Source organism: Microbacterium sp. SYP-A9085, from assembly GCF_009649635.1.
GTDB lineage: Bacteria > Actinomycetota > Actinomycetes > Actinomycetales > Microbacteriaceae > Microbacterium.
Genome location: NZ_WJII01000001.1, coordinates 566,300 through 680,579 on the forward strand (window position 1 = coordinate 566,300; position 114,280 = coordinate 680,579).

General features: G+C 70.4%; 107 protein-coding genes and 1 tRNA gene (2 of these 108 cut by a window edge). 52 read left to right on the forward strand and 56 right to left on the reverse strand.

Annotated features, from left to right (window positions below):
• Together GH740_RS02680 and GH740_RS02685 are read left to right on the forward strand one after the other, a co-directional pair.
• Positions 1-291, forward strand: the final stretch of a protein-coding gene (locus tag GH740_RS02680; protein WP_153744511.1) for a DUF4097 family beta strand repeat-containing protein. Its footprint begins 564 nt before the window's first position; the window shows 291 of its 855 coding nt (coding positions 565-855); its start codon lies off the left edge, out of view; its stop codon occupies positions 289-291.
• On the forward strand, positions 291-908 hold the full coding sequence (locus GH740_RS02685) for a PadR family transcriptional regulator (RefSeq protein ID WP_153744512.1): 618 nt from the start codon (positions 291-293) through the stop codon (positions 906-908). The genes GH740_RS02680 and GH740_RS02685 overlap by 1 nt, the downstream gene beginning before the upstream one ends.
• Positions 909-913: 5 nt before the next feature.
• On the opposite strand, the gene GH740_RS02690 is transcribed toward GH740_RS02685, so the two are convergent.
• The gene (locus tag GH740_RS02690) at positions 914-1,432 is read right to left on the reverse strand and encodes a universal stress protein (RefSeq protein ID WP_153744513.1); all 519 of its coding nucleotides are present in this window, start codon (positions 1,430-1,432) and stop codon (positions 914-916) included.
• 164 nt (positions 1,433-1,596) lie between these two features.
• Between GH740_RS02690 and GH740_RS02695 the strand changes: the two genes are divergently transcribed.
• Positions 1,597-1,815 (forward strand): DUF3073 domain-containing protein, encoded by a 219-nt coding sequence (locus GH740_RS02695; protein ID WP_153744514.1) that lies wholly within the window; start codon positions 1,597-1,599, stop codon positions 1,813-1,815.
• A gap of 6 nt (positions 1,816-1,821) precedes the next feature.
• On the opposite strand, the gene purF is transcribed toward GH740_RS02695, so the two are convergent.
• Both purF and purM read right to left on the reverse strand, forming a co-directional pair.
• A complete protein-coding gene (gene purF / locus GH740_RS02700; RefSeq protein WP_153744515.1) occupies positions 1,822-3,282 on the reverse strand; it encodes an amidophosphoribosyltransferase in 1,461 nt (486 codons plus the stop codon).
• 6 nt (positions 3,283-3,288) lie between these two features.
• Positions 3,289-4,425, reverse strand: a complete 1,137-nt coding sequence (purM, locus tag GH740_RS02705) for a phosphoribosylformylglycinamidine cyclo-ligase (protein WP_367640412.1) — start codon at positions 4,423-4,425, stop codon at positions 3,289-3,291.
• Between the two features lie 107 nt (positions 4,426-4,532).
• On the opposite strand from purM, the gene GH740_RS02710 reads away from it, so the two are divergent.
• The gene (locus GH740_RS02710; protein ID WP_153744516.1) at positions 4,533-5,144 is read left to right on the forward strand and encodes a zinc-binding alcohol dehydrogenase; all 612 of its coding nucleotides are present in this window, start codon (positions 4,533-4,535) and stop codon (positions 5,142-5,144) included.
• A 15-nt stretch (positions 5,145-5,159) separates the two neighbouring features.
• Here GH740_RS02710 and GH740_RS02715 read toward each other — a convergent pair whose 3' ends face one another.
• Positions 5,160-5,546, reverse strand: a complete 387-nt coding sequence (locus GH740_RS02715) for a potassium transporter Trk (RefSeq protein WP_253941161.1) — start codon at positions 5,544-5,546, stop codon at positions 5,160-5,162.
• A gap of 38 nt (positions 5,547-5,584) precedes the next feature.
• Entirely contained in the window at positions 5,585-5,938 is a 354-nt protein-coding gene (locus tag GH740_RS02720; RefSeq protein WP_153744517.1) for a sterol carrier family protein, read from the reverse strand.
• An 89-nt stretch (positions 5,939-6,027) separates the two neighbouring features.
• On the opposite strand from GH740_RS02720, the gene GH740_RS02725 reads away from it, so the two are divergent.
• The 3 genes from GH740_RS02725 (at position 6,028) to lhgO (ending at position 9,070) form a co-directional block, all read left to right on the forward strand.
• Positions 6,028-6,363, forward strand: a complete 336-nt coding sequence (locus GH740_RS02725; RefSeq protein ID WP_153744518.1) for a TfoX/Sxy family protein — start codon at positions 6,028-6,030, stop codon at positions 6,361-6,363.
• A 45-nt stretch (positions 6,364-6,408) separates the two neighbouring features.
• Positions 6,409-7,680, forward strand: a complete 1,272-nt coding sequence (gene purD / locus GH740_RS02730) for a phosphoribosylamine--glycine ligase (RefSeq protein WP_367640415.1) — start codon at positions 6,409-6,411, stop codon at positions 7,678-7,680.
• A 202-nt stretch (positions 7,681-7,882) separates the two neighbouring features.
• Entirely contained in the window at positions 7,883-9,070 is a 1,188-nt protein-coding gene (lhgO, locus tag GH740_RS02735; RefSeq protein ID WP_153744519.1) for an L-2-hydroxyglutarate oxidase, read from the forward strand.
• Positions 9,071-9,078: 8 nt separating this feature from the next.
• Here lhgO and GH740_RS02740 read toward each other — a convergent pair whose 3' ends face one another.
• Entirely contained in the window at positions 9,079-9,945 is an 867-nt protein-coding gene (locus GH740_RS02740) for an LLM class F420-dependent oxidoreductase (RefSeq protein ID WP_153744520.1), read from the reverse strand.
• A 79-nt stretch (positions 9,946-10,024) separates the two neighbouring features.
• Between GH740_RS02740 and GH740_RS02745 the strand changes: the two genes are divergently transcribed.
• Both GH740_RS02745 and GH740_RS02750 read left to right on the forward strand, forming a co-directional pair.
• Positions 10,025-12,544, forward strand: a complete 2,520-nt coding sequence (locus tag GH740_RS02745; RefSeq protein ID WP_367640418.1) for a CDP-glycerol glycerophosphotransferase family protein — start codon at positions 10,025-10,027, stop codon at positions 12,542-12,544.
• Between the two features lie 74 nt (positions 12,545-12,618).
• Positions 12,619-13,470, forward strand: coding sequence for a siderophore-interacting protein (locus tag GH740_RS02750; RefSeq protein WP_153744521.1), 852 nt, complete (start codon positions 12,619-12,621; stop codon positions 13,468-13,470).
• A gap of 13 nt (positions 13,471-13,483) precedes the next feature.
• On the opposite strand, the gene GH740_RS02755 is transcribed toward GH740_RS02750, so the two are convergent.
• Positions 13,484-15,022 carry a DHA2 family efflux MFS transporter permease subunit gene (locus GH740_RS02755; protein ID WP_153744522.1) on the reverse strand — a complete coding sequence of 513 codons (1,539 nt, stop codon included), beginning with the start codon at positions 15,020-15,022 and terminating at the stop codon, positions 13,484-13,486.
• Positions 15,019-15,642, reverse strand: a complete 624-nt coding sequence (locus GH740_RS02760) for a PadR family transcriptional regulator (RefSeq protein WP_153744523.1) — start codon at positions 15,640-15,642, stop codon at positions 15,019-15,021. The genes GH740_RS02755 and GH740_RS02760 overlap by 4 nt, the downstream gene beginning before the upstream one ends.
• A gap of 78 nt (positions 15,643-15,720) precedes the next feature.
• Between GH740_RS02760 and GH740_RS02765 the strand changes: the two genes are divergently transcribed.
• The gene (locus tag GH740_RS02765; protein ID WP_367640421.1) at positions 15,721-16,626 is read left to right on the forward strand and encodes a phosphoribosylaminoimidazolesuccinocarboxamide synthase; all 906 of its coding nucleotides are present in this window, start codon (positions 15,721-15,723) and stop codon (positions 16,624-16,626) included.
• Between the two features lie 3 nt (positions 16,627-16,629).
• On the opposite strand, the gene GH740_RS02770 is transcribed toward GH740_RS02765, so the two are convergent.
• Positions 16,630-16,869: a DUF2249 domain-containing protein gene (locus GH740_RS02770; protein ID WP_153744525.1), complete on the reverse strand. Its 240-nt coding sequence runs from the start codon at positions 16,867-16,869 to the stop codon at positions 16,630-16,632.
• Positions 16,870-17,023: 154 nt separating this feature from the next.
• On the opposite strand from GH740_RS02770, the gene GH740_RS02775 reads away from it, so the two are divergent.
• Positions 17,024-18,364: a uracil-xanthine permease family protein gene (locus tag GH740_RS02775; protein WP_153744526.1), complete on the forward strand. Its 1,341-nt coding sequence runs from the start codon at positions 17,024-17,026 to the stop codon at positions 18,362-18,364.
• Between the two features lie 55 nt (positions 18,365-18,419).
• Positions 18,420-18,872 (forward strand): DUF1801 domain-containing protein, encoded by a 453-nt coding sequence (locus tag GH740_RS02780; RefSeq protein WP_153744527.1) that lies wholly within the window; start codon positions 18,420-18,422, stop codon positions 18,870-18,872.
• Positions 18,873-18,894: 22 nt separating this feature from the next.
• Here the strand turns inward: GH740_RS02780 and GH740_RS02785 are convergent, their stop codons facing one another.
• Together GH740_RS02785 and GH740_RS02790 are read right to left on the reverse strand one after the other, a co-directional pair.
• Positions 18,895-19,917, reverse strand: coding sequence for a LacI family DNA-binding transcriptional regulator (locus tag GH740_RS02785; RefSeq protein WP_367640424.1), 1,023 nt, complete (start codon positions 19,915-19,917; stop codon positions 18,895-18,897).
• Between the two features lie 10 nt (positions 19,918-19,927).
• Positions 19,928-21,376 (reverse strand): GH1 family beta-glucosidase, encoded by a 1,449-nt coding sequence (locus tag GH740_RS02790; protein ID WP_153744529.1) that lies wholly within the window; start codon positions 21,374-21,376, stop codon positions 19,928-19,930.
• A 160-nt stretch (positions 21,377-21,536) separates the two neighbouring features.
• Between GH740_RS02790 and GH740_RS02795 the strand changes: the two genes are divergently transcribed.
• The 3 genes from GH740_RS02795 (at position 21,537) to GH740_RS02805 (ending at position 23,573) form a co-directional block, all read left to right on the forward strand.
• On the forward strand, positions 21,537-21,785 hold the full coding sequence (locus GH740_RS02795) for a phosphoribosylformylglycinamidine synthase subunit PurS (protein ID WP_153744530.1): 249 nt from the start codon (positions 21,537-21,539) through the stop codon (positions 21,783-21,785).
• Complete coding sequence (purQ, locus tag GH740_RS02800; RefSeq protein WP_153744531.1) at positions 21,782-22,480, forward strand: phosphoribosylformylglycinamidine synthase subunit PurQ; 699 nt, start codon at positions 21,782-21,784, stop codon at positions 22,478-22,480. The genes GH740_RS02795 and purQ overlap by 4 nt, the downstream gene beginning before the upstream one ends.
• A 169-nt stretch (positions 22,481-22,649) precedes the next feature.
• Positions 22,650-23,573, forward strand: a complete 924-nt coding sequence (locus GH740_RS02805; protein WP_153744532.1) for a 2-hydroxyacid dehydrogenase — start codon at positions 22,650-22,652, stop codon at positions 23,571-23,573.
• 14 nt (positions 23,574-23,587) lie between these two features.
• On the opposite strand, the gene GH740_RS02810 is transcribed toward GH740_RS02805, so the two are convergent.
• On the reverse strand, positions 23,588-24,760 hold the full coding sequence (locus GH740_RS02810; RefSeq protein WP_153744533.1) for a glycoside hydrolase family 3 N-terminal domain-containing protein: 1,173 nt from the start codon (positions 24,758-24,760) through the stop codon (positions 23,588-23,590).
• A gap of 23 nt (positions 24,761-24,783) precedes the next feature.
• A complete protein-coding gene (locus GH740_RS02815; RefSeq protein WP_367640428.1) occupies positions 24,784-25,302 on the reverse strand; it encodes an adenine phosphoribosyltransferase in 519 nt (172 codons plus the stop codon).
• Positions 25,303-25,387: 85 nt separating this feature from the next.
• On the opposite strand from GH740_RS02815, the gene GH740_RS02820 reads away from it, so the two are divergent.
• The 4 genes from GH740_RS02820 to GH740_RS02835 all read left to right on the forward strand — a co-directional run bounded on the left by GH740_RS02820 (position 25,388) and on the right by GH740_RS02835 (position 32,260).
• On the forward strand, positions 25,388-27,067 hold the full coding sequence (locus GH740_RS02820) for an alpha-amylase family glycosyl hydrolase (protein WP_153744534.1): 1,680 nt from the start codon (positions 25,388-25,390) through the stop codon (positions 27,065-27,067).
• A gap of 15 nt (positions 27,068-27,082) precedes the next feature.
• Positions 27,083-28,090, forward strand: a complete 1,008-nt coding sequence (locus GH740_RS02825) for a LacI family DNA-binding transcriptional regulator (RefSeq protein WP_153744535.1) — start codon at positions 27,083-27,085, stop codon at positions 28,088-28,090.
• Positions 28,091-28,166: 76 nt separating this feature from the next.
• Positions 28,167-30,260, forward strand: a complete 2,094-nt coding sequence (locus GH740_RS02830) for an APC family permease (RefSeq protein WP_367640431.1) — start codon at positions 28,167-28,169, stop codon at positions 30,258-30,260.
• A gap of 59 nt (positions 30,261-30,319) precedes the next feature.
• The gene (locus GH740_RS02835; RefSeq protein ID WP_153744536.1) at positions 30,320-32,260 is read left to right on the forward strand and encodes an amino acid transporter; all 1,941 of its coding nucleotides are present in this window, start codon (positions 30,320-30,322) and stop codon (positions 32,258-32,260) included.
• 36 nt (positions 32,261-32,296) lie between these two features.
• Here the strand turns inward: GH740_RS02835 and GH740_RS02840 are convergent, their stop codons facing one another.
• Entirely contained in the window at positions 32,297-33,277 is a 981-nt protein-coding gene (locus GH740_RS02840; protein WP_153744537.1) for an SRPBCC family protein, read from the reverse strand.
• 28 nt (positions 33,278-33,305) lie between these two features.
• Entirely contained in the window at positions 33,306-33,665 is a 360-nt protein-coding gene (locus GH740_RS02845; protein ID WP_153744538.1) for a metalloregulator ArsR/SmtB family transcription factor, read from the reverse strand.
• A 178-nt stretch (positions 33,666-33,843) separates the two neighbouring features.
• Between GH740_RS02845 and GH740_RS02850 the strand changes: the two genes are divergently transcribed.
• The 6 genes from GH740_RS02850 to GH740_RS14190 all read left to right on the forward strand — a co-directional run bounded on the left by GH740_RS02850 (position 33,844) and on the right by GH740_RS14190 (position 41,215).
• On the forward strand, positions 33,844-35,415 hold the full coding sequence (locus GH740_RS02850; RefSeq protein WP_172978264.1) for an ATP-binding protein: 1,572 nt from the start codon (positions 33,844-33,846) through the stop codon (positions 35,413-35,415).
• Positions 35,416-35,566: 151 nt separating this feature from the next.
• Positions 35,567-36,622: a hypothetical protein gene (locus GH740_RS02855; RefSeq protein ID WP_153744540.1), complete on the forward strand. Its 1,056-nt coding sequence runs from the start codon at positions 35,567-35,569 to the stop codon at positions 36,620-36,622.
• Positions 36,623-36,853: 231 nt separating this feature from the next.
• Complete coding sequence (locus tag GH740_RS02860) at positions 36,854-38,134, forward strand: SufS family cysteine desulfurase (RefSeq protein ID WP_153744541.1); 1,281 nt, start codon at positions 36,854-36,856, stop codon at positions 38,132-38,134.
• Positions 38,131-38,574 (forward strand): Fe-S cluster assembly sulfur transfer protein SufU, encoded by a 444-nt coding sequence (sufU, locus tag GH740_RS02865; RefSeq protein ID WP_153744542.1) that lies wholly within the window; start codon positions 38,131-38,133, stop codon positions 38,572-38,574. The genes GH740_RS02860 and sufU overlap by 4 nt, the downstream gene beginning before the upstream one ends.
• Before the next feature lie 91 nt (positions 38,575-38,665).
• Positions 38,666-40,996 carry a phosphoribosylformylglycinamidine synthase subunit PurL gene (purL, locus tag GH740_RS02870; protein WP_153744543.1) on the forward strand — a complete coding sequence of 777 codons (2,331 nt, stop codon included), beginning with the start codon at positions 38,666-38,668 and terminating at the stop codon, positions 40,994-40,996.
• Positions 40,997-41,080: 84 nt separating this feature from the next.
• The gene (locus GH740_RS14190) at positions 41,081-41,215 is read left to right on the forward strand and encodes a hypothetical protein (RefSeq protein ID WP_301538710.1); all 135 of its coding nucleotides are present in this window, start codon (positions 41,081-41,083) and stop codon (positions 41,213-41,215) included.
• Between the two features lie 19 nt (positions 41,216-41,234).
• Here the strand turns inward: GH740_RS14190 and GH740_RS02875 are convergent, their stop codons facing one another.
• The 3 genes from GH740_RS02875 to GH740_RS02885 all read right to left on the reverse strand — a co-directional run bounded on the left by GH740_RS02875 (position 41,235) and on the right by GH740_RS02885 (position 45,075).
• Positions 41,235-43,202, reverse strand: coding sequence for a thioredoxin domain-containing protein (locus GH740_RS02875; RefSeq protein ID WP_153744544.1), 1,968 nt, complete (start codon positions 43,200-43,202; stop codon positions 41,235-41,237).
• 22 nt (positions 43,203-43,224) lie between these two features.
• Entirely contained in the window at positions 43,225-44,118 is an 894-nt protein-coding gene (locus GH740_RS02880; protein WP_153744545.1) for a LysR family transcriptional regulator, read from the reverse strand.
• A gap of 66 nt (positions 44,119-44,184) precedes the next feature.
• Positions 44,185-45,075, reverse strand: a complete 891-nt coding sequence (locus GH740_RS02885) for an ABC transporter substrate-binding protein (RefSeq protein WP_153744546.1) — start codon at positions 45,073-45,075, stop codon at positions 44,185-44,187.
• A gap of 217 nt (positions 45,076-45,292) precedes the next feature.
• On the opposite strand from GH740_RS02885, the gene GH740_RS02890 reads away from it, so the two are divergent.
• Complete coding sequence (locus tag GH740_RS02890; RefSeq protein WP_367640437.1) at positions 45,293-46,018, forward strand: hypothetical protein; 726 nt, start codon at positions 45,293-45,295, stop codon at positions 46,016-46,018.
• 96 nt (positions 46,019-46,114) lie between these two features.
• Here the strand turns inward: GH740_RS02890 and GH740_RS02895 are convergent, their stop codons facing one another.
• The 4 genes from GH740_RS02895 to GH740_RS02910 form a co-directional block, all read right to left on the reverse strand.
• Positions 46,115-47,011: a glycine betaine ABC transporter substrate-binding protein gene (locus GH740_RS02895; RefSeq protein ID WP_153744547.1), complete on the reverse strand. Its 897-nt coding sequence runs from the start codon at positions 47,009-47,011 to the stop codon at positions 46,115-46,117.
• Positions 47,012-47,108: 97 nt separating this feature from the next.
• Positions 47,109-48,017: a proline/glycine betaine ABC transporter permease gene (locus GH740_RS02900; RefSeq protein ID WP_172978294.1), complete on the reverse strand. Its 909-nt coding sequence runs from the start codon at positions 48,015-48,017 to the stop codon at positions 47,109-47,111.
• The gene (locus GH740_RS02905) at positions 48,017-49,303 is read right to left on the reverse strand and encodes a glycine betaine/L-proline ABC transporter ATP-binding protein (RefSeq protein WP_367640439.1); all 1,287 of its coding nucleotides are present in this window, start codon (positions 49,301-49,303) and stop codon (positions 48,017-48,019) included. The genes GH740_RS02900 and GH740_RS02905 overlap by 1 nt, the downstream gene beginning before the upstream one ends.
• A gap of 279 nt (positions 49,304-49,582) precedes the next feature.
• The gene (locus tag GH740_RS02910) at positions 49,583-49,882 is read right to left on the reverse strand and encodes a chorismate mutase (protein WP_153744550.1); all 300 of its coding nucleotides are present in this window, start codon (positions 49,880-49,882) and stop codon (positions 49,583-49,585) included.
• Positions 49,883-49,991: 109 nt separating this feature from the next.
• Between GH740_RS02910 and GH740_RS02915 the strand changes: the two genes are divergently transcribed.
• On the forward strand, positions 49,992-51,176 hold the full coding sequence (locus tag GH740_RS02915) for an AI-2E family transporter (protein WP_153744551.1): 1,185 nt from the start codon (positions 49,992-49,994) through the stop codon (positions 51,174-51,176).
• A 95-nt stretch (positions 51,177-51,271) separates the two neighbouring features.
• Here GH740_RS02915 and GH740_RS02920 read toward each other — a convergent pair whose 3' ends face one another.
• Entirely contained in the window at positions 51,272-52,423 is a 1,152-nt protein-coding gene (locus GH740_RS02920) for a beta-propeller fold lactonase family protein (protein WP_153744552.1), read from the reverse strand.
• A gap of 8 nt (positions 52,424-52,431) precedes the next feature.
• On the reverse strand, positions 52,432-53,715 hold the full coding sequence (locus tag GH740_RS02925) for an adenylosuccinate synthase (RefSeq protein ID WP_367640442.1): 1,284 nt from the start codon (positions 53,713-53,715) through the stop codon (positions 52,432-52,434).
• Positions 53,716-53,998: 283 nt separating this feature from the next.
• Here GH740_RS02925 and argG point away from each other — a divergent pair, with 283 nt between their 5' ends.
• Positions 53,999-55,426 carry an argininosuccinate synthase gene (gene argG / locus GH740_RS02930; RefSeq protein WP_153744554.1) on the forward strand — a complete coding sequence of 476 codons (1,428 nt, stop codon included), beginning with the start codon at positions 53,999-54,001 and terminating at the stop codon, positions 55,424-55,426.
• Between the two features lie 374 nt (positions 55,427-55,800).
• Entirely contained in the window at positions 55,801-58,482 is a 2,682-nt protein-coding gene (locus tag GH740_RS02935) for a penicillin acylase family protein (protein WP_253941162.1), read from the forward strand.
• On the opposite strand, the gene GH740_RS02940 is transcribed toward GH740_RS02935, so the two are convergent.
• Positions 58,395-58,889 carry a hypothetical protein gene (locus GH740_RS02940; RefSeq protein WP_153744556.1) on the reverse strand — a complete coding sequence of 165 codons (495 nt, stop codon included), beginning with the start codon at positions 58,887-58,889 and terminating at the stop codon, positions 58,395-58,397. The two genes, GH740_RS02935 and GH740_RS02940, sit on opposite strands and share 88 nt — an antisense overlap.
• A 300-nt stretch (positions 58,890-59,189) precedes the next feature.
• Between GH740_RS02940 and GH740_RS02945 the strand changes: the two genes are divergently transcribed.
• Positions 59,190-60,020 carry a lytic transglycosylase domain-containing protein gene (locus GH740_RS02945; protein ID WP_153744557.1) on the forward strand — a complete coding sequence of 277 codons (831 nt, stop codon included), beginning with the start codon at positions 59,190-59,192 and terminating at the stop codon, positions 60,018-60,020.
• A gap of 123 nt (positions 60,021-60,143) precedes the next feature.
• Here GH740_RS02945 and mnhG read toward each other — a convergent pair whose 3' ends face one another.
• From mnhG to GH740_RS02980, 7 genes are all read right to left on the reverse strand, one after another.
• Entirely contained in the window at positions 60,144-60,488 is a 345-nt protein-coding gene (gene mnhG / locus GH740_RS02950) for a monovalent cation/H(+) antiporter subunit G (protein ID WP_153744558.1), read from the reverse strand.
• A complete protein-coding gene (locus GH740_RS02955) occupies positions 60,485-60,748 on the reverse strand; it encodes a monovalent cation/H+ antiporter complex subunit F (protein WP_153744559.1) in 264 nt (87 codons plus the stop codon). Before GH740_RS02955 ends, mnhG begins: the two co-directional genes overlap by 4 nt.
• The gene (locus tag GH740_RS02960; RefSeq protein ID WP_153744560.1) at positions 60,745-61,293 is read right to left on the reverse strand and encodes a Na+/H+ antiporter subunit E; all 549 of its coding nucleotides are present in this window, start codon (positions 61,291-61,293) and stop codon (positions 60,745-60,747) included. The genes GH740_RS02955 and GH740_RS02960 overlap by 4 nt, the downstream gene beginning before the upstream one ends.
• Positions 61,290-62,858 carry a Na+/H+ antiporter subunit D gene (locus GH740_RS02965; RefSeq protein WP_153744561.1) on the reverse strand — a complete coding sequence of 523 codons (1,569 nt, stop codon included), beginning with the start codon at positions 62,856-62,858 and terminating at the stop codon, positions 61,290-61,292. The genes GH740_RS02960 and GH740_RS02965 overlap by 4 nt, the downstream gene beginning before the upstream one ends.
• Positions 62,855-63,379 (reverse strand): Na(+)/H(+) antiporter subunit C, encoded by a 525-nt coding sequence (locus GH740_RS02970; protein ID WP_153744562.1) that lies wholly within the window; start codon positions 63,377-63,379, stop codon positions 62,855-62,857. Before GH740_RS02970 ends, GH740_RS02965 begins: the two co-directional genes overlap by 4 nt.
• Positions 63,376-66,315: a Na+/H+ antiporter subunit A gene (locus tag GH740_RS02975; protein WP_367640446.1), complete on the reverse strand. Its 2,940-nt coding sequence runs from the start codon at positions 66,313-66,315 to the stop codon at positions 63,376-63,378. The genes GH740_RS02970 and GH740_RS02975 overlap by 4 nt, the downstream gene beginning before the upstream one ends.
• Positions 66,316-66,398: 83 nt before the next feature.
• The gene (locus tag GH740_RS02980) at positions 66,399-67,433 is read right to left on the reverse strand and encodes a LacI family DNA-binding transcriptional regulator (RefSeq protein WP_153744564.1); all 1,035 of its coding nucleotides are present in this window, start codon (positions 67,431-67,433) and stop codon (positions 66,399-66,401) included.
• A 57-nt stretch (positions 67,434-67,490) separates the two neighbouring features.
• On the opposite strand from GH740_RS02980, the gene GH740_RS02985 reads away from it, so the two are divergent.
• Entirely contained in the window at positions 67,491-68,741 is a 1,251-nt protein-coding gene (locus GH740_RS02985) for an MFS transporter (protein ID WP_367640448.1), read from the forward strand.
• Positions 68,742-68,754: 13 nt separating this feature from the next.
• Here GH740_RS02985 and GH740_RS02990 read toward each other — a convergent pair whose 3' ends face one another.
• The 10 genes from GH740_RS02990 to GH740_RS03035 all read right to left on the reverse strand — a co-directional run bounded on the left by GH740_RS02990 (position 68,755) and on the right by GH740_RS03035 (position 80,320).
• Positions 68,755-70,140: an MFS transporter gene (locus tag GH740_RS02990; RefSeq protein ID WP_367640450.1), complete on the reverse strand. Its 1,386-nt coding sequence runs from the start codon at positions 70,138-70,140 to the stop codon at positions 68,755-68,757.
• A 51-nt stretch (positions 70,141-70,191) separates the two neighbouring features.
• Positions 70,192-71,616 carry an MFS transporter gene (locus GH740_RS02995; RefSeq protein WP_153744565.1) on the reverse strand — a complete coding sequence of 475 codons (1,425 nt, stop codon included), beginning with the start codon at positions 71,614-71,616 and terminating at the stop codon, positions 70,192-70,194.
• Between the two features lies 1 nt (position 71,617).
• Positions 71,618-73,342, reverse strand: coding sequence for a thiamine pyrophosphate-requiring protein (locus GH740_RS03000; RefSeq protein ID WP_153744566.1), 1,725 nt, complete (start codon positions 73,340-73,342; stop codon positions 71,618-71,620).
• Positions 73,339-74,832, reverse strand: a complete 1,494-nt coding sequence (locus GH740_RS03005; RefSeq protein ID WP_153744567.1) for an aldehyde dehydrogenase family protein — start codon at positions 74,830-74,832, stop codon at positions 73,339-73,341. The genes GH740_RS03000 and GH740_RS03005 overlap by 4 nt, the downstream gene beginning before the upstream one ends.
• 32 nt (positions 74,833-74,864) lie before the next feature.
• Positions 74,865-75,659, reverse strand: a complete 795-nt coding sequence (locus GH740_RS03010; RefSeq protein ID WP_153744568.1) for an ABC transporter ATP-binding protein — start codon at positions 75,657-75,659, stop codon at positions 74,865-74,867.
• A 9-nt stretch (positions 75,660-75,668) separates the two neighbouring features.
• On the reverse strand, positions 75,669-76,493 hold the full coding sequence (locus GH740_RS03015) for an ABC transporter permease (RefSeq protein ID WP_153744569.1): 825 nt from the start codon (positions 76,491-76,493) through the stop codon (positions 75,669-75,671).
• Positions 76,490-77,299 carry an ABC transporter permease gene (locus GH740_RS03020; protein ID WP_153744570.1) on the reverse strand — a complete coding sequence of 270 codons (810 nt, stop codon included), beginning with the start codon at positions 77,297-77,299 and terminating at the stop codon, positions 76,490-76,492. The genes GH740_RS03015 and GH740_RS03020 overlap by 4 nt, the downstream gene beginning before the upstream one ends.
• Before the next feature lie 30 nt (positions 77,300-77,329).
• Positions 77,330-78,358, reverse strand: a complete 1,029-nt coding sequence (locus tag GH740_RS03025) for an ABC transporter substrate-binding protein (RefSeq protein ID WP_153744571.1) — start codon at positions 78,356-78,358, stop codon at positions 77,330-77,332.
• 45 nt (positions 78,359-78,403) lie between these two features.
• Positions 78,404-79,426: an amidohydrolase family protein gene (locus GH740_RS03030; RefSeq protein ID WP_153744572.1), complete on the reverse strand. Its 1,023-nt coding sequence runs from the start codon at positions 79,424-79,426 to the stop codon at positions 78,404-78,406.
• Between the two features lie 132 nt (positions 79,427-79,558).
• Positions 79,559-80,320, reverse strand: a complete 762-nt coding sequence (locus tag GH740_RS03035) for an IclR family transcriptional regulator (RefSeq protein ID WP_153744573.1) — start codon at positions 80,318-80,320, stop codon at positions 79,559-79,561.
• Positions 80,321-80,415: 95 nt separating this feature from the next.
• Between GH740_RS03035 and GH740_RS03040 the strand changes: the two genes are divergently transcribed.
• From GH740_RS03040 to GH740_RS03055, 4 genes are all read left to right on the forward strand, one after another.
• Positions 80,416-81,051 carry a cysteine hydrolase family protein gene (locus GH740_RS03040; protein ID WP_153744574.1) on the forward strand — a complete coding sequence of 212 codons (636 nt, stop codon included), beginning with the start codon at positions 80,416-80,418 and terminating at the stop codon, positions 81,049-81,051.
• A gap of 9 nt (positions 81,052-81,060) precedes the next feature.
• Entirely contained in the window at positions 81,061-81,756 is a 696-nt protein-coding gene (gene nucS / locus GH740_RS03045) for an endonuclease NucS (protein WP_367640455.1), read from the forward strand.
• Between the two features lie 105 nt (positions 81,757-81,861).
• Positions 81,862-82,545: an HAD hydrolase-like protein gene (locus GH740_RS03050; protein ID WP_153744575.1), complete on the forward strand. Its 684-nt coding sequence runs from the start codon at positions 81,862-81,864 to the stop codon at positions 82,543-82,545.
• Position 82,546: 1 nt separating this feature from the next.
• Positions 82,547-83,815, forward strand: a complete 1,269-nt coding sequence (locus tag GH740_RS03055) for a hypothetical protein (RefSeq protein ID WP_153744576.1) — start codon at positions 82,547-82,549, stop codon at positions 83,813-83,815.
• Positions 83,816-83,893: 78 nt separating this feature from the next.
• On the opposite strand, the gene GH740_RS03060 is transcribed toward GH740_RS03055, so the two are convergent.
• Positions 83,894-84,100: a cold-shock protein gene (locus GH740_RS03060; protein ID WP_153744577.1), complete on the reverse strand. Its 207-nt coding sequence runs from the start codon at positions 84,098-84,100 to the stop codon at positions 83,894-83,896.
• 153 nt (positions 84,101-84,253) lie between these two features.
• Between GH740_RS03060 and GH740_RS03065 the strand changes: the two genes are divergently transcribed.
• On the forward strand, positions 84,254-84,898 hold the full coding sequence (locus tag GH740_RS03065) for a GntR family transcriptional regulator (protein WP_153744578.1): 645 nt from the start codon (positions 84,254-84,256) through the stop codon (positions 84,896-84,898).
• Positions 84,899-84,937: 39 nt separating this feature from the next.
• Complete coding sequence (locus GH740_RS03070; protein WP_153744579.1) at positions 84,938-85,423, forward strand: GNAT family N-acetyltransferase; 486 nt, start codon at positions 84,938-84,940, stop codon at positions 85,421-85,423.
• Here the strand turns inward: GH740_RS03070 and GH740_RS03075 are convergent.
• The 7 genes from GH740_RS03075 to GH740_RS03105 all read right to left on the reverse strand — a co-directional run bounded on the left by GH740_RS03075 (position 85,396) and on the right by GH740_RS03105 (position 92,176).
• Positions 85,396-85,962 carry a gluconokinase gene (locus GH740_RS03075; RefSeq protein ID WP_367640459.1) on the reverse strand — a complete coding sequence of 189 codons (567 nt, stop codon included), beginning with the start codon at positions 85,960-85,962 and terminating at the stop codon, positions 85,396-85,398. The two genes, GH740_RS03070 and GH740_RS03075, sit on opposite strands and share 28 nt — an antisense overlap.
• Positions 85,959-87,197 carry a D-mannonate dehydratase ManD gene (gene manD / locus GH740_RS03080; protein ID WP_153744580.1) on the reverse strand — a complete coding sequence of 413 codons (1,239 nt, stop codon included), beginning with the start codon at positions 87,195-87,197 and terminating at the stop codon, positions 85,959-85,961. The genes GH740_RS03075 and manD overlap by 4 nt, the downstream gene beginning before the upstream one ends.
• Before the next feature lie 8 nt (positions 87,198-87,205).
• Entirely contained in the window at positions 87,206-87,841 is a 636-nt protein-coding gene (locus tag GH740_RS03085) for a bifunctional 4-hydroxy-2-oxoglutarate aldolase/2-dehydro-3-deoxy-phosphogluconate aldolase (protein WP_367640461.1), read from the reverse strand.
• Positions 87,842-87,846: 5 nt separating this feature from the next.
• Positions 87,847-88,992: a galactonate dehydratase gene (gene dgoD, locus GH740_RS03090; RefSeq protein ID WP_153744582.1), complete on the reverse strand. Its 1,146-nt coding sequence runs from the start codon at positions 88,990-88,992 to the stop codon at positions 87,847-87,849.
• 6 nt (positions 88,993-88,998) lie between these two features.
• Positions 88,999-89,874 carry a carbohydrate ABC transporter permease gene (locus tag GH740_RS03095; protein WP_153744583.1) on the reverse strand — a complete coding sequence of 292 codons (876 nt, stop codon included), beginning with the start codon at positions 89,872-89,874 and terminating at the stop codon, positions 88,999-89,001.
• Entirely contained in the window at positions 89,871-90,797 is a 927-nt protein-coding gene (locus GH740_RS03100) for a carbohydrate ABC transporter permease (RefSeq protein ID WP_153744584.1), read from the reverse strand. The genes GH740_RS03095 and GH740_RS03100 overlap by 4 nt, the downstream gene beginning before the upstream one ends.
• An 83-nt stretch (positions 90,798-90,880) precedes the next feature.
• Positions 90,881-92,176: a sugar ABC transporter substrate-binding protein gene (locus GH740_RS03105; protein WP_153744585.1), complete on the reverse strand. Its 1,296-nt coding sequence runs from the start codon at positions 92,174-92,176 to the stop codon at positions 90,881-90,883.
• 148 nt (positions 92,177-92,324) lie between these two features.
• On the opposite strand from GH740_RS03105, the gene GH740_RS03110 reads away from it, so the two are divergent.
• Genes GH740_RS03110 through GH740_RS03120 form a run of 3 tightly spaced genes read left to right on the forward strand, consistent with a single transcriptional unit; the run spans position 92,325 to position 94,732 of the window.
• Positions 92,325-93,095 (forward strand): FadR/GntR family transcriptional regulator, encoded by a 771-nt coding sequence (locus GH740_RS03110; protein ID WP_253941163.1) that lies wholly within the window; start codon positions 92,325-92,327, stop codon positions 93,093-93,095.
• Between the two features lie 39 nt (positions 93,096-93,134).
• The gene (locus GH740_RS03115) at positions 93,135-93,785 is read left to right on the forward strand and encodes a bifunctional 4-hydroxy-2-oxoglutarate aldolase/2-dehydro-3-deoxy-phosphogluconate aldolase (protein WP_367640465.1); all 651 of its coding nucleotides are present in this window, start codon (positions 93,135-93,137) and stop codon (positions 93,783-93,785) included.
• A complete protein-coding gene (locus tag GH740_RS03120) occupies positions 93,782-94,732 on the forward strand; it encodes a sugar kinase (RefSeq protein WP_367640467.1) in 951 nt (316 codons plus the stop codon). The genes GH740_RS03115 and GH740_RS03120 overlap by 4 nt, the downstream gene beginning before the upstream one ends.
• Before the next feature lie 25 nt (positions 94,733-94,757).
• Here the strand turns inward: GH740_RS03120 and GH740_RS03125 are convergent, their stop codons facing one another.
• Positions 94,758-95,027, reverse strand: a complete 270-nt coding sequence (locus GH740_RS03125) for a MerR family transcriptional regulator (protein ID WP_253941164.1) — start codon at positions 95,025-95,027, stop codon at positions 94,758-94,760.
• Between the two features lie 145 nt (positions 95,028-95,172).
• On the opposite strand from GH740_RS03125, the gene GH740_RS03130 reads away from it, so the two are divergent.
• The 3 genes from GH740_RS03130 (at position 95,173) to GH740_RS03140 (ending at position 96,229) form a co-directional block, all read left to right on the forward strand.
• Positions 95,173-95,442 carry a hypothetical protein gene (locus GH740_RS03130; RefSeq protein WP_153744587.1) on the forward strand — a complete coding sequence of 90 codons (270 nt, stop codon included), beginning with the start codon at positions 95,173-95,175 and terminating at the stop codon, positions 95,440-95,442.
• 40 nt (positions 95,443-95,482) lie between these two features.
• Positions 95,483-95,905: an Hsp20/alpha crystallin family protein gene (locus tag GH740_RS03135; RefSeq protein WP_153744588.1), complete on the forward strand. Its 423-nt coding sequence runs from the start codon at positions 95,483-95,485 to the stop codon at positions 95,903-95,905.
• Between the two features lie 81 nt (positions 95,906-95,986).
• Complete coding sequence (locus tag GH740_RS03140) at positions 95,987-96,229, forward strand: DUF2795 domain-containing protein (RefSeq protein ID WP_172978265.1); 243 nt, start codon at positions 95,987-95,989, stop codon at positions 96,227-96,229.
• Between the two features lie 36 nt (positions 96,230-96,265).
• Here GH740_RS03140 and GH740_RS03145 read toward each other — a convergent pair whose 3' ends face one another.
• Positions 96,266-99,604, reverse strand: coding sequence for a fibronectin type III domain-containing protein (locus GH740_RS03145; protein ID WP_153744590.1), 3,339 nt, complete (start codon positions 99,602-99,604; stop codon positions 96,266-96,268).
• A gap of 279 nt (positions 99,605-99,883) precedes the next feature.
• Between GH740_RS03145 and GH740_RS03150 the strand changes: the two genes are divergently transcribed.
• Positions 99,884-102,406 (forward strand): LuxR C-terminal-related transcriptional regulator, encoded by a 2,523-nt coding sequence (locus GH740_RS03150; protein ID WP_172978266.1) that lies wholly within the window; start codon positions 99,884-99,886, stop codon positions 102,404-102,406.
• Positions 102,407-103,127: 721 nt separating this feature from the next.
• Here GH740_RS03150 and GH740_RS03155 read toward each other — a convergent pair.
• Positions 103,128-103,211, reverse strand: a tRNA-Leu gene (locus GH740_RS03155).
• A gap of 272 nt (positions 103,212-103,483) precedes the next feature.
• On the opposite strand from GH740_RS03155, the gene GH740_RS03160 reads away from it, so the two are divergent.
• From GH740_RS03160 to pknB, 7 genes are read left to right on the forward strand one after another with little or no spacing between them, the layout of a single operon-like run.
• Positions 103,484-104,221 (forward strand): FhaA domain-containing protein, encoded by a 738-nt coding sequence (locus GH740_RS03160; RefSeq protein ID WP_367640471.1) that lies wholly within the window; start codon positions 103,484-103,486, stop codon positions 104,219-104,221.
• The gene (locus GH740_RS03165; RefSeq protein WP_367640473.1) at positions 104,218-104,736 is read left to right on the forward strand and encodes an FHA domain-containing protein; all 519 of its coding nucleotides are present in this window, start codon (positions 104,218-104,220) and stop codon (positions 104,734-104,736) included. Before GH740_RS03160 ends, GH740_RS03165 begins: the two co-directional genes overlap by 4 nt.
• Positions 104,737-104,748: 12 nt before the next feature.
• Positions 104,749-105,987: a PP2C family serine/threonine-protein phosphatase gene (locus GH740_RS03170; RefSeq protein ID WP_153744593.1), complete on the forward strand. Its 1,239-nt coding sequence runs from the start codon at positions 104,749-104,751 to the stop codon at positions 105,985-105,987.
• A complete protein-coding gene (locus GH740_RS03175; protein ID WP_153744594.1) occupies positions 105,987-107,408 on the forward strand; it encodes an FtsW/RodA/SpoVE family cell cycle protein in 1,422 nt (473 codons plus the stop codon). Before GH740_RS03170 ends, GH740_RS03175 begins: the two co-directional genes overlap by 1 nt.
• Positions 107,409-107,454: 46 nt before the next feature.
• A complete protein-coding gene (locus GH740_RS03180) occupies positions 107,455-108,912 on the forward strand; it encodes a penicillin-binding protein 2 (protein ID WP_153744595.1) in 1,458 nt (485 codons plus the stop codon).
• A complete protein-coding gene (locus GH740_RS03185) occupies positions 108,909-110,696 on the forward strand; it encodes a serine/threonine-protein kinase (protein ID WP_153744596.1) in 1,788 nt (595 codons plus the stop codon). Before GH740_RS03180 ends, GH740_RS03185 begins: the two co-directional genes overlap by 4 nt.
• A 58-nt stretch (positions 110,697-110,754) precedes the next feature.
• Positions 110,755-112,476 (forward strand): Stk1 family PASTA domain-containing Ser/Thr kinase, encoded by a 1,722-nt coding sequence (gene pknB / locus GH740_RS03190; protein ID WP_367640477.1) that lies wholly within the window; start codon positions 110,755-110,757, stop codon positions 112,474-112,476.
• A gap of 3 nt (positions 112,477-112,479) precedes the next feature.
• Here pknB and GH740_RS03195 read toward each other — a convergent pair whose 3' ends face one another.
• From GH740_RS03195 to GH740_RS03200, 3 genes are read right to left on the reverse strand one after another with little or no spacing between them, the layout of a single operon-like run.
• Positions 112,480-113,103 (reverse strand): aminodeoxychorismate/anthranilate synthase component II, encoded by a 624-nt coding sequence (locus tag GH740_RS03195; RefSeq protein ID WP_153744597.1) that lies wholly within the window; start codon positions 113,101-113,103, stop codon positions 112,480-112,482.
• Positions 113,100-113,255, reverse strand: coding sequence for a hypothetical protein (locus GH740_RS13850; protein ID WP_172978267.1), 156 nt, complete (start codon positions 113,253-113,255; stop codon positions 113,100-113,102). Before GH740_RS13850 ends, GH740_RS03195 begins: the two co-directional genes overlap by 4 nt.
• Positions 113,255-114,052 (reverse strand): class E sortase, encoded by a 798-nt coding sequence (locus GH740_RS03200; protein WP_367640480.1) that lies wholly within the window; start codon positions 114,050-114,052, stop codon positions 113,255-113,257. The genes GH740_RS13850 and GH740_RS03200 overlap by 1 nt, the downstream gene beginning before the upstream one ends.
• Before the next feature lie 77 nt (positions 114,053-114,129).
• Between GH740_RS03200 and GH740_RS03205 the strand changes: the two genes are divergently transcribed.
• On the forward strand, positions 114,130-114,280 hold the 5' portion of the coding sequence (locus GH740_RS03205) for a cell division protein CrgA (RefSeq protein WP_153744598.1). 89 nt of this gene lie beyond the right edge of the window; the window shows 151 of its 240 coding nt (coding positions 1-151); the start codon lies at positions 114,130-114,132; the stop codon falls past the right edge of the window.

Here is a 114,280-nt window from a genome sequence, read left to right on the forward strand (position 1 = left end):
GGCGAGGTCCACCAGATCTCGCTGAACTCGGTCAGCGGCAGCGGCACCATCCGGCTCGACCACCAGCTGCCCGTGAAGTACGCTGTGCGGTCGGTGAGCGGGCGCATCGTCGTGGACGGAGTGGTGCGCTCGGGCAGCGGCCTGACCACGAGCTACACGGGGTCCACCGGCGAGCTGTCCGGCAGCTTCGCCGACATCCGCACCAACTCCGTGTCGGGGGATCTCATCGTGATGCGGCACGACGGCGCGGCACCGACCGGCGACGCGCGCACCGGTGAGGAGCAGCGCTGATGCCTCCCGTCTTCTCACACGGCGATCTGCGCCTGTACCTGCTGAGCCTCCTCGACGAGGAGCCGCGTCACGGCTATGACCTCATGCAGGCGCTCGCGGACCGCACCGGCGGCACCTACACGCCGAGCGCGGGCACCGTGTACCCGCGCCTGGCCAAGCTCGAGGAGGAAGGGCTGGTCACCAAGACCGTCGACGGCCGCAAGACCGTCTACGCGATCACCGACGCCGGGCGCGCCGAGGTCGCCGCCCGCGCGGGCGACCTGGAGGGCATCGAGGCGGGACTGGCCGACTCGATCCGGCTGATCGCCGACGATGTCCGCTCGAGCGTCCGTGACGCGATGAAGAGCCTGCGCGCCGACCTCGCGGCCGCCGCGCAGCAGGAGGGCCGGGCGGCATCCCGTCCGGCACCGAGCGGTCCGGGTGAGGATGCGCGCGTGCGCAGTCGCCAGCAGCTGCAGCGGGCGGACGCCGCGGTCAACGCGTTCCGCGCGCAGGTGCGCACCGGCCTGCGCACGCACGTCGCGCGCGGCGGCGAGCTGACGGCATCCGTCGTCGACGAGCTCACTCGCGCGCTCGACGACGCCGCCCGGGCGGCCACTCGTGGACTGGGCGGCTGAGCGCCTCAGGAGGGGAAGTCCTGGTCGTCCGCCACGAGCTCGCCGATCGGCACGACCAGGACCGGAAGCGTCTGCCGGTGCGCGAGGCGCGCCGCCACGGACCCGGTGAAGAACTCGCGGACCGATTCGCCGAACCCGCGCTTGCGGGTGCCGACGACGATGAGGCGCGCGTTCACCTGCTCGGCGAGTCCCTTCAGCGCAAGCGCCGGGTCCCCGACGAGCTGGCGCAGCGTCCAGGCCACGCCGCAGCCCTCGAGGGCCGCCGTGGTCTCGGCCGTCACCTGGGCGACCTCCTCCTCGCGGCCCAGGGCGGCCAGGTCGATCGCGGTCTGCACCGATCCGTCCGGGTCCTCGTAGGCGACGAACCGGGTGACATCCACGTTCGCGACGATGACGGGGACGCCGAACGCCTTCGCGAACCGGGCGGCCTCCTGGGCGACGCGGGGCGGCTCCCCCGGGACCACGCCGACGATCACGGCGCCGCTCAGACCCGCGGCGGGGACGTCGGATGCCGCATCGGACATATGGCATTCACCTTCCCTGCTGCACCGGCCGTGCGCGTCGGCCGGCAAGGCCGGACACCGACCCGCATGTTATCCTGGATGCTACTCTTACCGGCTTGACACCGGATTTCGTGAACGCGTCGGGCGAGCACCTGCCCGCGACTTGAACCATAAGGGGGTCTCGCATGGGGCGTGGCCGTCAGAAGGCGAAGCACACAAAGATCGCCCGTGAACTCAAGTACGACACGTACAGCGTCAACTACGCGGCGCTGGAGCGCGAACTCGGCCACCAGGACCCGAACGCCGAAGACCAGTACGTCGACAAGTGGGCCGACAAGTACGGTGACGAGGACGAGGCCGGGGACGACGGGACCGTCGACTCGTACCAGCATCTGAAGGCCTAGTCCACCTCAGCTGGTCTGCGTCCCCTCGACCCACGCCAGGTACTCGTCGGTGACGGTGCCCGTGACGTACCGTCCGTCGAAGCAACTCATGTCAAGGTCGTCGATGTCGCTGCCGTCGAGGATCGCGGCCTTGAGGTCCTCGATCTCCTGGAACACCATGTAGTCGGCGCCCAGCTCCTCGGCGATCTCGGGGATCGTGCGTCCGTGGGCGACGAGCTCGTGCCGGGACGGCATGTTGATCCCGTACACGTGCGGATACCGGACCGGGGGCGCGGCGGACGCGAAAGTGACGCACGCGGCGCCGGCATCCCGGGCCATCTGGATGATCTGCTTGCTCGTGGTGCCGCGCACTATCGAGTCGTCGATGAGCAGCACGTTCTTGCCCTTGAACTCGCTGGACATGGCGTTCAGCTTCTGCCGCACGCTCTTCTTGCGCACCGCCTGCCCCGGCATGATGAACGTGCGGCCGATGTACCGGTTCTTGTAGAAGCCCTCGCGGTACTCGATGCCGAGCTTGCGCGCGACCTCCATCGCGGCGGGGCGCGCCGAGTCGGGGATCGGCATGACGACGTCGATCTTGTCCCGCGGCACGTGCCGCGCGATGGTGTCGGCCAGGCGCTCCCCCATCCGCAGCCGCGACTCGTACACGGAGATGCCGTTCATCACGGAGTCCGGACGTGCCAGGTACACGTACTCGAAAGAGCACGGGAACAGCTGCGGGGCGGCCGCGCACTGCCGGGTGTGCAGCTGGCCGTCGAGGTCGACGAACACGGCCTCGCCGGGCTCGACATCCCGCACTATCTCGAAGCCGGCGTTCTCCATCACGAGCGACTCGCTGGACACCAGCCACTCGTAGCCGCCCTCCCGTGCCTCGCGCACGCCGAGGATGAGCGGGCGGATGCCGAACGGGTCGCGGAACGCGAGCAGGCCGTATCCCGCGATCAGCGCTATCGCCGCGTACGAGCCCTCCACGCGCGCGTGCACGCGGGTGACCGCCTGGAACAGCTCGTCCGGGCCGAGCTGGAGCCCGGAGACCTGCGCCTGCAGCTCGTTCGCGAGCACGTTCACCAGCAGCTCGGTGTCGCTGGACGTGTTCAGGTGCCGGCGGTCCTTGTGGAACAGCTCGTCGGTGAGCTCGCGCGTGTTCGTGAGGTTGCCGTTGTGCACGAGGACGATGCCGTACGGCGCGTTCACATAGAACGGCTGGGCCTCCTCCTCGCTGGACGCGGTGCCCTTCGTCGCGTATCGGCAGTGCCCGAGGCCGATGGTGCCCAGCAGCGTGCGCATGTCGCGGGTGCGGAACGCCTCGCGCACCATCCCCTGCGCCTTGTGCAGGTGGAACACGCCGCTCGGCTCGGCGGTGGCGATACCGGTCGAGTCCTGCCCCCGGTGCTGCAGCAGGAGCAGCGAGTCGTAGATGTCCTGGTTGACCGGGCCGCGCCCGACCATTCCGACGATGCCGCACATGTGGTGTTACTTCGCTCCGTGTTCGGACGAGGGGGTGTCCCGGTGGGTGCCGACCAGGCGCACGGCGCCGCCGTTGACGCCCTTCGCGCCCTGCTCCCAGTCACCGGCGGGGCGGGGGCCGTCGGCGACGACACCGACCTGCCACGTCTCGATGCCGGCGGCGGTGAGGACGGACGCCGCGTCGTGCGCCACGGCGGCATCCACGACTGCGAGGAACCCGACCCCGAGGTTCCAGGTGCCTTCGGTGTCCGCGAGCGGGATGCCGCCGAGATCGGCGAGGACCCGGAACACCGGCGCGGGCGACCACGTGGAGCGGTCCAGTTCGACCCAGCTGCCGGGGGGCAGCACGCGTGCGAGGTTCGCGGCGATGCCGCCGCCGGTGACGTGGCTGAGGGCGTGGATGCCGCCGTTCAGCCGGTCGACGACATCCAGCAGCGCCGTCGCGTACAGGCGGGTGGGCTCCAGGAGCGCCTCGCCCCACGTGGTGCCGAACTCCGCGCTGTGATCGGCGTAGCCGATGCCGGCGCCGGTGACGATGTGGCGCACAAGCGAATATCCGTTCGCGTGCAGGCCGCTGGATTGCAGCGCCAGCACCGCGTCGCCGGGTCGCACGCGGTCCGCCCCGAGGACGCGGTCGGCCTCGACGACGCCCGTGGCCGCGCCCGCCACGTCGTAGTCGTGCGGTCCGAGAAGGCCGGGGTGCTCGGCGGTCTCGCCGCCGACGAGCGCGGTGCCGGTCTGCTCGCAGCCGCGGGCGATCCCGGCGACGATGTCGGCGATGCGCTGCGGGACGACCTTGCCGCAGGCGATGTAGTCGGTCATGAACAAGGGCCTGGCACCCACCACGACGATGTCGTCGACGACCATGCCGACGAGGTCCTGCCCGATCGTGTCGTGCTTGTCCATCGCCTGCGCGATGGCGACTTTCGTGCCGACGCCGTCGGTCGAGGAGGCCAGCAGCGGCCGGGTGTAGCCGCGCAGTGCCGTGGCGTCGAAAAGGCCCGCGAATCCGCCGACACCGCCGAGGACCTCCGGGCCCTGGGTGCGGCGGACGGCCGACTTCATCAACTCGACCGCGAGATCGCCCGCGGCGGTGTCGACTCCGGCTTGTGCATAAGGGTTCGCAGGGGAACGTGCGGCCACCCGACAAGCCTACCGGGGCGCTCCCTCGGCGAATACCGGGTTTCAGCGCCCGCGCGGTCGGCGCATGGGAGAAGCCTGCGCGAGCAGGCCCGCCTACAATGGGCGGCATGGGCGGAGCCGGGAGTCCGGAATGGACGATCCGCGAGGACGCGAGTCGTCCCGTCCTGCTCGCCCTGTGCCTGCGTCAGCTGGCCGGGATCCGCTCCCCCGGGGAGCTGCCGCACCTGCGCGGCATCCCGCCCCGCGTCACTGCGCGCGCCGATGCGGCGCAGGACATCCTCGAGCGGCAGTGGACCGCGTACTGGGAGATGACGGTCGAGCCGCAGGCGCACCCGTCGGTCGTGCCGCTGGACCTCGTGGACGGATTCGAGACGTTCGTCGCCCTGCCGATCGAGGGGTTCGACGAGCTGCGCCACGCGATAGCGCCGCACGCCGCCGAGGCCCTCGCGCTGTCGCAGACGATGCACGCGCGGTACACGAGGGATGCCGTGGCGAAGCCCGGCACGTCGTACCGGGCGTATGCGAGCGCCATCGCCGAGCATGAGCGCCAGGTGGGACGCCGCGCGCACTCGTTCGAGCTGAACGTGCAGGTGCTGCCGCTCACGCAGCGCGGAGTGTGGTGGATCGGCGCGCTCACCGTCGCCGTCACCGACGGGCTGCGGCAGGATGTCGCGGCGTTCGACGCCGCGATCCATCCGATCATCGCCGAACTGGCGTGAGGCGCGGGCCCCGGTTCACTCGACGGTCGTGACGCTCTCGCGGTCGACGCGGACGCGGCGCGTGCGCCGACCCACCGTCCACTCCAGGACGAGGGCGACGATCCCGCCCAGCGCGACGCCGGCCGTGCCGCACACCAGCAGGAGGAAGCCGAACACCTGGCCCTTCGAGTAGCTGACCGCGCTCACCGCGCTCGGCTCGAGGCCGGAATCGTCGGCCACGCCGAACGCGAACGTGAGGATCAGCGCGACCAGGATCCCAAGGGCCGCGCCCAGCACGAGGAACACGAGCATCTTCGGCGCCCGGCGCACTGTCGCGGTCTCGACGCGCTCCTCGATCAGCTCCGCGGAGGGATCGGCGGGGTTCGGCACGGACGGGCGGTGGTCGTTCGGCTGGTCGGCCATGTCTTTATTGTCGCACCGGACAGGGCGGTGCGAGGCCGTCACGGGCGCAGCGGCAGCAGGTCCGAGATGTCGGCGCGGACCCCGGAGGCGAGGATGCGGCCGGACGCCTCGGCATCCTGCCACTGCTGCTGTCCGAGGGCCAGCGAGATCCACGTCATCGGGTCGGTCTCCACCACGTTCGGCGGGGTACCGCGCGTGTGCCGCAGCCCCTCGATGACCTGCACGGCCCCGAATGGCGGCACGCGCACCTCGACGGTATGGCCCGGTGCCTTCTCGGCGAGCAGCTGCAGCAGGTACCGGACGGCCGTGGCCAGATCCGTGCGCGCGGGGTCCCCACCGCTGACGCCGGCGAGCGCCGCTCTGCCGTCCTCCGTAGAGATCTTGCGGGCCATGCGCCCACGCTACCGTGCAGGCGCCCGGCGGGGCTGGTGTTCCGCGCGCGCAGGGATCATCCTCGGAAGTGCACGGAGGGAGACCGATCATGTCGCAGGTGCAGGAGCAGCTGGCAGCCCGGGTGCGGGCGATCCTCGGCGCAGATGTGCCGGTGCGCGAGGTGGCGATGTTCGGCGGCCGGGCGATCATGGTCGACGGAAAGGTCGTCGTCGGTGCGGAGAAGGATGGCGCGCTGTTGGTGCGGGTCGACGACGCGCGACATGACGAGCTGACCGCGCGGCCCGGCGCGGAGCAGGCGCGGATGGGCGGCGGCCGCGCGATGGGGCCGGGGTGGCTGCACGTGGCCGCGGACGCGATCGATGCGGACGACGAGCTCGCGTTCTGGGTCGGCGTCGCGATGGATCACAACCGCGCCGCGCGGTGAGGCGTCGGCCCGGCGGTGCGAGCGGCCCCCGGTTAGGCTGGCCGTGTGAGAATCCTGGTCCTCGGCTCGGGTGCCCGCGAGCACGCCATCATCCTCGCTCTGCGCCGCGAGCCGACCACGCACGAGATCTTCGCCGCGCCCGGCAACGCCGGCATCGCCGAGGATGCCACGGTGGTGCCGCTCGACCCCGCCGACCCGGCCGCTGTCACCGCGTACGCCAACGACGCGAACATCGATCTGGTCGTGATCGGCCCGGAGGCGCCCCTCGTGGCCGGCGTCGCCGACGAACTGCGTGAGCGCGGCATCCCGGTCTTCGGGCCGGGCCGGGCGGCGGCCCAGCTGGAGGGCTCCAAGGCGTTCGCGAAGCGGGTCATGGAGGCGGCGGGCGTGCCGACCGGACGGGCGCTGCGCGCGCACACCCCGGCCGAGCTTGCCGCCGCGCTCGACGAGCTCGGCGCGCCGTACGTCGTGAAGGCCGACGGGCTCGCAGGGGGCAAGGGAGTGATAGTGACGAGCGAGCGCGACGAGGCGATAGCGCACGCGGAGCAGTACCTGGGCGGGGCCCCCGTGCTCGTCGAGGAGTACCTGGACGGGCCCGAGGTCTCGCTGTTCTTCCTGTCCGACGGCGACCACGTGCTGCCGCTGAGCCCTGCGCAGGACTACAAGCGGCTGCGCGACGGCGACGAGGGCCCGAACACGGGCGGGATGGGCGCGTACTCCCCGCTGCCGTGGCTGCTGGAGCGGTTCGGCGGTGAGGCCGAGTTCGCCGATCTCGTCACCCGCACCATCGCCGAGCCGGTGATCCGGCAGCTGGATGCCGAGGGCACGCCGTTCATCGGGCTGCTGTACGCGGGACTCGTGCTGACCGCGCAGGGCGTGAAGGTCATCGAGTTCAACGCGCGGTTCGGCGACCCCGAGACGCAGGTGGTGCTTCCGCGGCTCGTGGACCCCCTGAGCGAGCTGCTGCTGGCGGCGGCGTCGGGACACCTGGAGGACCTGCCGCGGCCGGAGTTCGCCGAGGCGACCGCCGTCGCCGTCGTGCTCGCCAGCCGCGGGTATCCGGGAGCCCCGGTGACCGGACGCGTGCTGACCGGGCTGGATGCCGCCGCCGCCGTGGACGGTGTCCACCTCGCGCATGCGGCCACGGCGCACGCCGACGAGGGGCTCGTGAGCACCGGCGGACGCGTGCTGAACGTGGTCGCGCTGGGCACGACATTCGCCGAGTCGACGCGGCGCGCGTACCAGGCGATAGCGGCGATCGGGCTGGAGGGCGGCCAGTACCGCACCGACATCGCCGCCCGCGTCGTCGAGCACTGAGCGCGCTTCATCCGACGAGTGGACGGGATTCCACGGTTTCGCGCCGCGCAGCGCGGAACAGCGCCCACTCCTTCGAAGCGCCCGCGGCGGAGTGGACGGGATTCCCTGCGAACTCGCTCATGCATGCTGAATCCTGCCCACTCTGCGTCCTCGCGCGTGCCACAGTAGGGGGTGCCAGCTGTGGGGGCGGAGGGGAAACGCGATGGGGCAGCGGATCGGCATCGTCGGCGGGGGCATCGTCGGGGTGGCGCTGGCGCGCGCGCTGGCGGCCCGCGGCGACGACGTCACGCTCCTCGAGAAGGAGGCGCGGCTCGCGCAGCACCAGACCGGGCACAACTCCGGCGTCGTGCACGCCGGCCTCTACTACGCGCCGGACTCGCTGAAGGCCACGCTGTGCGCAGCCGGGCGCGTGCGCATCCGCGAGTTCTGCGCCGAGAAGGGGCTGCCGTTCCGCGAGGTCGGCAAGCTCGTGGTCGCCGTCGACGACTCCGAGATCCCCGCCCTGAACGAGATCGAACGCCGCTCGCGCATCAACGGCGTGCCGGACCTCGCGCGCATCGACGACCCCGCACGGCTGCATGAGATCGAGCCGCACGCCGCAGGCGTCGCCGCCGTGCACTCGCCGCACACCGCCGTGACCGACTACTCCACGATCACCGAGGCGATGGCGCAGGACGTCCGCGCCGCCGGCGGGCGGATCCTGCTCGGCCACGACGTGACCGGGATGTCGCACGAGAACGGGCGGGTGCGCGTGCACACCCCCGCCTGGGACGACGTGTTCGACCGGGTGATCGTCTGCGCCGGCCTGCACTCGGATGTCGTGGCCGGCCTGGTCGGCGGCGAGGCATCCCCCAGGATCCTCCCGTTCCGCGGCGAGTACTGGGAACTGGCGCCGCAGCGCACGCACCTCGTGCGCGGCATGATCTACCCGGTCCCCGACCCACGGTTCCCGTTCCTCGGCGTGCACTTCACGCGCGGCGTCTACGACACCGTCCATGTCGGCCCGAACGCCGTGCCGGCGCTGGCGCGCGAGGGCTACAGCTGGCGGCGGTGGTCGGCGAAGGACACGTGGGAGTCGCTGCGCTGGCCCGGCGCCTGGCCGCTCGCGAAGCAGCACTGGCGGATGGGCGTCGACGAGATCAGCGCGTCGCTGATCAAGCGCCGCTGGTACCGCAAGGCGCGCCGCTTCATCCCCGAACTGCGGATGTCGGATCTGACCCGGAAGACGGCCGCCGGTGTGCGCGCGCAGGCGTGGGGCCGCGACGGGTCGCTGCTCGACGACTTCGCCGTCGACCGCGTCGGCCCCGTCATCCTGCTGCGCAACGCCCCGTCACCGGCGGCGACCAGCTCGATGGCGATCGCCGACCACGTGATAGCGCACCACCTCTGACACGGGCCTCACAGCTCGGTCAGCCGCGGCACGACGTCGGCGGCGAGCGTCTCGACCGATTCCACCTGCCGGCCGGATCGCACGCCGAACACGACCAGGTCGACGCCGAGCGCGGCGAACCGCTCCATCATCGGCCAGAACTGCGCGGAGGCCGGGTCCAGCCGGCTGCCCATGACCTGCTTCTCGATGGCGTCGTAGTCGGTGCCGGCGGCGTCGCAGTGGCGGCGCAGCACGTCCAGCAGATGCGCGGCGTCGTCGGGATCGGCCGTCATCAGGTTGACGATCTGCCCGTACTCCGCGGCGATGCGCAGCGTCTTGCGCTCGCCTCGCCCGCCGATCATCAGCGGCGGATGCGGGGCGCTGACCGGCGCGGGACTGTTCAGCGTCTCGGCGAGCGCGTAATGCTTTCCGTCGAACCGGCCGACATCCTCGCCCCACATCTGCAACGCGATTCGGATCGCCTCCTCAAGCCGCTCGAACCGCTCCGAGATCGCCGGATACGGCACCCCCAGCCCGTGGTGCTCGCGCTCGTACCAGGCCGCGCCGATACCGAGCGCGGCACGGCCGCCGCTGAGCACGTCGAGGGTTGTCACGGTCTTCGCGAGCAGACCGGGATGCCGGTAGGTGACGCCGACCACGAGCGGCGCCAATCGCATCCGCCGAGTCTTCGCGGCCGCGAAACCCAGCGTCGTGAACGCCTCGAGCATCGGCTCGGCGGCATCCCCGGCCCGATCCATCTGAAACCAGTGATCCATCACCGTGAACTGATCGAAACCGCCCTCCTCGGCGAGGTGCGCGGTGTCCGCGAGCACGGCGGGGATGGCGGCCGGCTGACCCGGCATCGTGTAGTTCCAGAAGTGGATTCCTGCGCGCATGCCGTCACGCTACGCCCAACGGTAACGACCCGGTAACACCCCAAGGCGGCTCACAGCACCCCCGGTCTACGCTCGTTGCGTGAGACTGCCCCTGCCGAGCCGTGTGAACCGTTACGTGTCGCGCGCGAAGCGGGCCGTACAGGCCGAGCGGATAGCGTTCACCCGCTCGCGGCCGATCCAGCACGACGTCGTCCTGTACGAGTCGTTCGCCGGCAACGGGATGCTGTGCAATCCCGAGGCGATCTTCCGGCACCTGCTGGACCGGCCCGATTTCGACCACCTGTGGCACGTCTGGTCCCTCGACGACGACGCGGCGATAGCCCGGTTCGAGGAGGAGTTCCGCGCGCACCCGCGCGTGAAATGGGTGCGCCGCGGCAGCTTCGCGTACTGGCGGGCCCTGTCGGTGGCGGGGTACCTCGTCAACAACGCCACGTTCCCGCCCGCATTCGGCAAGCGCACCGGCCAGGTGTACCTGAACACGTGGCACGGGACGCCGCTCAAGCTCATGGGCTTCGACATGCCCGGCGGCGCCATCGAGTCGGCGAACACCCTGCGCAACCTCCTGGCCGCGGACTACGTGCTGGCGGCGAACCCGTTCATGGCCGAGACGATGTACGAGGACGCGTACCGCCTGCGCAACGTCTACCGCGGCCTGATCATCGAGGAGGGCTACCCGCGCGTCGACCGGCAGCGGCTCACCCCCGCCGCGGAGGCCGACGTTCGTGCGGCGCTGAAGCGCGCCGGCGTCGCCGTCGGCAGCCGCCGCATCGTGCTGTACGCCCCGACGTGGCGGGGTGCGTCGTTCAGCGACCCCGACGACGGCCTCGACGCGCTCGCCGCGCAGGTGCGCGCGATCCAGTCACGGCTGGACGACGACACCGTCGTGCTCCTGAAGACGCACCAGGTCGTGCACGCGCTGGCCTCCGCGCGGGCGTCGCTGCGCGGCATCCTCGTGCCCAACACGATCCCGACGAACGTCATGCTCGGCGCGTCCGCGGCGCTCGTGACCGACTACTCCTCGATCTTCTTCGACTACCTGGCCACCGGCCGGCCCATCGTGTTTTTCACGCCGGATGCCGACGACTACGCCGCCGAACGTGGCACATACCTTCCGCTGGACGAACTGCCGGGTCCGGTCACCGCCGACGCGTCGCAGGCCGGCAACCACGTGGCCGCGCTGCTCGGCGGCGGCGCGCCGCACGAGCGGTACGCCGAGTGGGCGCAGCGCTTCACCCCGTACGAGGATGGCGCGGTCACGCGCCGGGTGGTGGATGTCGTGTTCCGCGGCGTCACCGCCGACCGGCGGGTGCGTCCGGCGCGCTCGGACGGCCGCACCCGGCTGCTGTTCTTCCTCGGCGGGATGCGCTCGAACGGGATCACGACCTCGGTGCTGAACCTGCTGAACGCGATCGACCACTCCACGTACGACGTCACGGCGCTGATGCCGCTGTTCCGCGCGGAGAACCCGCTCGCGAACCAGCAGCTCATCCACCCGGCGGTGCGGCAGGTGTTCCGCATCGGCGGCATGAACGGGTCGAAGGCGCTGCAGGTGCGCCGGCACGTCCGCGACCGCCGCGGAGCGCAGCCCACCGCGCGCGACGAGCGCTGGCATGCGCAGCTGTGGGACGGCGAGTGGGCGCGGGTGTTCGGCTCGGCGGCGTTCGACTGGGTCGCCGACTTCAGCGGGTACAGCCCCATCTGGACGAACCTGCTGCTGCACTCGCCGTACGCGCCCCGCGCCATCTGGCTGCACAACGAGATGGCGTCCGACCGGGAGCGCACCGTCGGGGGCAAGCAGCCGCTGCGCCGCAACCTCAGTCTCGTGTTCTCGCTGTACAGCGGGTTCGACAACCTGGTCTCGGTGTCGCCGAGCCTCACCGAGCTCAACCGCGACGCGCTCGCCGACTACGCCGCACCCGAGCGCTTCACGACAGTGCGCAACCTGCCCGACGTGCAGCGCGTGCTGTCCGGCATGCGCGAACCGCTCGAGGACCTGCTCGAGGAGGACGAGGACACCCCGGAGTGGATGACGCAGCTGAGCGACTCCGGCCGCGACACCGTGTGGTTCGTGTCCGTGGGCCGGCTGTCCACGGAGAAGAACCACGCGCGGCTGATCCGCGCGTTCGCCCACGTGCACGCCGCCCACCCGCGCACGCGCCTCGCCATCGTCGGCGGCGGGCCGCTGGAGGACGACCTGCGCCGGCAGGTGCGGGATGCCGGGCTGCAGGATGCCGCGTTCCTCACTGGTCCGCGCCGCAACCCGTTCGCGATCCTGGCGGCATCCGACTGCTTCGTGCTGTCCAGCACGTACGAGGGGCAGCCGATGGTTCTGCTGGAGGCGGCGCTGTGCGGCCTGCCGATAGTGTCGACGGCGTTCGGGTCGGTGCGCGACGCGCTGCCCGGCGACACCATTCACGTCGTCGACCAGTCGGATGAGGCGCTGCGGGACGGGATGCTCGCGTACCTGGACGGCGACGTCCCGGCCAGCACACTGGATGCCGGCGCCTACACCGCCGAGGTGACCGCGGAACTCGACGCGCTGATCGAGGCGGGCACGCTCGCCGCGTACACCAGTCCGGTGCGCACGGTCCGCCGGTAGCGGACGCCGCTCCCGCCCTCCGGGAACCGTGATTGGCTGGAGACGCCCCCGTTCCCCTTCCCGAGGAGGATTCCATGACGGATGCCGCCACCACCGCGTCCGACGCGACCACCGTGTTCCACCGCGAACGTCACCGCCACCGGTTCACGGCACGCGAGGCGACGGTCGTCGCGGTGAGCCGCCCCGTCCCCGAGTACATCCGAGTGACGCTCACCGGCCCCGACTTCGCCGACTTCGACAGCACCGGCCCCGGTGACCACACCCGCACGTTCTTCCCCGATCCCGCCACCGGCGAGCTCGTCGCGCCGGTCGCGACCGGCCCCGGTGAGGATGGCGTCGTCCGCCCCGACCGTGCCACGTTCGGGCGGGACTTCACCCCGCTGAATGTGCGCGACGAGGCGGGACGGCGGCTGATCGACCTCGACATCCTCCGGCACGAGAACGCGGGCCCTGCCGCGCAGTGGGCGGCACGGGCGACGATCGGCGACCGGCTGGTCCTGGTGGGACCGCGCGGCTCGAAGGCGGCGACGCAGAACGCGTCCCGGGTCGTGCTCGTCGTGGACGGGACGTCGCTTCCGGCGGCCGCGCGCTGGCTCGCCGAGGTGCCTGCGTCCACCGCGGTCGAGGTCATCGTCACGGCGTTCGATGCGGATGCCGCGCGCGCATACCTGGCCCCGGCAGCGGACCGCGGGTTCACGCTGCACGCCGCGGGCGGGGACCTCGTCGCAGCGTTGATGACGGTCGGAGTGGATGCCTCGACGTACGTGTTCGCGGCGGGTGAGGCATCCGCCCTCGTCCCGCTGCGACGGCACCTGCGGCACACGCTGATGCTGCCGCGCGAGCAGTACAGCGTGGCCGGATACTGGCGCGGCGGCGTCGAGGCGTGGGACCACCACGCGCCGATCGACCCGATCGACCCCGACTGAGCCGTCGCCCGGGTCAGCCCGCCGAGGGCTCGGCGTTCGCGTGCTGCCACTGCGCGGCCGAGGTCGCGCGCGGATCCTTCATGAACAGCACGACGATCACCCCGACGGCCATCACTATCGCCGGCAGCAGCAGCGACTGCGCCATGGCATCCGAGAACGGGCCTGCGACGACCGCGGGGAGTGCCCCGGACCCCATCTGGCCGGCGTGTGCGGCGGCTCCCGGCAGATTCGCCTCCAGGCGGGCCTGCATGAACGCGGCGATCGCGGACGACCCCAGCACCGACCCCATCGTGCGGGTCGTGTTGTAGATGCCCGACCCGGCACCCGCCTGCCGCGGCTGCAGGCTGCGGGTCGCCGTGGTCGCCAGCGGACCCCACAGGCCGGCGCTGCCGATGCCCATGACGGCCGAGGGCAGCAGGAACATCCAGATCGGGGTGTCCATGTTGCTGAGGGCCGAGTACCAGAAAAGGGCGCCCGCGAACAGCACCAGGCCCGGCACAAGCAGCAGCCGGGAGTCGGTGCGGTCCAGCAGCCGGCCCGCGAACGGCGACAGCACCCCCGCCAGCACCGCCATCGGGATCAGCAGCAGCGCGGCCTGCGTCGGTGTCAGCCCGCGGCCCAGCTGGATGAAGAACATCATCGGCAGCGTCATGCTCGTCACGGTGAACCCGACGATCGCGATGCCGAGGTTGGACACGGAGAAGTTGCGATCGCGGAACAGGGCGAGCGGCACGAGCGCCTCGGTGCGGGTCCGCGCCTGCTGCCAGATGAACACGCCCAACAGCAGCACGCCCACGACGATCAGCTGCCACACCGTGATCGGGCCCCAGATCTCACCCCAGTCGTACTTCTCGCCCTCCTGCAGGCCGAACACGATGAAGAACAGGGCCGCCGCCGACAGGAACACGCCCGGGATGTCGAAGCGGTGCCGGTGCGTGGGCAGCTTCGGGACGAGGATCCACGCCATCACGAAGCCGATCACCCCGACCGGCAGGTTGATGAAGAAGATCCACTCCCAGCCGAACCCGTCCACGAGCAGGCCGCCGGCCAGCGGCCCGACGAGCATCGCGACCCCCGACGTGGCTCCCCACAGCCCCATGGCCGCGCCGCGCTGGTTCGGTGGGAACGTCCGCGTGATCACGGCCATCGTCTGCGGGGTCAGCATCGAGGCGCCCACCCCCTGCACCGCCCGGAACGCAATGAGCATCGGCAGCGACGTGGACAGGCCGCAGCCCAGCGACGAGAGAGTGAACACGGCGAGCCCGACGAGGTACACGTTCTTCGGCCCGAACCGGTCGCCCAGCCGGCCCGTGATCAGCAGCGGCACCGCGTACCCGAGCAGGTAGGCGCTGGTGACCCACACGACATTGTCGAGGTTGTTCGTGTCCGGATCCAGCGCCGCCTTGATGGCGGGGTTGGCCACCGACACGATCGTGGTGTCCACCAGGATCATGAAGAACCCGATCACCAGTGCCCACAGCGCAGGCCACGGGCTGCGCGGCTGCTGGGCGGTGGATGCCGCGCCGTGCGCGGCCGGAGTCGTCTCGGTCATTGCTGCACTGCCTCTCGCGCGGCCACGACGGCCACGGGGTTCACGGGCGCGAGGTCATCGCCGCCCCAGGGAAAGTCGTCACCGGCGATTCTGGCCAGCAGCGCGTCGGTCCAGTCGAGGTCCGCGCGCAGGATCACCGTGTACCGGTCGAGCTCGACAAGGTACTGCTCGAGGACGCCGCGGCCGCGGGCATCCTGCAGTCCGGCACTCATCGCCGCATACTCCGCCGCGAGGCCGTCACGACGGGAGGTGAGCAGGACCACCGCCTCCGCACGGGACAGATTGTGCGCCTCGCCCAGCGCGACGCGGAAGTTCTGCAGGCCGTCGGTGCGTCCGAGGTGGCCCCGCACCCACTCCTCCAGGGCCGCCGGGCCGTCGTCGGTGAGGGTGTACGTCGTGCGCTCGGGCCGGTTGCCGTCGCGGTCGACACCCACTTCGGCGATCAGCCCGTCGCGCTGAAGGCGTGCGACGGTGTGGTAGAAAGTGCCGTTCGTGAGCCTGACCATACGGTCCTCGCGGCGATGCCGCAGCAGCCGCATCATCTCGTACGGATGCATGTCACCCTCGCGCAGCAGCGCGAGCACCATCACCCCGAGCGGTGTGAGTGCGACGTCCGCCATGAGTGCTCCGAATCGACTAGTCCGAATGGACTATACACTCCCGGGGCGCCCGCGGCGGGCCGGTGCCAGGATAGGCACGTGACCACTCCCCCCTCCCTCCCCGGCTGGACCCACACGTACTCCGGAAAGGTGCGCGATCTGTACGTGCCCGCGGGCCTTCCCGCCGACACGGCGCCGGACCGGATGCTGGTGGTCGCCAGCGACCGCGTCAGCTCGTTCGACCACCTGCTCACCCCGCCGATCCCCGGCAAGGGCGAGCTGCTCACGACGCTGAGCCTGTGGTGGTTCAACCGACTCGCGGGCGGCGACGGCGGTGCGCCGATCCCGCACCACGTGATCGCCGACGCGGACGTGCCGGAGGCGGTGCGCGGACGCGCGATGGTCGTGCACGCGCTGGACATGCTGCCGATCGAGTGCGTCGTCCGCGGCTATCTCACCGGGTCGGGCTGGGGCGAGTACCAGGCGAGCCAGACAGTCTGCGGCATCCATCTTCCCGACGGCCTGCACAACGGCGACCGGCTGCCGGCGCCGATCTTCACCCCCGCGCACAAGGCGCCCCTCGGCGAGCACGACGAGAACGTCACGTTCGACCGGGTGGTGGAGCTCGTCGGCGCCGCCCGCGCGGAGCGGGTGCGGCAGCTCTCGCTGCAGATCTACGAGCGCGCCGCGGACACGGCGCTGGAGCACGGGCTCATCCTCGCCGACACGAAGTTCGAGTTCGGCGTGGACGCGGCCGGCACCGTGACGCTGGCCGACGAGGTGCTCACCGCCGATTCGTCACGGTACTGGGACGCCCAGGCGTGGCGGACCGGGGCGACACCCGCCGAGCGCATGGCGAGCTTCGACAAGCAGATAGTGCGGGACTGGCTGACCGCGCACTGGGTGCCGATGCAGGGCGAGCCACCGGTGCTGCCGGACGAGGTCGTGCAGCGCACGGCAACCCGCTACCGCGAGCTGATCACGCGCCTGACCGCGACGCGCTGACCGTCACTCGGCGGCGGTGCGCCCGATCTCCACGCGCCACACCGTGGGGCCCTCCTCGAGGTACTCCCAGGAGAAGCGGCCCGCGTGCTCCGCGGCGAACTGGTAGTACAGCGGCTTCGGGTCGTGGTCGTTGACGAGGACGTATGACCCGCCCGGTTCCAGGGCGGCGTACCGCTCGAAGATCACGTGGTGACGCTGTGCGGGTACCAGCTCGCGGACATCGAGGATTTCCTGCTCACTCATGGGGGCTCCCTTCCTGGAACACCTTCGACGTTAGACCCGCGGCGGACCCCCTGGCTCCGGGATGTCGAGATCGCGGCATCCCACGTTCCCAGCCGCCTCCCAGGTAAAGTCGTTCCGGTGGCACCCCGGCCGCCGACGACCCTGGAGCACACGCATGCCACTGTGGACCCTGCACGGAAACGGCCGCACCGTCGAACCGGGGAAGGTGGTCCATCCCGGGGAGCGCCTGAACTGGCCCGCCACCGTCGCCATCGGCGCGCAGCATGTGGTCGCCATGTTCGGCGCCACGTTCCTGGTGCCGATCCTCACCGGCTTCCCGGTCTCCACGACGCTGCTGTTCTCGGGCCTGGGCACCATCCTGTTCCTGCTGATCACGCGCAACAAGCTGCCCAGCTACCTCGGCTCGTCGTTCGCGTTCATCGCGCCGGTCACCGCCGCCACGGCATCCCAGGGGATGGGCACCGCGCTGGCGGGCATCGTCGCCGTCGGCATCCTGCTGGCGATCGTCGGCGTCGTGGTCCAGTTCGCCGGCGTGAAGTGGGTCGACCGGTTCATGCCGCCGGTGGTGGCAGGCGCCATCGTGGCGCTGATCGGCTTCAACCTGGCGCCGGCCGCGTGGGGCAACGTCCAGAAGCAGCCGCTGACGGCCGCCATCACGCTGGCCGCCGTCATCCTGTTCAGCGTGCTGTTCCGCGGGTTCCTCGGGCGGATCTCGATCTTCCTCGGCGTGGTCGTCGGGTACGTCGTCGCGGGCATCCAGGGCCAGATCGACTGGAAGGCGGTCGGCGACGCGGCGTGGGTCGGGCTGCCCGAGTTCCGTTTCGCCGACATCACCGCCCCGGGCACGTGGGGCGCCATCGCGATGTTCCTGCCGGTCGTGCTGGTGCTGATCGCGGAGAACGTCGGGCATGTCCGCGCGGTGGCCACGATGACCGACAAGTCCGTGAACAAGCAGACCGGCCGGGCGCTCATCGCCGACGGCGTCTCGACCACGATCGCGGGTGTGTTCGGCGGGTCGGGCACCACGACGTACGGCGAGAACATCGGCGTCATGGCCGCGACGCGCGTCTACTCGACGGCGGCGTACTGGGTGGCCGGGTTCGTCGCCATCCTGCTGGCGCTGTCGCCGAAGGTCGGCACGCTGTTCAACACGATCCCCGCCGGCGTGCTGGGCGGTGCCACCACGGCGCTGTACGGCCTGATCGGCATCATCGGCATCAAGATCTGGGTCGACAACCGCGTGGACTTCTCCCGCCCGGTCAACCAGTACACCGGTGCGGTGGCCCTCGTGATAGCCATAGCGAACTTCACGATGGGCTGGGGCGAGTTCCAGCTGACCGGCATCGTGCTCGGCGCCGCCGCGGCCCTCGTGATCTACCACGGCGGCAACGCGATAGCCCGCGCCCGGCAGACCGGCGCCGATGACGGCGGCCCGATCCCGGCGGTCGGCCCGCTCGGCGGCGACCCCGAGAACAGCCGGAGCGCGGCTCTCTGACGGACGAGCAGGATTCGAGAAGCGCCGCGGCGGCGGCATCCGTATCGTTGGCGGCATGAGCGCCGAACGAAACACTAAATCCGGATTCACCGCCCAGGAGCGCGCGGCGATGCGCCAGCGCGCCGCCGAGCTGAAGGCGCAGGAGCGCCGGGGCAAGAGCGCCGCCGAACGGGAGGAGATGGAACGGCGGGACCTCCTCGACGCGATCGCGGCGATGGAGGACGCGGACCGCGCCATCGCCGCGAAGCTCGACGAGATAGTGACATCCGTGGCTCCGCAGCTGGCGTCGAAGACCTGGTACGGCTTCCCCGCCTACACCCGCGGAGGCAAGGTCGTGCTGTTCTTCAAGCCGGCGGCGAAGTTCAAGGACCGGTACGCGACGCTCGGGTTCGAGACGAACGCGCAGCTGGACGACGGCCAGATGTGGCCGACGGCGTACGCGATCCAGTCCCTCACGACGAAAGACGAGGAGCGCATCGCCGAGCTCGTTCGGCGCGCCGCCGGTTGAGAATCCCGTCGAGATCGGCGCGTCACGCCGAGGCGCGGACCACCAGCTGGGTGGGAAGCACTGTCGCGCGCGGCGGGGTGCGGCCGCCGAGGACGTCGAGCAGGACGCCGGCCATTGTCTGGCCCTGCTCGAAGGACGGCTGGCGCATCGTCGTCAGCGGCGGGGTGACGGATGTCGCGACCGGCGAGTCGTCGAACCCGATGACGGCCACGTCGTCGGGTACGCGCAGCCCGCGACCGGTCAGGACCTCGAGCGCCCCGCGCGCCATCAGGTCGCTGCCGGCGAAGACCGCATCCGGGGTCGGGCCGGCGGCGAGGATGCTGCGCATGGCCGCCGCGCCCCCCTCCGACGTGAAGCCGCCCTCGGCGATCGGTCCCTCGTCGAGGCCGGCGGCCGCCAGCGCCGCGCGGTAGCCCTGCAGCCGGTCCACGCCGGCGGGCATCGTCGACGGACCCGTGATGGTCGCAATGCGACGGTGCCCGCGCGCGATCAGGTAGGCCGTGGCATCCCGCCCCCCGCCGACGTTGTCGACGTCCACGTAGTGCTCGCCCTCCCGGTGGCGGAGGGGCCGGCCGCCGTACACGACGGGCATCGTCGCGGCGATCCGGTCGACGAACGTGTCGCTGGTGTGGTGCGACACGATGATCGCGCCGTCGACGTTGCCGCCGCGCATGTAGTTGGTCATCTTGCGGCCGGGGTCGTCGCTGGCGATGAAAAGGTTCAGCACGTAGTCGCTGCGCAGGAGGCGCTCGTTGATGCCCGACACTATTGCCGCGAAGAACGGGTCGCCGAAGAAGCGCTCGGTGTCCTCCGGCACGACCAGGCCGATCGCCAGGGTCTGCCGGCTGGCGAGCGACCGTGCCGCCCGGTTGGGCACGTAATCCAGCTCGGCGACCGCCCGCTGCACGGCCGCCAGGGCGGCGGCGCTGACCGCGGTGGAGCCGTTCACGACACGGGACACGGTGGAGCGGGAGACGCCGGCGACGGCCGCGACCTCCTCGATGGTGACGGCGCCGCGCGCGGTCTGCCTGCTCGCTTCCCCCACACCCGGGATGCTACCGGCCGTCCGCCGCGGCGGAGAGGTGCCGATCCGCGATGATCCGCGCGTACGCGAGCGCGCTGTCCTTCGGGGTGCGCTGCTGCGTCGGGTAGTCGACATGGACGATGCCGAAGCGCTGGCCGTACCCCCACGCCCACTCGAAGTTGTCCAGCAGCGACCACGCGAAGTAGCCGCGCACGTCGGCGCCGGCATCCACCGCGTCCAGCACCGCGGCCAGGTGCGCGCGCAGGTAGTCCGCGCGTTGCGCGTCGTGCACGGCGCCGTCGACGAGGACGTCGTCGAACGCGGCCCCGTTCTCCGTGACGGCGAGCACGGTGCCGGCGGGACGGGCGTACTCGTCGGCGACGCGCACGAGCACGCGGGTCAGGCCCTCGGGCTGGATCTCCCACTGCATCGCGGTGCGCGGCAGGCCCCGGTCGTGCCAGTGGATCCGCTCGTGGGAGGGGAACGGGAATGCCGTGGGCCGGGCCGTCGGCGCCTCGACGGCGGCGGGCACGACGGCCGGGGCGGTGCCTCCGACGTTGTCGCCGCGGTAGTAATTCACGCCGAGCGTGTCGATCGGGGTGGCGATGACGTCCAGGTCGCCGGGCTGCACGGCCCGCTCGAACCGGGCGACGGCGGCGGCATCGACGGCGCGGATGTCCTCGACGATGTCGGCGGGGTACGCGCCGCGGAACACCGGGTCCAGGAACCAGCGGTTGAACTGTCCGTCGATGCGGCGCGCGGCATCCCGATCGGCGGGCTGGGCGGGGTCGGCCGGGTCGGCCACGGTGAGGTTCAGCGTGATGCCGAGGTCAAGGGACGCGTCGCGTTCGCGCAGCGCGCGGACGGCCTGCCCGTGCCCGAGCAGCAGGTGGTGGGCGGCCAGCATCCCCTCGGCCACATTCCGGTGCCCCGGGGCGTGCACGCCGGCGGTGTAGCCGAGGAACGATGAGCACCACGGCTCGTTGAGCGTGGTCCACACGTCGACGCTGTCGCCGAGCGCGTCGTGCACGTCGAGGGCGTAGTCGGTGAAGAGGTCGGCCGTGTCGCGGACGGTCCATCCGCCGCGCTCCTGCAGCGCCTGCGGCAGGTCCCAGTGGTACAGCGTGAGCCACGGAAGGATGCCGGCGCCCCGCAGTTCGTCGACGAGGCGCCGGTAGAAGTCGAGGCCGGCGGGGTTGACGCTCCCGCCGTCCGGGCGCACGCGCGCCCACGACACCGAGAACCGGTACGCCTGCAGGCCGAGGCGCTTCATGAGCGCGACGTCGTCGCGGTACCGGTGGTAGTGGTCGCAGGCGTGCTCGGCGGTGTCGCCGCCGAGGATTGCCCCGGGCTCCCGCGAGAAAGCATCCCAGATGCAGTCCCGGCGTCCGTCCTCGTGCGCGGCGCCCTCGATCTGGAACGCGGCCGTGGCGGCGCCGAGCAGGAACCCCTCCGGGAAGGGGCGGTCGTTCGCGCTCATACGGAGCCTCCTTCCTGCGCACGGCGGCGGCATCCGGTGCCGGGGCGACGATGCCGTGGCCCCATTGTCGACCCACGGGCCCGGCGGCGCGAGGCTTCGGGGCCCGCGACCGGGCACCGTAGACTGGATGCGCACCCCGTCACCCCATCCGGAGCTTCGAATGCCCACCATCGTCGTCGACGTCATGCCCAAGGCCGAGCTGCTCGACCCGCAGGGGAAGGCCGTCGCCGGCGCCCTCGCACGACGGGGGGACAGCACGTTCAGCGCGGTGCGCATCGGCAAGCGGTTCGAGCTCACCGTGGACGGCGAGATCGACGACGCCACGCTCACGCAGGCCCGCACCATCGCCGAGGAGATCCTCTCCAACGCCGTCATCGAGGACGTCGTCGGCATCGAGGTCGTGGAATGACGATCCGGATCGGGGTCATCACGTTCCCCGGTTCGCTGGACGACCGCGACGCGCAACGCGCCATCCGCATCGCCGGGGCGGAGCCGGTCGCCCTGTGGCACGGCGCGCACGACCTCGAGGGTGTGGACGGCCTGGTCCTGCCGGGCGGGTTCAGCTACGGCGACTACTTGCGCTCGGGCGCCATCGCCGCACTCTCGCCGATCATGTCGGAGGTGAGGGACGCCGCGGAGGCCGGGATGCCGGTGCTCGGCATCTGCAACGGATTCCAGATGCTCGTCGAGGCGCACCTGCTGCCCGGCGGCCTCATCCGCAACGCGAACCAGCAGTTCATCCGCCGCGACCAGCGGCTGCGCGTGGAGAACGCGGCAACGTCCTGGACGAGCGCCTTCACGGCGGGCCAGGAGATCGTCATCCCGCTGAAGAACGGTGAGGGCGGGTACATCGCCGACGCGGAGACGCTGTCGCGCATCGAGGGCGAGGGGCTCGTCGCGTTCCGCTATGTCGGCGTGAACCCGAACGGGTCGCTGAACGACATCGCGGGACTGACGAACGCGCGCGGAAACGTCGTGGGCCTGATGCCGCACCCCGAGCACGCGACCGAGCCGGGCTTCGGGCCGGACACCGCCGCCGCAATGCGCTCCGGCACCGACGGGCTGGCCTTCTTCGCCTCCGCCATCGCCGCCGTCGCCGCCTGACCCAGCATCCCGCCCCGCCTCCCGCCCCTCCTCCCGCCCCTCACAGACCGCGAGAGTGCATCTGACGGACGAGACAGCGGTAGATTGCCGCATCCTCGTCCGTCAGATGCTCTTTCACCGGTGGGAGGCGGACGGGATGCTGCGGGGCGGCGGCGGTAGCGTGGAGGGCATGACCCGCCTCGTCGTCTCCGTCCCCACCCCGCAGCTCGCCGATGACCTGACCGACGTGCCGGACGGCGTCGAGGTGCTCGTGTGGGGGATGGATGCCGCGGCCCCGCGCACCGAGATCGACATCGTCGTGCCCCCGTACATGGGCGGGTCCGCCGCCCGCGTGTTCGCGCACCTCGACGGCGTGCGCACGCGCCTCGTGCAGGGCCAGTCGATCGGGTACGAGCACGTCCTGCCGGTACTGCCCCCCGGCCACGTGTTCGCGAACGCTGCGAGCGTGCACGAAGCGTCCACGGCCGAGCTCGCCGTGGCGCTCACGCTCGCCGCGCAGCGGCGCATCCCGGACCTCGCCCGCGCCCAGGACGCGCATCACTGGGAGACCGTGTTCGCCCCCAGCCTCGCCGACCGCCGTGTGCTGCTGCTCGGGTACGGCGGTGTGGGCGTCGCGGTCGCCGCACGGCTCGCGCCGTTCGAAGTCGACCTCACCGTGCTCGCGCACCGGGCCCGCGACGAGGACGGCCGCCGCATCCACGGCTCCGACGAGCTGCACGCACTGCTGCCGGGCGCCGACATCGTCATCGCGACGCTCCCCGGCGGCGACCAGACCCGGCACCTGCTCGACGACGCGGCGCTGGCGCTGCTGCCCGACGGCGCCCTCATCGTCAACGTCGGCCGCGGTTCGCTCATCGACACGGACGCGCTCGTCGAGCATGCCCGCCGCGGGCGCATCCGTGCGGCGCTGGACGTCGTGGACCCCGAGCCGCTGCCGGCGGACCACCCGCTGTGGTCGCTGCCGGGCGTGCTCATCACGCCCCACGTCGGCGGCGCCTCGTCGGCCATGCGCCCGCGGATAGCGAAGCTCGTGCGGACCCAGGCGGAGCGGATGCTGCGCGGCGAGCCGCCGCTGAACGTCGTCGCCGGCTGAGCGCGGCGCACACTTCAGCCGCCGACGCCGGCGGCTTTCGCGATGACGACGCGGCGCGCCGCGGCATCCACTTTCCCGGCGAACACGGGATCGGCGACGGCCTTGGCGAGCACAGCCTCGTACATCTGGGGCAGCAGCTCGGGACCGGAGGACAGCAGCAGGATGTCGCAGCCGGCGTCGATCGCCATCGTCGCGCGCTGCGCAGGCGTCCAGCGGCCCACGGCGGCGGCGGCGGACAGGTCGTCCGTGATCACGACGCCGTCGAAGCCGACCTTTTCGCGCAGCAGGTCACCCACAATGCGTGGCGAGAACACCGCCGGTGCGGAGGGATCGATCCGCTCGTACACCGCGGTGGAGACCATCACCAGCGCGGGGCCGCCGGCCAGCAGCGACCGGTACACGTCGACGTCCGGCGCGTCGGCGGTGATAGCGGTGTCCACGGCGGGCTCGAAGTCGGTGTTGGAATCGGTGCGGCCGAGGCCCGGGAAGTGCTTGAACGCGGGCAGGACGCCCGCCTGTCGCATCCCGTCCGCGAACGCCCCGGCCGCGCGCGCGACGGTGCGCTCGTCGTATCCGTACTGGCGGTTGAGCAGGCCGATCGGCGCGTTCCGGCGCGCGAGGGCGGGGCTCGTCACGATGTCGGCGACCGGCGCGAGGTTCACGTCGACCCCGGTCTGGGCCAGCTGGCCGCCCCAGCCGACGGCGTCCGTCTGCAGCGTCGCGGAGGTCAGCGCGCCCTGGCGCAGGGCGGAGGGGATGCCGGTGTAGCCGGGACCGGAGAGCACCTGCACGTCGCCGCCCTCCTGATCGGTGGCCACCCACAGCGGGATGCCGCCGGTCGTCGTCGGCGAGACGAGCCGGGTGAACTGGCCGACCAGGGATGCCGTCCGGGTCAGGCTGGTGCGGGTGCCGCTGTGCAGGAACACGCCGCCGACGTGCCGGTCGGCGACGGCGGCGAGCGTGCCAGCGGCGGCGGAGCCGGTGCCGGTGCCCACCATGAACAGCTGGCCGACCCGCTGCGGCAGGGTCAGCCGGGCGATCGGGTCGACCGGCGTAGGCGTCGGCGTGGGGGTGGGGGTCGTCGTGGACACCGGCGGGGACGTTCCGGGGGTGGCGGTCGGGAGCGGGGCACACGCCGTCAGCGCGACGAGGGCCGTGACCAGCACGGCGGCGGTGCGCAGACGCATGCTCTCAGTGTGCGGGATGCCGCCTACACGCGGAACACCGCATGCACGTCGCCCACGATGGCGCGGCCGCCGAGGGCCTCCAGCTCCATCAGCACGGACGTGCCGACGACGGTCCCGCCGAGCTCGGCGACCAGGGCGTGCGCGGCGCGCAGCGTCCCGCCGGTGGCCAGCACGTCGTCCACGAGCAGCAGGCGGGTGCCCGGCTCGATGTCGTCGTGCGCCTCGATCGTCGCGGTCCCGTATTCGAGGCTGTAGTCGACGGATGCCGCCGGCCGCGGCAGCTTGCCGGCCTTGCGAATCGGCACGAGCCCCACACCGGCCGCGATGGCGACGGCGCCGGCGAGCAGGAACCCGCGCGCCTCGATGCCCGCGACGACGTCGAACGTGCCGGCGAACGGCGCGATCATCGCATCCACGGTGCAGCGCAAGGCGGCGGCATCCACCAGCAGCGGGGTGATGTCGCGGAACAGCACGCCCGGTTCGGGATGGTCCGGGATGCTGCGGATGAGCCGCTGGGCGCGCTCGAGCTGTTCATCCTGCACGCATCCACCCTACGGGGCACGGGACCCGCCACCGTGCACGGCGCCGGCGCCCACCGGCTGTAAGCGCTTCCACTACGCTGGTCGCATGACGACGACCGTGCCCGACCAAGCCCTTTCGCAGCCCACCGCCCGCGGCTCGGAGTGGTGGCGGTCCGCCGTGATCTACCAGATCTATCCGCGGTCGTTCGCGGACGGCAACGGTGACGGCATCGGCGACCTCCCCGGCATCACCGCACACCTGGACGACCTCGCCCGGCTCGGCGTGGACGCGGTATGGCTGAGCCCGTTCATGACGAGCCCCCAGAAGGATGCCGGCTACGACGTCGCCGACTACTGCGACGTCGACCCGCTGTTCGGCACGCTCGCGGACTTCGACGAGATGCTCGCGGCCGCGCACGCCCGCGGCATCCGGCTGATCGTGGACCTCGTCCCGAACCACTCGTCTGACCGGCACGCGTGGTTCCGCGAGGCGCTGGCCGCGGCGCCGGGCGGCGCCGAGCGGGCCCGGTACCTCTTCCGCGGCGGGCGCGGCGCGCACGGGGAGCTGCCCCCGAACAACTGGCAGTCGGTGTTCGGCGGGCCCGCGTGGACCCGCGTCACCGAGCCCGATGGGACGCCCGGCCAGTGGTACCTGCACCTGTTCGACGCGTCACAGCCGGACTTCGACTGGACGAACGCCGAGGTCCGCGCCGAGTTCCGCCGCATCCTGCGGTTCTGGCTCGACCGCGGGGTCGACGGGTTCCGCGTGGATGTCGCGCATGGGTTGATGAAGAAGGACGGCCTGCCGGACTATCTTCCGTCGGCGAAGGACGGATCGACGGGCGGCGACACCGGCGCCGTCCCGTATTGGGGTCAGCCCGAGGTCCACGACATATACCGCGAGTGGCATGACGTGCTGGCCGCGTACGACGGGGACCGGGCCCTGTGTGCGGAGGCGTGGATGCCGTCGATCGCCGAGACTGCGCTGTGGGTGCGTCCCGGTGAGATGAATCAGGCGTTCAACTTCGGGTACCTGATGAGCCCCTGGGATGCGGCCGCCCTGCACGACGTGATCGACGAGTCGCTGCACGAGTACGGCGCAGTGGGCGCCCCGAGCACGTGGGTGCTGTCGAACCACGACGTGATCCGGCACGCCTCCCGGCTGGCGCTTACCGCCGACAGCCCTCAGGGCGAGGGCATCGGACCGAATTCCCCGGGCCGGCCCGACCCGGTGCTCGGCCTGCGGCGCGCCCGCGCCGCCACGACACTCATGCTGGCCCTGCCCGGTTCGGCGTACCTGTACCAGGGCGAGGAGCTCGGACTGCCCGAGGCCATCGACATCCCGGACGCGGCGCGGCAGGACCCGACGTGGTTCCGCACGAACGGGGAGCGGTACGGGCGGGACGGCTGCCGTGTGCCGCTGCCCTGGGTCGCCAATGCCCCCGCGTACGGGTTCAACATCACCGGCGCCTCGTGGCTGCCGCAGCCGATCGAGTGGGCGCGCCTCGCGCGCGACGTCGAATCCGCCGATCCGGCGTCCACGCTGAACCTGTACCACCGGCTGCTCGCCGAGCGCCGCGACCGCGGCCTCGGCACCGGGGCGCTGGCGTGGGTCGACGGGTACGGTCCGGATGTCGTAGCATTCCGAAACGGGAATGTCACGGTCGCCGCGAACCTCGGCGACGCGCCGGTCCCCGTACCCGCCGGGCGCGTGATCCTCGCCAGCGGGCCGCTCCACGAGGGCGGCATCCCCGTCGACACCACGGTGTGGGTCGCGACCGACTGACACGGGAGACCGGACATGGTGGGCATCGACGATGTGGCGCGCCGCGCCGGGGTCTCCACGGCGACGGTGTCGCGCGCGCTCAGCGGCCGCGGCCACGTGTCCGCCGATGCGAAGGCACGCGTGGAGGAGGCTGCCGCGTCCCTCGGGTACGTCGTCTCGGCGGTGGCATCCAGTCTCGCGTCGGGCCGCGCCCGGAACATCGGCGTGCTGGTGCCGTACGTACAGCGCTGGTTCTTCAGCACCGTCCTGTCGGGGACCGCGGCCGAGCTCGTGCGGCACGGCTACGACACCACTCTGTACAGCCTCGCCGAGGACGCGGGGCTGCGTCGCAGCGTGTTCGACACGTTCCTGCGCCGCCGCCGCGTCGACGGCGTGATAGCCGTCTCGATCGAGCTCGCCGACGACGAGATCGACCGGCTCACCGCGCTGGGTCTGCCGGTCATCGCGCTCGGCGGCCCGGACCCGCGACTGAGCGCCCTCACCCTCGACGACGTCGCCGTCGCGCGCCTGGCCACCGAGCATCTGCTCGCGCTCGGACACACCCGGATCGCGCACATCGGCGCAGGCTCGGAGTTCGACCGGGACTTCCATATCCCCACGCGGCGCCGGCAGGGATTCGAGCAGGCGCTGACGGCGGCGGGTCTGGACGTACACCGTGCCCTGTTCGAGCCGGCGGACTTCACGATCGAGGGCGGGTTCCGCGCCGCCACACGGCTGCTCGGCGGGGAGGGCGAGGAGCCCACGGCGATCTTCGCCGCCTCCGACGAGATGGCGATCGGCGCGCTGCTGGCCGCCCGGGAGCTGGGCCGCCGCATCCCCGCGGATCTGTCGGTGGTGGGCGTGGACGGCCACGAGCTGGGCGGGTTCTTCCAGCTCACCACCGTCGACCAGTTCCCGGCACGGCAGGGACGGCGCGCGGCCACGGCGATCCTCGCCGCCCTCGAGGAGCATCGCAGCCCGGAACCGGGAGCGCTCCCGTTCGAGCTCGTGATCCGCGGCACCTCCGGCCCTCCCGCGCGCTGAGGCCCGCAGAGGCGCCGCACCGCCGGCGCACAGCGCCTCGGCCGCGTCGCGTTGCAACGGGTGCCCTTTAGGCGTAGTGTCGCCCGCCGTGACAAGCGAGAATCGCGACACCACGCCGGAGGCACCGGCGGTGAAGCGCATCCTGATCGGCGACCCGCTGGCGTCCGAGAACGCCGACGAGCATCTGCTCCCGAAGCGGATGGCGCTGCCGATCTTCGCGTCCGACGCGCTGAGCTCGGTCGCGTACGCGCCGCAGGAGATGCTGATGATCCTGCTCACCGGCGGGCTCGCGTTCCTCGCGTTCGCGCCGTGGGTGGCGGCGGCCGTCGTGCTGCTGCTGGTGGTGGTCGTGCTGTCGTACCGCCAGCTCATCCGGGCGTACCCGTCCGGCGGCGGCGACTATGAGGTGGCGCGCACGAACCTCGGCGAGGTGCCGGGCGTCGTCGTGGCGTCCGCCCTGCTCGTGGACTACGTCCTCACCGTCGCGGTGTCCACGGCATCCGGCGTCGACAACATCATCTCGGCGCTGCCGGGCCTGAACTCCTGGCGGGTCGAGCTGTCGGTGGCATGCGTCCTGGGGATCGTGCTGATGAACCTGCGGGGCGTGCGCGAGGCATCCCGCGCGTTCGCTATCCCCACCTACGCGTTCGTCGGATCCGTGGGCGTGATGGTCGTGGTGGGTCTTGTCCGCACGGTTCTCGGCGTCGCGCCGGTCGCCTCCAGTGCGCAGTACGCGCTGCACACGCAGAGCATCTCGCAGGCGGCGGTGATCCTGCTGGTGCTGCGCGCTTTCTCCAGCGGCTGCTCGGCGCTGACCGGCGTCGAGGCCGTCTCCAACGGCGTCCAGGCGTTCCGGCGGCCGAAGATCCACAACGCGCGCACGACGCTCGCGCTGATGGGCGGCATCGCCGCGACGATGTTCGCGGGGCTTGTCGCGCTCGCCCTCATCTCGGGTGTGCAGTACGCGGAGAACGCGTGCGACCTGGCCGGATTCGCGTGCAAGACCACGCCTCAGCCGAGCCTGATGGCGCAGCTGGCCGCCGCCACGTTCGGCATGGGATCCGTGCCGTTCTTCATCATCCAGGCGGCCACCGCGTGCGTCCTCCTGCTCGCCGCGAACACGGCGTTCAACGGGTTCCCGCTGCTGGGCGCGGTCCTGGCCCGCGACGGCTACGCCCCGAAGGCGCTGAACACCCGCGGTGACCGCCTCGTGTACTCCAACGGCATGATCCTGCTGGGCATCGCCGCGGTCGGGGTGCTGGTGGTCTACCAGGCGAACCTGACGAACCTGATCCAGCTGTACATCATCGGCGTGTTCGTGTCGTTCTCGCTGGGCCAGATCGGCATGATCCGGCACTGGATCCGTGGGCTCGGCCGCATCCGCACCCTGCCGGCGGCCGCCCGCGGGCAGCAGTCCGCGCGGCGGCAGGCGCTCAGCTATCGCAAGGGGCTCCTGATCAACAGCGTCGGCGCGACGATGACGGTCTCGGTGCTCGTGGTAGTGACGATCACGAAGTTCACGCACGGCGCGTGGCTCGTGTTCCTCGCCATCCCGATCCTGTCGACCCTGATGATGGGCGTGTACCGCTATTACCGGGATGTCGAGCACGAGATCCGCATGGACGACACCGTGCATTTCGGGTCGGCCGGGGACGTGGCGCTGATCCTCGTGAACCGGCTGCAGAAGCCGGTCGTGAAGGCCGTCGACTACGCGCTGGCCGCGAAGCACTCCAAGACCCTCGCGTTGCACGTCGCGGTGACGAAGGAGGAGTCCGCGGCCCTGCAGCGGGAGTGGCAGGCGCACGGGATGCCGGTGCCGCTGGTGGCCATCGAGTCGCCGTTCCGCAGCTATGCCGGTCCCGTGATCGAGTTCATCCGGCAGTACCGGGCCGAGCACGGCTCGAGTGTGATCACTGTCTACCTGCCGCAGTACATCGTCGGACACTGGTGGGAGCGCATCCTGCACAACCGGCGTGCGCGGCGGATGGCGCAGCAGCTCATGCTCGTGCACGGGGTGACGATCACGCTCGTGCCGTGGCTGCTGGACTCGTCCGAGCTCATCTACGGGCGCCGGTCGCGGCCCGTCCCCGGGCAGGACCGCGCGGGCCGTCCGTTCATGCCCCGTGAGCGCCAGGCCTTGGAACCGCGGGAGACCGAGCGACAGCTCTGACTCACCGACCGGCGTGGGTCCTGCGGTCTGCAGGAGCCTCGACGGCGTTCGGAGGGGATATGGCCACGGATGTTGGACGACGGCGAGCGCTTCGCGATTGGCTGCTGACCGGTCTTGTCGATGACGCGGGCGGTCATCAGGGGCCGCACGCCCGCACCGTCGAGGAGACCCACTCGTGGTGGCGGGTGATGTGCCTGACCGGACTCGACTACTTCTCGACTCTGGGCTATCAGCCCGCGATCGCGGCCCTGGCCGCAGGACTCGTGTCCCCGTTCGCGACCATAGTGCTCGTCGTGTTGACGCTGTTCGGCGCCCTGCCCGTGTACCGCCGGGTCGCGCACGAGAGCTTCCGCGGATCGGGCTCGATCGCGATGCTGGAGCGGCTCCTCCCCTGGTGGGCCGGAAAGGTGTTCGTGCTCGTGCTGCTGGGCTTCGCTGCCACCGACTTCATGATCACCATCACCCTCTCAGCGGCCGATGCATCCGCGCACGCGATCGAGAACCCGTTCGCGCCCGCCTGGTTCAAGGGAAATCAGGTCGGCATCACGCTGTTTCTCATCGCCGCACTCGGTGCCGTCTTCCTCAAGGGCTTTCGCGAGGCGATCAGGGTCGCAGTCATCCTGGTGGGGCTGTACCTGACGCTCAGCCTCATCGTCGTCGCCACGTCGCTGATCGAGGTGGTCACGCATCCCGTCGTCGTCCACGATTGGTGGTCGGCGTTGACCGCCCAGCATGACAACCCTCTGCTGGTAGCGGGAATAGCCCTTCTCGTGTTCCCGAAGCTCGCCCTCGGTCTTTCCGGTTTCGAGACGGGCGTCGCCGTGATGCCCCAGATTCGCGGATCGGATGCGGACGATCCCGCCTTCCCCCGTACGCGCATCCTCGGCGCCCGGCGCCTGCTCACCACGGCCGCGCTGATCATGAGCGGATTCCTCATCACGTCGAGCCTGTCGACGACGATGCTGATCCCCCAGCAGGAGTTCCAGCCCGGCGGCACGGCGAACGGGAGGGCCCTGGCCTACCTCGCGCACGAGTACCTCGGCAGCGCATTCGGCACGCTGTACGACGTCAGCACGATCGGCATCCTCTGGTTCGCCGGCGCCTCGGCCATGGCCGGGCTGCTCAACCTCGTCCCGCGATATCTTCCCCGCTACGGCATGGCGCCGCAGTGGGCACGATCGGTCCGGCCGCTGGTGATCGTCTTCACCGTCATCGCGTTTGTCGTCACTCTCGTGTTCGAGGCGAGCGTCGACGCGCAGGGTGGCGCTTATGCCACCGGGGTCCTCGTCTTGATCACCTCCGCCGCCGTCGCCGTCGCCGTCTCCGCATACCGGAGACATGAACGCTGGCGGCTCGTCGGGTTCAGCACGATCACCGCCGTGTTCATGTACACGACGGTGCTCAACGTCATCGAGCGGCCCGACGGCATCCGCATCGCGGCGTTGTTCATCCTCGGCATCCTCGTCGTCTCGGTCGTCTCACGGATCGGCAGATCCTTCCAACTGCGCGCCACCTCGCTCACCTTCGACGACCCGGCGGACGAGTTCCTGGCCCAGGATTCCGCCCGCGGCGAGGTCAACATCATCGCCCACGAGCCGCACGCCGGCGACGGGGCCGAGTACTCCGCCAAGAATCGCGACGAGAGGCGGTTCAGCCACATCTCCCGAGGCACCCACACGATCTTCCTCGAGGTGCACCCATCCGACTCGTCGGACTTCGAAGAGGACCTCACTGTGGTGGGTGTGCGCAAGTACGGATATCGCGTCCTTCAGGTTCGCAGCGGCAACGTACCGAACACGATCGCGGCGATCCTCCTGGCCGTCCGCGATCGCACGGGCGTGGTGCCCACGGTGTATTTCGAGTGGACCGAAGGAAATCCGCTGTCGAACATGTTCCGTTTCCTCTTCACGGGGACCGGCGAGGTCGCCCCGGTCACGCGCGAAGTGCTGCGCCACGCCGAGCCCGATCCGAAGCGCCGCCCCGCCGTGCACGTCGTGTGAGCAACCTCAGGTCGGGCGGCTGCCGGGGCGGCCGCCTCAGGCCGGGAGCAGTTCGCGCTCCAGTCGCTGGTAGCTGGTCTCCATGCCGTCGACCATCCCGGTGGCCAGGACCATGTCGCGGGTCGCGGCGTCCGGGTACTCGATGAGCAGCGTGAGCAGCGTCGCGCCATCCTCCTCGTACAGTTGCAGATCATTAATGGTCGACGGGTAGTCCGTGCCGGTCATGTGCTCGGTCGTCACGGCGCGGCGGGGCGCGTCGGACAGCAGCGTCTCCCCGTCGAACCCGAACGGCTGCCCCTCGGTGCCGCCGACAGGCTCCCACGCATAGCGGTAGGTGCCGCCGACGGTCGTGTCGACCTCGCACACGGTCATCCGCCACCCGTCGGGGCCGAGCAGCCACTGCGAGAGCAGCTCGGGCTCGTGGTGCGCGCGCCAGACGAGCTCGCGCGGTCCCTCGATCAGACGGGTGATGCGTACGTGCTGGTCGTCGAGCACCTCCAGACGGGTGCCCTTGCCGGCGGCATAGTCGCGCAGGTCCTGCAGCACGGCATCCAGCTGGCCCATGGCCATCCGGGTGCCCTCGACCATGCCCATCCCGACGGCCTGCTCGAGCGCCGCCGCCGAGGAGAAGTGCGTCACGCCGTTCAGGCGGGTGCCCGTGGCGGTCGGCTCGAACGCGAACACCATCCGCATCGGCGGGATGTCGTCGGCGAGGTCGCCGTCCTCGTCCGCGAACCCGTCGAGGACCTCGAACGAGCGCGGCTCGTCAATGGCGAGGAACTCCCACCGGCCGCGGGATGTCTCGCCGCGCGGCCCGGTCATCCGGTACTGCGCGAGCCCGCCGGGGGCGAAGTCGAACCGGGTGAACGTCGCCGGCCATCCGGGAGGGCCCCAGAACCGTTCGAGCTGACGGGGATCGGTGAACACCTGCCACACCCGCTCGGGCGGGGCGGCGAAGTCGGCGACGATGTCCATCGTCAGCTTCTCGGGATCACTGGTGATGTGCGTGACGGGCATGATCTCTCCTTGTTCGGTGCGGCCCCGGTCAGGATTCGGGCCGCGGTGTCTCAGCGTCTTCGGCCAGCAGGGCGTCGATGCTGTCGATGCGGTGCCGCCAGAGGTCCTGGTAGCGCTCGAGCAGCTGCTGCGCCCGGGCGATCATCTCGGGATCGGTGCGCACGCGACGCTCCCTTCCCTCGGCCCGCTTGACGATCAGGCGGGCGGCTTCGAGCACGGCGACGTGCTTCTGCACCGCCGCGAACGACATGTCGTAGTCGGCCGCGAGGGTCGACACCGACTGCTCCGCGGCGATCGTGCGGCGCAGGATGTCACGCCGCGTCGCGTCGGCCAGGGCCCGGAAGATCCGGTCCACGTCATCGTCGCTGAGCTCTCTTTGTGCAACCATTTGGTTGTACATTACGCGGCGCGGCGGCCGACGTCAAGGACCACGGCGGCAAAATCGAGTAGCAATGACACAACCCGCCGATAGCCGACACACCACCGCTTCCGTTGAGATTGCCTGTGACGAAACGAGGGGAACGACCTCCAGACCACGGAGTAGCCAGGACACTACGCTCAGGAAGGTGAACGACCTGCCTGGGCGAATGACCGCGAATCAGAGAATTCTTGCGGACTACGAGGAACGATTCCGCCGATCTTCCCAGGGGGCAGCCGACTTTCTTGACTTCCTCAAGCGCAGCCAGGCAGGCACATGGCGATTCGAACAAGACTCAACCCCCGGTCGGTGGTGGATAAATATCACGCTCCCCGCGCATCAAGCCGAAGTGTTCGGACTTCACCGGGAGATCCAGGTGCTCTACACGGAGTACGAACATGTTGAGCCACGCGCACTCTCTGTGATTCAGGGACGGGTGCGGCGGGATATGAGAGTGGAGCCTGACGTCGCGATCCTCGTGAGCCGTGACAAGAACGTCAGGCACACGACGGCTCGGAGGCGCGGCGAAATGGCGATTGTGCCCATCGATCTCGACGAGATTCGACTTGATGGCGCCCGGCCGCTTCATGCCCTGATCGGTGAGTCTGTGGCCACTGTCGATCACTTTGACGTCGCGACTCCAGTGCGGGACCCTAGCGGCTTCTACGGGCGATCTGCGGAGATTGACGTGATCGCCGCGGATCTGCGCCGGGCCATTTCGGTCGGCGTCTTCGGTCTGCGAAAGACGGGCAAGACTTCGCTTCTCAACTCATTGACCTCACTTCGTGATGACGATGAACGGAACGTGACAGTCCGCGTGGACGTTAGCGAAATCGTCACAGGCGAGCAGTTCCGATCGTCCATCCTTGAGGGGCTCTGGGACGCGGTACATGCCCTGCCCGGAAACGGAGATTTCAAACCCCGTACCCGCACGTTGACTCGCCAAGGCAAACGCCGCGTCGAACTGCCCGACTCCTCTGCGAGCTGGATCCAGGACATCCGTGTGCTTCTTCAGCGCGTTGAACGCCCAGCTGTCCTTGTAGTGGACGAGGTCGATCAAGCCTTCCCGCCCCGATCAAACTTGGAGCCAGGCGAATCACGCGCCCTATTTTCCTCGCTCGTTCAGCTCCGGAGCCTGTTGCAGGAACAAGAAAGACTCGCGCTCTTATGCGCGGGTGTCGACCCCGCACTCTTCGAACGCCCGATTGTAGAGGGCAAGGATAACCTGCTCTACAAGCTCGTGAAGCTCATCTGGCTGGCTCCGATGTCACGTGAAGAGATGGCTGAAATGGTCCGCTCCCTTGGCCGACGCATGGGAGTTAGAGTCCGGGATCACGAGGTCATAGACCTGCTATTCGATCAATACGGTGGCCACCCCCTGCTCACGCGGAAGGCTTGCTCCTTCGCGACGCGTTCACGTACGCCTCAGGAACTCCCTTTCCATATTTCAAGAGAAGGAATCGAACAGGCGATCGCCTCTCGTGAGTACGACGGACCGCAAGATCAAGCGGCCGATGTCGTCACTTCATTTACGGAGTGGTTCTCAAACGAGGCTGCGCTTCTGCGCCTCTACTTCTCGTCGCGAGATGACGAGAATGAGCTGGCCCGGAGCCTTCTTGCCGACGAACCAGACGCGCTCCTCCATGCCGTCGCCTACGGGCTGTGTTTCACGGACCGCTCAGCTCGCGTCAAGGCGGCGATCGATGCGCTTGAGCGATAGCGGTGCGACAGGAGCCCTCCAGCGCTGGGTAGATGATGTCGCAATACGGCTCCTGGAGGGCCACCGGCTCCTTCTCCGGCTTGCGCCCAGAGTCGGCAAGACTCATCTGATTGGCCGGCTGGCCGATGCGCTTGGGCCAACGGCTATCGTTGTGAAAGGAGCTGACTTCACCGAAATCCAGCAGTCAAGTCAACGGGCGCAGATCCAGGATGCGCTCAGTCGGGCTCTCGAAGCACACGGTTCGGCTCAGTTGCTATTCGACGGGTACGACCGTGCACTCGCTCGGAGCCAAGGCGCACGACTTCAGGCATGGCTCACTAATCAACTGGTGGACGGCGTCCACGCCCGCGACATTGGTGCGATCTTCACCGCTCGCTGCAGCACCGCGGTCCACCGCGAAGGCGCGGGTAGCCCGCTGATGTCACGCGTTACGCCGATCCTGCCCCCGACTCTGGATAAGACAGTCCCGAAGTCCGAATCCGGCAAGTCATGGTTTGGAGATGCTGCGGTGATTGCCGATCGCGTCTCAAGCGACGGCCGCCTAACGCCCCAGGTGCTGATCGACCAATTTGAATTTGATGCGACCTATATCACCGACGTGCGAGGGGCTGCACAAACCCAAATTGAGCGAGGCACCCTCGACCCGATCCACGATTCGTACACAGCTCGGTGTGCAGTGCATGGATTACTCCACCCTGGGGGAAAGACGAGGTTCCTTGAGCGACTCGAATCGGCCCTCCTGGCTTCGCCAGAGTCGAATCCCGCATGGCCCGAGCAGGCCTCGGCAAGTGTGGATCGCTTCGTCGAGCTCATCTCGGGAGCAGACCGGGTCATTTGGTCAGACCGATACATGTATCGCGACATCGAACCATTGCGTTCATTCCTACAAGCAGTAATTGAAAGGTCCGACGCGAAGATTCATTTGCTCGGTGGGCGCGAGGTAAGCGACCGGACCGTAACCCGTGCGGAGATGGCGAGGCTTACGTCGCTCGAGGATGTAGGCGCACGATGGATGTCGCGGTCCGATCTCCGAGACCTCCACGAACGCCATCTCGTGACTGGCCCCGGCGGCTGGGTTGTGCCCCAAGTGCACGTCATCGTCGGGCGTCAGCACCCAGGCAGTGCTGTTGCCGCTCGCACTAGCGGCTTCGGTGTCGACTACTGGACGATCTGGAGACGATCGATCGAACCGTCGACACTCCACTGAGTCCCTCCGACCGATGGCAATGAGGGTTTTGCCCCGGTAGAACCGCTTTGTCGACGATGCTCAATTGGTATGCGTCACTTGAGAGCCAGAGACGCAACCTGCACGGCCGTGAAGATGTATGACAGGCTGGCGCGGGTGCAGGAGCAGGACGTGCGGCGTGATTCAGTATCATCCCACCGTGATACCGACAAGCCGGCCGCGGGGTGCTCCGGCGGACGTAGCCTGGATTCCATGACATCCCTCGCCGGCACCGGCGTGTTCGACGTGCGCGCGGTCCGGGCGGACTTCCCGATCCTGGACGAGCGGATCGGCGACGCGCCTCTGGTGTACCTGGACTCCGCAGCGACCAGCCAGAAGCCGCGCGTGGTCCTGGACGCCGAGCGTGCGTTCCTCGAGCACGCGAACGCGGCCGTGCACCGCGGCGCACACACACTGGCCGCCGAGGCGACGGAATCGTTCGAGGATGCCCGCGCCGCGGTGGCCGCTTTCGTGGGCGCCGAGCCCGAGAGCATCGTGTGGACGGCGGGAGCCACGGCCGCGCTGAACCTCGCCGCGTACGCGATCGGCAACGCGAGCGTCGGTCCGGCAGCGACATCCCGCTACGCCCTGCACCCCGGCGACGAGATCGTCGTGACCGAGGCCGAGCACCACGCGAACCTGATCCCGTGGCAGCAGCTGGCCGCGCGCACCGGCGCCGTGCTGCGGCACATCCCCGTGCACGACGACGGGACGCTCGACCTCACCGCCGCCGCCGCGCTGATCGGCGAGCGCACGCGCGTGGTCGCGTTCTCGCACGTGTCCAACGTGCTCGGCATCGTCAACCCGGTCGCGGAGCTCGTGGCCTTGGCGCGGGATGCCGGAGCACTCACAGTCCTCGACGCGTGCCAGTCCGCGCCGCACGTTCCGCTGGACCTGCCGGCGCTGGGCGTCGACCTCGCCGCGTTCTCCGGGCACAAAGTCCTCGGTCCGTACGGCATCGGCGTGCTGTACGGCCGCACCGAGGTGCTCGACGCGCTGCCGCCGGTGCTCACCGGCGGGTCCATGGTCACGACCGTCATACTCGACCACGCGGAGTTCCTGCCGGCACCGCACAAGTTCGAGGCGGGCACGCAGCCCGTGTCCCAGGCGATCGGGCTCGCGGCCGCGGTGCGCTACCTGGAGGGGCTGGGTATGACCGCCGTGCACGAGCGTGAGCGCCTCCTCGAGCGGCGCCTGCGCGACGGGCTGCGCGCGATCGACGGCGTACGCCTCCTCGGTGACGCGGATGCCGACCGGGTGGCGCTGTGCGCCTTCGACGTCGACGGCGTGCACGCGCACGACGTCGGCCAGGTGCTGGACGCGCAGGGCATCGCGGTGCGCGTCGGCCACCACTGCGCGCAGCCGCTGCACCGCCGGTTCGGGATGACCGCCTCGGTGCGGGCGAGCGCCTCGGTGTTCACGACCGAGGACGAGATCGACGCGTTCCTCGACGTCCTGTCCGGCGTCCGGGCATACTTCGGGGTGGGCCGATGAGCGGACTCGACGCGCTGTACCAGGACCTGATCCTCGACCATGCGAAGCACCCGCACGGATACGGACTCGCCGACGCGGAGGGGCGCACCGCCGACGTGCATCAGCGCAACCCGGTGTGCGGCGACGAGATCACGCTGCGCCTGCGGCTGGACGGCGACACCGTGCGCGACGTCACCTGGGAGGGCGCCGGCTGCTCGATCTCCCAGGCCTCGGCATCCATGCTCGCGTCCCTCGTCGGCGGCGACGGGATGCCGCGGGCGACAGCATCCGCCCTCATCGACGGATTCCGCGCGTCGCTGCGCTCACGCGGCACCATTCCTCTGGACGAGGAGCGCTTCGGCGACGCCGCCGCGCTGTCCGGGGTATCGAAGTACACCGCGCGGGTGAAATGCGCGATGCTCGCGTGGGTGGCGCTGGAGGAAGCCCTGCTGCTCGCGTGAGCGCGTGGGACCGGCCGCCGGCGGCGGGCACGCAAACTAGACTCGAGGCGTCCGTGCGATCACGCGCCGTACGAAGCTGGAGCCCCGCCGCATGACCACCCCCACCCACGCCTCCATCGCCGACACCGTCGACAACGCGAAGGCGACCCCCGAGCGTGAGCAGCCGTACGCGGCGCTCGGACTGAAGGACGACGAGTACGCGGCGATCAAGGACCTGCTCGGTCGACGGCCGACGAGCGGCGAGCTGGCCATGTACTCCGTGATGTGGAGCGAGCACTGCTCGTACAAGTCGAGCAAGATCTACCTGCGGTCCTTCGGGCAGAAGGTCACGCCGGAGATGACGACGCGGCTCATGGTCGGCATGGGCCAGAACGCCGGCGTCGTCGACATCGGCGAGGGCTGGGCCGTGACGTTCAAGGTGGAGTCGCACAACCACCCCAGCTACATCGAGCCGTTCCAGGGCGCCGCCACCGGCGTCGGCGGCATCGTCCGTGACATCATCTCGATGGGCGCCCGCCCCGTCGCGGTGATGGACCAGCTCCGCTTCGGCGCCATCGACCACCCCGACACCGCCCGGGTCGTGCACGGCGTCGTGTCCGGCATCTCGTTCTACGGCAACTGCCTGGGCCTGCCTAACATCGGCGGCGAGACCGTCTTCGACCCGGTGTACCAGGGCAACCCGCTCGTGAACGCCCTCGCGGTGGGCGTGCTGCGCCACGAGGACCTCAAGCTCGCGAACGCGTCCGGCGTCGGCAACAAGGTCGTCCTGTTCGGCGCCCGCACCGGCGGCGACGGCATCGGCGGAGCATCCATCCTCGCCTCCGACACGTTCGCCGCGGGCGGCCCCACCAAGCGCCCCGCCGTGCAGGTGGGCGACCCGTTCGCCGAGAAGGTGCTCATCGAGTGCTGCCTCGAGCTGTACCGCGGAGACCTCGTCGAGGCGATCCAGGACCTGGGCGCCGCCGGCATCTCGTGCGCGACCAGTGAGCTCGCCGCGAACGGCGGGTCCGGCATGCGCGTCGACCTCGAGAACGTGCTGCTGCGCGACCCCACGCTCACGCCCGAGGAGATCCTCATGAGCGAGAGCCAGGAACGGATGATGGCGATCGTCGCGCCGGACAAGCTCGACGCGTTCCTGGCCGTCACCGGAAAGTGGGATGTCGAGACCAGCGTGCTCGGCGAGGTCACCGGCGACGGCCGGCTGCAGATCTTTTGGCACGGCGAGCAGATAGTGGATGTCGACCCGTCGACGGTCGCCGTGGACGGCCCCGTCTACGAACGGCCCGTCTCCTACCCGGCATGGATCGACGCACTGCAGCAGGATCCGGCATCCGCCTTGCCTCGCGCGACCGACGGCGAGGCGCTGCGCGGGCAGCTCCTGCAGCTCGTGGGCAGCCCGAACCTTGCCGACACCTCGTGGGTCACGAACCAGTACGACTACTACGTCGGCGGCAACACCGCGCTCGCATTCCCCGATGACGCCGGCATGATCCGCGTCGACGAGAACTCCGGCCTCGGCTTCGCGATAGCCACCGACGCGAACGGCCGCTACTGCCAGCTCGACCCCTACCAGGGCGCGAAGCTCGCGCTGGCCGAGGCGTACCGCAACGTCGCCGTGACCGGCGCGGTGCCGGCAGCGGTCACGGACTGCCTGAACTTCGGCAGCCCGGAGAACCCCGAGGTGATGTGGCAGTTCAGCCAGGCCGTGGACGGCCTCGCCGACGGATGCCTCGAGCTCGGCATCCCGGTCACCGGCGGCAACGTCAGCTTCTACAACCAGACCGGCGACACCCCGATCCACCCGACGCCGGTGGTCGGCGTGCTGGGCATCATCGACGACGTCGCGCACCGCATCCCGTCGGGCTGGCAGGACGAGGGCGAGAACCTGTACCTGCTGGGCGTGACCGCCACCGAGCTGTCCGGCTCGGCGTGGGCGGCAACCGTGCACGGTCACCTGGGCGGGCGTCCCCCGGCCGTGGATCTGGCCGGCGAGAAGCGCCTGGCCGGGCTGCTGCACGCCGCGAACGACCAGAACCTCATCTCCAGCGCGCACGACCTGTCCGAGGGCGGGCTCGCGCAGGCGCTCGTGGACGGCGTGCTGCGGTTCGGCCTGGGCGCGCGCGTATGGCTGGACGAGATCATCGACCGCGACGGCGTGGATGCCGCGGCCGCCCTGTTCGCCGAGTCCACCGGCCGCGTGATCGTCACGGTCCCCCGCGAAGAGGACGTCAAGTTCCGCGGCCTGTGCGAGGGGCGCAGCTACCCGGTGCTGCGTATCGGCGTCACCGACCGCTCCGGCGCGGATGCCGCGCTCGAGGTGCAGGGCCTTTTCACGATCCCCGCCACCGACCTCCGCGCGACATCCACCGCCACCCTCCCCGCCGCGTTCGGCCCCACCGTCACGGAGCCTCCCGCCGCGTGAGGTGACGCGAATGGCGGGAATGACGCCCGCGATACCGACCATTCGCGTCATCTCACGAACCGACGGAGCCTTAGACTGGAGCCCATGGCAGACGACGAGGACCTCAGCCTGCTCGGTGACCGGCGGCAGCGCCGGATCAAGGTGGTCGCCTGGGTGGTCATCGTCGCCCTCATCCTCGTCGCCGGCGGCGCCACCGTCCTCGCGCTGCTGTTCGGCTGAGTTCCCGCGTCCCGCGGCGTCAGGACAGCAGGGCGCCCAGGTCGGCGACGGATGTCACCGGCCGGCGGCACGCGAGCGCCTCGCACACGTACACGGCCGCGACGCCGTCGACCTCGGTCCTGCCGGCCAGGAGCGGGATGTCGTCGGCTGCCGCGTGCGCGACCACCGTCACGGCGCCCGGCCTGGGCCTGCCCTGGGCGATCCGGCCCAGCGCGTCCCGCGCCGGCCCCGGGCGCCCGACGACAGCGACCTCACGCTGCGGCGCGCTCAACCATTCCAGCTGACGCAGCAGCCAGCCGTGCCGGGTGGGCTGCGCACCCGCGCGGCTGCCCGGGATGGCGTCGATCGCGCGCTGCCGCCAGGCGAGGTCCCCGGTCAGGCCGGCCAGGAGCAGGCACACCTCGATCATCACGGACGTCCCGGCCGGCATCCCGTCGTCGGTGCGCGTCTTCGGCCGGGAGAACAGCTCGTGCGTCGCCGTGTCGAACCAGCCGCCGCGCTCGTCGCGGAACCACCGGTCGGCCGCCGCCGCCAGTGACAGCGCCCGGTGGAACCAGACCGTGTCCCCCGTCGCACCGAACAGCTCCAGCTCGGCCAGCGCCGTCGCCGCGTGGTCCAGGAGGAACCCGCCGTCGCCGACGGCGGTGTGCGCGATCCGTCCGTCGTCGCGGACGCGGCCGTGCAGGCGCTCCGCGGCCGCGGCGCCGGCGACGATCCACTCCGGCTCGTCGAGCAGCAGCCCTCCCTTCACGAGTCCGCGGACCGCGAGGGCGTTCCCGTCGGTGAGTACCGTGTCGTCCGTCCGGGGCCGCGGGCGACGGGATTGCCGGGCGACGAGGGCCGCGCGGAGCGCATCCGGCAGCGGCGTCACCCGGTCGTCGGTGGCGGTCAGCTGCAACGGGCGCGCCTCCTCGCCCGCCGCGTCCGCGCCGAGCTGGACCGCCCAGTGCTCGCCGTCGAGCCCCGCCCCGGCGAGCGTGTCCACGAGCTCTGCGCGGGTCCACACGGAGGAGCCGCCCTCGACGCCGCCGCTGTCCGCGTCGAACGCGGAGCGGAAGACATCCTCGGCGGTGCGGAACCCCGTCAGCAGGAACGAGGCTGTGCTCCGCGCGACGGCCGCCAGGTCGTCGCGGTCCGCGAGCACCGCGGCCGCCGCGTATGCGGGCAGCAGCAGCGCGTTGTCGCCGAGCATCTTCTCGAAGTGCGGCGTCCGCCATGCCGCATCCGTGCAGTAGCGGGCGAATCCGCCGTCCACGAGGTCGTGGATGGCGCCTCGGGCCATCGCCGTCAGCGCACCCACCGCGGCATCCAGCGCCTCCGGGTCGCCCGTGCGGGCGTGGCGATGCAGGAGCCACTCGATCGCCATCGGGTGCGGGAACTTCGGAGCGGTGCCGAACCCGCCGTGCTCGCGGTCGCGCAGGCGCAGCGCGGCCGCGAGCGCGCGGTCCGCCTCGGCCTCGGCGTCCTCGGCCCCGGTGCCGCGTGCGGCGTCCGCGAGCGCGAGCTCGGCGGCGATCGCCTGCACGGAGGCGCGCACGGCGCCGCGGCGCGTCGTCCATGCGCGCGTCACGCCGTCCAGGACGCTGCGGAACGACGGCCGCCCGCCGGCCGCCTGCTGCGGCCAGTACGATCCGGCGTAGAACGGCTCGCCGTCCGGGGTGAGGAAGATCGACATCGGCCAGCCGCCGGCGCCCAGCCGCCGAGCGGCCTCCTGGTAGGCGGCGTCGATGTCGGGGCGCTCCTCGCGGTCGACCTTGACGCAGACGAACGCCCGGTTCAGCTCGGCCGCGGTGTCGGCATCCCGGAACGACTCGGCGGCCATGACGTGGCACCAGTGACAGGTGCTGTACCCGATCGACAGGAAGACCGGGATGTCGCGGCGGGCTGCCTCGGCGAACGCGTCCGGGCCCCACGGGTGCCAGTCGACCGGGTCGTCGGCGTGCTGCAGAAGATAGCGGGATGTCGCCCCGTCCAGCCTCGCGGCCATGTGTCCTCCATCGTCCGGCGCGTCAGGAATGCGCGAGAGCTCGCAAGTGGGCGGCGAGCCCCTCCTGCGCCTGCGAGGACTCGTCACGGGTGCGCTGCACGAGCCCTATCTCGGCGCGTCCCGCCGGCCGGTCCAGCGTCAGCGGCACGAGCCGGCCGCTGAGCGTCGCATAGGCCGGCACGAACGTGCCGACGATCCCGAGACCCGCCTCGGCCGCCAGCATCCTGGTCTGCAGGCCGCTGATCTCCAGGACCGACTCGTAGTCCTCCAGCCCGCTGCGGCGCATGACATCCCGGTAGAACGTGGTCTCCACGGCCGTCGCCGGTGCCGTGATGAGCCCGGCCGCGGCGATCTGCTCGGGGGAGACCTCGTCCTGCGCTGCCAGCGGGTGGTCGCGCGGGGCGAAGAACACGAACTCCGCGGTGCCCAGCACCTCGAACTCGACGCCCGGAGGCAGGTGCCAGTTGAGCACATAGGCGAGGTCGAGGCTGTGGTCGAGCACCGCCTGCGCGGTGACTCCGCTGTGCCCGAACTGAATCGACAGCATGGTGTCCGGGTGCGCGGACTGGACCGGACCCACCACCTGCTGCATGAAGTATGGCTGCTCGAACGCGAGGCTCGCGCCGACCCGCAGCCGCACGCCCCTGCCGCGACGCAGGTCGTCGAGCGCATTGCGCAGCGACTCCTGCTCGTTCAGCAGGGTGCGTGCGGAGCGGTACACCTCGCGTCCGGCGGGGGTGAGCCGGATCCGCCCGTCCTCGTACCGCAGCAGCTCCATCGCGACGGTCTTCTGCAGCTCGGCGACGTGATGCGACACCGTGGACTGGCTCAGATGCAGGTGTCGGGCCGCCGCGGAGTAGCCGCCGCGATCCACCACTGCCGCGAACACCGTCAGGCGGAACAGCTCGAGATTCACGGGCCCCGCACTCCCCTCGGGATCGGAGAGCCGTCGAATCCGCGGCTCCGGGTCACCCCGCCAGGATCACACGAGAACGGAGTCTGCGTACCTGCTTTCGGTCAGATCGAGGTCGAGCAGGCCCCAGTCCTTCATCCAGCGCTGCGTGGCGTCGTACATCTCGCGCGTGTACTGCTGGAACACTATCCGCTCGCCGGGCCCGAAGCGACGCACGTCGGCGATCGCCGCGAGGTCCTCCGGCATCTCCCGCAGCCAGTACTTCTTGTATCGCTCCTGCTCGAGGTCGATGTCGCGCTGCGCGCGCTCGAGCGCACGGAAGTACGCCTCGGTGTCGGCGTGGTCCGCCTCGTTCGAGACGAAGAACCCCATCATGAACGTGGTGTCCAGGAGCTTGCGGTATCCGAGCTGCTCGAGCAGGTAGTACTGCGGGCCGAACACGTTCGCCGCCTGCACCTCGCCGCGCAGCATCAGGCGCACCCGGTCGTACGGGAACCCGGCGAACGTCGTGGTGACCTGGTCGCGCTCGAGCACGCTCGCGAGGCCCTGGATCGCCGAATAGTGGCTGCCGGAGTGGTAGCCGACCGCGACCGGGACGTTCGCGAGGTCCTCCGGCGTGCGCAGGTCGGAGTCCGGGGCGACGAAGATGCCGGCCGGCGAGACGGAGTAGGCGGCCGCCCACAGCTTGCCGCTGGTCTGGTGGCTGGCCGCGTCGTTGACCGCCCAGTGGCAGGCGCCGGACACGTCGCATGCACGGCCCTTGGACATGTCCTCGAGCGCGCCGCTCTTGAACTCCTCCGGGGCGGAGTCGGTGGACTGGATCGCCGACGTGGTGCGGGACGCCCCGGCGAACCATTCCTGGGCGAACTCGTAGTCCAGCCCCTCGTCGGTGAAGTAGCCGTGCTCCTCGGCGACCCACTCCTGGAGCCGCCCGTGCGGCTGGATGACGAATTTACCCATGATCACACCCTTCATCGCGTCGTGACCGGACCGTCTGCGCGGCCCCGCCGCCGGGAGGCGGCATCCGCCTGCCCCGGTGCTGCTCACGGTACGCGGCGGGTTTGCGGGCTCACAACGGGCCACGATCGATCACGCCATCGCGTTTTTCGATACGCCCGTAAAGGGGGGCGTGTCTGCCGGCGGGTGTGTTCCAGGCGGGGCGGTTACCCTTGTCCGTGTGCAGGAGTTCTGGCAGTTCGCCGGCGATTACTGGTGGCTGATCTTCCCCCTGATGGGGGTTTTCGGCGGTGCCGGCAAGGCGTGGCAACGCAACGCCCGCGATCGGCATCAGCGACGCCTGGAGGTGCTGCGCGCCAAGGCCGAGATAGCGTCCGCGCACGCGGAGGCCCGCGCTGCACGGCACCGGCCGTTCGTGTCCGCGGCGCCGGTGGAGCGACCGGCCGCAGAGCAGCTGCACGCGCTGTTCGATGCGCAGGATGCCGTCACCGCACGCTGGCTCGAGTACGAGCTGGATGTCGCGAAGCTGATAGCGTTCCCGGCCATGAGCGACGGCCGTCAGCCGCTGACGGCGGCGTTCCTGCGCGCGAAGAAGGTGGCCGACCGGCTCCGTCCGGCCTCGGCGAAAGTGCGGATCGGCAGGGAGCAGCTGGACGAGTACCGCAACGCGGTGACGGACTACGAGGTCGCGTTCGACGTCGCAGAGCGCGACGCCCGCCGCCTGAAGGACTCGACGTTCACGCAGGCCGAGCGCAAGCGCCTGGACACGGCGAAGCAGCTGCTGACCGTCGCCGTCGACGAGGCCGCCACCCCCGCGGAGCGCCAGCTCGCATACAAGCGCGTCCGCGAGGAGCTCGACGGCCTCCTCTCGCTCTCGGACGGCGCCATCGAGGTGCTCGAGCAGAAGGTCGCGCTCGAGCTGCCGGCCGGCGACGATCGCGGGTAGCCACAGCCCCGCGGCGAACCCACCCTCCGTTCCCGCACCGGCGTCAACGACGCGTGGGTTCGGCAACTGGAGGGTGGGTTCGCCGGCGGAAACGGCCTACGACGTCAGAGCGTCGACGTAGTCCTGGTTCTCGCTCATCCACTTCTTCACGATCTCGGGGAACTCGCTCTGCTTGTGCTCCTCGCGGAACATCGCGTTCTCGAGCGAGAACAGCAGATCGGAGTCCATCGTGAACGCGGTGAACCACGCGTTCACGTCCGCGAAGTCGTCCGCGAAGCCGGTGCGGGTCACCGTGTGGATCGACTCCGCAGCGCCGAGGGCGCCCTTCGGGTCCGCCAGATCCTTGATGTCGTACGCGTCGTACGCCCAGTGCGGGCGCCACAGCGTGACGGCGATGTTCTCGCCGGCATCCAGCGCCTTCTTCAATTCGGCGAGCATGGCCGGCGTGGACGACGTGATGAAGTCCATCTTGTCGAGCCCATACTCGGGAATCGCCTTCTTCTGCATGGCCTCGGTCAGGCCCGCACCCGGCTCGATGCCGACAATGCGGTTGTCGAAGTCGTCGGCGTGCGCGGGGAGCTCGTCGATCGTGTCGATGGGGGCGTCCGCGTTCACCGCGAGGGTGAGTTTGGCGTCGTCGTTCCACGAGCCGACGTCGACGAGGTCGTCGCCGTACTTGTCGAAGTAGCTCTTGTGCGTTGTGGGCAGCCAGCCGTCGAAGGCGACGTCGAAATCCCCCTTGGCCAGGCCCGCGAACACGGGGCCCGCGTCCGCGTACTCGAGGTCGACGGTGTAGCCCTCGTTCTCCAGAACCTGCTGCCACAGATAGGAGGCGGCCTCGCCCTCGGGCCAGCCGTTGAAGACGCCGACGGTGATCTTCTTCTCGCCGCCGTCCGAGCCGGTGTCGGCTCCGACCGAACCGGCACAGCCGGTCAGGGCGATCGAGGCGGCACCGGCGATGGCCAGTGCGCCCAGCAGTGTGCGCTTTCTCATGTGATTCCTTTCCTCCCGTGTGGTGTGGCACGGGCGTTGGGGATGTCCGCGTGTGCACGCGGACGGATCGGCGCGCGCTGCGCCGAGATCTGCGGGCTCAGGCCGCGGCGGGCTCGCGGATCTGGGACGCCGCGACATCCGGGGCGGTGTCCGAGGCCTGCGGGCGCGCGCCGCGCCGGCGTCCTGTGGTGCCGAACCCGCTCGTGATGCGGTCGAGGATCATCGCGATGATCACGACGGCGAGCCCCGCCTCGAAGCCCAGCGCGATGTCGGTGCGGCTCAGTGCCTGGATGATGTCCTTGCCCAGGCCCGGGCCGCCGACCATGCTGGCGATCACCGCCATCGACAGGGCGAGCATGATCACCTGGTTGACGCCCGCCATGATCGAGGGCATCGCCAAGGGCAGCTGGATCTGGCGGAGGATGCGGCCCGGGGTGGCCCCGAAGGCATGGCCCGCTTCGACGACCTCCGCCTCGACGCCGCGGATGCCGAGCTCGGTCAGGCGCACGCCGGGAGCGGCCGCGAAAAGGATCGTCGCGACGATGCCGGGCACCACGCCCACGCCGAACAGGAAGATCGCCGGAATGAGATAGACGAACGCGGGCATGGTCTGCAGGAAGTCGAGCACCGGGCGCACGATCGTCGAGACCGTCTGCGAGCGTGCCGCCCAGATCCCCACCGGGATCGCGATGACCACCGCGATGATCACGGCGACCAGGGTCAGCGCGATGGTCTGCATCGCGTTCTCCCACTGGTTGACCGCGCCGATCAGCAGCAGCCCGATGACCGACCCGATGGCCAGCCGGTACCCCTTGGCGAACCACGCGATTGCGGCCACCACGAGGATCACGGCCCAGAACGGCGGGGTGATGAAGATCCACTCGACACCGTCGTAGAGCCCGCCGAAGATCGTGGCGAGGACGTCGAAGAATCCCCCGAGTGCCGTGATGACGCCGTCGATGAGCGTCTCGACCCAGTCGCCGAGTGGAATGCGCGGCATGTCCATCAACGCTCGCCCCCTTCCGCCACGGCCAGCGCGTTCGGAACGAGCTCCGTGAGCTCCTGGGCCAGCTGCAGCGCGGTGGCGGGCACGATGGAGATGGGCTGGGTCGTGGCAGGCACGTTGCCGAGGGCCGCCAGCAGGGTGATCCGGGGCACGACGCCGACCAGGCGCTCGTTCTCGCCGACCACCGGGAGCGCGACCGGGCTGCCCACGGCGTGCTCGACGACATCCGCCAGCAGGTCGTCCGCGTGCAGGCGACGCACCGTGCGATCGGCGATCGTGCGCAGGTCGGTGGTGCCAGACTTGACGGCGCGGATCACGGCGCGGTCGGTGACCACGCCCAGCAGCCGTCGGTTCCCGAGGACGAACACCTCGCTGACCTGCTCCTCGCGCATCACGCGCAACGCGCCGCGGATGCCGGCTGACACCGGTACCGCCAGGGGGCGCTCCATGACGGCGCCGACGGTGAGCACACGGGCGCGGTCGACATCCTGGACGAATTGGGCGACGTAGTCGTTGGCGGGGTCGGTGAGGATCTCCTCCGGTGTCCCGTTCTGCACGATGCGTCCGTCGCGCATCACGGCGATTCGGTCGCCGAGGAACATCGCCTCGTTGAGGTCGTGCGTGATGAAGACGATCGTGCGGCCCATCTCCTGCTGCAACTCGACGAGCTGCTCCTGCAGCTCGCGGCGGATGAGCGGGTCCAGTGCCGAGAACGCCTCGTCCATAAGCAGGATGTCGGTGCCTGCGGCCAGCCCGCGGGCGAGTCCCACGCGCTGCTTCATACCTCCGGAGAGCTCAGCGGGCATGGCATCCACCCGATCGCCCAGACCCACCTTGCTGAGGATCTCGCGGGCGCGCTCGCGGCGCTCGCGCCGGCCGACCCCCTGGATCTCCAAGCCGTACGCGGCGTTGTCGAGCACGGTGCGGTGCGGCAGCAGCGCGAAGTGCTGGAACACCATCGACATGGAGGTGCGGCGGATGCGGCGCAGCTCGGCCGGGTTCGCCGTGGTGACGTTCGCACCGTTGACCAGGACCTCGCCGGCCGTGGGCGCCAGCAGGCCGTTGAGCATGCGGATGATCGTCGATTTGCCCGAGCCGGACAGTCCCATGATCACGAAGATCTCGCCGGATGCAACGGTGAAGCTGGCGTCGATCACGGCGGCGGTGCCGGAATCGGCCACGTCCGCGCGGGTCTGGCCGTCCTTCAGCCGGCGCACGACGTCCGTCGGGTTTCGTCCGAAGACTTTGAACAGGCTCTTGGCCTCGACTGCTGGTGCGATGGTCACGTTGCTTGGCCTCGGCAGCCGCGGGCAGGCTGCATCGGTTACGCCCGGGTGACGGTCTTCCGCGCACTCCCTGCATGCGGCGTCGGACGCCACGGGCAGAACACGTCGGCGACGCACATCGGGTCCGTCGCCCAGACCGCCGACCATACGCCCGCGTCGCACTTCCCGAAGGTGGCGACGCGACCGCGGACTGGTCGCCAGGGCGCCGCGCTTGCGCCGGGCCCTTCTATCGAAGCTACCTGCAGTCGTTAGAAAGAAGCAAGCCGAGAGCCGGGGGCGTCAGTGCTGGTCGGCGGCGGCCTCGTGGTGACGGATGACCTCGGCGACGACGAAGCCGAACCACTTCTGCGCGAACTCGGGATCCAGATCCGCGTCCACGGCAAGGGTGCGCAGCCGGGTTATCTGCTGCTCCTCGCGAGCGGGATCGGACGGCGGCATCCGGTTCACGGCCTTCAGCCGCCCCACCTGCATCGTGCACTTGAAGCGCTCGGCGAGCAGATAGATCAGGGCGGCGTCGATTCGGTCGATGCTGCCCCGCAGCCGCGTGAGGGCGGCGATGGGGTCTTCGGCGTCGGTCATGACATCCCCTCCCGGCATCCGTCACCGTGCCTACCGACCCTATCGTGCGGGATGCCGCCACCCGCGCGGATGTCGGCGCATTGCAGGGCACGGTCCCTAGAGTGTGGGCATGACCGATGACGCCCCGGCCGCCGGAAGCGGTCCCGACGCCGTGCCGACAACCGCGCCCGCCATCGCCGCCGCGGGCGGCCCCGCATCGGACGAGGTCGCCGCCGCCTCCGGGGAGGCCCCACCCTCCCGGACGTTCTGGGCGAGCCTGAATCACCCGTTCGGCGTCGGATTCTCGCTGACCCTCGGCGCGCTCGTGGCGATCCTGATGGGGCTGGCGGTGTCGCGGTTGTCGACCGTGATCATCTACATCGTGCTCGCGATGTTCTTCGCGCTCGGCCTGGATCCGCTCGTGCGCCGGCTCGTCCGCCACAACCTGTCGCGCGCGTGGAGCATCGTCATCGTCTACACCGGCTTCGCGGTGGTGCTCGTCGGGGTGTCCTGGCTCATCATCCCGACGGTCGTGGCGCAGGTCGGCTCGTTCGTCCGCGACATTCCGACGATCATCGCGAACTTCCAGGGCTCGGACACCTACGCGTGGCTGCAGAGCCACTTCGGCGACCAGGTCGGCACCGTCGTGCAGCAGATCCAGAAGTTCCTCACGGATCCGGCGAACCTCGCCGCGATCGGCGGCGGCGTCGTGCAGGTGGGGCTGACGATCGGCACGACGATCTCGGGATTGATCATCATCCTGGTGCTGAGCCTGTACTTCCTCGCGTCGCTGCCGACGACCACGCAGACGCTCACGCGGCTCGCTCCGGCACGCAACCGCACCCGGGTCGCGTCGATCACCGAGCAGATCACCACGTCGATCGGCGGATACCTCGGAGGGATGGTCGTGCTGGCGCTGGTCAACTCGATTGTCGCGTTCGTGCTGTACCTCGCGCTCGGGCTGCCGTTCCCGCTGCTGATGGCGGTGGTGGCGTTCGCTGTCACGCTGATCCCGCTGGTGGGGTCGGTGCTGTTCTGGATCACCGGGTCGCTCATCGCGCTGTTCGCGAGTCCCGTCGGCGCGCTCGTGTTCGCGATCATCTACCTCGCCTACATGCAGATCGAGGCATACGTTCTGACGCCGCGCGTCATGAAGAAGGCGGTGTCGGTGCCGGGCGCCCTGGTGGTGATCGGCGCACTGGTCGGCGGCACCCTGCTCGGCCTGCTCGGGGCTCTCGTGGCGATCCCGGTCACGGCGTCGATCCTGCTGATCATCGCGCAGGTCGTGATCCCGCGGCAGGACGCGAAGGTGTAGGCGTTACCCGTCCCGCCATGCCGCATCGATGGGCCGAGACGACGGATCCGGGCGGCAATCATGTCGGCTGTGGGTGCCGGCGCGGCTTCGTCGGGTCAGCGGATCGGCAGCAGGCAGGTCGGCGAGGGCACCGCGGTGCGGTGCCGCACCCGGCCGGGCACCCCGGTGCGCTGGTCGAGTGTGTGCGAGACCACGTCGTCGGAGCGCTGGCCCGCGGCCAGCAGCGTGTCCCGCACCACGACGTGGTGGCGCGGCCAGTCCACGCCCGCCTCGGCGAGCGCGAGCGGCTGCAGCTGCGCGCCGGCGCCGCGCACGCGCAGGACGGCGATGGTGTTCGACCCGCGCACGCCGGCGTACAGAACCTCGCCGTCGCGGGATGCCGTCAGCTCGGCCGCCGTGTCGCCGTCCAGGAGCGCCGGGCTGAGCCGGGTGCCGGCGACGATCCGCCAGCTGCCCGCGGCATCCGGCGCCAAGGCGAACAGCTCGCACGAGAGCTCGGTGACCAGGAACAGGTGACCGCTGGGATGCCACAGCAGGTGGCGCGGTCCGCTTCCGCGCGGCAGGACGACCTCACCTACCGGCCGCAGCGCGCCGCGCCCGGCGCGCCAGAACCGCACGAGGTCCAGTCCCATGTCCGTCGTGGCGACCAGCCCGCCCGGCAGGAACGCCGCGGCGTGCGCCCGCGAGACCCTGGCATCCGGATCCTCCGCCGGCTCGTCCCCGGCCTGCTCCCCGGTCGGCTCATCCTCGCGAGAGAGGGCGGAGAGATCGACGGCGCCCGCGAGCAGCGCCGGGTCCGCGCCGGCGAGGGGGTCGGGCTCCGCGTACGGGTCGACCGCGGCCGGCGCGAGCGACGGCGCGGCGGGCCGACCCGTGGCATCCAGCGCCATCCGCACGACGCGGCCGTCGCCCCAGCACGCGGCGACAAGGGATGCCCCGTCCGGCGCCACAGCGACGTGGCACACCAGCGCGCCCGCCGCGACCGGCTCGCCCAACCGCGCATACGAGCTCTCGCCGGTGCGGGCGAACGCCTGCACTGCGCCGGTGCCTTCGAGCGCCGCGTATACGACATCCAGCGTCGGATGCGCGGCGAGCCACGACGGCGATCCGGCGGTGGCGACGACATCCCCCGCGAAGCCGAGCGGGCCGCCGGCGAGCACGGCGTCCGCGGCGCCGGCCACGAGCATCCCGATGCCCGTCGCGGCACCGTCCATGTCGGCCGTGTACCCGCCGGTGAGAAACAGCATGCGCCGCGTCAGACGAGGTCGTGGCGCACGATGACGGCGTCGCGCGCAGCGCCGACGCCGATCACGGAGATACGCGTGCCGCTGATCGCCTCGAGCGCGAGCACGTACTCCTGCGCGGTCTGCGGCAGGTCCTCGAACGTGCGCGCGGTCGAGATGTCCTCGCTCCAGCCGGGGAGGTTCTCGTAGATCGGGGTGGCGTGGTGGAAGTCCGTCTGGTTGACCGGCACCTCATCGAACCGCTGCCCGTCGATGTCGTACGCGACGCACACCGGGATCTGCTCGAGCCCGGTGAGGATGTCGAGCTTGGTCAGCACGAGGTCGGTGACGCCGTTGATCCGCGTCGCGTACCGCGTGATTGGCGCGTCGTACCAGCCGACCCGGCGCGGCCGGCCGGTGGTCGTGCCGAATTCGAAGCCGCGCGAGCGCAGCCAGTCGCCGGACTCGTCGAACAGCTCGGTGGGGAACGGCCCCGATCCCACCCGCGTCGTGTACGCCTTGACGATGCCGACGATCCGGTCCAGCCGGTTCGGACCCACGCCCGAGCCGGTGGCCGCGCCGCCGGCTGTCGCCGACGACGACGTGACGAACGGGTAGGTGCCGTGGTCGATGTCGAGCATCGTGGCCTGGCCGCCCTCGAACACGACGACGTCGCCGGCGTCCAGCGCGTCGTTCAGCAGCAGGCCGGTGTCGGCGACCATCGGGCGCAGCCGCTCGGTGTACGACAGCAGGTCCTCGAGGACCTCCTCGCACGCAATCGCGCGGCGGTTGAAGACCTTCACCAGCAGGTGGTTCTTCTGGTCGAGCGCGCCCTCGATCTTCTGCCGCAGGATGTTCTCGTCGAACAGGTCCTGCACGCGGATGCCGACCCGGTTGATCTTGTCGGCATACGTGGGCCCGATCCCCCGCCCGGTCGTGCCGATCTGCCGCTTGCCGAGGAATCGCTCGGTGACCTTGTCGAGCGTGCGGTGGTACTGCGTGATGATGTGCGCGTTTGCGCTCACGCGCAGCCGCGAGACATCCACCCCCCGCGCCGACAGCGCCTCCAGCTCGCTGAACAGCACCTCGAGGTCGACGACGACGCCGTTGCCGATCACCGGCGTGACGCCGGGGGTGAGGATGCCGCTGGGCAGCAGGTGCAGCGCGTACTTCTCGTCGCCGACCACGACCGTGTGGCCCGCGTTGTTGCCGCCGTTGAATTTCACGACCCAGTCGGTGCGGTCGCCGAGCAGGTCGGTGGCCTTGCCCTTGCCCTCGTCCCCCCATTGGACTCCGACGATGACGATTCCTGGCACGAGAGGACCCCCGGGTTGTGTGCGGAACGGGTTACGCCCCATCCTATCGAGCGCGCCTGCACCCCGCCCGGGAGGCCGCGCGAGGGCCCGGCACGCCGCATCCTCGGCCCAGGCGAGGGGATCGGCCGGAGCGAGGGCCGGATGCCACAAGAACACCCTCGCCTCGGCCAATCTCCTCGGCCCGGCCGAGGGCGGGCCGGCGGGTTGTCCTCGGCCCGGGCGCGGGATGCCGCGGCCCGGTCATCGGGCGGAAGCGGCATCCCTCTCTTTGTAAGCTTTAGGCATGTCCAAGGTCCTCCAGTCCCTGCCCGTCGGCGAGCGCGTCGGCATCGCCTTCTCGGGGGGCCTCGACACCTCCGTCGCCGTCGCATGGATGCGCGACAGGGGCGCGGTCCCCTGCACGTACACCGGCGACCTCGGCCAGCCCGACGAAACCGACATCGACGCGATCCCGGGGCGCGCCGCGCAGTACGGCGCCGAGGTGTCGCGCCTGGTCGACTGCAAGCGCGCGCTCGTGGAGGAGGGATTCGGGGCGCTCGCGTGCGGGGCGTTCCACATCCGCTCCGCCGGCCGCACGTACTTCAACACGACGCCGATCGGGCGCGCCGTGACCGGGACGCTGCTGGTGCGGGCGATGAAGGACGACGGCGTGGACATCTGGGGCGACGGCTCCACCTACAAGGGCAACGACATCGAGCGGTTCTACCGCTATGGGCTGCTGGCCAATCCCGCGCTGCGCATCTACAAGCCGTGGCTCGACCCGGACTTCGTCGGCGAGCTCGGCGGCCGCGCCGAGATGTCGGCCTGGCTCGTCGAGCACGGCTTCCCGTACCGCGACTCGGCCGAGAAGGCATATTCCACGGACGCGAACATCTGGGGCGCCACGCACGAGGCGAAGACGCTCGAGCACCTGGACGTCTCGCTGGAGACCGTCGAGCCGATCATGGGCGTGCGGTTCTGGGACCCCGCCGTCGAGATCACGACCGAGGATGTCACGGTCACGTTCGCCGAGGGCCGTCCGATCGCGCTGAACGGCGCCGGGTTCGACGACCCGGTCGCCCTGGTCCTGGAGGCCAACCGGATCGGCGGCCGGCACGGCCTGGGCATGAGCGACCAGATCGAGAACCGGATCATCGAGGCGAAGTCCCGCGGCATCTACGAGGCCCCGGGCATGGCGCTGCTGTTCATCGCGTACGAGCGGCTGGTCAACAGCATCCTCAACGAGGACACCCTCGCGACCTACCACGAGCAGGGCCGGCGCCTGGGCCGGCTGATGTACGAGGGGCGCTGGCTCGAGCCGCAGGCGCTCATGCTGCGCGAATCGATCCAGAAGTGGGTCGGGTCCTCGATCACGGGCACGGTCACGCTGCGCCTGCGCCGGGGCGAGGACTACACGATCCTGGACACCGTCGCGACCGGGATGTCGTACGCCCCTGAGAAACTGTCGATGGAGCGGGTCGGGGATGCCGCGTTCGGCCCGACCGACCGGATCGGCCAGCTCACGATGCGCAACCTCGACATCGCCGACTCCCGCGCGCGCCTCGAGCAGTACGCCGCGAAGGGACTGATCGGCGGGGCGACCGGCGATCTCGTGGGCCGGCTCGAGCAGGGCGCGGCGGCCGAGATCACCGAGGGCCGTCTCACGACGCAGGAGGCGGCGGCCGTGGACGAGGCCGTCGAGGGCGCGGCGTTCGACGCCGGCACCGACTGAGACGCGGCAACGGCACGCTGCACGAGCGAGCATCCGACCGGAGCGACGGTGGGAGGGGCCAGGCAGGCACCCTCGACCCTCCCACCGTGCCGGAGGACCCGTGGCATCCGCCCCCGCGGATCCCACGTAACCCTGCCGCCAACGTAGCAGTTCCCACCCCCAAATGAGAAGGGTCTCATTTCAGGGACGTGCATCCATCCACAGACCCCCGGGGACCGGTTCGGGTTCGCACAGGCCAGAGGATACGATGCGGGGACGCCGCGCGCCCTGCCGGCACGTCCACGAAAGACCGAGCAATGCCGCGACGCCCGCACCGGCACACGCCGTCAGCATCACGGATCCCGGCGCGTGCATCGCGCGGCCGCCGGATCGCGATGACGGCGTACGGCGTCGTCGCGGGGCTCGTCACTATCGCGCTGATCGCCGCCGGGCTCGTCGTGTTCACGATCCAGCGCTCGTTTCCGCAGCTGGACGGGACCGTGACAACGCCGGGCCTGCACGCGGCCGTCACTGTCCTGCGGGATGACCGCGGCATCCCGACGATCACAGCGGACGACACGCACGACCTTTTCTTCGCGCAGGGCTACGTGCATGCGCAGGACCGGTTCTGGGAGATGGACTTCCGCCGGCATGTGACGAGCGGGCGGCTGTCGGAGCTATTCGGCGCCTCGCAGCTGGGCACCGACAGGTTCCTGCGGACGCTCGGCTGGCGGGCGGTGGCCGAGAAGGAGGTCGACCTGCTCTCCGCCTCCGCGAAGGCGTACTACCAGGCGTACGCGGACGGCGTGAACGCGTATCTGAAGGGCCACGACGGCGCCGCCGCGTCGCTGGAGTACGCGATCCTCGGGCTGCAGAATCCGGACTATCGCATTCAGAAGTGGACGATCGCCGACTCGCTGGCGTGGCTGAAGGCGATGGCCTGGGACCTCCGGGCGAACCTCGGTGCGGAGATCGACCGGGCCCTGCTGGCATCCCACTACACCGGCGCGCAGATCGACGAGCTGTTCCCCGCCTACCCGTTCGAGCGCAACCCCGTGATAGTGCCGACGCTGACGACCGACCCTCCACCGGCGCAGGAGTCCGCCGTGCGGCCCGCGGCGATCCAGTGGTCGAGCGTCGACGGCGTGATCGAGGCGGCGAGCGCCCTGCTCGGCGATGTCGGCGAGGGGATCGGCTCGAACTCGTGGGTCGTGTCCGGGGATCTGACCGCGTCCGGCAAGCCGCTGCTGGCGAACGACCCGCACCTGGGCGCGGCGATGCCGAGCATCTGGCACCAGGTGGGCCTGACCTGCCGCACCGTGTCCGAGGAGTGCCCGTTCGACGTCGCGGGCTTCGGCTTCTCGGGGGTCCCCGGCGTGATCATCGGGCACAACCGGAAGATCGCGTGGGGATTCACGAACCTCGCGACCGATGTCACGGACCTGTACCTCGAGAAGGTCCAGGGCGACCGGTACTGGCGCGACGGGAAGCTCGTGCCGCTGCAGATACGGCACGAGACGATCACGGTTGCCGGTGGGAGGGATATCGACCTCGAGATCCGTGCGACGGACAACGGCCCGCTCGTGTCCGGCTCGGGCGACTACGCGGCGATCGCCGCGGATCCCCGCACGACCGCCGGGGGGACGGTCGGGCCGCCGGCCGGGGCGCCCCAGGGCGAGACCGCGGTGGCGCTGAAGTGGACGGCGCTGACCCCGGGAACCACCGCCGAGGCCATCTTCACTCTTGACGCCGCCTCGGACTTCGCCGGGTTCCGCGCCGCGGCGGCGCAATTCGACGTGCCCGCGCAGAACCTCGTCTACGCCGATGTGGACGGCAACATCGGGTATCAGGCACCGGGGAAGCTTCCGATCCGCGGCAAGGGCGACGGGCGGATGCCGCAGCCTGGCTGGGACTCCGCCTACGGCTGGAAGGGCTTCATCCCGTTCGACCGGCTGCCGGTGTCATACAACCCCGCGTCGGGGTACATCGTCACCGCGAACAACGCGATCGTGGGCGCGGACTACCCGTACCCGCTCACCGAGGACTGGGACTACGGCTGGCGTGCGGCGCGCATCGTCGACCTGATCGAGCGGACCTCGGCATCCCGCAAGCTCACAGTGGAGGACATGCACCGCATCCAGGGCGACACCGGGTTCTGGATGGGCAAGAAGCTCATCGCGGCGTACAACGGTGTCGCCGTCGACGATGCCCGCGTGCGCGGCGCGCTGCAGCTGTTCGACCGGTGGGACGGCCGCAACGACGCGGACTCGGCCGCCGCCGCCTACGCGAACGTGGTCTGGGACGAGCTCGTCCAGGACCTGTTCACGCGCCGCGACGCGCCGGTGCCGGTGACCGGCCAGGATCGCCTGTTCCTCGTCGTGGACACCCTGCTGCGCACCCCGGAATCGCCGTGGTGGACGAACGAGCTGATCGGCGTGAGCGGCATGCACGAGATGCTCACCACGGCCGCCACCGACGCGTACCACCGGCTCGCCGCGCTGCAGGGCGCGCGGCCGGAGAGCTGGTCGTGGGGGCGACTGCACACGCTGACCCTGACAAGCGGCACGTTCGGCTCCTCGGGCATCGCGCCGATCGAGTGGCTCTTCAACCGCGGGCCCGGGCCGGTTGGCGGTGGGTCGAGCGTCGTGGATGCCACGGGATGGCTGATCGGCAAGGGCTTCGACGTCGAGACCGTGCCGTCGATGCGCATGGTCGTCGACCTGTCGGACCTGGACGCGTCGACATGGAACAACCTGACCGGCCAGAGCGGACACGCGTTCCACCCGAACTACGACGACCAGGTCGCGGCGTGGCAGCATGTGCGGCCGCTGCCGTGGCCGTTCTCCGCGATGGCCGTGCAGGCCGAGGCGACGCACCGGCTCGTGCTGACCCCTTCCCGTCCCTCAGCGGCTTCGGCGGGAATCGCCGTCCCTCGTGGTCGCATCCCGGCGCCGGCGCGACACGACGGGACGGCGACTCGGGGATGGGCTCAGCCTCCCGCGGCCGGGCTCCCCGCCGTGCCGGGCGGCCATGCATCCGGGATGCCGCCGGACGGCGTCGCAGGGATCACCGCCTGAAGCGGGGTCATCCCCCGCCACGCGCCCTCTCCGCGGAAAAGGAACAGCACCGAGGACCTGTTTCCGACGGCATCCTGGAACGGGTCCCCGTCCGGGTACGGGTCTTGGCCGCCGCAGCCGACCGGGGTCGACAGCACGCGGATGCTGGCCTCCCCCGATCCCTTCACCCAGCGCTCGACGTCGACCGTCCACGCGTGCGCGTCGGTGCCGAGCACCTTCCCGCTGCCGGTGCGGGTCGTGACGTGACCGACCACGACGGCCGTGGCATCCGCCGTCGCGTCAGCGGGAGTGTCGTAGGCCACCCAGCTGGCGCATCCGACGGACTGCGTGAACGGAAAGCCCGAGCACGCCGCCAGCATCGCCGCCACAATCGCGCCGACCGCGAGCATCCCGGCTCCCCGCCTCATGGTCCGAGTGTGCGGAATCCGCCGCACGAAACCCCGCCTCGTTACCGGACCGTTATCACCAAACGGCCAGGAACCTCGGATGTCCCGTCCAGAAACCCCTCATACGGTGTACCGGTCCGCCCGAAGGCGCCCGAGCCGGATCCGCGGATGTCTCGGTTCGATCCGCGTGGTCGAGCGGCTTCAGCATGCACGAATACCCCGTTTCGCGGGGTTGCAGCCGTGCCGGGACGACCAGCCCGTCCGGTCGCACACGCTGAATGCGGCCGCAGGCAGACGGGACAGCACGACCATCGGAGCCCCGTGCGCCTTCGCACCCTCACCCTCTCCCAGAAGTCCCTCGTCGCGGCGATCAGCGCCGCCCTCGCGCTCGGCGTCTTCGCCGTCCCGGCCGCGGCCGCGGGGCACGAGCGATCCGGCTCCGAGCCTGCCGCCAGCGTGCACATGCTGCGCCCCATCGACCAGGATGCCGCGTACTTCGCGAGCGTCGCCCAGGGCACGGCACGGCTCGCCCACGGCAAGGTGAGCACGGCGAGCATCGACCTCCAGCTCGCCCTCGCCGCCCAGTCCAACGAGCTCTCGGTCGAGACCGCACGGACGGTGACCGTCCGACTGCGCGAGGCGACGACATCCGTTGCGGCGCAGGTCGTGCATTACGACAAGGAGCAGGCGCGCAAGGCCGCGGTGAAGAAGGCCGCCGCCGAACGGGCCCGCAAGGCCGCCCTCGAGCGCGCCCGCAAGGCCGCAGCCGCCGCCAAGGCGAAGCAGCACGCGCAGGCCCGCGCCGCATCGCCGGCATCCACGGGCTCATCCGCACCGGCCGCAACCGGCGACAACTCGCCGGCGGCGGCCCGCACGTACGCGAGGAGCCTGATGGCCAGCAAGTACGGCTGGGGCGCCGACCAGTTCTCGTGCCTGAACTCGCTGTGGAACCGCGAATCGGGATGGCGCGTGCACGCCGCGAACCCGAGCGGCGCGTACGGCATCCCGCAGGCGCTGCCCGGCTCGAAGATGGGCGCCGGCTGGCAGAACAGCGCGCGCGTGCAGGTCGCGTGGGGCCTCGGCTACATCAAGAGCCGCTACGGCACCCCCTGCGGCGCCTGGAGCCACTCCCAGTCCACCGGCTGGTACTGACCGGCGACTTCCCGCACGCCCTGACGCCGAGAGTGCATCTGACGGACGAGGGTGCGGCATTTTCCCGCTCCTTCGTCCGTCAGATGCACTTTCGCGGGTAGCGGCGGGGGATGCTGCGGGGGCTCAGGGGTCGCGAGAGTCGGCGTCGCGGAGCTCGTCGACCACGAGCGATGCCCGGTCGACGCGTCCGTTGCGGTAGGCCTGCCGGCCCACCATGTGCGCGGCCAGCGGCGCGGTGGCGAGCTGGATGACGACCACCGGCACGAGGAACGCCGTCACCGGCCACGAGCGCAGCGCCAGCGCTATCGCCAAGCAGATCAGCATGAGCCCGAGCACCTGCGGCTTGGTGGCGGCGTGCAGCCGCGTCGGCACGTCCGTGAACCGGGCGACCCCGATCGCCGCCGTCAGGCACAGCAACGCGCCCACGAGCAGCAGAATCAGGGCGACGGCATCCAGCACGGCACTCATCCCTGCTCCTTCCGCGCGACGAACCGGGCGATCGTGACCGAGGAGAACACGCCCACGGCGGCGATGATCAGCAGCACCGGCAGGCTCTGCGTGTGGTGGCGGATCACCATGTCGGCACCGACGACGCACAGCACCTCGGTCAGCAGCACGTCCGCGGCGACGGCGCGGTCGAGGATCGAGGGCCCGCGGACGATGCGCCACAGCGTCACCAGCGCAGCCACCGCGAACACCGCGTAGATCACCCATACCAGCCAGCTCATCGCGCACCCCCGTCCGCCCGCTCCACCTGCTGCACCTGCGCGCGGGAACCGACGGCGCGCACGATGCGCTGCTCCCAGTGCAGCACGCTCCGCCGGTGCCTCTCGACATCTTCCATGGACCGAACCCCGATGAAATGCAGGTAGATGATGCGGCGGTCGCGATCGGTGTGCACGACGAGGGACCCGGGGATGAGGGAGGCCGTGACGCCGACGTGCGTCATGATCAGGTCGTCGTCGGTCCGCAGCGCGACGGCGATGATCGCCGCCCCCGGCTGGCGGCGCCAGTCGATGGCCTGCCACGCGACCGTGAGCGAGCTGACAGTCACGGCGGCGAGGAACTCGACGACGTAGACCAGCCCCCACCACAGGTTGATCCGCCCCGACAGCTCGGCGGGCGGCAGCCGGAAGACCCGCGTGACGACGAGGGCGACCACGACGCCGGTCACGAACGCCAGCACCGTGAACTGGCCCCACAGCAGCATCCACAGCGCTATCAGCCACACGAAGAACGGCAGCTGGCGCCACAGCGTCTTCAGCGCGGTCATTGCCCCGCCTCCTCGTGCAGCTGTTGCAGGTGCACGGGCTGCGAGATGCCGGTGCCGATGCGTGCGCACAGGTCGTAGAGAGGGCCCGCGAACACCGTGAGCGCTATCGTCGCGGCCACCATGCCGGCGGTCGCGGCGGTCATGATGCGCGGGATGACGCGGCGTTCGCTCTGCTCACCGGCCGCCGGCGCCCCCTTGAGGTACGCGACCCGGTCCAGGGTCTCCAGCTCGGCCTCGTCGGGCTCGTCGTCCTCTCGCCAGAACGACAGGTTCCACGCCCGCATCAGCGCGTACAGGGTCAGCAGGGAGGTGAGGATGCCGCCGGCGATCAATACGATCATCAGCGGTGTGCCCACCCGGGCCGCCGCCTCGAACAGCGCGTACTTGCCGATGAAGCCCGAGAACGGGGGCAGCCCGCCGAGGTTGATGGCCGGGATGAAGAACAGGACCGCGATCAGCGGGGCCGCCCGCATCAGCCCCTTCACCTTGAGGATCGACGTCGAGCCCGCGCGCCGCTCGATCAGGCCCACCGCGAGGAACAGGGTCGTCTGCACGACGATGTGGTGGACGATGTAGTAGGCCACCGCGCCGAGGCCGGCCGGGGTCGCTATTGCGATCCCGAAGACCATGTAGCCGATGTGGCTGACCAGCGTGAACGACAGGATCCGCTTCAGCTCGGCCTGTGCGAGCGCGCCGAGGATGCCGATCACCATCGTCGCCAGTCCCACGATCAGCAGCAGGGTGTTCACGTCGCTGGTGGGGAACAGCTGCGTCTCGGTGCGGATCATCGCGTACACGCCGACCTTCGTGAGCAGGCCCGCGAACACCGCGGTGACCGGGGCGGGCGCCGTGGGGTACGAGTCCGGCAGCCAGAACGACAGCGGGAACACGGCGGCCTTGATCGCGAACGCGATCAGCAGCATGAGGTGCAGGACCAGCTGCGTGGACGGCGGCAGCTGTCCGATGCGCTCGGCGATCTGGGCCATGTTGACGGTGCCGAGCGCGGCATAGATCATCGCTATCGCCGCAAGGAACAGGATCGACGATACGAGCGAGACGACGATGTAGACGACGCCGGTGCGGATGCGCGACTCAGTGCCGCCCAGGGTGATCAGCACGTACGACGCCACGAGCAGGATCTCGAATCCGACGTACAGGTTGAACAGATCGCCGGCGATGAACGCGTTGAAGATCCCCGCCGACAGCACGAGATACGTGGGGTGGAAGATCGACACCGGCGTGTCGTCGTCCCCGTCCGCGGCGCCCTGTCCGACCGAGAACAGCAGCACCGCCAGCAGCACGACCGCCGACACCCCGACCAGCAGCGCCGAGAGACGGTCCACGTACAGGACGATGCCGGACGGGATCGGCCAGCCGCCCACCGATACCGCCAGCGGCATGTCCGCGCCGTCCACCGCGACGAGCAGGATCGCGGCGATCACGAGCACCGCCGACAGGGTGACGACGGATGCCGCGACCTGCACCCGGCGGCGACGGCCGGCCACGAGCGTCACCGCCGCGCCCAGCAGCGGCAGCGTCACCACGAGCGGGATCAGCGCGTTCATCGGCCGTCCCCTCGATCCACCGGCGCGTCGTCGTCGATCGCGGGGTGGTCGCGATGGCGGAGCACCGTGATCGGCGACGTCGTGGTGTCGAGGAAGTCGGTGGTGATCGCATCGTCGGCGTCCTCGAGCTCGACCTCGTCGTCCAGGGCGTCCTCCTCGGCATCGTGGTCGACGCCGCGCAGCGCGACATCCTCTTCGTCGTCCGTGACGGTGTCGGCCTGCCCCAGCTGCCAGGAGCGGTAGATGAGGGCGAGCAGGAACGCGGAGACCGCGAACGTGATGACGATGGCGGTGAGCGTCAACGCCTGCGGCAGCGGGTCGCTCATGTCGCTCTTGTCGACCTCGCCGAAGAACGGCGCCAGGCCCGGTGCGCCCATCGCGATCAGCAGCAGCAGGTTCGTGGCATTGCCCAGCAGCAGGAAGCCGATCAGCACGCGGGTGAGGCTGCGCTCGAGCATCGCGTAGACGCCGCAGGCGAACAGCACCGCCATCACGGCGATGAGCACCCCGCTGACCGTCATGCGCGTGCCCCCTGCGCCCGCTCCTCGTGCAGCTGCCGGTCCACTTCGGCGCCGAGGCTGCGCAGCACGTCCAGGACGAGACCGATCACCACGAGGTACACACCCACGTCGAAGATCGTCGACGTCACGAACTCGAGGTGCCCGAGCACCGGGATGTCGGCGGTCAGCACCGCGCTGGTCAGCGGCGCCGCACCGAGGAACACCGGGATCACCGCGCACGCGACGGCCAGCGCCATTCCGGCGCCCAGTAGCCGCCCGGCATCCGCGGGGGCGGCGGCGCCGAGCTCGTAGCGTCCGCCCGCGATGTACCGCATGACCAGCGCCATGCCCGCCACCAGTCCCCCGGCGAACCCGCCGCCGGGAAGGTTGTGCCCGGCGAACAGCAGGTACAGCGAGGCGACGATGATCGTGTGGAACAGGACGCGCACTATCACCTCGAGCATGATCGAGCGCTCCCCCGCCCGCACCCGCCGGCCGCCGACGAGCCAGGCACGGCGCCCGCGCGAATGCTCGGTCTGCCGGCGCAGTCCGTCGTCGGTCTCGATGAGCAGGCGGCGGCTGCGCCCGACGTCCGCGGGCAGCGCCGACAGCGACGAGAGCAGGTCGGCGCGGTGCGTCACGAAGACGAGGGATGCCACGCCCGTCGCGGCGAGGATCAGGACGGACAGCTCGCCCATCGTGTCCCAGCCGCGCAGATCGACAAGCGCGACGTTCACCACGTTCCTGCCGTGCCCGAGCTCGTATGCGAGCTCGGGGAAGTTCGCCGAGACCGCGACCGCCTCGCGTGCCCCCGTCGCGACGACGGCGATCGCGGCCATCGTCACGCCGACGGCGGCGCCCAGCACGGCCCGGCCGACGCGCCACACAGAGCGGTTGTGCGCGCCCATCCGCGACGTGAGCCGCCGCAGCACGAGCGCGAACGCCACCATCGTCACGGTCTCCACGAGCACCTGCGTGAGAGCGAGGTCGGGGGCGCCGCTGGTCGCGAACAGCACGACCATGCCGAGCCCGGTCGCCGAGACCAGCACTATCCCCGTGTACCGCTTGCGCGCGCGGACGGCGACCAGCGCGGCGCCGATCATGAGCGGCGCCGCGAACAGCTGCGCCGGCGACTGCCAGGCGTCCAGCTGAGCGCGCCACGCCGGGCTCGCGACGAGTACGGTGCCCTCGGCGACGACGAAGACGACGAAGATGGTGCCGACGTAGATCGGCAGCGAGCCGCGCTGCGTCACGCGGGTGACCATGACCGACAGCCGGGCGATGCCCCGCAGCGCCCGGTTGTACGCCTCCGCGGCTGTGAACGGCAGCACCCGGGCGCGGGCGTCCCAGCGGACGGCGAGCCCGCCGGCGAACACGAGCGCCCCCACGGCGAGGGTGCCCAGCGAGATCCACAGCGGGATGCCGACGCCGTGCCAGAGCGCGAGGTGCGCGTGCGCCGCCGGCGCGATGCCGCCGGTGGCGTCCGGGAGGGTGTCGGCGTAGCGCGCGGCGAACGGGTCGATCCCGTTGATCACCACTCCCGCGACCACGGTGAGGCCCGCCAGCACGACCGGTCCGGCCAGGAAGCCGGCGGGCGGGCGCGGCCATGCCGTATCCGGAATATACCGATCCTGGCCGCCCGGGTCGGCGCGCTTGCGCCAGAAGGCGCCCCACACGAAGCGGGCGCCGTAGGCGGCCGTGAGCACGGAGCCCAGCACGACGCCGATCAGCGCGACGATCCCCCATCCGGCACCGCCCGCGGCCTCGTGCAGGAGCGCGTCGAGCACCCCTTCTTTCGCGGCGAACCCGATCGTGGGGATGACGCCGACCATCGAGCACACTGCCAGGATCGCGAACGTCGCGAGGACCGGCGTCTGCCGGCCGACGCCGCTGAGTTCGCGGATGTCGCGGGTGGACAGCTGGCGGTCGATGACGCCGACGACGAGGAACAGGCTCGACTTGAACAGGGCGTGGCTGATCAACAGAGCGAGGCTCGCGAGTGCGACATTGCGCACGCCATAGCCGAGCACGGCCGTCAGGAATCCGAGTTGGCTGACGGTGCCGAACGCGAGGATGCGCTTGAGGTCGGTCTCGCGCAGCGCCTGGATGCCGCCGAGCAGCATCGTGAAGATCCCGAGCGCGATCAGGATCGGCCGCCAGGGGCCCGAAGTCGCGAACGCCGGGGCGAGCCGCGCGATCAGGTAGATGCCCGCCTTCACCATGGCGGCCGCGTGCAGGTAGGCGCTCACCGGGGTGGGCGCGGCCATCGCGCCGGGCAGCCAGAAGTGGAAGGGGAAGATCGCGGACTTGCTCAGCGCCCCCATCAGGATCAGCACTATCGCGGCATCCACGATCGGGCCGGTGGGGCGGTCCGCGATGATGCCGGACAGACTCGTGGTGCCGTCGGCGACCACGAGCAGCACGACGCCGACGAGCATGACGAGGCCGCCGACGGTCGTGACAAGCAGCGCCTGCAGGGCCGAACGGCGGCTCGCCCCGCGGCGGTGGTAGAACCCGATCAGCAGGTAGCTGAGGACGCTGGTGATCTCCCACAGCATCACGAGCACCACCATGTCGTCGATCAGGACGAGGCCGTACATGGCTCCCGCGAAGCCGAGCAGCACGGCGGCGAATTGCGGGATGCCGTCGAGGGACGCGCCGGCGAAGTACCACCGGCAGTACAGGAGCACCACCGCGCCGACACCGGTGACGATCAGCGCCATGAGCCAGCCCAGCGCGTCCATCCGCATCGTGAGCCGGATGCCCAGGCTCGGCATCCATTCGTATGCCTCAGTTGGAATGCTCCCGGCGAGCACCGCCGGCGCCTGGAGCGCCGCGTGCACGAGCGCAATCGCCGGCAGCGCCGCCGCCGCGTAGAACGCGCGTGGCCCCGCAATGCGCACCAGCCACGGCAGGAGCAGCGGCGACAGCGCGAACGCGGCGAGGAGGATCAGCACGGGCTCGGCCTCCTCGCGGTTGGGGGTCAGCGTCCCATTCTAGTTTCCGCGGGCCCCTCCTCCCGGACGGAATTCGTCGGGCGTCAGGCCGGCGCGGAGGTGTTGCCCGGGCGGAACGTGCACGTGAACCGGAAGGAGGCTGCCGCGCGGTCCTCGAGCATGGCGGCCACCGCCTGCCCGGCGGCCCGGCCCTTGTCGGCGGCGGGCTGGACCATCGTGGTCAGCTCGTACGGGGCGAGGCCATCGACGCTGATGCCGTCGAACCCGGTGACCGTGACATCCTGCGGCACCCGCAGCCCGGCCTCCTCCGCCGCGCGGATCACGCCGGCAGCGAGAAGGTCGCTCTGCGCGACGACGGCGGTCGGCCGAGCGGCCGGGTCGCCGAGCAGCACCCGTCCCGCAATGAGCCCCTCGTCGATCGAGCTGCCCCCGGCCGCGAACGCCGGGGCCTGGGGATAGACGTCGCGGAAGCCGTTCAGGCGGTCCTGCGTGACATCCACCGTGATCGCGTCGTCGGAGTGGAGCCACCCGCGTTCACCGGTCGCGTCGCGCGGCAGCGTCACGGCGGCGACGCGCTCGTGTCCGAGCGAGCGCACATGCCGGGCTATCTGGCCCTGCGCCTCACGGTTGTCGAGCCCTATCTGCGGCACGCCCTCCCCCGCGTCGCCCTCGATCACCACGACCGGGATGCCGCGCCCGTGCAGGATCGCCAGGCTGTCGCGCATCCGCGGATTGCAGCCGACGAGCACCGCGGCATCCAGCGGCGCCGACACGAGCGTGGGCTCGCGGTCTTCGTCGTCGCGCAGGAGCAGCAAGGCGGCGCCGAGCGATGCCACACCGTCCGCGATGCCGTCCATCATCAGCCGGGTGACCGGGTCCAGGAACACCGTGCCCAGCGGCCCCTGGAACACGACCCCGACGATGCCACTGCGCCCGCGGCGCAGTGACGCGGCCCGCGGGTCCGGCCCGGTGTAGCCGAGCTCCGCCGCCGCGGCGAGCACGCGGGCCCGGGCGGCATCGGACACCGGCGTCTTGCCGCTGAACACGACGGACGCCGTCGACGACGCCACGCCGGCGGCGCGGGCGACGTCGGCGAGCGTGGCTCTGCGAGAGGTCATCGCCTCGATGCTACCGGTCAGGCGCTCGATTTCGAATCGATTCGATACACTGAGCGGGTGGACCTCGCCCTCACTCACGCGCAGCTCGTGCGCTGGCGCACCGCGATCTTCGCGATCTTCACCGCCAGTGGCCTCAGCATCGCGACGTGGTCCTCGCGCGTGCCCGCGATCCGCGACGCGCTGCAGATAAGCCGCACGGATGTCGGCTTGATGCTCCTGGTCGGCGGCGTGGCATCCATCCTCGGACTGTCGATGAGCTCGATCTTCCTCGCCCGCTGGGGGGCGCGACGCGCGATGCTGACGATGATGGCCACGTTCGCGACCGGCGTCGCCGTGATCGGCGTCGGCACCGACATCCTGCACTCGTGGCCGGTCGTGACCGCGGGGCTCGTGCTGTGGGGGTTCGGGAATGGGTGCCTGGACGTCATGATGAACGTCGAGGGCGCCGCGATCGAGAAGCATGTGGGCAAGACGCTCCTGCCGCTGTTCCACGCGTTCTTCAGCTTCGGCACGGTGATCGGCGCGGGCCTGGGCGCGGGCGCGATAGCCCTTGGCATGGCCCCGGGCACGCACCTGCCGATCGTCGCCCTCATCATCGTCGTCGTGGCGGTGGTCGCCATCGCGAACGTGCCCCGGCGCGAGGCCGCGATGGACGCCCCGGATGCCGCCGCACAGCGGGTCGGCTGGCGCGAACGCCTGCACGTGGCGCTGTCGGCATGGCGCGAGCCGCGCACGTACGCGCTCGGCCTCATCATGCTCGGCATGGCGTTCGCCGAAGGGGGCGCGAACGACTGGCTCGCCCTCGGCGTCGTGGACGGCCACGCCGCGAACGAGGCAATGGGTGCGGCGGCCCTCGCGACGTTCTCGGTGTGCATGACCGTCGTGCGCGTCCTCGGCGGCCCGCTCGTGGACCGCATCGGCCGGGTCGCGACCCTGCGGGTGCTCGCGGTGCTCGCCGCGGCCGGATTGCTGCTGTTCATCCTCGCCCCGAACCTGCCGCTCGTGTTCGTGGGCGCCGCCCTGTGGGGGATGGGCGCGTCGCTGGGCTTCCCGCTCGGGATGTCGGCGGCCGCCGACGACCCCGCGAAGGCCGCAGCGCGGGTCAGCGCCGCCGCGACGATCGGCTACGTCGCGTTCCTCGCGGGACCGCCCGCGCTCGGCTTCGTCAGCGACCACATCGGGCTGCTGAACACGCTGTACGTCATCGTCGCGCTGATAGTGCTGTCGGGCTTCGCCTCCGGAGCCGCCCGGCCGATCGCCGGGGCCCGGGTCGGCGCCGGCCAGACCGCCGAGCCTTCCGCGGACTGAGCTGCGGACGCCGTCAGGCCTGTCGGCGCAGGGCGGATGCCGCCAGGAGCGCGACGACGAGGTGCACGACGGCCGCTCCGCCCGCGACGAGCGTGACCACGACCCAGGCTGCGGCATCGACGCCGCCGGACAGCGTCCGCCCCAGCACCACTGTCGCCGCGATGGCACCCAGGTAGCGCATGGACTGCAGCAGCCCGGACGCCACGCCCACCCCGTCCGGCGGGGCCACCCGCCGCGCCGCCTCCGTCATCACGAGCGACCCCATGCAGTACGGCACGCCCATCACGGCCGTCAGCAGCAGGATCGGCACCGGCGCGGTGCTCACCGCACCCACGCCGAGCGCGGCGGCCGACACCAGCAGCAGGACGGCGGTCGCCACCAGTACCGGCGCCAGCCCGCGCCGCTCGATTGTGCGCGCCACCCACGGGGCGAGGATGATCATCATCGCCGACAGCGGGAGGATGAGCAGGCCGACGACGGCCGTCGAGTACCCGCCGTGCTCTTCCAGCAGCTGCGGCAGTCCGAACAGCGCGAGGTAGTACAGCACGCAGAATGCGGTGAATGCGGCGTACGTCCACACCAGGGCGGGGTTCGCCGCGATCAGCCGCACATCGATGAACGGGACTCGGGCCCGGAGCTCGCGGACCACGAACCCCGCGAGCGCGACCACGCCGATGCCGATGAGCACCCACGTCCCCTCGCCTCCGGCGCCGAGGACCACCAGCAGCAGCGCCACCGTCCCGATGCCGAACGCGAGCACCCCGGCGGGGTCCAGCACCCGCAGCACGGCCGCGGGTGTGACGGTCGTGCGCACGACGTCCTTCGGGGCGAGCACGGCGACGCTGATGAGGGCCGCAAGCGTGAGGGGAACGTTCACGAAGAAGATCGCCGGCCACCCGCCCAGCGCTATCAGCAGGCCGCCCACGACGGGGCCGAGGGAGGCCGCCGTGGTGTTCGTGATCTGGATGCGCGCGAGCAGTCGCGGCGGGGTCGTCCGGCCCATCTCGGCGAGCGGCGCCAACAGCGCGATGGCGGCGGGAAACGCCACCGAGCTGCCGATCGCCATCGCCCCGCGCGCCACGAGGACGAGGCCGTATCCGCCCAGCGGCGCGACCGCCCCGGCCACGCCCACCACCACCATCCCGGCGAGGAACGTGCGGCGGGCTCCGAACGCGTCGATCACGCGACCCATCAGCGGGTTTCCGACGATCGACGCTATGTAGAAGACAGTGATCACCCAGGTGACCTCGACGACGCCGATCTGGAAGTCCTGCTGGAGGGCGACCAGCGCGACGGCCACCATGGAGGAGTTCAGCGGATTCAGTGCCGTGCCGAGACTGAGCGCGGCGATCGTCCATCCCACGCGCCGCTCCGCCGCATCCGCGGTTCCCGAACCCACGTCTCGATCCTGGCAGAGACCCCTGCCGAGGAACGACGCGGCCGGCCGGCGTCAGGCGGCGGCGCGCGAAAGCGCTTCGACGGCAGGTGTGCGGTCCCGAGACATCCCGCACGCACCCAGCAGGTGGATGACGGCGAACACGGCGACGACGGCGAACACCGCAATCGTGGCCTGCAGGACTGCGGCCGGATCCTGCCGGCCCGCGCCGCCGCTTTCGAGGATCGACTTCGCGACCGCTCCCAGGACGGCCACGCCGACCGCCTGGCCCAGTGTGCGGAAGAAGGTGACGAGGCCGGTGACCACGCCGCGCTGCTCCCATGGCACGCTCTCCTGCACGGCGACCAGGCCTGGGATCGTGGTGAATCCGAACCCCACCCCGACCAGCGCCGCGCACACGGCGACGGTCCACACCGAAGGGAACGGGGCGAGCGCCGCCAGCCCGACGGCGCCGGCGAGCGCTATCGCCGCGCCGAGGACCGTCGTCCTCCGCACGCCCCACCGAAGATACAGGGTCGCCGCGAGCGCGGACGAGGCCGGTGTGCCGATCGCCATGGTCGCCACCGCGACACCGGCCCACACCGGGGAGACGCCGGCCGCGACCTGCAGGTACGTCGGCGCGAATGCGGTCAGGCCCACCATGATGCCGCCCATCATGACGCCGAGGATCGCCAGCATCACGACCAGTCGCTGCCGAAACAGCCCCAGGGGGATCACCGGCTCCGCGGCGCGCGTCTCGCGCACGAGGAACAGGCACATCAGCACTACCCCGCCGCCGAACACCCCGACGCTCGTCGGCGACATCCACTCCCAGGCATCCCCGCCCTCGAGCAGGCCGAGGATCAGGAGCGTGAGCCCACCGGTCACCAGCACCGCGCCGGGCACGTCGATGCGGTGTGCGCGCCGGCTGATCTTCTCGCGGAGATTGCGGTGGATGAGCCAGGCCGCCACGAGGCCCAGCGGGAGGTTGATGAGGAAGACGAGCCGCCACAGGTCGAACATGGCGAAGATTCCCCCGACGGCGGGACCGATCACGGATGCCGTCGCCAGCGTGACCGCGAGGTATCCCTGCACCCGCGCGCGCTCGGTGCGCTCGTACAGGTCGCCGATCACGGTCAGCGCCAGCGGCTGGATCGATCCGCCGCCGAGCGCCTGCACGACGCGGAACACTATGAGCGACGGCATGCTCCACGCGAGGCCGCAGAGCACGGATCCCAGGATGAACACGGCCAGTCCGAACAGCAGCAGCCGCTTGCGGCCGATGGTGTCGGCGAGCTTGGAGAACACCGGCACCGTGACCGTCATCGTCAGCAGGTACGCCGAGAACAGCCACGGGAACGACGCGAACCCGCCGATGTCCGCCACTATCGACGGCACCGCGGTCGAGATGACCCACGCCGACATCCCGATCAGGAACGTCGCGACCAGCAGCGCGAGCAGTGCAGGTCCGCGCTGCTCGCGCAATCCGACCGCCGCCACCCTAGATCGGATCCTCCACCTGGCGGCTGATCGGCTCCAGACGCACGCACACGACGGCGGGCCGGCCGGCGCGGACGTGGGCGAGGCCCTCGCGCAGGGCTCCCTCGAGCTCGCCGGCCACGGTCACCGTGACGCCCCACGCGTTGCCGGCGGCGGCGGCGATCCCGGGCAGATCGGCGCTCTGCTGCAGGTTCACCCAGTAGCGGTCGGTGCGATCCGCCGTCATGTCCGGGTGTTGGCGCCGCAGGTTGCGCTTGGTGGCGTTCCAGCCGCCGTTGTCGAGGATCACCGTGAGCACCGGGAGGTGGTAGCGATCGGCGACCCAGAACGCCGAGGACGGGATGCCGAAGAAGTACGTGCCGTCGCCGACGACGCTCACGACGGTGCGGTCGCCTACCGCGAGCTTGACGCCGAGGGCGCCGCCGCCGGACCAGCCCAGCGACGTGCCGCGGTTCCCGTACAGCGTGCCGGGCAGGCTTCGCGGCAGATGCCGCCACACGGCGGGCGCCTCGGAGATGGCCTCGTTCAGGACGACGGTGTCGTCGTCGATGAGCCCGGCCAGCACGTGCGCGACGCTGCCGGGCGTCAGCTCGCGGCGCGCGAGCTCGGCTTCCGCGTCGGCGGCCCAGCCGCGACGCAGCCGCTGCGAGCGCTCGCGGAGCCGGTCGGCGCGCTCTGCGCGGCGCGGATCCGGCGCGGCGTCCCCGAGCAGGTCGAGCGCCTGCGCGAGCACGACGCCCGCGTCGGCGCGGATGACGTGGTCGGCGGGGAGGTACCACAGCGGGATCCGCTCCTGCAGCGGGTCGTCGTTGATCACGTAGATCGTCGCGTCCTCGCGCGGGCGGCCGGCCGTCGGCATCCACGGGGCGTCGGTGTCGAGCGCGACGATGACGTCGGCCTCCTCGAGCAACGGCAGCGGGTCATCGCCCTGGTGCAGCCGGTGGTCGTGCGGGAAGTTCAGCACCTCGGGGGTCACTTCGACCACCGGGATCACGAGCCGTTCGGCGAGGGTGACCAGCCGCTGCACGGCGCCGTGCCGGCGTCCGAGGTAGCCGGTGATGATCACGGGATGCTGCGCCTCGCGCAGGTCGCGCACCAGGGCGTCGACGACGTCGGCCGGCGCGGGCAGCGGGGCGATCGGGGCCCAGCCGGTGGTGCGGGCTTGCGGATCCGGGGCCTGTTCGGCGAGGACCTCGCGCGCGCCGGTCACGTACACCGGGCCGGCGGGGGCGCTGGCGGCCAGCTGCACCGCGCGCCGGACGACCTGCGGCACGTTGCGGGCGGTGCGGATGTCGTAGTTCCACTTCACGTACTGGCGGACCAGCGCGTGCTGGTCGGGGGCGTCCTGCAGGTGGTTCACGTGCGTGTTGCGGGTGCCCGGCAGCTCGCCCTCGAGCGTGTAGGGGGTGAGGCCCGCGAAGATGAACACGGGGACGCGCGAGCGGGCCGCGTTGTGCACGGCGCCGCCGAGGTTCGCGGTGCCCACGTCGGTGTGCACGAAGACGGCCTGCGGCCTGCCGGTCACCGCGGCATAGCCGTGGGCGGCGCTGAGAGCCGTGTACTCGTGCGGGCACAGCACGACGGCGGGATCGGCGATGCCACGCTCGCGGTCGTCGGCGAGCGCCTCGATGATCGCGGGGTGATCGCTGCCGAAGTTAGCGAAGAGGTGCGTGACGCCCGCCTCGCGCAGCGACCGGATGAGCAGGCTCCCGCCGGAGAGCGTCATCCCTGCGCCCGCGCCTGCGGCAGCGCCTGGACGTCCACGCTGTGGAACTGCAGGTACTCCTCGATGCCGTACGGCGAGCCCTCCCAGCCGATGCCGGACTGTTTCCAGCCGCCGAACGGGATCTCACGCGTTCCCACCGGGCTGAACAGGTGGCTGTTGACGATCGTCATGCCGGACTCGATCCGGTCAGCGACCCGGGCGGCGCGCTCGAGCGACCGCGACCACACCGAGGAGCACAGGCCGTACTCGGTGTCGTTGGCCATCGCTATCGCCTCCTCCTCGGTGTCGTAGGCCACCACCGGGAGGATCGGACCGAACTGCTCCTCGCGGACGAGTTCGTCGTCGTGTGCGGCGTCCAGCACGACGGTGGGGCGCAGGAAGTGTCCCTCGTCCCACGCGCCGGCGTCGAGGACCGTGCCGAGCTCGCGCACGTCGCGGCCGGCGGCGACGGCCCTCTCGCGCAGGCCGCGCACCTTCTCGAGTTGGCCGGCGTTGTTCAGCGGGCCCATTGTCGCGCGCGGGTCCAGCGCGTCGCCGACCGTGATCCGGTCCACGCGCTCCGCGAGGAGGCGGCCGAACTCCGCAAGTTGGGCGCGGGGGACGTAGACGCGCTTGACGGCGAAGCACACCTGCCCGGCCCGACGGAACGCGGAGTCGGCGATCCGGTCGGCGGTCACGGCGAGGTCGGCGTCGTCGAGGACGATGGCGGGGTCGTTGCCACCCAGCTCGAAATGCACGCCGGTGAGGCGATCCGCCGCCTGCCGCATGACGTGCCGGGCGGTCTGACCACCGCCGGTGAACGAGATCTTGCGCACGGCGGGATGGCCGATCAGTGCGGCGCCGACCTCGCCCTCGCCGTTGACGACGTTCACGACGCCCGCGGGGAGGATGGATGCCGCGATCCGGCCGATCAGCGTGACGCCCAGCGGGGCGAACGGGGACGGCTTGAGCACGACCGTGTTCCCGGCCGCCAGGGCGGGGGCTATCTTGTTCGCGGTGAGGATGAGCGGGGCGTTCCACGGGACGATGCAGGCGACGACGCCGTACGGGCGGCGGGAGACGACGACCGAGGCGCCGTCGGGTCCAGAGTCGTGGCGCACGGGCGCGAGCTTGTCTGCGAGGTGGTCGCCGACGCCGCGGAACGCGCCCGCCGCCCCGATGATCTCGCGCCGGATGATCTCGCGGACGCTGCCGTTCTCCTGGGCGACCAGCGTCGCGAGCTCGTCGGCGACGGCGTCGATCTCGTCGGCGATGCGCGCGAACAGGGCGATCCGGTCCTCCGCGCTCGTGGCGGCCCACGCGGGCGCCGCCGCAGCGGCGGCGCGGACGGCGGCATCGACATCCGCGGAGGTCCCCGCCGCGACGGTTCCGACGAGGTGGGCGACGCGGCTCGGGTTGCGCACCTCGATGACGGCGGCGGGCGCCTGCTCGCGGCCGTCGATGAACTGTCCCAGGCGCACCGGCGCCGTGGTGTCGATCGCGTGTGTCACGTTCTCTCCTCCGATTCCTGAGTCGTCGGCTGCTACGCCTCGTGCGGCATCACGAGCGAGAGCAGGTGTCCGCGCAGCGCGAGGAACTCCTCGCTGGCGCGGGTCTCCACCTGGGACCGGTGGTCGCCGAGGCTCACCGGGACGATCTCCTTGACGACGCTCGGGCTCTTGGAGAGCACGACGATGCGGTCGCTGAGGTAAATGGCTTCGTCAATGTCGTGCGTGACCAGCACGACGGTGATGCCGCGCTCGCGGCGCACGCGCAGGATGAGATCCTCCAGATCGAACCGGGTCTGGGCGTCGACGGACGCGAACGGCTCGTCCATCAGGAGCAGCTCGGGGCGGTAGGACAGCGAGCGCGCGATGGCGACCCGCTGCTGCATCCCGCCGGACAGCTCCCAGGGGTACATCTTCCCGACGTGGGAGAGCGCGACGCTGTCCAGTGCGTCCTGGATGCGTCGGGCGCGCTCGGCCTTCGGGATGCCGCGCGCGGCCAGCGGCAGCGCGATGTTCCTCGCGTTCGTGAACCACGGGTACAGCGAGCGGCTGTAGTCCTGGAACACCAGGCCGAGCTCGTCGGGCACGCTCGTCAGCGACCGGCCCTCGAATGACACCTGCCCGGAGCTGGCCGGCGCAAGGCCCGAGATGCAGCGCAGCAGCGTCGTCTTGCCGGCGCCGCTGGGCCCGACGATGCAGACGAACTCGCCCTTGGTCACCTCGAACGAGACGTCGTCGATGGCGAGGTTGGCCTGCTCGGTGCCCTCGTTGTAGATCTTCCGCAAGCCGTCGACGGCGAGCACGGTCTGGGTCGTCTGCGTGGTGGTCATTCGAGCCTCCTACGAGCCGCTCAGCGCGCGCGACCGGTAGTACCACCGGAGGATGACGCGCTCGGCGAACATGAACAGATAGTTGAGCGCCGTGCCCAGCACGGCCAGGACGAGGATGCCGGTCCACATCTTCTTGATCGCGAACGAGGCCTGCGCCTGCAGGATGAAGTAGCCGATCCCGGACTGCGCGGCCACCATCTCACTGACCACCATCAGGATGATGCCGACGGTCAGGCTCGCGCGCATGCCGGCGGCGATCTGGGGCGCCGCGCCCGGCAGGACCAGCGAGAAGTACCGCCGCCATCCGCCCAGGCGCAGTGCGCGTGCCGTGTCGAACTTCACGTCGTCGATGCCGCGCATCCCGTCCAGCGTGTTCAGCAGGGTCGGCCAGATCGATCCCAGCGCTATCAGCGCAATCTGCCGCATGTCGCCGATCCCGAAGATCGCGATCATCGCCGGCAGCAGCGCCGGGGCCGGCAGCACGTACAGGAAGTAGATGATGGGGTTCATCGCGGTGCGCAGCAGCCGCAGCCGCCACAGCAGCGATCCGCCGGTCAGGCCGATGAGCACCCCGGCGACGTATCCGATGAGCAGGTTCTGCACGCTGCTCACGGCGTTGGTCCACCCCCCGAACACGACCCACTGGGTCCAGGTCTCGCCGAGGATGTCCTGCAGCGGAGGGAAGAACGGGGATGTGCTGCCGGCCGAGAACACCCACCAGGCCACCACCAGCAGCACCGGCAGCCACAGCGGGGTGAGCACCCGGCCGATCCCCTGCAGCGGGACGGCGCGGGGCGAGCGCACGCGCACGACGCTGGTCGTCAGGCGGCTCATGCGCCGGTCGCCCGGTTCGACGCGCGGATGTTCCGCTGCGATTCGTGCCAGTGCATGAGTCTGCGCTCCATCAGGAAGAAGGCTCCGGTCAGGGCGATGCCGAGCACGCCCGACACGAGGATGTACGCGTACATGGTCGGGTACGCGTCGGTGCCGGAGTTCTCGGCGAGCAGGATGTTGCGTCCGATGCCCTCGGCGCCGCCGACGATCTCGGCGACGACGGCGAGGATCAGCGCCTGGGCGGACGCTATCCGCATCCCGGTGACCAGGTACGGGGACGCGCTGGGGATGCTCACCGAGAGGAACCGCCGGATGCCGCGGACGCCGAGGGCGCGGGAGGTGTCCAGCACGACCTGGTCCATCGACTGCACGCCGTAGATCACCTGGATCACGAACGGCCAGAACGCGGCGAAGCAGATGAGGAACACCTTCATCGGCAGCGTGGAGCCGGCCACCAGGATCACCAGCGGCAGGATGGCGATGGCGGGGATGGCCTTGAAGATCTCGATCACCGGGGCCGCGCTGCGCAGTGCGAACCGGTTGACAGCGAGGGCGGTGCCCACCGCGATCCCGAGGGCCACGGTGATGACCATCCCGATCGCCCAGCCCGCCAGCGTCGCGCCCACGGCGCTCCACACGCGGCCCGAGACGATCTCGTGGCCCAAGGCCGACATCGCGTCCACCATTGTCGGGAACTGGACGCGGCTGACGATCCCGGCCGAGGTCACCCCCTGCCAGAGAAGGAGCACGATGAGCACCGCTGCCGGCGGCAGGACCCATGCGGTCCACATCCTCTTCGCGCTCATCGTGCTCCTTCTCTTTTCACTGGAACGGGTTTACTTCTTCAGCGCGCCCGGGTAGACCAGGGTGCTCACATCGAGCGCCTCGGTCGCCGCGGCGGCCGCCTTGTCGTCCGAGAACTTCACGAGGAATTGCTGTGCGGTCTTGAACGAGTCGAGGTTCACGTACGGCACGCCGCCGATGTTCCAGCGGGCGGCCTTGGCCTGCTGCTCGCTCAGGCCCATGCCGGGGATGAGCGCCTTGCGGGCGGCATCCGGGTCGGCGTTGGCCGCGTCGATCGATTCGATCATCGCCTCGGAGAACGCCTTCACGGTGTTCGGGTTCTTGTCGATGAAAGACTGCGACGTGTTGAAGAACGTCGTCGCGGTGTTCCCGAACATGACCCCGTTGTTGTAGGCGAGCACCTTGCCGCCGGCGTTCAGCGCGTCGCCGGCGAACGGCCACTGCATCACGGCCGCGTCGACATCGCCGTTGGCCAGCGCTGCGGCCATCTGGCCGAACGGCAGCTGCACGAGCTTCATCGACTTCGGGTTGATGCCGGCCTTGTCCGCCAGCGCCCATGCCGTCAGCGTGTTCATCGACGACAGGCCGACCGTGGCCAGCCGCTTGCCCTCCATCTGCTTGTAGTCGGTGATCCCCGACTTCGCGGACGCTATCGACACGGTGCCCTCGTCGTCGGGCTTGATCTGCCCCTCGATCGTGGAGACCGTGCGGATCGGGATGCCGTTGGCGTTGGCCGTGAGCACGTGCACGACGGTGGCGAAGCCGAAGTCGTACTGACCGCTCGCGATGCCCGAGATGATCGCCGCGATGTCGGTCTGCGGCACGATCTCCAGCGTCAGCCCGTGCTTCTTGAAGATCCCGGAGTCCTTGCCGTAGAACATCGGCGCGAACTGCGACGAGGGGTTGATCGCGATCTTCAGGTTGGCCTTCTCGGGGCCGGTGTTCCCGGAATCCCCGGAGGGCGCGGTTCCCGGCGAGCCGGTGGAGCATGCGGCGAGCATGAGGGCGGCGGTGGCGGCGAGCGCGAGCGCGCCCAGTCGCCGTCTGCGGAGGAACTTCATTGTCTCTGCCTCGATTCTGTGTGGGTGGTGCGTGTTGGCAGCGTGCTACAGCCCGAGCAGCTGGGTCACGTTGCCGTGGTAGATCGCGTCGCGGTCGGCGTCCGTGAGGATGTCCATGTCCTCGAGGTTCGCGATCGTCGACCGGGTGTACCCCGGTCCCTTCTCGGGATCGAACGGCGTGTCCGATCCGAAGAGCGTGCGGTCCACGCCGAAGAACTTGATCGCCGTGCGCATGGCATCCCCGGCGCCGAAGTAGGCCGTGTCGACGTAGAAGTTCTTGAAGTACTCGATCGGGCGCTTGGTCAGCGGGTATCCCGTGATGTCCTCGCGCTGGTTCTCCGGCGTGCGGGCGCCCAGCTGGTCCCATCCCGGGCCGACGCGGCCGGCGAAGTGCGGGATCATCGCGCCGCCGTGGTGCATCAGGATCTTGATGTCGGGCAGCCGCTCGAAGATGCCGGCGAAGACCAGGCGCGACATGAACGCGGCCAGGTCGTACTCCCAGCCGAGCGTCCACCACATCTCGAACTTCGACCGCTCCTCGGTCTTGTAGTCGGCCCAGCTGGAGTCGCGACACGGGTGCACCTGGATCATCTTGTTCCCGCGCGCGGCGACCGCCTCGTAGAACGGGAAGAACCGCTCCTGGTCCATCGGGCCGCCGTGGTGGTGCGTGTAGATCTGCACGCCGACGGCGCCCAGCTCGTCGAAGGCGCGCTCGGCCTCGGCAATAGCGGCCTCGATGTCGTCGAGCGAGACGGCCGCGCAGAAGCCGGCGAACCGGTCCGGGTGGTCGGCGACGAGCTCGGCCATGCCGTCGTTGGCGATGCGCGCCAGTTCGGTCGTGCGCTGCACCGGGCCGAGGTCCTCCAGTGGCGGGGCGGCCGTGTTGATGATCTGCCGATAGTCGGACCCGAACTCGTCCATGAACCCGAACCGCACATCCATGTCGACGAGGGCGGGCACGCCGCCGACTCGCTTCTGGATGTTGCGCGCCACCGGGCTGTCGTCGATCGCGAACAGGCGGTCGGCGTAGGCACGCGGAAGCAGATGGCAGAAGGCATCGATCTTCATCGCTCGGGTTCCTTTCCGGGCGGCAACCGTGCGGCCCGACGTGCTGACACCAAAGCGCGACCGGCGCAGGGGGTGCAATGACCAGCACCCGCCGATTCCGCCGTGCGGAATCCGCGGGGTGTGCGAGGCGGCTCAGTGGGCGAGATCCGCGCGGATCCGCCGCGCGCATTCGCGCAGCTGGATGACGACCTCACGCAGGTCCATGTCCTTCAGCCGCGAGGTCGGGGCCGACATCGCGGCTGCCGCGATGGTCCTGCCGACGTGGTCGCGCAGCGGCACCGCCACGGCGCTCAGGCCCAGCTCGCTCTCGCCGTGGTTCACGGCGTAGCCGCGCATCATCACGAGCGACAGCTCGTCCAGGAGCTGGGTGAACGTCTTCGTGCGCGGGGTGAGCTTGCGCAGGCGCTGGGGGTACATGGCCCGCAGCGTCTCCCGGGGGATCTCGGCCAGCAGGACCTTGCCGCCGGAGACCGCGTAGGCCGGCAGCAGCGTGCCGGTGAGTACGCGGGTACGCACGCGCTGATCGCTTTCATACCCGGCGATGAAGCGCACCGACGTCCCCTCGAGGACGAGGAGGTTCACGGTCTCGCTCATCCGTGCGGCGAGCGCCTTGATGTGCGGCTCGGCAGCGGCGCGGAGGTCGAACGATCCGGTGCTGTGCAGGCCGAGCTCGATCAGGGCAGGGCCGGCCCGATACGCCCGGGTGACCCGGTCCTGGGTGACGAAGCGCCGTGCCTCCAGCGTGGTCAGCAGCCGGTGGGCGGTGGATGGCGCGACGCCGAGCTGCCCGGCGGCGGCGGTGACCCGCAGTTCGGGCTGGCGGCGGAGCAGGAGGAGCAGGCGCAGCGCGGTGTCGACGGACTCGAGGCGGCCACGGGCCGGATCGGCGGTCATCGTCACCTCACTCGTGCGGAGGCCGACCGGCCCGGCGCATCCGGTAAGGTGAGCCGGACTCCGCGTCGGCGCGGTGGCAGGAGGAGAGAAGCCCCATGTCGGAACTGCCCTTCCGCTTCGATCCTAGCCACGCGGCCCTCGTCGTGATCGATGTGCAGAACGACTTCTGCCACCCCGAGGGCGCCGTCGCCCGGCTGGGCAGCGACGTCACGGCGGTCGAGGCGATGGTGCCGCGGCTGGTCGGGCTGATCGACGCCGCGCGCGCGGCATCCGTCCCCGTCGTCTTCGTGCGCACGACGCACGATCCCCGCGACGACTCGCCCGCATGGCTGAGCCGGTACGCGGCGGACCCGGGGGATGCGCCGGAGGGCGTCATCTGCCGCACCGGGTCGTGGGGCGCCGAGTTCTACGGCGTGGCGCCGCTGTCCGACGAGATCGTCCTCACGAAGCACCGCTATTCCGCGTTCGTGGGCACGAGCCTGGACCTCACGCTGCGTACGCTCGGGGTGCGCTCGCTGCTGTTCACGGGCGTCGCCACCGAGGTGTGCGTGGAGTCCAGCCTGCGCGACGGGCTGTCCGCGGAGTACCTCGTCGCCCTCGTCGAGGACGGCGCGGCGACGTACAGCGCGCAAGCGCAGGACGCGTCGGTCGGTGTGGTCGCGCGCAGCTTCGGGGTTGTGACGTCGTCCGCCGAGCTGACCACGGCGTGGGCGCGGCCGCGGCGCGGGTAGGCTCGAGAAGTGCGTCTCGTCATCGCCCGCTGCAGTGTGGACTATCACGGTCGCCTCAACGCGCATCTTCCCGAAGCGACGCGGCTGCTCGTGCACAAGGGCGATGGCAGCCTGCTGGTCCACTCCGACGGCGGGTCGTACAAGCCGCTGAACTGGATGAGCCCGCCGTGTGCGCTCGTGGTCGAGGAGCCCGATGAGGATGCCGCCTCGGCCGGCGTGATCGAGCAGTGGCGCGTGACGCACCGCAAGAGCGGCGACGAGCTCGTCGTGCAGATCTACGAGCTCCTCCACGACTCGCAGCACGAGCTCGGACGGGATCCGGGCCTCGTGAAGGACGGCGTGGAGGCGGACCTGCAGCGCCTGCTGGCCGAGCAGGTGGCGGTGATCGGCCCGGATCTGCAGCTGGTGCGGCGCGAGTTCCCCACCGCGATAGGACCGGTCGACCTGCTCCTGCGCGACCCGGCCGGCGGCACTGTCGCCGTCGAGGTCAAGCGCCGCGGCGACATCGACGGGGTGGAGCAGCTCACACGATACCTCGAGCTGCTCGGCCGCGACCCGCACCTCGCGCCAGTGGCGGGCGTCTTCGCGGCCCAGGAGATAAAGCCGCAGGCGCGGGTCCTCGCCGCGGACCGCGGCATCCGCTGCGTCACGCTGGACTACGACGAGATGAAGGGCGTCGCCTCCGGCGCCCCCCGCCTCTTCTAGCCCTCCCCCTCCGCGAGGCATCCCCGAACTCCGCGAGGCATCCCCGAACTCCGCGAGGCATCCCCCGACGACGGACGCGACCGCGCCGCCGCTTAGGCTGGATGCATGGCCCTGCACTCGCCGTTCACCTGCATTCTGTGGGACGTCGACGGCACCGTCGTGGACGCGTCGGAGGGGATCCTCCGCCGCCTCACCACGGCGCTCGAGCACTTCGGGCACCGGGCACCGCGACGCGACGAGCTGTCGCTCTGGATCGGCCCGCCGATGCACGACTCGTTCCAGGCGAACCTCGGGATGACGCCCGCCCAGGCGCAGGTCGCCGTCACGTACTACCGGCAGCTCGCACAGCATGACGGCTACGCGACCGGAGCGCGCACGTTCCCCGGAATCGCCGAGCTGATAGCGGATCTGGATGCCGCCGGCATTCCGCAGGCGACGGCCAGCTCGAAGCCCGAGGTCCAGGTCGTGGCCCTCATGGAGCACTTCGACCTCGCCGCCCATCTGACCGCGATGACCGGGGCCACGCCCGACGAGAAGACCCTCAGCCGCAAGGCCGATATCGTCGCCGAGGCGCTGCGCCGGCTCGCGGCCGCCGGTGTGGACACGAGCCGGCCCGTGCTGATCGGCGACCGGCATCATGATGTCGAGGGTGGCGCCGAGCACGACGTCCCCGTGGTCTTCGTCCGCTGGGGGTTCGGTCGGAAGGACGAGTCCGCGTCTGCGCAGGCCGCGGTCGACACCGTCGACGGGCTGCGGTCGCTGCTGCTCCTCGACGGGCGGGACGGCTGACATGGATGCCGCGGGCATCGCCGCCGTGCTGCGCTGGTTGGTTCCCGCTCTCGTCGTCTTCGGCGTCACCGCCGTCGCGCTGCTCGCCATCGGCTGGGCGGTCCGCGCGGCGCGGCGCTCCCCGCGCGCCCGGGCGTCCGCGGCGCAGGCGCGCACCGCCGCCGGCTCCGCCCTGGTCCACCTCGACGACGAGATCGGCGAGCTCGACCTCGAGGTGGGACTGTCCGGTGCGCTGTACGGCGGCGGGGCGCCGGCATCCCTTCGCCGCGCGCTGATGACCGCGCAGCACGTCCGCGACGAGGAGTTCGCGCAGTTCCGCGAGATCGCCGCCGAGCAGGGCCTGGCTCCCCGCGACGTGCAGCGCCGTGCCCGGCTCATCTCGACGCACGTCGCCGCGGCTCTCGGCGACATCGTCCGCGCGGGTGCCGAGCACGCACAGTGGATGCATGCGAACACGTCGGCTGCGGCGCAGATCGAGGCCGCGCGGGGGCGATTGAGCCAGCTGCGCGAGCAGATGGGCGAGCCCGGCGCCCTGCTGCGCGAGCTGTCGGCCCGGTTCGACGAGTCCGAGTGGCAGGATGCCGCGACCGCGGCGACGGCGGCCGCGGCGCACGCCGACGAGGCCGTCGCCCTGCTCGCCCGCGCGGCGGACAGCGCCCAGGATCCGTCACGCAGCGCCCTGGCCGACCTCACCCTCGCCGAGCGCCGCATCCGTGCCGCGCAGTCCGAGGCCGCACGACTCGAGGAGGTGCATCGCCTGGTCATGCAGGCCGCCGCCGCCGTTCCCGACGAACTCGGCGCGGCCCACGCGGCGATCCGGCAGGCGCTGGAGTTGCGCGGACAGCTCGAGCCGGATGCCGCGGTCCGTCTGGGCGCCGCTGTCGACGACGCGCAGCGCACGCTCACGGACCTGGAGCGGGATGCCGCCCGGCGGCCGACCGCGACCGTCGACGCGATTGCACGGCTCCGCGATCGGCTCGACCTGGCTCTCGGCGATGCGCGCACCGCGCAGCAGCGCCTGCGGGGCGCGCGGACGGCACTGCCGGGCACCATCGCCGCCGCGATGAACGCCGTCGGCCGGGCCGAGGCATCCATCGCCGGAGCCGGTGCGCAGGCGCGCGTCCGCCTGGCATCTGCGCGCGACGATCTCGCGAGCGCACGCTCGCTGGACGACCCGGTGCAGGCGCTGGATGCCGCCCGGCGCGCGCTGCGGCACGCCGAAGACGCGCAGGCGCTCGCTGCCTACGACCGGATGACGGCCGGCGGCTGATCCGCGTCTGCGCGCGATCAACGGCGCCCCGCGCCCGGCACCGTCGCTGGAACCGGGCGCGAGGACGCCGTCAGGATGTCACAGCGGCCGGATGTTCTCCGCCTGCAGGCCCTTCGGGCCCTGCGCGACGTCGAACTCGACCCGCTGGTTCTCCTCGAGCGAGCGGTATCCGCTCGCCTCGATTGCCGTGTAGTGCGCGAAAACGTCCGCGCCGCCGTCATCGGGAGCGATGAAGCCGAAGCCCTTCTCCGAGTTGAACCACTTGACGGTGCCCTGCGTGCTCATGTGTTGCCGTTCTTCTGCGTTCCAGCACACGGTGCGCCGGATTTCCTCAACCGTAACGAAGACCGGCCCCGCGCAAGAGGGCTGCGCCGGATGGTGACATAAATGTTGCATGACGCCACCGCGCGCACATCGCCCCCTAGACTTGGGCCACCCATGACAAGCGATGGTGCTTTCGTGCCGCTCGACCCGCGTGGCACGGTCCTCGGAGACGAGGTGTACACCGTTCTCGGCGAGGCGATCCTGGACGGCCGCCTCGCGCCGGGGGAACGATTGCGCGACACAGAGCTCGCGGAGTGCCTCGGCGTGTCCCGGACCCCGGTGCGGGAGGCGCTGCAGCGTCTGCAGCGCGGGGGCCTCGTCGAGATCTGCGCGAACCGCTGGACCCGCGTGTCGATCCCGGACGAGGCGGTGCTGCGCGCCACGCACGAGTTCGTCGTGTACCTCATGGGCAACGCCATCCGGATGGCGGTCAGCCGCTGCGCCGACGCGGAGCTCGGGATGCTGCTGGCCGGCATCGACGAAATGATCGGCGCCTCGCAGGCCGACGATCACGTCCAGATCCTGAAGGCGAGCGCGCAGTTCTTCATGAACGTCACGCAGGTGGCCGGCAACCGGGCGATGCAGGAGATCCTCGCCGAATGCGAGTACACGCTGCGCCGGAACCTGCACGGCTGGTCGCCGCACATCGCGGACGCCGCCGAGCGCACCGACGTGTACCGCGTGTTCCGCGACGCGGTGGGCTCGCGCGACGGCGACGGTGCTGAGCGCGTGCTGCGCCGGCAGCACGGCCTGGGGTGACCCCTCCCGCCGCGCACCGGTCGCAGGTAGCGTGGCCGCATGGGCCACATCGAGCTGCGTGACCTGCAGGACGACGACCTCGATGCCGTGTTCGAGATGCTCCGCGACCCCGGAGCCGTCGCGATGGCCGCGTTCACGAGAGCGGACACGACAAACCGGGACTCCTTCGACGAATGGATCGCCGCACGCCGCCGGGCGCCCGAGGTCTCGCTGCACGTGGTCACCGAACGCGGCGGCTTCGCCGGGATCGCCGGGGCGTTCACGGTCGACGGCGACCGCGAGGTGACGTGCTGGATCGCCCGGAACGCCTGGGGTCGAGGCGTCGGGACCGAGGCGCTGCGTCTGCTGCTGTCCCGCGAGCCGACGCGGCCGCTGTTCGCCCGCGTGGCGGCGCACAACACGGCAGCCATCGCGGTCCTCGGGAAGAACGGCTTCACCGAGCTCTCCCGCGGCGACGCATACGCGCCGGGGCTCGGCCGCGACGTAGAGGAGGTCGTCTACGCGCTCCTGCCCGTGCTGGAGTAGGGGTCCGCCGTCGACAGCCGGCTCGTCAGCTGCGCCACGGCGTCGGCCGCGACGCGCTCGGGCGGACCTTCGATGTCGACGACGACGCCGGGCTCGGCCGCGTACAGCGGCTCGAGCGTCGCCAGCTGCGAATCGAGCAGGCTCAGGGGCATGAAGTGACCGCTGCGCGCCTTCAGTCGCCGCGCGAGCACGTCCCGCGTGCCGTGGAGGTGGACGAACAGGACGCCGGAGGCCTCTGCCCGGATCGCCTCACGGTAGGAGTGTTTGAGCGCCGAGCACGCCATCACCAGCCCGGTCCCGGCGACAGCGGCGCGGGCGAGCTCGCTCCCGACACTGCGCAGCCAGGGCCCGCGATCGTCGTCGTCCAGCGGGATGCCGGCGGCCATCTTCGCGATGTTCGCCGCCGAGTGCAGGGAGTCGGCGTCCGCGAACGGCACGCCGAGCCGCCCGGCGATGACCGCGCCGATCGTGGTCTTCCCCGAGCCGGAGACCCCGAGCACGACGACCAGCGGCGCCGGCGCGCTGCCCCGCTCGTTCACCAGTCGTGGACGGTGCCGTCGGCGAGACGGTTGTAGGGAAGGTACGCCTGCACGTACGGATACCGGCCGGCCTCGTCCGTGTTCAGTTCGACGCCCAGCCCGGGCTTGTCGCCGGGGTGCAGCATCCCGTCCTGCCACGTGAACGACTGCTCGAACACGGCATCCGTCTTCGCACCGTGCTTCATGTACTCCTGGATCCCGAAGTTGTGGATCGCCAGCCCCAGGTGCATCGCGGCGGCCATGCCCACCGGGGAGATGTCGGTGGGCCCGTGCATGCCGGACTTGATCTGGTACTGCGACGCGTAGTCGAGCACCTTCTTCAGGTGCGTGATCCCACCGGTGTGCGTGACCGCCGAGCGCACGTAGTCGATCAGCTGTTCGCGGATGATCTGCTGGTAGTCCCACACTGTGTTGAAGATCTCGCCGATCGCCAGCGGCGTGGTCGTATGCTGCCGCACCAGGCGCAGCGCCTCCTGGTTCTCCGCCGGTGTGCAGTCCTCCAGCCAGAACAGGTCGTACGGCTCCAGTGACTTGCCCAGCTGCGCGGCCTGGATCGGCGTCATCCGGTGATGCCCGTCGTGCAGCAACGGCAGTTCCGGGCCGAACTCGTTCCGCACCGCCTCGAACACCGTCGGCACGTGCCGCAGGTACGAGCGCGTGTCCCAGTCCTCCTCGCTCGGCCGGGCGCCGCGCTGCGCGGGCTCGTAGTCGTAGCGGACGCCCTCGTTCGCCTCGTACGTCGCGTTCGACGCTATCCCGTAGATGGACTTCAGGCCCGGCACGCCGGTCTGCACGCGAATCGCCCGATACCCCTGCTCCTGATAGCTGCGGATCGAGTCGAACAGCTCCTCGGTGCTCTTGCCGGACGCGTGCCCGTACGCCAGCAGCCCGGTGCGGCTCGCGCCGCCCAGCAGCTGGTACACCGGCATCCCGGCCGCCTTGCCCTTGATGTCCCACAGGGCCATGTCCACCGCGGCGATCGCCGCCATCGTCACCGGGCCCCGCCGCCAGTACGCCGACCGGTACAGGAACTGCCACGTGTCCTCGATCCGGTGCGCGTCCCGGCCCAGGAGCAGCGGCACCACGTGCTCGGTCAGGTACGCGACCACGGCCAGCTCCCGGCCGTTCAGCGTCGCGTCCCCGAGCCCGGTCAGCCCGTCGTCGGTCGTGAGCTTGAGCGTGACGAAGTTGCGGTCGGGGCTCGTGACGACGACCTCTGCCTTGTCGATGATCATGGAGACTCCTAACGGGAGGGGGAGGGGCTGAGGGCGAGGCGTCCGACGAAGGCCCGCGCGCGAGCGCGCAACGCGCCGAGGTCGCCGCCGGAGGCAGCATCCCCGACGAGCGGGCCGCCCACGCCGACCGCGAACGCGCCCACAGCCAGGTACTGCTCGGCGGCGTCCGCGTCGACCCCGCCGACGGGCAGGAACGGGATCTGCGGGAACGGATCGCGCAGCGCCTTCAGGTACGCGGGGCCGCCCTGCGAGGCGGGGAAGAGCTTGACCGCGGTCGCCCCCTGACGCATGGCGGCGAGGGCCTCGGACGCGGTGAAAGCCCCCGCGATGACCGGAACGCCCTGCGCCGCCGCGAACGGGACGCTCTCGGCCAGCGCCGGGGTGAGCAGGAACGACGCCCCGGCGTCCACGGACGCTGTCACGTCGTCCTCACGCAGCACCGTGCCGGCGCCGATGCGCGCCGAGCCTTCGGCCGCGAGCACCCGGATGACGCGCAGCGGATCGGGCGTGGTCAGCGACACCTCGATGAAGCGCACGCCCTCCTGCGCCAGCACGCAACCGGCGGCGATCGCGGCATCCGGGTCGCTGCCGCGGATGATCGCGACGAGCCGCGTCTCGCGAAGCCCGGTCAGGATGTCGCCCACGGCCGTCACCATTCCGCCAGCGAGCCGTCGGCGTGACGCCAGATCGGCGTGCGCCACTCGTGCCCTCTGCGGTCGGCGGCGCGCACGGCGGCGTCGTCGACCTCGATGCCCAGGCCGGGCCCGGTCAGCCGCTCGATGGCGCCGTCGACGAACCGCAGCGGCTCCTTGTCGAGCACGTAGTCCAGGACCTCGGCACCCCTGTTGTAGTGGATGCCGATGCTCTGCTCCTGGATGAGGTAGTTCGGCGTCGCGAACCCCACCTGCAGGCAGGCGGCGAGTGCTATCGGGCCCAGGGGGCAGTGCGGCGCCAGCTGCACGTCGTACGTCTCGGCCAGCGACGCTATCCGCCGGACCTCGCTGATGCCGCCCGCGTGCGACAGGTCGGGCTGGGCGACGGCGATGCCTGCCTGCAGCACCGGCAGGAACTCCTGGCGGCTGTACAGGCGCTCCCCGGTCGCGATCGGGATCGTCGTCGCGGCGACCAGGCCCCCTATCACGTGCGAGTTCTCCGGGACGACCGGCTCCTCCAGGAAGAACGGGTGCAGCGGCTCCAGCAGCGGCGCTATCCGCCGGGCGGTGGCGAGGGTGAACCTGCCGTGGAAGTCCACCGCGATGTCGCGTGTCGGACCGAGCACGTCGCGGGCCGCGGCGACGCGCCGGACCACGGCATCCAGTTCCGCGACCGAGCCGTTGCGGCCCATCCGGCCGCTCGCGTTCATCTTCACGGCCGTGAGCCCGACGTCCAGCTGCGCCTGGATGGCATCGGCGATCTCGGCGGGATCGTCGCCGCCGACCCAGCCGTATGCGCGGATCCGGTCGCGCACCGCGCCGCCCAGCAGCTGGTGCACGGGCACGCCGAGGTGGCGTCCGGCGATGTCCCACAGCGCCTGGTCGATCCCGGCGACGGCGCTGGCAAGCACGGGGCCGCCGCGATAGAAACCGGATTTGCTGAGGACCTGCCAGTGGTCCTCGATCGTGAGCGGGTCGCGGTGCAGCAGGTACTCGGCGAACTGCTCGACGGCCGCGCGGACGGCGGCGCAGTGACCCTCCAGCGACGCTTCGCCCCAGCCCACGACGCCGGTGTCGGTCTCGATGCGCACGAACAGCCAGCGGGGCGCGACGAGGAACGTCTCGACACGATCGATCAGCATGCGGACTCAGCCCTTCGTGGCCCCGGCGGTGAGCCCGGAGACGATGTACTTCTGGGTGAACAGGGCGATCACCATGATGGGGACCGTCACCACGACGGCGGCCGCCATCAGCCCGCCCCAGTCGATGCTCGCGTACGACACGAAGTTGAAGATCGCGACGGGAAGCGTCTTCGTGTTGGCGCCGGAGAGCACGAGCGCGAACATGAAGTTGTTCCACGAGAAGATGATCGACAGGATCGCCGAGGTCGCTATCCCCGGGACCGACAGCGGCAGCGTGATCCTCAGGAACGCGCCGATCGGGGTCAGTCCGTCCACCTGCGCGGACTCCTCGAGCTCCTCGGGCAGCGAGTCGAAGAACGACATCATGATGTAGACGATCAGCGGCAGCGCCACGAACATGTGCGACAGGATCAGGACGCTGTAGCCGCCCACCAGGCGCAGGTTCGCGAAGATGAAGTACCACGGCACCAGGAGGCTGACGCCGGGGATGATGCGCGCCAGCAGCACGACGCCGGCCGACCGGCCCATCGAGAACCTGCTCATGGCGTACGCGGCGGGCACGCCGACGAGCAGCGACAGCGCCGTCGACGCGAACGCGATCCACGCGCTGTTGAAGATGAACTGGAAGTAGTTGTTGCGGCCCAGCACGTTCGCGAAGTTGTCGAACGTGGGTGTGAACACGAGGGTCTTGCTCGCGTCGTAGATGTCGACGTTCGTCTTGAACGAGGACAGCAGCATCCATGCCAGCGGCAGGACGAACGCGAGCACGATGACGATCAGGGCTATCGCCCGGAACCAGGTGTACGCGCGCGACCGGATCGGTCGCCGGCGCCGCCGGGTCGCGGGCCGGGCGCGGAGCGTCGGGGACGGTGCCGTCGTCATTTCGCCACCTTCTCCTTTCGGCGGAGAGTGATGAGCCACATGATCGCGATGATCAGCAGGAAGAAGATGATGAGCACGGCGGATGCCACGCCGTAGTCGTTGTAGTCGAAGCTGAGCCCGTACGCGTACACGTTCAGCGTCTCGACCTCGTGGAACGCGCCGCCGCCCTTGCCCTTGGTGGCGTACAGGATGTCGAACGTCTTCAGGGCGTCAATGCTGCGCAGCAGCACGGCGACGACGACGGTGGTGCGCAGCAGCGGCAGCGTCACGTACCAGAAGCGCTGCCACGCGTTGGCACCGTCGATGCGCGCGGCCTCGTCCGGTTCGTCCGAGAGCGCGGTGAGCCCGGCGAGCAGGATCAGCACGACCATGGGGGTCCACTGCCAGATGTCCATGAACATCACGGTCGGCAGGGCCGTGGCCTGACCGGACAGCCAGGGCTGGGCGGGGATGCCGAAGTAGCCCAGCAGCTGGTTCGCGAAGCCGATGTTGGGGTCGAAGATGAGCTTCCACATCATGCCGACCGCGACCGGTGTCGCCACCAGGGGCAGCAGGATGGCGACGCGCACCCAGCGCTCTCCGCGGAACGGCCGCCACAGCAGCAGCGCTATCGCCATGCCCAGGACGAGTTCGACGACGAGCGCGCCACCGGTGAAGATGAACGTCCGCAGCACCGCCGGCCAGAAGCGGTCGACGTCGGTGAACACCTCGGCGTAATTGCTCAGGCCGATGAAGTCGTGCTCGGCCCGGACGGAGCCCTCGGCGTTCGTGAGGCTCAGGTAGATCGTCCAGACCAGCGGGATGGCGATCAGCAGGCCGACGATGATCATCGCGGGTGAGGCGAACAGCCACTTGCGGTGGTTGTTCGCCCAGTCGGAGAACGCCTTCTGCGGCGATGTGCGGACGGCGGTCGTTGCAGACATCGTTCACCTCCTCGTGGGGGATGGGCCCGCGGCGGTCGAAGGCCGAGTCGCAGGACCCGGCCTCCGACCGTCACACGGGGTCGTTACTTGTTCTCGTCGTCGAGCAGGGCCTGGAACGCCTTGTTCCCGGCATCCGCTGCCGCGGCGGAGTCGCCGCCCGTGATAGCGACGACGATCGGGTCGCCGACGATCTCGCGCGCCTCGGGCACCTTGATCACCAGCGGTCGGTCGTGGCCGACGCCGTCCTTCGTGCTGATGGCGATCGCCTGGGCGAGGTCCGCCGGGTAGGTCGAGATGCCGTCCGGGTCGGCCCACACCGAGGTGCGGGATCCGGGGACGCCGGCCTTCTGGATCTGCAGCATCATGTCCTGGCTGGTGGCCCACTGGATGAACTTCCAGGCGTTGTCCTGGTGCGTCGACGACTCGTTCACGCCGAGCGCCCACGACGGCACGTTGTAGGCCTTCGAGCCGGCGGGGCCGGCCGGCATCGGGGCGAAGCCCACGGTGTCGGAGACCTTCGACTTGGCCGGGTCGGTGGCGTTCTTGTAGAGGCTGTCGGCCTCGGTGTAGAACGCGGCGCCGCCCTGCGTGAAGATCGCCATCGCCTCGGACCAGCTCATGTCGGTGCTGACGTTGGCGGGGCCGAAGTCGTGGATCAGCTTGCCGTAGGTGGCGTACGCGGCCTTGGCCTCGGGGGTGTTGATGCTCGCGTTGCCCTCGGCGTCGGTGAAGTCGCCGCCGTAGCTGTACAGGAAGCTCGAGAACTGCGTGACGGCGGCGGACTTGCCGGTGCGCGCGACGAAGCCGGCGGTGCCGGGGTTGTCCTTCTTGATCTTCTCCGCCGCGGCGAGGAGGTCATCCATCGTCTTGGGGACCTCGAGGCCCGCCGCCTTCAGCAGGTCCTTGCGGTAGTACAGGACCTCCTGCTCGGTGATGATCGGGACGCCGACGACCTTGTCCTTGTAGGTGGTCGAGTTGACCGGGCCGTCCTGGAAGTCACTCCAGTTCCAGGCCTTGTCCTTGCTGACGCGATCGGTCAGGTTCGCGAGGTAGCCGTTCTTCGCGAAGAGCTTCCCCTCCTGCAGCGGCCGGTACATCATGACGTCGATGTCGTCGGTTCCCGCGTTCAGCTTGACGTTGTACTGGTCGGAGAGCTGGTCCTCCCCGAACTGCGCAACCTCGACCTTGATCCCGGTCTGCTTCTCGAACTCGGGGATCTTGGCCTTGATGATGTCGGTCCACACGTGGTTGACCAGCGTGACGCGGAGCGTGTCCGAGTCGCCGCCGTTGCCGGCGCCGGTGCTGCAGCCGGCCAGGCCGCCGCCCAGGACGAGGGCCGCGGTCGCCAGGGCAGTGGCCCGGAGTACAGATCGCTTCATTACGAATTCCTCTGTGTTGATGGGTGTGATGCGCGGTGTCTCGCGCGCCGAGGCTCAGTCGCGCACGGCTACATCACCTCAATTCCGGCAACTTACCAAGAAAGATCATCCTTTTACAACCTCGTGATGACATCGGTATGATCTATTCATGGTCAGCGATGTCAATGAGGCGATGTCGGACGAGGACGATGTCCCGCTCCATCGGAGCGGTCTGCACGCCCGCGTCCTGGACGAGCTGGGCCTCGCGCTGTGCAACGGCGGACTGCCGGCCGGGTCCGTGGTCCGCATCGACGAGCTGGAGCAGCGCTACGACGTCTCCCGGTCCGTCGTCCGGGAGGCGCTGCGGGTGCTGGCGGCCATGGGCATGGTGTCGTCGCGGCGCCGTGTGGGGGTGCAGGTGCTTCCCCAGTCCGAGTGGAACCTCTACGACCCGCAGCTGATCCGCTGGCGCCTGGCATCCCCGGGCCGGATCGCGCAGCTGCGATCGCTCACGGAGCTGCGCAGCGCGATCGAGCCGGAGGCGGCGCGGCTTGCCGCCATCCGCGCGCCGCTGGCGGGCGCCAGCGAGCTGATGGGCCTCGCGGGCAAGCTCTGGGCCGCGGGACAGGAGGGCGACCGCGAACGGTTCCTCGAAGTCGACATCGAATTCCACCGTCTGGTGCTCACGACCTCCGGCAACGAGATGTTCGCAAAGCTGCACACGCTCGTGCAGGAGGTGCTCACCGGCCGCACCCAATACGGCCTGATGCCCACGCATCCGCACGTGGAGGCGCTGCAGTCCCACGTCGACGTGGCCAGCGCCATCCAGCGCGGCAACGCGGAGCACGCCCAGTCCGCGATGCTGCGCATCATGCAGCGGACCTTCCTCGAGATGAGCTCGATCTGGGAAGGCGGGGACACGGACGAGACCCCCGTGTAACGGCCGGCCCGCGGATGCCGCGGGAGGAAGAGGAATGACGTGACCGAACATCCGACGCGCACGGCACCGTCGGCGGCGCTGCGCCGGGTTCCCGTGATAGCGGTGCTGCGGGCGAGCGCAGCCGACCGATACGACGCCGTCGTGGACGTCCTCGTCGAGAACGGCATCCGGTCGATCGAGCTGACGCTGACCACGCCCGGCACCATTGAGCACCTGCCGGCACTGTGCGCGCGCGTGGGGGATGCCGCCGAGATCGGCGTAGGCACGGTCACGACGGGGGATCAGGCCCGTCGGGCCATTGGCGCCGGCGCCGCGTACCTTGTCACGCCCGTCGTCCGCACCGACGTGATCGAGGCCGCCGCGGCGGCGCGGGTCGCCGTGCTCGTCGGCGGTCTGACCCCGACGGAGCTGTTCACGGCGTGGGAGGCGGGCGCGACAGCGGTCAAAGTGTTCCCGGCGCAGACCGTGGGCGCGAGATTCGGGTCCCATCTGCGCGGCCCGTTCCCGGACATCGAGTTCGTGCCCTCCGGCGGCGTGGGCCTCGACGACGTCGGCGACTGGCTGGGTGCGGGCGCGCTCGCCGTGAGCCTGGGCGGCCCGCTCGTCGGGGATGCGCTCAGCGGCGGTTCGCTGCCGGCGCTGGCCGGCCGCGCGCGGACGGCCGTCGCCCTCGCGGAGGCGGCGCGGTGAGCGGCGGGCTCGTCGTCACGATCGGCGAGACGCTGGCGATGCTCGGCGCCACCGCCAGCGGTCCGCTGCAGCACGCACGGTCTCTGGACCTCACTATCGGCGGCGCCGAGAGCAACGTCGCTATCGCACTGGCGCGGCTCGGCACCGATGTCGCCTGGATCGGCAAGGTCGGCGACGACCCATTCGGCGACCTCGTCGTCCGGGAACTGCGGGCGGAGGGCGTGCGTGTGTATGCCGTCCGGGATGCGCAGGCCCCGACATCCCTGATGGTCAAAGAGCATCGCACCCCCGCGAGCACCCGGGTCCACTACTACCGCCGCGGGAACGCGGGGTCCCGGCTGCGCACGGACGACGTCGACCTCGACCTGGTGCGCGGGGCAGCGCTGCTGCACGTGACGGGCATCTCGCCCGCGCTGTCGGACACGATGCGGCAGACGATCCGGGATGCCGTGGGCGCGGCCGCCGACGCCGGGGTGCCGGTGTCCCTGGATCTGAACTACCGCAGCAAACTCTGGTCGCGCGAGCAGGCGGCGGCGGAGTACGCGCACCTGCTGCCGTTCGCGGACATCGTGTTCGCCGGCGATGACGAGGCGGCGATCGCGGTGGGAGCGGAATCCGGTCCTCTGGGCCTCGCGCACGGGCTGATCGGAGCCGGTGCGCGCGACGCCGTCATCAAGCTCGGGGCGCACGGCGCCGTCGCGGTCGTGGGCGGCATCGAGTACCGGCGAGCCGCGGTCCCGGTGACGCCGGTGGACACGGTGGGCGCCGGCGACGCGTTCGTCGGGGGGTTCCTCGCCGAGCGGCTGCGCGGTGAATCCGTGGAGACGTGCTTGACGACGGCCGTCAACGCCGGTGCGTTGGCGTGCCTCGTGGCCGGCGACTGGCAGGGGAGCCCTCGTCGTGACGAGCTCGGCCTGCTCGGGGACGGCGACCCCGTCCGCCGCTGAGCGGCGTCACGGCCAATGCGGCTGCTCATTCACGCCCGGCGTCGCGCAGCTCCTGATTCTCATCCTGGAGGTCCAGGATCCGCCGGATGCCCTCGACGTTGACGCCGTCCTCGCGGAGGTCTGCGATGCGACGGAGCCGGGTGAGATCGTCCTCGCTGTAGCGGCGCGTCCCGCCGTCGGTACGGAACGGACTGAGCAGTCCCTTCGTCTCGAGCAGGCGCAGCGTCGCCTCCGGAAGGTCGACCAGCCCCGCCACGACGGCGATGCCGTAGAGCGGGGTCGACGAGTCGCGCATTGTCATCCTGCAAGTTCCCTTAGAGATGTTGCATCGCGGGTGGCGAATCAGGTACAACAAATCTACAGCAACCAACACAGATTATCTCCGCCGCAGGTGACCGGCTCTCCACAGACGCGTGGGAATGCCGAAGGAGGTGATTCAGATGATGATCGCCGAAGCCGAGATAGCGGTGCGCGGCGCGACGGGCCCCGACGACCTGCAGAGTCTTGACCAGGACATCGTCGATGAGGTGTTCTTCGCCATCATCCGCCGGTCGTTCCCCCAGCGCACCGCCGCGTGCCCCACCCCGCCGCCGGCCTTCGTGGCAGATCTGCTCGTGCGCGATCGGCCCCGTCGCCGGTTCACAGGCAACCGCGGTGTGCCGCGTGCGCGGGTGCGCTCGCCTCCGGCCCGCCGGCCGCGCGCGCGGTGAATCCCTGCCGGTTGTTCACTCGAGGACGAAAGGAAAGGACATGACGATGACCTCCGATGTTTTCACTGATTTCGACCGCTTCGCTGCGTCCGTGCTGGACTCCGTTCGCGGCCCTCGGCTGATGCCGGTGGACCTTTTCCGCGAGGGCGACCAGTATGTGCTCCACGCCGACCTGCCCGGCATCGACCCGGGGTCGATCGACGTGGACGTCGACGGTGGCCAGCTGTCCATCCGGGCTCAGCGGACAGCGGACACGCGCGAGGGGGTGAAGTGGCTCGCTCGCGAGCGGGGCGGCCAGTCGTTCCTCCGGCAGTTCACGCTGGGCGACGGCGTCGACCCCGACCGGATCAGCGCCTCGTACGACAACGGGGTGCTCTCCGTGATCATCCCGGTCAGCGAACGGGCCAAGCCCCGGAAGATCGCCGTGGGAACCGCCCAGACCGCCCACGCCATCAACGCGTGAGCGGGCGTTGATCGCGCGGCGGCCGGCTGTCCCGAACGGCGGCCGGCCGCCCGCACCGTCCCCCTCGTCGGAAGGATGACCATGCACGCCACTGCCACCTTGACCCGTTTCCTCGCCGAGATGGAGTATCCGGCGACGAAGGACGACCTGCTCCGCGAGGGCATCCGTGCCGATCTGCCGTGGCACGACCTCCATCGCCTGGAGAGGCTTCCCGACGGTGGCTACCCCAGCGCGTGGCTCGTGCGACACGAGCTCTCGACGACGTCCGGTGTGCGGCATCCCGGCGGCATGCTCGCCGGAACCCACCCCGAGCCGGCTGCCTGATCGCGTGCACCCTGCTCGCGGTGCGCCCTTCGGCGATCAGTCGCCCGACGAGAGGACTCGCGTGCGCCGGCGCGAGACGGCGAGCACCCATGCTCCGGCGGTCAGCAGCAGGAGCGCCGCGAGGGACCCGGCGCCGGCCGCGACCAGCGTTCCGCCCGACTCGGCCAGGCCTGACGCAGGGCCGACCGCCGCTGTCACCGTGATTCCGGCGACTGTGCTGCGCACGTGCCCGTCGGGGTCGAGGCCGTTCACCTGCACGCTGTCGACTCCGAGCGGGATGCCGTCGGGCAGCGTGAGCGTCAGTTCGAACGTCCCATCCGCCGATGCCGTCGTCTGTCCGAGCAGGACGCCCGGGCCCAACAGCCACAGATCGAGTGCGCTGTGGGGCGCGTACCCACTGCCCTGGATGCGCAGCGACCCACCCACCGGGGCGACGAGCGCTCCGTTCGACAGCGCCAGCGTCGTGCCGTTCGCGTCGCGACTCTGGAACCGCAATGTGAAGCCGCCACCGCTGACGATCCAGTCGCCCCGGAGCGTGGACGTCGTCGTCACCGGTTCGGAGAAGCCGCTCAGCGTCGACGCCGAGCGACCGGGCGACACGCTCGGTCGGTCCCCTTCGGGGCCGGTGACCGGAGCCAGCACCGGCGTGGCACGGGAGGTGCTGCTGGGCTCCCCCGGGCCGGCGTCGGTGACGGCACGCAACTGGAGCCGGTACGGCGTGCCGTTCACGAGGCCCTCAATCACGAGCGGACTCGTGGTCGTCTTCGTGTCGATCCAGGTCGCTCCTTCGTCGAGCGAATACTGATAGCCGCTGATCGGCGAACCGCCGTCGTCCGCCGGTGCACCGAACTCGGCCACCAGCGTACGGTTCGCGACCTTCACGCTCGTGACGGTGACGGCGGTGGCGGGGCCGCGCGGTGTGGCGGTGGCGGCGGCCGCAGCGCTCACGCCGGCGGCGTTGAGCGCACCGACGCGGAACGTCACAGGCGTGCCGTTGACGAGTCCTGTCGCGACATGTCGGGTGTCGGTCGACCCGGTGTCAGCGACGACGGTCGACCAGGACATTCCACCGTCAGTCGAGATCTCGATTCGGTAGCCGGTCACGGGCGCACCGCCGTCATCGGCGGGCGTCGGCCAGTTCAGTTCCACCCTGCCGTCACCCGGGGTCACCGTCAGCGGCGCGGGGGCATCCGCAACCGTGCGCGGTGTGATCGTCTGCGGCGTGGCAGCGGGACCCGTGCCCGCCGCGTTACGGGCGGAGACCCGGAAGTGCACGGTTGCGCCGTTGGTCAGACCGGTGGCGACGTAGTCCGTATGGGTGGGGTCGACGTCCGCCGTTGCTGTCCAGGTCTTCCCGCCGTCCCCCGACTGCTCGAGGACGTAACCGGTCAGCGGCGAGCCACCATCCGAGGCCGGTGCCGACCACGTCAGCGTTGCTCGGCGGTCACCGGCCGCGACCGCCACCGTGGCAGGGGCAGCCGGCACGGTGTACGGCGTCACCGGCGTGGTGGCAGCGCTCCACGCGCCTTGACCGTTCCCCGTGATGGCAGCGACACGAAAGATCACGGCGTCGCCGGCGTCGAGCCCGGCGATCGCGCGGGTGGTGTCGGCGGTTCCAGTGTCAGCGGTGACAGCCGTCCAGCTCACGCCGTTGTCCGTCGACCTCTCGATCGCATAGCCGGTGATCGCCGCGCCCGCCGTCCAGGACGGCGCGGTCCACGACAGTTCGGCGCTGAGCGTTCCCGCCTGTGCGACGGCGTTCGCGGTCTGCCCGGGTACCGTCGCAGGCACCTCGAGCGTCACCGTCAGCGTCCGGCGCGCCGTCTTCGCAGGGCCGTCCGCGGGTGAGAGATCGGGTGCAGAGACCTCGAACTCGAACGTCTCGTGATCGGCGGTTTGCCGTGCATCGACCGCATCGTCCTTCGGCACGAACGCGTAACGCCCGGTCACCGTGTCGAGATACAGGGTGCCGTACGTACCCCTCTTTTCCCGGGTGTATGTGATCCCGCCGATCGTGGTCGTCGCCGCAGTGCCTCCGACGATGCTGGTGGTGATCGGGCTGTCGGGGTCGCTCGCATCGAGCGTGCCGGTCGTCGTGACGTACGTCTGTGCACCCTCGGTGTTCGTGAGGGTGATCGGGGCGACGGACGCGAGGACGGGGGCGTCGTCAACCGGCGTGATCGAGACGGGGATGCTGCTGGCCGCAGACACCGCGCCGTCGGAGTCCGCCACGGTCACCGTGATGGTGCGGGACGTGGCCGGGTCATCCGACGCATTCGCGTACTGCAGCTTGCCCGCGATGTGCGCGACGACAGCATCGTTCACCTTCGTGCCGTAGACCCTCACGTTATCGATGAGCAGCGTGGCTCCGGCCTTCTTGCCACAGGTGAAGTCCTGTGTGCCGCCCACGAACACGAAGCGATATGACCCGTTCGCAGGGATCGTCGTCTCCTTTGTTACGAAGGCGTTGACCTCGTTGCCGCCGGTGGCGTCCAGCACCGGCGTCTGCGTACCGGTGGCGGTGTTCAGGATGTACCCGTAGACATGGAAGTTGTCGCCGGACTGGAACGCCCGCCAATCGAAGTAGATCTTGTCGTTGTGCGAGGCGTCGAACGGATCGCTGTACACGGCGGGCCCGTGCACGACATCACAACCCTCGGCCGTGGTCATCGCCGAGGTCAGCTCGAGGCTCGCAGCGCCGTCGCTCGCGGTCGTCTTGTTCAGCTTGATCGTGTACGTGGCGCCGCTCTGCGGTGGTGTGTCGTCGTCCGCCGGTGCCGCGTACTGCCCGTTTCCGGCGAGGCCGGCGTACGTGCTCTGGTCCTGGGCGATGTATCCGGCGATATTGGTGACGCCGAGGTCGATCCGGCCCTGAAGCATCGTCCAACCCGTGATCGTCGCTCCTTCTTCGAAGCTGGGGTTCGTGAACGGGCTGACGAAGTTGATCCGCAGGGCACCATTGCCCCCTGAGCGCGTGCTGTCGACACTGCCGATGATGTCGGCGGCCGACCCGTCGCCGAGATAGACGGTGTCACCCACGATCGTCACCGCGCCAGCCTCCGTATCAGGCTCCGTCGCAGTGACCAGCGAGAGGGTCTCGTGGGCGGTGCCGCCGGCGACGCCGAAATCAATGTATCCGCCGCCGTACTGGGTACCGCCGGTGAACGTCACGTGCTCGCCGACCCGAACCGGAGCCGCCTGCTCCACATACGCGACCGGAGCGTCCGGAGTGGAGACGGTCGGCGGCGCGGCGAACGCGGCGATCGGCTGAGCGGCGAGGACGACAGCGCACACCGCGCCGCCCGACGCGAGCTGCGCAAGACGACGACGTCGCGTGCCGGACGATGTGTGCGTGGCGGTGAAAGGCAATGCCATGGTGGGCGACACTCTCTCGGGTAGGGAGCGGAACGAGCCAGGTTGTGGGGCACCTTGACCGCCCAGGATGCGGGTCCTCTGGGCGCGCCCACCCTACCTATTCGAGCCGGCTTCTGAGACATTCCTCATCGACACGTCACCCCGCGCCTCACCCGTTCGAGTGGCGAGACCCGCCGCCAGTGGAGGGTCCCGCGCGCGCGCGATGGTGCATGGTACGTTCCCGAGAAGGTGCCTGATGCGGGGATGGGCGCCGGGATGGGTTTGGGGAGTTCATCGTTCATGGGGATCGAGCCGGCTGACATGTCGCTGCCGCGGGTGCCCGCCGGGGTCATTTCACGTCGCCGGGTGCTCGCGCTGCTCGACGAGCGCGTGCCGCTCACGGTCGTGCGGGCAGCGTGCGGAATGGGAAAGACGGTCGTCCTCCGCGAGTGGGCGCTGCACACGGACGATCGGGTCGTCTGGATCACCGCGGACCCGAACCGCTCCGATAGTCGCGCACTGGCGGGAGCGATCCTCAACCACTGCCGCCGGGATCACGACGGCAACGGTGTGGAACCCGCGAGCTGGTCCGAGGTGAGTGCCTGCCTCGCGGATTCGAGCAGGCCTACAACGGTCGTCGTCGATGATGCCGCCGTGCTGAAGCCAGGGGCGCTCCTCGACCTCTGCGCGGTCGTCGCGACCGAACCCACATTGCATGTCATCGTCGCGACGAATCAGCGGACGGTCCTCGACGGCGACGGAGTCGCCCTTCTGCTGGACCGCAAGATCATCGGTCCCACGCAGCTGTTGTTCGATCGGGCCGAGGTCCGCCGCCTCCTGCGCACCAATCCACGCACCGCGCAGGAGGTCCTCGCAGCGACGAACGGGTTTCCCGCGGCGATCCATGCGCTTGCCAAGCGTGGGCTGCCCCAGGACGAAGAGTCCATCGCGGCCGTGGCGGCCGCGGCCGTCGAAGACTACGTGCGGTTCCGCCTTGTCCGCTTCGGCCATGACAGAGGCGTCTTGAATACCCTCGTCAAGATCAGCTTCATGAGTGCCGTCGATGCTGAACTCGCGTGCGAACTCAGCGGGGATCCGCACGCGGCCGATGCGCTCAAGGGTGCCGAAATCTACGGGTTCGGGTCGTGGACGGAGGATCCGCACGGGCCGCGTTTCCGATTCACACCTTTCGCGCTCGTGCTTCTGCGTCGCGAACTCATGAACCGGTATCCGCAGGATGTGCACCGCATGCGCAAGGCAGGGTCCGCCTGGCTGCTTCGCAACGGCGATCCCGTCGAGGCACTGCGCCTGGCCGTCGATGGCGACGACCTGGGCCTAGCCCGAGAAGTGGTCACGTCGTCATGGCACAGACTCCTCGATCATGCGCCGACAGTACGAAAGATCCTCGACCCGGTTCCCCTGTCACGGTTGCGCGACGAACCTCTCGTCATGATCCTTCTCGGCATGTCGTACACCGCTTCCCAGACGCGTCGGGCGCACGGACTCCAGACCCTGCGCGTCGCGCTGATGGCTGCCAAGTCGCAGTCGGCAGCGTCGACCGGGTTCGAGCGGCTCATCCGCCTCGTCTTCGAGAGCAGTGCGCTGCGCGTCCTGCAGGTGCACGACCGCGCGGCCGCCCTCGCCGAACAGGCGCTCCAGTTGCTGCTGCGATCGTTTGACATCGAGAAGGAGTCCAACGCCGCTCAGGTGCCGCTCATATCCGCGCAACTCGGCACGTCGCTGTACTACGGCGGGAAGCCGCGTCGCGCCATTGACTGCTTGACCTACGGCACCGCGATTCTCGGCGTCCGACATGAGAACGCCATCGACAACCTCTCCATGCTCAGTGGGATACACGCCCTCAATGGTGACCTCCCCGAAGCGCGCCACTGCGTGGACCTGATCCGCTCCGGACGCTGGGACCGCACCCGCCTGAACGGCACCCACGGGATGTTCTACCGGTTAGCGGAGTCCCTGCTCGCCCTCGAAGAGTCCGATACCGCCGGTGCCGTCCACCACATTGCCGCGTTCGAGCAACAACGTGCGACCAGCGAGCATTGGCCGGCAATGGCTGCGGTCGAGGCCCTGGTGTCTTTGTGCCAGGGGCAAGCGGCCATGGGGGAGTCGAGGCTGGAATCGCTCGTGCAACTGCACGGCGGCGAGGGAGTCCGCGACGATGCGATCCGGCCGCTGCGTCGCGTACGGTCTCTGCTGGCTCTCGCCCAGGGTCGCATGGAAGCCTCGAAGTCGTTTCTCGATGGGCACACGCCCGAAGACCGCCATGCCACCCGCGTCGACCGCGCACGTGTCGCCCTGGCCGAAAACCGTCCACGGGACGCGCTGCAGATTCTCGGCCGGGGCGACGGCTCCACCGCAACGTCGCGAGTGAAGGCCGAGGCCACGGCGATCCGGACGGCTGCCATGCTGCGCATCGGAAGCATCCGTGCCGCGCGTCACGAGGCTCAGAATCTCGGTGCCCTTCTCCACGATCGCGGGCTTCGGATGCCCCTCGCGCTCCTCCCGCCGGCGGATGTGCACCCCGTACACGACATCCTCCGCAGCGAAACGCCCTACGAGATCGATGCAGTCGAATCGGTGCTGCACGAGTCATTGGCCAGCGCACCACTGACCGACCGCGAACGCGTGGTGCTGAAGGAGCTCGCGTCCGACAAGTCTCTGACGATGGTTGCGGGCGGACTCGGGGTGTCGCATAACACGGTGAAGACACACGTCAAGAGCATCTATCGAAAGCTTGAGGTCTCCACGCGCGAAGAGGCCGTCGCGGTCGCGGTCGCCCGCCTCCTGATGTCGGACAAGTACTGACCCGCATCGGACTCCGGCCCAGCGAACGCTCCGTCGGTGCAGGCGTCGGCGATGTCCTCGGCGAGACCCGGGCCGATGAATCGTACCTGGCGGCGGACGGATGTCGGGGGCCACTCTTTCCGCGTGGTCGACGAGCCGTGGCCCGGCGGAACCCGGCCTCCGGTCGTGCTCGTGCACAGGATCGGGCGTCGCACCGATACCTGTCCCGGCTGCACCACGCCCTGGAACGGCGGGACCCCGCGTGGTTGATCGATGTTCCGGGCCACGGTGGGGTTCCCGCGCCGCCGCACGACGTCGACGTCGCAGAACCCGGTGACGGATGCCGCGCACCGCACGCTTCCCGCCCAGTTCCGCGCACTCGCGGTGGAGACCCTGCTCGAGTCCTGGACGGCCAACGGCCTCGTCTTCGCCGACTACGTCCGGTGCGGACCGTCGTGGTATCTCACCCAGGCGCGCCATATGGTGTCGTACCGACTGGAGGAGCGCGTGCCGCTGCTCGTGATGCCGCTGCTCGTGATCCGCGGCTCGCACGACCCGATCGCGGGGCGGCCCTGGTGTCGCCTGCTCCGCAACAGCGCACGCCAGGGAGCACTCGTGGAGATCCCGCGCCGCCACCACGTCGTCCAGCAGACCGCCCCGCGCGCGGTGTGCGCCGCCATCCAGGCGCTGGCGGTGCCCGAAGAAAATGAAAAGGGCCCCGTCGGGACCCATTTTCACATCGTGCGCGAGGGGGGAGTTGAACCCCCACGCCCTTTCGGGCACTGGCACCTGAAGCCAGCGCGTCTGCCTATTCCGCCACTCGCGCGAGACGGGTCGCCCCGAACTCAACTTGTCGAGGATAGCACGGTTCGCACCGCACTCCGGGTCCTGTCCCACATGATGCGGGGTCGCCGGAACGCATCCCGCACGGTGTGAGACTCGCCCCCCACCGTGTCCGGAAGGTGTGACATCCGCCGCCCGGATGCCGCCGTTTCTGCGACCACCGGCCCGAGACCCAGGGCCGCGGACGCCGAATCCACCGCGTCCTCAGCCGGGGCAACTAGCATGTAGCCACAATCAGCCTGCCTGAGGAGTTGTGTGGGACTACTTGACAGCTTCGAGAAGGGGCTCGAACGCGCCGTGAACGGCGCCTTCGCGCGCACCTTCCGCAGCGGCATCCAGCCCGTCGAGATCGCCGCCGCCCTGCGCAGCGAACTCGATAAGAAGGCTGCGGTGGTCTCCCGGGACCGCATCCTGGTGCCGAACACCCTCACGGTGCACCTCGCACCCGCCGACGACGAGAAGATGGCGGCGATCGGGCCGGCGCTGGTGGGCGAGCTCACCGAGATTGTGCGCACGCACGCGGCATCCCAGCACTACTCCTTCGCCGGCCCCGTCGCCGTCACGCTGCGACGCGACGACGGCCTGTCCACCGGCACTCTGCGCGTGGACTCGACCACCGCGGAGGGCACGGTATCGTGGCGCGGCGTCGTCGACATCGCCGGCACCCGGCATCCACTGGCAAAGGGCCGCACCGTCATCGGCCGCGGCGGCGACGCCGACATCACGGTCGCCGACTCCGGCACGAGTCGCAAGCACGTCGAGATCCTCTGGGACGGCGAGCGCGCGATGGTGCGCGACCTCGGCTCCACGAACGGCACGAAGCTGGACGGCCAGCGCATCGACCAGGCCCCGCTCCCGCCGGACTCGACGGTCTCCATCGGACGCACCGAGATCGTCTTCCGAGTGGTGCCGCAGGCGGCGCCCCCCGCCCCGAAGACGTCGGCCGCGGATGCCGCGACCCGGCTGTTCGACCGGGGAGGCGGATCGCTGTGAGCGAGCTCACGCTCCTGCTCCTGCGCATCGGGTTCCTGGTCCTGATGTGGTTCTTCGTGTTCGCCGTCGTCTACTCGCTGCGCGCCGACCTGTTCGGGGTGAAGGTGCGCCGGATGCCCGAGCCCGCCCCGGCCGCGGCATCCCCCGCCCCGGTCGCCGGCCCCTCCGACGCGACCATGCCGGTGCATTCGGTCAAGGCCCCCGCCGGCGCCGCCACCACGCAGACGGTCTCGCGGATAGTGATCACCACCGGGCCGAAGGCAGGACTCGAGCTGCCCTTGGGCACCGAGCCGCTGACGATCGGCCGGTCCAGCGAATCCGGGCTCGTCATCCGCGACGACTACACCTCCAGCCACCACGCCCGCCTGGTCTTGTGGGGCGACACGTGGATGATCCAGGACCTCGACTCGACGAACGGCACCTGGCACGACGACCAGCGCGTCAGCGCTCCCGTGCCGGTGACCGTCGGCGCACCCATCCGCGTGGGCGCGACGACGTTCGAGTTGAGGAAGTAGGCGTCCGCCGCGATGGTCTTCCAGGGCTCGAGTGCCGCGCTGTCACACACCGGCAAGGTGCGGTCGAACAACCAGGACTCCGGTTACTCGGGCTCGAACCTCTTCATCGTCGCCGACGGGATGGGCGGGCACGCCGGCGGGGATGTCGCATCCAGCATCGCCATAGCGCGCCTGGAAGGGCTCGACCACGCCTACGAGACGCCGGCGGATGCCGAGCGCACACTGCAGCGGGCGATCACCGCCGCGGCCGGCGACCTCATCGACACCGTGAAGCTCCAGCCGGAGCTGGCCGGCATGGGCACCACCGTGTGCGCGATCATCATGGTCGACGAATACGCAGTCATCGCGCACATCGGCGACTCGCGCATCTACCTGTACCGCGACGACGCTTTCACCCAGATCACGACCGACCACACGTTCGTGCAGCGCCTCGTGGACTCCGGCCGCATCACGCCGGAGGAGGCGCGCTTCCACCCGCGCCGGTCCGTGCTGATGCGGGTGCTCGGCGACATGGACGCCGACCCCGAGGTCGATACGTTCATCATGCCGACCCAGCCCGGCGACCGGTGGCTGCTGTGCTCGGACGGCTTGTCCGGCGTCGTGGACGACGCGCACACGGCGAAGCTGCTCGCGCTGGGCCTGGCGCCGGGCCGCACCGCCGACATGCTGCTCAAGCAGGCGCTGGACGGGGGCGCCCCCGACAACGTGACGATAGTGATTGTGGATGTCGGCGGGCAGCATCCCGTCGTCTCCGGCACCCCCACGATCGTCGGCGCCGCCGCGACGCCGAAGGGGATCGAGGTGCCCGCCGCCCGCCCTGGCCGCGTGTCGTGGCTGCATCTGAGCCGGCAGGCGGCCAACGAGCCCACCCACTTCGAACCCGCCGCCGAGGAGTTCCTCGAAGAGCTGATCGAGGAGGACCGCCGACGCGCCCGGCGCCGGCGCCTGGGGTGGATCGCCGGCCTGATCCTCGTGCTCGCGCTGATCGCGGCCGCCCTGTTCGGCGCCTACCAGTGGACGCAGACGCGCTTCTTCGTCGGCGCAGACGAGGACAGCGTCGTGATCTTCCGCGGCGTCCAGCAGAACATCGGCCCGATCTCGCTGTCCACCCCGTACGAGGACACCGGTCTGCCGCTCGGCGTGCTGCCCGAGTTCGAACGCCAGGTCGTGCGCGGCACCATCTCTGCGGACTCGCTCGCCGACGCCGAGCACATCGTCGACCAGCTGCGTCAGAACGTGGGAGGTGGATGATGCGCACACCCCCCGGCGGCACCGCCGCCGTCCGCCCGGGGCCCCCCGCCCCGCCGCCCGGCGACGCCGACACCGCCGTGCTGCGGGCGCTGCGCAAGATCCGCGTGCCGCAGACACAGCGCAACCGGGAGCTGGCCCTCCTCATCTTCGCGTTCGCCATCAACGGCGCCGCCGTGATGCTCGTGCAGCTGGGGGCGGCGGGCGAGATCGACCCGAAGTTCCTCTACTACCTCGGCGTGCTCACGGCGCTCGCGCTCGCGCTGCACATCACACTGCGGATCGTGGCCCGAGACGCCGACCCGTTCGTGGTCCCGATCGGGACGGTGCTGACCGGCCTCGGCCTGGCCGAGATCTACCGCATCGACGTGGCCAAGCACCTGCACGGCTGGGCGGCGTTCTCCATCCGGCAGCTGGCGTGGGCCGGTATTGCGCTCGTGGGCGCGATGCTGCTGGTGGTCCTGCTGCGCAACTACCGGGTGCTCTTCCGCTACACGTACATCTTCGGGTTCGTCGGCATCCTCCTGCTGCTCCTGCCGATTGTGCCGGGACTGGGCACGGACGCGAACGCCGACGTGTGGGTCTCGCTGGGCTTCTTCTCGTTCCAGCCCGGCGAGCTCGCCAAGATCTGCCTGGCCATCTTCTTCGCCGGCTACCTCGTGCGCACGCGCGACGCGCTGACCTCGGTCGGCACCCGGTTCCTCGGGTTCACGTGGCCGCGCGCCCGCGAGCTCGGCCCGCTGCTGGTGGTCTGGCTGGTCTCGCTCGGCATCATCGTGATGCAGCGCGACCTTGGCACCGGCCTTCTCATCTTCGGCATGTTCGTGGCGATGCTGTACATCGCCACCGGCAAGACGAGCTGGGTGCTGATGGGTGTCGTGCTCGCCGTGGGCGGCGCGTTCCTGGCATCCCGGGTCTTGCCGTATGTCCAGGGCCGCTTCACGAACTGGCTCGATGCGTTCAACCCGGCCCTGATGGACGGCAGCAGCTTCCAGCTGGTCAACGGCATCTTCGGGATGGCGCAGGGCGGCCTGATCGGCACCGGCCTCGGCCAGGGTCGCCCGTACCTGACGCCGCTGTCGCAGAGCGACTACATCTTCCCGAGCCTGGGGGAGGAGATCGGCCTGATCGGCCTTTTCGCGATCCTCGTCCTGTACATGGTGTTCACCAGCCGCGGTCTGCGCGTGGGCCTGAACGGACAGGATGACTTCGGCAAGCTCCTGGCCGTCGGCGTCTCCTTCACCATCGCGCTGCAGGTGTTCATCATGGTCGGCGGCGTCACTCGGCTCATCCCCCTGACCGGCCTGACCACCCCGTTCCTGGCGGCCGGCGGATCCTCGCTCGTGGCGAACTGGCTGATCGTGGCGATCCTGCTGCGGATCTCGGACGCCGTGCGCTCCCGTCCTCGGGTGGTGATCGGCTGATGGCGACACCACCGACCATGCCCGCGAAGACGAGAGGGGCGACGCGATGACGAAGGAATTGCGGCGCCTGTCGCTCATCCTGCTGGCGATGTTCCTGGCACTGTTCTGCTCGACCAGCGTCATCCAGGTTGTGCAGGCCGACACCCTGGCCCAGAACCCCGCGAACAAGCGCGCCCTGTACGACTCGTTCGACGTGCAGCGCGGGTCGATCATCGCGAGCGGGTCGGCGATAGCCAGCTCGGTGCCGTCGAAAGACCTGTACAGCTGGCAGCGCCAGTACGTCGACCCGCAGATGTGGGCGCCGGTGACCGGGTACATCAACCCGGTGCTGCAATCCTCGACCGGCATCGAGCAGGCGCTCAACCAGCAGCTGTCCGGCACCGGCAGCTCGCAGTTCCTGTCCCGTATCGAGCGGCTCGTCACCGGCCAGCCCGCGCGCGGCTCGAACGTCGTGCTGTCGCTGGACGCGAAGGTGCAGAAGGCCGCGTACGACGCCCTGGGCAAGCTCCAGGGCGCCGTCATCGCGATCGAGCCGAAGACCGGCCGGATCCTGGCGATGGTGACGACCCCCAGCTTCGACACGAACAAGCTCGCCTCCCACGACCCGAACGCCGTCAACGCCGACTATGACAAGCTGCTGAACACCCCCACCAACCCGCTGTACAACCGCGCCATCGCCGGGAATCTCAACCCTCCGGGATCCACGTTCAAGCTCGTGGTGGTCTCGGCGGCACTGGCGTCGGGCCGCTTCACCCCCGCCTCCACTCTGCCCAACCCCGCCCGGTACACGCTCCCCGGCACGTCCACGCCGATCAGCAACGACACCGGCGGCACATGCGGTCCCGGCAAGGAGGTGTCGATCGCCGACGCGCTGCGGCTCAGCTGCAACATCCCGATGGCGCAGCTGGCGGTCAAGGTCGGCGCACAGGCGATCCGGGAAGAGGCCGAGAAGTACGGGTTCAACTCCACGTTCGAGCTGCCCCTGGCATCCACCCCCTCGTCCTACCCGCGGGTGCTGGATGACGCGCAGACGGCCTTGACCGGGTTCGGCCAGGGCAAGGTCACTGCGACGCCGCTGCAGATGGCGATGGTCTCGGCGGGGATAGCGAACGGCGGCGTCCTGATGAAGCCCCGCATGGTCGACCAGGTCGTGGCACCCGATCTGTCGGTGCAGCAGCGGTTCGACAGCGAGGAGTACGGCCGCGTGCTCGATGAAGATCTGAACCGGGAGCTCATCCAGATGATGGTCGCCAATGTCAGCAGGGGCGTCGCGACGAATGCAAGAATTGACGGGGTCGACGTGGGCGGCAAGACCGGAACAGCGCAGAACGGCGACCACGCCCCGTTCTCACTGTGGTTCACCGGGTTCGCGCCCGCAGAAGACCCCCAGGTAGCAGTGGCGGTCGTCATAGAGAATGGCGGGGGCGTCGGACAGTCCGGCAGCGGCAACACAATAGCGGCGCCCATCGCGAGGAAGGTCATGGAGGCGGTGTTGGGTAAATGAGACCGACGCAGGGCGTGACCTTCGGCGGCCGCTACGAGCTCGACTCGCGGATCGCGATCGGCGGGATGGGCGAGGTCTGGGAGGCCACCGACCACGTCATCGGCCGCACCGTCGCGATCAAGATCCTCAAAGACGAATACATGGGCGACCCGGGCTTCCTCGAGCGCTTCCGCGCCGAGGCGCGGCACGCGGCCCTGGTCAACCACGAGGGCATCGCGAGCGTCTTCGACTACGGCGAGGAGAACGGCTCCGCGTTCCTGGTGATGGAGCTCGTGCCCGGCGAGGCGCTGTCCACGATCCTCGAGCGCGACACCACGCTGTCGACCGACAAGACGCTCGACATCGTCGCGCAGACGGCCGCCGCGCTGCAGGCCGCGCACGCGGCCGGCCTCGTGCACCGCGACATCAAGCCCGGCAACCTCCTGATCACGCCGGACGGCCGCGTCAAGATCACCGACTTCGGGATCGCCCGGATCGCGGACCAGGTGCCGCTGACGGCGACGGGGCAGGTGATGGGCACGGTGCAGTACCTGTCGCCCGAGCAGGCGTCCGGGCACCCGGCGTCCCCCGCCACCGACATCTACTCGCTCGGCATCGTCGCGTACGAGTGCCTGGCAGGGAAGCGCCCGTTCACGGGCGAGTCGCAGGTGGCGATAGCGATGGCGCAGATCAACGAGCAGCCGCCGCCGCTGCCGGGCACCATCGGCCAGCCGGTGCAGAACCTCGTGATGTCGATGATCGCGAAGAAGCCCGAGGACCGGCCCGCCTCCACCGCCATCGTCGCGCGCGCCGCGACGGCGCTGCGCCGCGGCGACATGGCGGCCGCGATAGCGGCGGTCCCCGCGATCGCCCCCGGGGTGGATGCCACGACCCGCCTGCTCACCGCCGCCGACGACACCAAGGCGGCCACGATGCTGATGCCGTCGGCCGCGGTCGCCGGCGGCGCCGGGGCCATGGCCGCCGTCGAACACGGCGAGTCGGGCAAGCGCAAGCGCAGCCCGTGGACGTGGCCGCTGATCGCGCTGATAGTGCTGCTGCTGATAGTGCTCGGCGGCACGCTGTGGGCCATCTTCGGCAATACCACGCCGGACGCGTCCCGGTCGTCGACTCCGCCGTCGACCCCGCCGTCCACGGCCGCCACGCCGACGGACGCGCCCGTGAACGTGGGCGCCCTGGGCCTGGTCGGGATGCCGTGCGCGGACGCGCAGGACGTGCTGACGCAGAACCGGCTCGAGTCGAAGACGAAGCCCGGGTCGCCCGCCGCGTCGAAGGACGAGGCGAACCAGGTGCAGGCGGTGTCCAACGACGGCAACGCGACGCCGGGCGACACGATCACGCTCACCTGCTCGACGGAGCCCACCGAGCTCACGAAGCAGCCCGGGCCCGCGTCGGTGACCGGCACCGGTGACGGCGGCGCCCCCGTGGCCGGCGGACCCGTGCGCGTGCAGCTGCCTGCGTACACGTGCCCGAGCGGTACCGGAAACCTGGATTCGTACACGGTGACGGCCACGAAGGGACGGTTCATCAACGGCAGCGACTCCGGCAACAGCTCGACGATCACGACCGGACCGAACCCCGGCGATCTGCAGCTGACGGTGACCGGCTCGGAGGGCGACCAGCTCCAGATCGGCTACACCGCGACCTGTCGCAGCAACACGGGTACTCGCACATCGCCGCCGTCGACGACGCAGTCCTTCGACATCGCGGCCGCGCCGGAGCAGCAGCCGTCCACCCCGCCCAGCGACGGCGGCGGGCCGGAGCCGACCGCCACCACCCAGCCCTGACCCAGGCCGGCCGGCGCCGGTCGGTTAGGCTGTCAGCTGGTCCATCGCAGGGAGAGAAGTGTCACCCGAGCCGCGCGTGCTGTCCGGACGCTACCGCGTCGACGAGCCCATCGGGCACGGCGGAATGGCGGCCGTGTTCCGCGGTTACGACCTCACCCTGGGCCGCCCCGTAGCCATCAAGATCCTCAACAGCGAGCTCGCGGCCGACAGCACTTTCCGCACCCGGTTCCGCCTGGAGGCGCAGGCGGCGTCGCGGATGTCGAGCACCGCCATCGTGCGCGTCTACGACGCCGGCGAGGACACCGAGACCGACGAGACCGGCCGTGCCCGGCACGTGCCGTTCATCGTGATGGAGCTGGTCCGCGGACGGCTGCTGAAGGACATCATCGCCGCCGGCCCCGTGCCGCTGGATGACACGGTCCGCTACGTCGACGGCATCCTCGAGGCACTCGAGTACTCGCACCGCGCCGGCGTCGTGCACCGCGACATCAAGCCCGGCAACGTCATGATCACCCCGTCCGGCCAGGTCAAGGTGATGGACTTCGGCATCGCGCGGGCGGTCTCCGACTCCTCGTCGACAGTGGCCGAGACCACGACGATCCTCGGTACCGCCGCGTACTTCTCCCCGGAGCAGGCCAAGGGCGACGTCGTCGACGCGCGCACCGACCTGTACTCCACGGGCGTGGTCCTGTACGAACTGCTCACCGGGCGCCAGCCGTTCCGCGGCGACACCCCGGTGGCCGTCGCGTACCAGCATGTGAGCGAGGCGCCGACCCCGCCGTCCGAGCTGGCCGAGACGGTGCCGCGGGCGATGGATGCCGTCGTCCTGCGCGCTCTCGCGAAGGACCCCTTCCAGCGGTACCCGGATGCCGGGGCCTTCCGGGAGTCGCTGGATGCTGCCGTCACCGGCGCGGCGCCGTCGCAGCGCGAGGTCGACACGCTCGCCCATGCACTGTACGGGCCGGATCCGCGGCAGGCGGCCCAGACCGCCCGGTCACTGCGCCAGCTGAGCACCGATACCACGATGAAGCGGACGCAGGCGGGGCCGCCCGCCGCGTGGATCTGGGCGGGCGTCGCCGTGCTCGCGGTGCTCCTGATCTCCGTGCTGATCTGGGTGCTGACGATGCGGCCGGGCAGTGTCGTCCCCACGGGGTCGCGGATAGTGCCGGATGTCGTCGGGCTGACATGGGAGGCCGCGAACGGCAAGCTCGCGGCGGAGGACCTGAACTCGCATCGCGTCGACGAAGCCAGCGACACGGTGCCCGAGGGCCACGTCGTGCGGACCGACCCGGCATCGGGCGTCTCGGTCGCGCGGGAATCCGAGGTCACGGTGCACGTGTCGAAGGGTCCCGAGGCCACGGCCGTGCCGACGCTCGTCGGCCTCTCCCGCGCGCAGGCCGAGAAGGCCATCGAGGACGCGGGGCTGACCCTCGGACAGGTGCGCCCCCAAGAAGATCCGGATGCCGCCGCCGACACGGTGCTCGAGTCCAGTCCGAAGGAGGGGGACTCCGTGCCGCGCGCGTCGGTGGTCGACCTCGTGGTGGCCACCGGCACGGTGACCGTCATCGACCTGACCCGGAACTATGCGCTGGACCAGGCGCAGGCGGCGCTGAAGGCGCTCAAGCTGCAGGTGACGGTGCAGGACAACGGCCCGTGCGGGGAGGGCGAGCACCCGAACACGGTGCTGTCGCAATCCGCCGGTCCCGGCGAGGTGCCGATCCACTCCGCCGTGACGCTCGTGTCGTGCTCGGCGGCACCCAGTCCCAGCCCGGAAGGCTGACGGTTAGCGCCGGACCGACATCCCGATCGCCCGCGCCGGCGCGTCCGGCATCCCGGTGCGGGCCAGCCACGCGGCAAGCATGCGGTGCCCGCCCTCGGTGAGCACGCTCTCCGGGTGGAACTGCACGCCCCAGATCGGCGCGGAGCGATGGGCGAGGCCCATCACCACCCCCGAGGGCGTCTGCGCCGTGGTGACGAGCTCGGCGGGCATCCGGGTCACGGCCAGCGAGTGGTAGCGGCCGGCGGCGAACGGCGTGGGGAGGCCGGCGAACAGCAGCGATCCGTCGTGCTCGACCGGCGAGACCATGCCGTGCATGAGCTCGGGGGCTTCGCCGACCGCGCCCCCGAACGCGACGGCGATGGCCTGGTGCCCCAGGCACACACCGAGCAGCGGCATCCCGGACTCGTGCGCGGCGCGCACCACGGGGATGGACGCCCCCGCCTGCTCCGGGGTTCCCGGTCCCGGGGAGATCAGGACGCCGTGGTAGCCGGCGATGGCGTCGGCCGCGGCGCCGCGGTCGATCTCGTCCGCCTCCACGAGGTGCACGTGCGCCCCGAGCTCGACGAGATAGTCGACGAGGATGTGCACGAAGCTGTCGTGGTTGTCGATCACCAGGATCTCGGTCATCGCACCGTGACATCCTGCGGATCGATCAGGAGGCTCACCCACGGGAAGACGTAGAAGAACAGCGCGTACAGCACGACGGCCGCGGCAGCGAGCAGGATCAGTACGCGCACCCACCAGGGTCCGGGAAGGATGCGCCAGAGGGCCGCGTACATCAGCTCACCTCCGCGAGCGACGCCGGCGCTCCGTCGGCCCGCGGCGTGAAGGACTCGAACACGCTGTAGGCGACGATGCGCTCGCTCTTGAAGTACATCGGGCTGCAGCTGGTCATCGTGAGGTACTTCCCGTTCGCCCGGATGCTGGTCTGCGGCACCGGCTGCAGCACGTCGACGGCGTGCGGCGTGACGTACTCGAGGTTGCGGAACCGGTACGTGTACCAGCCCGCCTTCGTCTCGATGACGATGGCGTCGCCCGCCTGCAGGTCGGCGATCCGGTGGAACGGCTTGCCGAACGTCGTGCGGTGGGCGGCCACGGCGACATTGCCGACGGCACCGGGCATGGGCGTGCCGGGGTAGTGGCCGATGCCGATCGGATCCAGCGTCCGTGCGCGCGAGACGCCGCCCGCCATCGGCACCTGGTAGTCCGCGCCGAAGCGCGGGATGCGCATGACCCCGAACACCTGGGCATCCTTCGGCTGCGGCGCTATCACCGGTTTCGCGGCTGCCGCGGGCGCGGGCTCGTCGGTGGGGGCGGGCGCGGGGGACGCCGTGCGGGACTGCACGAAGTCGTCCTCCCACTGCGCGGTGATGCTCTGCCCGGCGGCGTTCTTCTGGGCCGCGCCGATCCAGTCGCCGATCCACAGCTGCCACGCCACGAACAGCAGGGTGATCACGCCGGCTGTGATCAGCACCTCACCGAGCACTCCGAAAACGGAAGTCGTGCGGCGTCCCCGGGCGTGTGCGCCTTCGCGGCGCGACCTCCGCGTCGGCGCGCTTCCGGACAGATCGGCCACCGCTGAAGTCTATCGGGGCGACACGTGTCGCCCGCCGGGAGTTCGGTCTGCGCCACGGTGGCCGATAGACTGGAGGTATGGCACGATCTGGCAAGGATGAGGACGATCTCGTCGAGCGCACCGATCGCACGGCGGCGCCCAACCCCGTCTGGTTCAAGCCGATCATGGTCGGACTGATGATCGCCGGCCTCATCTGGGTGCTCGTGTTCTACCTGAGCGGTTCGCTGT

Coding starts and splice junctions, on each gene's coding strand:
- GH740_RS02685 (WP_153744512.1), top strand. CDS start 291: ATGCCTCCCGTCTTCTCACACGGCGATCTGCGCCTGTACCTGCTGAGC.
- GH740_RS02690 (WP_153744513.1), bottom strand. CDS start 1,432: ATGTCCGATGCGGCATCCGACGTCCCCGCCGCGGGTCTGAGCGGCGCC.
- GH740_RS02695 (WP_153744514.1), top strand. CDS start 1,597: ATGGGGCGTGGCCGTCAGAAGGCGAAGCACACAAAGATCGCCCGTGAA.
- purF (WP_153744515.1), bottom strand. CDS start 3,282: ATGTGCGGCATCGTCGGAATGGTCGGGCGCGGCCCGGTCAACCAGGAC.
- GH740_RS02710 (WP_153744516.1), top strand. CDS start 4,533: ATGGGCGGAGCCGGGAGTCCGGAATGGACGATCCGCGAGGACGCGAGT.
- GH740_RS02715 (WP_253941161.1), bottom strand. CDS start 5,546: ATGGCCGACCAGCCGAACGACCACCGCCCGTCCGTGCCGAACCCCGCC.
- GH740_RS02720 (WP_153744517.1), bottom strand. CDS start 5,938: ATGGCCCGCAAGATCTCTACGGAGGACGGCAGAGCGGCGCTCGCCGGC.
- GH740_RS02725 (WP_153744518.1), top strand. CDS start 6,028: ATGTCGCAGGTGCAGGAGCAGCTGGCAGCCCGGGTGCGGGCGATCCTC.
- lhgO (WP_153744519.1), top strand. CDS start 7,883: ATGGGGCAGCGGATCGGCATCGTCGGCGGGGGCATCGTCGGGGTGGCG.
- GH740_RS02740 (WP_153744520.1), bottom strand. CDS start 9,945: ATGCGCGCAGGAATCCACTTCTGGAACTACACGATGCCGGGTCAGCCG.
- GH740_RS02750 (WP_153744521.1), top strand. CDS start 12,619: ATGACGGATGCCGCCACCACCGCGTCCGACGCGACCACCGTGTTCCAC.
- GH740_RS02755 (WP_153744522.1), bottom strand. CDS start 15,022: ATGACCGAGACGACTCCGGCCGCGCACGGCGCGGCATCCACCGCCCAG.
- GH740_RS02760 (WP_153744523.1), bottom strand. CDS start 15,642: ATGGCGGACGTCGCACTCACACCGCTCGGGGTGATGGTGCTCGCGCTG.
- GH740_RS02770 (WP_153744525.1), bottom strand. CDS start 16,869: ATGAGTGAGCAGGAAATCCTCGATGTCCGCGAGCTGGTACCCGCACAG.
- GH740_RS02775 (WP_153744526.1), top strand. CDS start 17,024: ATGCCACTGTGGACCCTGCACGGAAACGGCCGCACCGTCGAACCGGGG.
- GH740_RS02780 (WP_153744527.1), top strand. CDS start 18,420: ATGAGCGCCGAACGAAACACTAAATCCGGATTCACCGCCCAGGAGCGC.
- GH740_RS02790 (WP_153744529.1), bottom strand. CDS start 21,376: ATGAGCGCGAACGACCGCCCCTTCCCGGAGGGGTTCCTGCTCGGCGCC.
- GH740_RS02795 (WP_153744530.1), top strand. CDS start 21,537: ATGCCCACCATCGTCGTCGACGTCATGCCCAAGGCCGAGCTGCTCGAC.
- purQ (WP_153744531.1), top strand. CDS start 21,782: ATGACGATCCGGATCGGGGTCATCACGTTCCCCGGTTCGCTGGACGAC.
- GH740_RS02805 (WP_153744532.1), top strand. CDS start 22,650: ATGACCCGCCTCGTCGTCTCCGTCCCCACCCCGCAGCTCGCCGATGAC.
- GH740_RS02810 (WP_153744533.1), bottom strand. CDS start 24,760: ATGCGTCTGCGCACCGCCGCCGTGCTGGTCACGGCCCTCGTCGCGCTG.
- GH740_RS02820 (WP_153744534.1), top strand. CDS start 25,388: ATGACGACGACCGTGCCCGACCAAGCCCTTTCGCAGCCCACCGCCCGC.
- GH740_RS02825 (WP_153744535.1), top strand. CDS start 27,083: ATGGTGGGCATCGACGATGTGGCGCGCCGCGCCGGGGTCTCCACGGCG.
- GH740_RS02835 (WP_153744536.1), top strand. CDS start 30,320: ATGGCCACGGATGTTGGACGACGGCGAGCGCTTCGCGATTGGCTGCTG.
- GH740_RS02840 (WP_153744537.1), bottom strand. CDS start 33,277: ATGCCCGTCACGCACATCACCAGTGATCCCGAGAAGCTGACGATGGAC.
- GH740_RS02845 (WP_153744538.1), bottom strand. CDS start 33,665: ATGGTTGCACAAAGAGAGCTCAGCGACGATGACGTGGACCGGATCTTC.
- GH740_RS02860 (WP_153744541.1), top strand. CDS start 36,854: ATGACATCCCTCGCCGGCACCGGCGTGTTCGACGTGCGCGCGGTCCGG.
- sufU (WP_153744542.1), top strand. CDS start 38,131: ATGAGCGGACTCGACGCGCTGTACCAGGACCTGATCCTCGACCATGCG.
- purL (WP_153744543.1), top strand. CDS start 38,666: ATGACCACCCCCACCCACGCCTCCATCGCCGACACCGTCGACAACGCG.
- GH740_RS14190 (WP_301538710.1), top strand. CDS start 41,081: ATGGCAGACGACGAGGACCTCAGCCTGCTCGGTGACCGGCGGCAGCGC.
- GH740_RS02875 (WP_153744544.1), bottom strand. CDS start 43,202: ATGGCCGCGAGGCTGGACGGGGCGACATCCCGCTATCTTCTGCAGCAC.
- GH740_RS02885 (WP_153744546.1), bottom strand. CDS start 45,075: ATGGGTAAATTCGTCATCCAGCCGCACGGGCGGCTCCAGGAGTGGGTC.
- GH740_RS02895 (WP_153744547.1), bottom strand. CDS start 47,011: ATGAGAAAGCGCACACTGCTGGGCGCACTGGCCATCGCCGGTGCCGCC.
- GH740_RS02900 (WP_172978294.1), bottom strand. CDS start 48,017: ATGGACATGCCGCGCATTCCACTCGGCGACTGGGTCGAGACGCTCATC.
- GH740_RS02910 (WP_153744550.1), bottom strand. CDS start 49,882: ATGACCGACGCCGAAGACCCCATCGCCGCCCTCACGCGGCTGCGGGGC.
- GH740_RS02915 (WP_153744551.1), top strand. CDS start 49,992: ATGACCGATGACGCCCCGGCCGCCGGAAGCGGTCCCGACGCCGTGCCG.
- GH740_RS02920 (WP_153744552.1), bottom strand. CDS start 52,423: ATGCTGTTTCTCACCGGCGGGTACACGGCCGACATGGACGGTGCCGCG.
- argG (WP_153744554.1), top strand. CDS start 53,999: ATGTCCAAGGTCCTCCAGTCCCTGCCCGTCGGCGAGCGCGTCGGCATC.
- GH740_RS02935 (WP_253941162.1), top strand. CDS start 55,801: ATGACGGCGTACGGCGTCGTCGCGGGGCTCGTCACTATCGCGCTGATC.
- GH740_RS02940 (WP_153744556.1), bottom strand. CDS start 58,889: ATGAGGCGGGGAGCCGGGATGCTCGCGGTCGGCGCGATTGTGGCGGCG.
- mnhG (WP_153744558.1), bottom strand. CDS start 60,488: ATGAGTGCCGTGCTGGATGCCGTCGCCCTGATTCTGCTGCTCGTGGGC.
- GH740_RS02955 (WP_153744559.1), bottom strand. CDS start 60,748: ATGAGCTGGCTGGTATGGGTGATCTACGCGGTGTTCGCGGTGGCTGCG.
- GH740_RS02960 (WP_153744560.1), bottom strand. CDS start 61,293: ATGACCGCGCTGAAGACGCTGTGGCGCCAGCTGCCGTTCTTCGTGTGG.
- GH740_RS02965 (WP_153744561.1), bottom strand. CDS start 62,858: ATGAACGCGCTGATCCCGCTCGTGGTGACGCTGCCGCTGCTGGGCGCG.
- GH740_RS02970 (WP_153744562.1), bottom strand. CDS start 63,379: ATGACGGTCAGCGGGGTGCTCATCGCCGTGATGGCGGTGCTGTTCGCC.
- GH740_RS02980 (WP_153744564.1), bottom strand. CDS start 67,433: ATGACCTCTCGCAGAGCCACGCTCGCCGACGTCGCCCGCGCCGCCGGC.
- GH740_RS03000 (WP_153744566.1), bottom strand. CDS start 73,342: ATGACGCTCTCCGGCGGGAGCCTGCTCATCCGGTCGCTGCGCGAGGCG.
- GH740_RS03010 (WP_153744568.1), bottom strand. CDS start 75,659: ATGACCACCACGCAGACGACCCAGACCGTGCTCGCCGTCGACGGCTTG.
- GH740_RS03015 (WP_153744569.1), bottom strand. CDS start 76,493: ATGAGCCGCCTGACGACCAGCGTCGTGCGCGTGCGCTCGCCCCGCGCC.
- GH740_RS03020 (WP_153744570.1), bottom strand. CDS start 77,299: ATGAGCGCGAAGAGGATGTGGACCGCATGGGTCCTGCCGCCGGCAGCG.
- GH740_RS03025 (WP_153744571.1), bottom strand. CDS start 78,358: ATGAAGTTCCTCCGCAGACGGCGACTGGGCGCGCTCGCGCTCGCCGCC.
- GH740_RS03030 (WP_153744572.1), bottom strand. CDS start 79,426: ATGAAGATCGATGCCTTCTGCCATCTGCTTCCGCGTGCCTACGCCGAC.
- GH740_RS03035 (WP_153744573.1), bottom strand. CDS start 80,320: ATGACCGCCGATCCGGCCCGTGGCCGCCTCGAGTCCGTCGACACCGCG.
- GH740_RS03040 (WP_153744574.1), top strand. CDS start 80,416: ATGTCGGAACTGCCCTTCCGCTTCGATCCTAGCCACGCGGCCCTCGTC.
- GH740_RS03050 (WP_153744575.1), top strand. CDS start 81,862: ATGGCCCTGCACTCGCCGTTCACCTGCATTCTGTGGGACGTCGACGGC.
- GH740_RS03055 (WP_153744576.1), top strand. CDS start 82,547: ATGGATGCCGCGGGCATCGCCGCCGTGCTGCGCTGGTTGGTTCCCGCT.
- GH740_RS03060 (WP_153744577.1), bottom strand. CDS start 84,100: ATGAGCACGCAGGGCACCGTCAAGTGGTTCAACTCGGAGAAGGGCTTC.
- GH740_RS03065 (WP_153744578.1), top strand. CDS start 84,254: ATGACAAGCGATGGTGCTTTCGTGCCGCTCGACCCGCGTGGCACGGTC.
- GH740_RS03070 (WP_153744579.1), top strand. CDS start 84,938: ATGGGCCACATCGAGCTGCGTGACCTGCAGGACGACGACCTCGATGCC.
- manD (WP_153744580.1), bottom strand. CDS start 87,197: ATGATCATCGACAAGGCAGAGGTCGTCGTCACGAGCCCCGACCGCAAC.
- dgoD (WP_153744582.1), bottom strand. CDS start 88,992: ATGCTGATCGATCGTGTCGAGACGTTCCTCGTCGCGCCCCGCTGGCTG.
- GH740_RS03095 (WP_153744583.1), bottom strand. CDS start 89,874: ATGACGACGGCACCGTCCCCGACGCTCCGCGCCCGGCCCGCGACCCGG.
- GH740_RS03100 (WP_153744584.1), bottom strand. CDS start 90,797: ATGTCTGCAACGACCGCCGTCCGCACATCGCCGCAGAAGGCGTTCTCC.
- GH740_RS03105 (WP_153744585.1), bottom strand. CDS start 92,176: ATGAAGCGATCTGTACTCCGGGCCACTGCCCTGGCGACCGCGGCCCTC.
- GH740_RS03110 (WP_253941163.1), top strand. CDS start 92,325: ATGGTCAGCGATGTCAATGAGGCGATGTCGGACGAGGACGATGTCCCG.
- GH740_RS03125 (WP_253941164.1), bottom strand. CDS start 95,027: ATGCGCGACTCGTCGACCCCGCTCTACGGCATCGCCGTCGTGGCGGGG.
- GH740_RS03130 (WP_153744587.1), top strand. CDS start 95,173: ATGATGATCGCCGAAGCCGAGATAGCGGTGCGCGGCGCGACGGGCCCC.
- GH740_RS03135 (WP_153744588.1), top strand. CDS start 95,483: ATGACGATGACCTCCGATGTTTTCACTGATTTCGACCGCTTCGCTGCG.
- GH740_RS03140 (WP_172978265.1), top strand. CDS start 95,987: ATGCACGCCACTGCCACCTTGACCCGTTTCCTCGCCGAGATGGAGTAT.
- GH740_RS03145 (WP_153744590.1), bottom strand. CDS start 99,604: ATGGCATTGCCTTTCACCGCCACGCACACATCGTCCGGCACGCGACGT.
- GH740_RS03150 (WP_172978266.1), top strand. CDS start 99,884: ATGGGGATCGAGCCGGCTGACATGTCGCTGCCGCGGGTGCCCGCCGGG.
- GH740_RS03170 (WP_153744593.1), top strand. CDS start 104,749: ATGGTCTTCCAGGGCTCGAGTGCCGCGCTGTCACACACCGGCAAGGTG.
- GH740_RS03175 (WP_153744594.1), top strand. CDS start 105,987: ATGCGCACACCCCCCGGCGGCACCGCCGCCGTCCGCCCGGGGCCCCCC.
- GH740_RS03180 (WP_153744595.1), top strand. CDS start 107,455: ATGACGAAGGAATTGCGGCGCCTGTCGCTCATCCTGCTGGCGATGTTC.
- GH740_RS03185 (WP_153744596.1), top strand. CDS start 108,909: ATGAGACCGACGCAGGGCGTGACCTTCGGCGGCCGCTACGAGCTCGAC.
- GH740_RS03195 (WP_153744597.1), bottom strand. CDS start 113,103: ATGACCGAGATCCTGGTGATCGACAACCACGACAGCTTCGTGCACATC.
- GH740_RS13850 (WP_172978267.1), bottom strand. CDS start 113,255: ATGTACGCGGCCCTCTGGCGCATCCTTCCCGGACCCTGGTGGGTGCGC.